Origin of the sequence: Spirosoma arboris, assembly GCF_009754945.1 — a bacterium.
GTDB lineage: Bacteria > Bacteroidota > Bacteroidia > Cytophagales > Spirosomataceae > Spirosoma > Spirosoma arboris.
Genome location: NZ_WPIN01000025.1, coordinates 1 through 114,411, shown reverse-complemented (window position 1 = coordinate 114,411; position 114,411 = coordinate 1). Strand labels below are relative to the sequence as shown.

General features: G+C 47.2%; 86 protein-coding genes and 4 pseudogenes. 38 read left to right on the top strand and 52 right to left on the bottom strand.

What is annotated here, in order from left to right; genetic code table 11:
* Window positions 1–189 precede the first annotated feature (189 nt).
* Window positions 190–375, top strand: a complete 186-nt coding sequence (locus tag GO755_RS37165) for a hypothetical protein (protein WP_157590507.1) — start codon at window positions 190–192, stop codon at window positions 373–375.
* Window positions 376–503: 128 nt separating this feature from the next.
* Here the strand turns inward: GO755_RS37165 and GO755_RS37160 are convergent, their stop codons facing one another.
* The gene (locus tag GO755_RS37160; protein WP_157590506.1) at window positions 504–1,316 is read right to left on the bottom strand and encodes a hypothetical protein; all 813 of its coding nucleotides are present in this window, start codon (window positions 1,314–1,316) and stop codon (window positions 504–506) included.
* 984 nt (window positions 1,317–2,300) lie between these two features.
* Between GO755_RS37160 and GO755_RS37155 the strand changes: the two genes are divergently transcribed.
* The 3 genes from GO755_RS37155 to GO755_RS37145 all read left to right on the top strand — a co-directional run bounded on the left by GO755_RS37155 (window position 2,301) and on the right by GO755_RS37145 (window position 4,878).
* Window positions 2,301–3,281, top strand: coding sequence for a replication initiation protein (locus GO755_RS37155; protein ID WP_394351060.1), 981 nt, complete (start codon window positions 2,301–2,303; stop codon window positions 3,279–3,281).
* Window positions 3,282–3,842: 561 nt separating this feature from the next.
* On the top strand, window positions 3,843–4,535 hold the full coding sequence (locus tag GO755_RS37150; RefSeq protein WP_157590504.1) for an AAA family ATPase: 693 nt from the start codon (window positions 3,843–3,845) through the stop codon (window positions 4,533–4,535).
* A 22-nt stretch (window positions 4,536–4,557) separates the two neighbouring features.
* The gene (locus GO755_RS37145) at window positions 4,558–4,878 is read left to right on the top strand and encodes a hypothetical protein (protein WP_157590503.1); all 321 of its coding nucleotides are present in this window, start codon (window positions 4,558–4,560) and stop codon (window positions 4,876–4,878) included.
* Between the two features lie 346 nt (window positions 4,879–5,224).
* On the opposite strand, the gene GO755_RS37140 is transcribed toward GO755_RS37145, so the two are convergent.
* The 5 genes from GO755_RS37140 to GO755_RS37120 form a co-directional block, all read right to left on the bottom strand.
* Complete coding sequence (locus GO755_RS37140) at window positions 5,225–7,615, bottom strand: ABC transporter permease (protein WP_157590502.1); 2,391 nt, start codon at window positions 7,613–7,615, stop codon at window positions 5,225–5,227.
* A gap of 527 nt (window positions 7,616–8,142) precedes the next feature.
* Entirely contained in the window at window positions 8,143–9,060 is a 918-nt protein-coding gene (locus GO755_RS37135; protein WP_198175047.1) for an IS3 family transposase, read from the bottom strand.
* A complete protein-coding gene (locus GO755_RS37130; protein ID WP_227687246.1) occupies window positions 9,060–9,473 on the bottom strand; it encodes a COG3415 family protein in 414 nt (137 codons plus the stop codon). Before GO755_RS37130 ends, GO755_RS37135 begins: the two co-directional genes overlap by 1 nt.
* Window positions 9,474–9,754: 281 nt before the next feature.
* Complete coding sequence (locus GO755_RS37125; RefSeq protein ID WP_157590499.1) at window positions 9,755–10,882, bottom strand: IS110 family RNA-guided transposase; 1,128 nt, start codon at window positions 10,880–10,882, stop codon at window positions 9,755–9,757.
* A 903-nt stretch (window positions 10,883–11,785) separates the two neighbouring features.
* On the bottom strand, window positions 11,786–12,001 hold the full coding sequence (locus GO755_RS37120; protein ID WP_157590498.1) for a hypothetical protein: 216 nt from the start codon (window positions 11,999–12,001) through the stop codon (window positions 11,786–11,788).
* A gap of 283 nt (window positions 12,002–12,284) precedes the next feature.
* On the opposite strand from GO755_RS37120, the gene GO755_RS37115 reads away from it, so the two are divergent.
* From GO755_RS37115 to GO755_RS37105, 3 genes are all read left to right on the top strand, one after another.
* Window positions 12,285–13,352 (top strand): chemotaxis protein CheB, encoded by a 1,068-nt coding sequence (locus GO755_RS37115; RefSeq protein ID WP_157590497.1) that lies wholly within the window; start codon window positions 12,285–12,287, stop codon window positions 13,350–13,352.
* Window positions 13,353–13,441: 89 nt separating this feature from the next.
* Window positions 13,442–17,431: a CheR family methyltransferase gene (locus GO755_RS37110; protein WP_317166034.1), complete on the top strand. Its 3,990-nt coding sequence runs from the start codon at window positions 13,442–13,444 to the stop codon at window positions 17,429–17,431.
* Window positions 17,432–17,525: 94 nt separating this feature from the next.
* A complete protein-coding gene (locus GO755_RS37105) occupies window positions 17,526–18,221 on the top strand; it encodes a hypothetical protein (protein ID WP_157590495.1) in 696 nt (231 codons plus the stop codon).
* A 384-nt stretch (window positions 18,222–18,605) separates the two neighbouring features.
* On the opposite strand, the gene GO755_RS37100 is transcribed toward GO755_RS37105, so the two are convergent.
* The 5 genes from GO755_RS37100 to GO755_RS37080 all read right to left on the bottom strand — a co-directional run bounded on the left by GO755_RS37100 (window position 18,606) and on the right by GO755_RS37080 (window position 25,853).
* On the bottom strand, window positions 18,606–19,676 hold the full coding sequence (locus GO755_RS37100) for a response regulator (protein WP_157590494.1): 1,071 nt from the start codon (window positions 19,674–19,676) through the stop codon (window positions 18,606–18,608).
* Window positions 19,673–22,099 (bottom strand): PAS domain-containing sensor histidine kinase, encoded by a 2,427-nt coding sequence (locus GO755_RS37095; protein WP_157590493.1) that lies wholly within the window; start codon window positions 22,097–22,099, stop codon window positions 19,673–19,675. The genes GO755_RS37100 and GO755_RS37095 overlap by 4 nt, the downstream gene beginning before the upstream one ends.
* A 165-nt stretch (window positions 22,100–22,264) precedes the next feature.
* Entirely contained in the window at window positions 22,265–22,690 is a 426-nt protein-coding gene (locus GO755_RS37090; protein WP_157590492.1) for a response regulator, read from the bottom strand.
* A 610-nt stretch (window positions 22,691–23,300) separates the two neighbouring features.
* On the bottom strand, window positions 23,301–24,707 hold the full coding sequence (locus tag GO755_RS37085; RefSeq protein ID WP_157590491.1) for a transposase: 1,407 nt from the start codon (window positions 24,705–24,707) through the stop codon (window positions 23,301–23,303).
* Between the two features lie 402 nt (window positions 24,708–25,109).
* Window positions 25,110–25,853, bottom strand: coding sequence for an RNA polymerase sigma factor (locus tag GO755_RS37080; RefSeq protein WP_198175046.1), 744 nt, complete (start codon window positions 25,851–25,853; stop codon window positions 25,110–25,112).
* On the opposite strand from GO755_RS37080, the gene GO755_RS37075 reads away from it, so the two are divergent.
* Window positions 25,852–26,328: a hypothetical protein gene (locus GO755_RS37075; RefSeq protein ID WP_157590489.1), complete on the top strand. Its 477-nt coding sequence runs from the start codon at window positions 25,852–25,854 to the stop codon at window positions 26,326–26,328. The genes GO755_RS37080 and GO755_RS37075 overlap by 2 nt on opposite strands.
* Window positions 26,325–27,239: a hypothetical protein gene (locus GO755_RS37070; protein ID WP_157590488.1), complete on the top strand. Its 915-nt coding sequence runs from the start codon at window positions 26,325–26,327 to the stop codon at window positions 27,237–27,239. The genes GO755_RS37075 and GO755_RS37070 overlap by 4 nt, the downstream gene beginning before the upstream one ends.
* Window positions 27,240–27,766: 527 nt before the next feature.
* On the opposite strand, the gene GO755_RS37065 is transcribed toward GO755_RS37070, so the two are convergent.
* From GO755_RS37065 to GO755_RS37030, 8 genes are read right to left on the bottom strand one after another with little or no spacing between them, the layout of a single operon-like run.
* Window positions 27,767–28,318 (bottom strand): AAA family ATPase, encoded by a 552-nt coding sequence (locus GO755_RS37065; protein WP_157590487.1) that lies wholly within the window; start codon window positions 28,316–28,318, stop codon window positions 27,767–27,769.
* The gene (locus GO755_RS37060; RefSeq protein WP_157590486.1) at window positions 28,318–28,872 is read right to left on the bottom strand and encodes an ASCH domain-containing protein; all 555 of its coding nucleotides are present in this window, start codon (window positions 28,870–28,872) and stop codon (window positions 28,318–28,320) included. The genes GO755_RS37065 and GO755_RS37060 overlap by 1 nt, the downstream gene beginning before the upstream one ends.
* Window positions 28,873–28,885: 13 nt before the next feature.
* Window positions 28,886–30,070: a hypothetical protein gene (locus GO755_RS37055; protein WP_157590485.1), complete on the bottom strand. Its 1,185-nt coding sequence runs from the start codon at window positions 30,068–30,070 to the stop codon at window positions 28,886–28,888.
* Between the two features lie 3 nt (window positions 30,071–30,073).
* Complete coding sequence (locus GO755_RS37050; RefSeq protein WP_157590484.1) at window positions 30,074–31,081, bottom strand: hypothetical protein; 1,008 nt, start codon at window positions 31,079–31,081, stop codon at window positions 30,074–30,076.
* Between the two features lie 4 nt (window positions 31,082–31,085).
* Window positions 31,086–31,826 carry a dCTP deaminase domain-containing protein gene (locus GO755_RS37045; protein ID WP_157590483.1) on the bottom strand — a complete coding sequence of 247 codons (741 nt, stop codon included), beginning with the start codon at window positions 31,824–31,826 and terminating at the stop codon, window positions 31,086–31,088.
* A 30-nt stretch (window positions 31,827–31,856) separates the two neighbouring features.
* Window positions 31,857–32,456, bottom strand: coding sequence for a DUF4186 family protein (locus tag GO755_RS37040; RefSeq protein WP_157590482.1), 600 nt, complete (start codon window positions 32,454–32,456; stop codon window positions 31,857–31,859).
* 28 nt (window positions 32,457–32,484) lie between these two features.
* Entirely contained in the window at window positions 32,485–33,939 is a 1,455-nt protein-coding gene (locus GO755_RS37035) for a helix-turn-helix transcriptional regulator (RefSeq protein ID WP_157590481.1), read from the bottom strand.
* Complete coding sequence (locus GO755_RS37030) at window positions 33,936–34,379, bottom strand: DUF6932 family protein (protein ID WP_198175045.1); 444 nt, start codon at window positions 34,377–34,379, stop codon at window positions 33,936–33,938. Before GO755_RS37030 ends, GO755_RS37035 begins: the two co-directional genes overlap by 4 nt.
* Window positions 34,380–34,711: 332 nt before the next feature.
* On the opposite strand from GO755_RS37030, the gene GO755_RS37025 reads away from it, so the two are divergent.
* Window positions 34,712–35,134 carry a DUF1810 domain-containing protein gene (locus tag GO755_RS37025; RefSeq protein WP_157590480.1) on the top strand — a complete coding sequence of 141 codons (423 nt, stop codon included), beginning with the start codon at window positions 34,712–34,714 and terminating at the stop codon, window positions 35,132–35,134.
* A gap of 47 nt (window positions 35,135–35,181) precedes the next feature.
* Here the strand turns inward: GO755_RS37025 and GO755_RS37020 are convergent, their stop codons facing one another.
* Window positions 35,182–35,835 (bottom strand): recombinase family protein, encoded by a 654-nt coding sequence (locus GO755_RS37020; protein ID WP_157590479.1) that lies wholly within the window; start codon window positions 35,833–35,835, stop codon window positions 35,182–35,184.
* Between the two features lie 235 nt (window positions 35,836–36,070).
* Here GO755_RS37020 and GO755_RS37015 point away from each other — a divergent pair, with 235 nt between their 5' ends.
* Together GO755_RS37015 and GO755_RS37010 are read left to right on the top strand one after the other, a co-directional pair.
* Window positions 36,071–36,262 (top strand): hypothetical protein, encoded by a 192-nt coding sequence (locus GO755_RS37015; RefSeq protein ID WP_157590478.1) that lies wholly within the window; start codon window positions 36,071–36,073, stop codon window positions 36,260–36,262.
* A 247-nt stretch (window positions 36,263–36,509) separates the two neighbouring features.
* The gene (locus GO755_RS37010; RefSeq protein WP_157590477.1) at window positions 36,510–37,061 is read left to right on the top strand and encodes a dihydrofolate reductase family protein; all 552 of its coding nucleotides are present in this window, start codon (window positions 36,510–36,512) and stop codon (window positions 37,059–37,061) included.
* Window positions 37,062–37,173: 112 nt separating this feature from the next.
* Here GO755_RS37010 and GO755_RS37005 read toward each other — a convergent pair whose 3' ends face one another.
* The gene (locus tag GO755_RS37005) at window positions 37,174–37,779 is read right to left on the bottom strand and encodes a recombinase family protein (RefSeq protein WP_157590476.1); all 606 of its coding nucleotides are present in this window, start codon (window positions 37,777–37,779) and stop codon (window positions 37,174–37,176) included.
* Window positions 37,780–38,384: 605 nt separating this feature from the next.
* Window positions 38,385–40,355 carry a KUP/HAK/KT family potassium transporter gene (locus GO755_RS37000; protein ID WP_157590475.1) on the bottom strand — a complete coding sequence of 657 codons (1,971 nt, stop codon included), beginning with the start codon at window positions 40,353–40,355 and terminating at the stop codon, window positions 38,385–38,387.
* A gap of 199 nt (window positions 40,356–40,554) precedes the next feature.
* Between GO755_RS37000 and GO755_RS36995 the strand changes: the two genes are divergently transcribed.
* On the top strand, window positions 40,555–40,857 hold the full coding sequence (locus GO755_RS36995) for a manganese catalase family protein (RefSeq protein WP_227687244.1): 303 nt from the start codon (window positions 40,555–40,557) through the stop codon (window positions 40,855–40,857).
* Window positions 40,858–40,894: 37 nt separating this feature from the next.
* Here GO755_RS36995 and GO755_RS36990 read toward each other — a convergent pair whose 3' ends face one another.
* The 4 genes and pseudogenes from GO755_RS36990 to GO755_RS36975 all read right to left on the bottom strand — a co-directional run bounded on the left by GO755_RS36990 (window position 40,895) and on the right by GO755_RS36975 (window position 46,567).
* A complete protein-coding gene (locus GO755_RS36990) occupies window positions 40,895–44,029 on the bottom strand; it encodes an AsmA family protein (protein ID WP_157590474.1) in 3,135 nt (1,044 codons plus the stop codon).
* A 269-nt stretch (window positions 44,030–44,298) separates the two neighbouring features.
* On the bottom strand, window positions 44,299–45,063 hold the full coding sequence (locus GO755_RS36985) for a bestrophin-like domain (RefSeq protein WP_157590473.1): 765 nt from the start codon (window positions 45,061–45,063) through the stop codon (window positions 44,299–44,301).
* 34 nt (window positions 45,064–45,097) lie between these two features.
* A pseudogene (locus GO755_RS36980) lies at window positions 45,098–45,790 on the bottom strand (AI-2E family transporter); the annotation flags it as partial.
* 183 nt (window positions 45,791–45,973) lie between these two features.
* Window positions 45,974–46,567 carry a hypothetical protein gene (locus GO755_RS36975; RefSeq protein ID WP_157590471.1) on the bottom strand — a complete coding sequence of 198 codons (594 nt, stop codon included), beginning with the start codon at window positions 46,565–46,567 and terminating at the stop codon, window positions 45,974–45,976.
* 860 nt (window positions 46,568–47,427) lie between these two features.
* Between GO755_RS36975 and GO755_RS36970 the strand changes: the two genes are divergently transcribed.
* The 3 genes from GO755_RS36970 to GO755_RS36960 all read left to right on the top strand — a co-directional run bounded on the left by GO755_RS36970 (window position 47,428) and on the right by GO755_RS36960 (window position 50,105).
* Window positions 47,428–48,654 carry a hypothetical protein gene (locus GO755_RS36970; protein ID WP_157590470.1) on the top strand — a complete coding sequence of 409 codons (1,227 nt, stop codon included), beginning with the start codon at window positions 47,428–47,430 and terminating at the stop codon, window positions 48,652–48,654.
* Window positions 48,655–48,913: 259 nt separating this feature from the next.
* Entirely contained in the window at window positions 48,914–49,714 is an 801-nt protein-coding gene (locus GO755_RS36965) for a DUF5694 domain-containing protein (protein WP_157590469.1), read from the top strand.
* Between the two features lie 97 nt (window positions 49,715–49,811).
* Window positions 49,812–50,105, top strand: coding sequence for a hypothetical protein (locus GO755_RS36960; protein ID WP_157590468.1), 294 nt, complete (start codon window positions 49,812–49,814; stop codon window positions 50,103–50,105).
* Between the two features lie 371 nt (window positions 50,106–50,476).
* On the opposite strand, the gene GO755_RS36955 is transcribed toward GO755_RS36960, so the two are convergent.
* On the bottom strand, window positions 50,477–50,722 hold the full coding sequence (locus GO755_RS36955; RefSeq protein ID WP_157590467.1) for a hypothetical protein: 246 nt from the start codon (window positions 50,720–50,722) through the stop codon (window positions 50,477–50,479).
* A gap of 364 nt (window positions 50,723–51,086) precedes the next feature.
* On the opposite strand from GO755_RS36955, the gene GO755_RS36950 reads away from it, so the two are divergent.
* The 3 genes from GO755_RS36950 (at window position 51,087) to GO755_RS36940 (ending at window position 54,263) form a co-directional block, all read left to right on the top strand.
* Window positions 51,087–52,070: a site-specific integrase gene (locus GO755_RS36950; RefSeq protein ID WP_157590466.1), complete on the top strand. Its 984-nt coding sequence runs from the start codon at window positions 51,087–51,089 to the stop codon at window positions 52,068–52,070.
* A gap of 428 nt (window positions 52,071–52,498) precedes the next feature.
* Entirely contained in the window at window positions 52,499–53,308 is an 810-nt protein-coding gene (locus tag GO755_RS36945) for an AraC family transcriptional regulator (protein ID WP_157590465.1), read from the top strand.
* Window positions 53,309–53,459: 151 nt separating this feature from the next.
* Entirely contained in the window at window positions 53,460–54,263 is an 804-nt protein-coding gene (locus tag GO755_RS36940) for a carboxylesterase family protein (protein ID WP_227687241.1), read from the top strand.
* 289 nt (window positions 54,264–54,552) lie between these two features.
* Here the strand turns inward: GO755_RS36940 and GO755_RS36935 are convergent, their stop codons facing one another.
* On the bottom strand, window positions 54,553–56,046 hold the full coding sequence (locus GO755_RS36935; protein ID WP_198175044.1) for a serine hydrolase domain-containing protein: 1,494 nt from the start codon (window positions 56,044–56,046) through the stop codon (window positions 54,553–54,555).
* A gap of 105 nt (window positions 56,047–56,151) precedes the next feature.
* On the opposite strand from GO755_RS36935, the gene GO755_RS36930 reads away from it, so the two are divergent.
* The gene (locus GO755_RS36930) at window positions 56,152–56,424 is read left to right on the top strand and encodes a hypothetical protein (RefSeq protein WP_157590462.1); all 273 of its coding nucleotides are present in this window, start codon (window positions 56,152–56,154) and stop codon (window positions 56,422–56,424) included.
* 42 nt (window positions 56,425–56,466) lie between these two features.
* On the opposite strand, the gene GO755_RS36925 is transcribed toward GO755_RS36930, so the two are convergent.
* The 6 genes from GO755_RS36925 to GO755_RS36900 all read right to left on the bottom strand — a co-directional run bounded on the left by GO755_RS36925 (window position 56,467) and on the right by GO755_RS36900 (window position 65,358).
* A complete protein-coding gene (locus GO755_RS36925; protein ID WP_449448586.1) occupies window positions 56,467–59,160 on the bottom strand; it encodes an ABC transporter permease in 2,694 nt (897 codons plus the stop codon).
* A gap of 15 nt (window positions 59,161–59,175) precedes the next feature.
* Window positions 59,176–59,514 (bottom strand): PadR family transcriptional regulator, encoded by a 339-nt coding sequence (locus GO755_RS36920; protein ID WP_157590460.1) that lies wholly within the window; start codon window positions 59,512–59,514, stop codon window positions 59,176–59,178.
* A gap of 518 nt (window positions 59,515–60,032) precedes the next feature.
* Window positions 60,033–60,422 carry a hypothetical protein gene (locus GO755_RS36915; RefSeq protein ID WP_157590459.1) on the bottom strand — a complete coding sequence of 130 codons (390 nt, stop codon included), beginning with the start codon at window positions 60,420–60,422 and terminating at the stop codon, window positions 60,033–60,035.
* A gap of 372 nt (window positions 60,423–60,794) precedes the next feature.
* Complete coding sequence (locus GO755_RS36910; RefSeq protein ID WP_157590458.1) at window positions 60,795–61,202, bottom strand: energy transducer TonB; 408 nt, start codon at window positions 61,200–61,202, stop codon at window positions 60,795–60,797.
* Between the two features lie 428 nt (window positions 61,203–61,630).
* Window positions 61,631–64,720, bottom strand: coding sequence for a sensor histidine kinase (locus GO755_RS36905; RefSeq protein ID WP_157590457.1), 3,090 nt, complete (start codon window positions 64,718–64,720; stop codon window positions 61,631–61,633).
* Entirely contained in the window at window positions 64,717–65,358 is a 642-nt protein-coding gene (locus GO755_RS36900) for a response regulator (RefSeq protein WP_198175043.1), read from the bottom strand. Before GO755_RS36900 ends, GO755_RS36905 begins: the two co-directional genes overlap by 4 nt.
* A 445-nt stretch (window positions 65,359–65,803) precedes the next feature.
* On the opposite strand from GO755_RS36900, the gene GO755_RS36895 reads away from it, so the two are divergent.
* The 4 genes from GO755_RS36895 to GO755_RS36880 all read left to right on the top strand — a co-directional run bounded on the left by GO755_RS36895 (window position 65,804) and on the right by GO755_RS36880 (window position 69,771).
* Entirely contained in the window at window positions 65,804–66,376 is a 573-nt protein-coding gene (locus GO755_RS36895) for an RNA polymerase sigma factor (protein WP_157590455.1), read from the top strand.
* A gap of 181 nt (window positions 66,377–66,557) precedes the next feature.
* Entirely contained in the window at window positions 66,558–67,334 is a 777-nt protein-coding gene (locus GO755_RS36890; RefSeq protein ID WP_157590454.1) for an outer membrane beta-barrel protein, read from the top strand.
* Between the two features lie 427 nt (window positions 67,335–67,761).
* Window positions 67,762–69,351 carry a hypothetical protein gene (locus GO755_RS36885; protein WP_157590453.1) on the top strand — a complete coding sequence of 530 codons (1,590 nt, stop codon included), beginning with the start codon at window positions 67,762–67,764 and terminating at the stop codon, window positions 69,349–69,351.
* A 75-nt stretch (window positions 69,352–69,426) separates the two neighbouring features.
* On the top strand, window positions 69,427–69,771 hold the full coding sequence (locus tag GO755_RS36880; protein WP_157590452.1) for a hypothetical protein: 345 nt from the start codon (window positions 69,427–69,429) through the stop codon (window positions 69,769–69,771).
* Window position 69,772: 1 nt separating this feature from the next.
* Here GO755_RS36880 and GO755_RS36875 read toward each other — a convergent pair whose 3' ends face one another.
* The 3 genes and pseudogenes from GO755_RS36875 to GO755_RS36865 all read right to left on the bottom strand — a co-directional run bounded on the left by GO755_RS36875 (window position 69,773) and on the right by GO755_RS36865 (window position 71,835).
* Complete coding sequence (locus GO755_RS36875; RefSeq protein ID WP_157590451.1) at window positions 69,773–69,934, bottom strand: hypothetical protein; 162 nt, start codon at window positions 69,932–69,934, stop codon at window positions 69,773–69,775.
* A 58-nt stretch (window positions 69,935–69,992) separates the two neighbouring features.
* The gene (locus GO755_RS36870) at window positions 69,993–70,169 is read right to left on the bottom strand and encodes a hypothetical protein (protein ID WP_157590450.1); all 177 of its coding nucleotides are present in this window, start codon (window positions 70,167–70,169) and stop codon (window positions 69,993–69,995) included.
* 865 nt (window positions 70,170–71,034) lie between these two features.
* Window positions 71,035–71,835, bottom strand: a pseudogene (locus GO755_RS36865) (IS110 family transposase).
* Window positions 71,836–72,237: 402 nt separating this feature from the next.
* Between GO755_RS36865 and GO755_RS36860 the strand changes: the two are divergent.
* Entirely contained in the window at window positions 72,238–72,588 is a 351-nt protein-coding gene (locus GO755_RS36860) for a transposase (protein ID WP_227687239.1), read from the top strand.
* A gap of 358 nt (window positions 72,589–72,946) precedes the next feature.
* Here the strand turns inward: GO755_RS36860 and GO755_RS36855 are convergent, their stop codons facing one another.
* The gene (locus tag GO755_RS36855; RefSeq protein WP_157590449.1) at window positions 72,947–73,324 is read right to left on the bottom strand and encodes a winged helix-turn-helix transcriptional regulator; all 378 of its coding nucleotides are present in this window, start codon (window positions 73,322–73,324) and stop codon (window positions 72,947–72,949) included.
* Between the two features lie 113 nt (window positions 73,325–73,437).
* On the opposite strand from GO755_RS36855, the gene GO755_RS36850 reads away from it, so the two are divergent.
* Window positions 73,438–74,412 carry an NmrA/HSCARG family protein gene (locus GO755_RS36850; RefSeq protein ID WP_157590448.1) on the top strand — a complete coding sequence of 325 codons (975 nt, stop codon included), beginning with the start codon at window positions 73,438–73,440 and terminating at the stop codon, window positions 74,410–74,412.
* Window positions 74,413–74,727: 315 nt separating this feature from the next.
* Here GO755_RS36850 and GO755_RS36845 read toward each other — a convergent pair whose 3' ends face one another.
* Window positions 74,728–75,783 carry an alpha/beta fold hydrolase gene (locus GO755_RS36845; RefSeq protein WP_157590447.1) on the bottom strand — a complete coding sequence of 352 codons (1,056 nt, stop codon included), beginning with the start codon at window positions 75,781–75,783 and terminating at the stop codon, window positions 74,728–74,730.
* Between the two features lie 543 nt (window positions 75,784–76,326).
* Here GO755_RS36845 and GO755_RS36840 point away from each other — a divergent pair.
* From GO755_RS36840 to GO755_RS36830, 3 genes and pseudogenes are all read left to right on the top strand, one after another.
* The gene (locus tag GO755_RS36840) at window positions 76,327–77,775 is read left to right on the top strand and encodes a serine hydrolase domain-containing protein (protein WP_198175042.1); all 1,449 of its coding nucleotides are present in this window, start codon (window positions 76,327–76,329) and stop codon (window positions 77,773–77,775) included.
* 258 nt (window positions 77,776–78,033) lie between these two features.
* Window positions 78,034–79,587: an autotransporter outer membrane beta-barrel domain-containing protein gene (locus tag GO755_RS36835; RefSeq protein ID WP_157590445.1), complete on the top strand. Its 1,554-nt coding sequence runs from the start codon at window positions 78,034–78,036 to the stop codon at window positions 79,585–79,587.
* A 98-nt stretch (window positions 79,588–79,685) separates the two neighbouring features.
* A pseudogene (locus GO755_RS36830) lies at window positions 79,686–81,231 on the top strand (IS1182 family transposase).
* A 377-nt stretch (window positions 81,232–81,608) separates the two neighbouring features.
* Here GO755_RS36830 and GO755_RS36825 read toward each other — a convergent pair.
* Window positions 81,609–85,085 (bottom strand): ABC transporter permease, encoded by a 3,477-nt coding sequence (locus GO755_RS36825; RefSeq protein ID WP_198175041.1) that lies wholly within the window; start codon window positions 85,083–85,085, stop codon window positions 81,609–81,611.
* Window positions 85,086–85,833: 748 nt separating this feature from the next.
* Entirely contained in the window at window positions 85,834–86,508 is a 675-nt protein-coding gene (locus tag GO755_RS36820) for a TMEM175 family protein (protein ID WP_157590443.1), read from the bottom strand.
* Window positions 86,509–87,208: 700 nt separating this feature from the next.
* On the opposite strand from GO755_RS36820, the gene GO755_RS36815 reads away from it, so the two are divergent.
* The 3 genes from GO755_RS36815 to GO755_RS36805 all read left to right on the top strand — a co-directional run bounded on the left by GO755_RS36815 (window position 87,209) and on the right by GO755_RS36805 (window position 90,963).
* Window positions 87,209–87,547, top strand: coding sequence for a PadR family transcriptional regulator (locus tag GO755_RS36815; RefSeq protein ID WP_157590442.1), 339 nt, complete (start codon window positions 87,209–87,211; stop codon window positions 87,545–87,547).
* Window positions 87,535–90,231 (top strand): ABC transporter permease, encoded by a 2,697-nt coding sequence (locus tag GO755_RS36810; protein WP_157590441.1) that lies wholly within the window; start codon window positions 87,535–87,537, stop codon window positions 90,229–90,231. The genes GO755_RS36815 and GO755_RS36810 overlap by 13 nt, the downstream gene beginning before the upstream one ends.
* Window positions 90,232–90,513: 282 nt before the next feature.
* Complete coding sequence (locus GO755_RS36805; protein WP_157590440.1) at window positions 90,514–90,963, top strand: hypothetical protein; 450 nt, start codon at window positions 90,514–90,516, stop codon at window positions 90,961–90,963.
* Between the two features lie 170 nt (window positions 90,964–91,133).
* Here GO755_RS36805 and GO755_RS36800 read toward each other — a convergent pair whose 3' ends face one another.
* The 4 genes and pseudogenes from GO755_RS36800 to GO755_RS36785 form a co-directional block, all read right to left on the bottom strand.
* On the bottom strand, window positions 91,134–93,026 hold the full coding sequence (locus GO755_RS36800) for an ATP-binding protein (RefSeq protein ID WP_157590439.1): 1,893 nt from the start codon (window positions 93,024–93,026) through the stop codon (window positions 91,134–91,136).
* A gap of 18 nt (window positions 93,027–93,044) precedes the next feature.
* Entirely contained in the window at window positions 93,045–93,302 is a 258-nt protein-coding gene (locus GO755_RS36795) for a hypothetical protein (RefSeq protein ID WP_157590438.1), read from the bottom strand.
* Between the two features lie 383 nt (window positions 93,303–93,685).
* On the bottom strand, window positions 93,686–94,033 hold the full coding sequence (locus tag GO755_RS36790) for a VOC family protein (RefSeq protein WP_157590437.1): 348 nt from the start codon (window positions 94,031–94,033) through the stop codon (window positions 93,686–93,688).
* A 534-nt stretch (window positions 94,034–94,567) separates the two neighbouring features.
* Window positions 94,568–95,638: pseudogene (locus GO755_RS36785) on the bottom strand (DUF3800 domain-containing protein); the annotation flags it as partial.
* A gap of 321 nt (window positions 95,639–95,959) precedes the next feature.
* Between GO755_RS36785 and GO755_RS36780 the strand changes: the two are divergent.
* The 3 genes from GO755_RS36780 to GO755_RS36770 all read left to right on the top strand — a co-directional run bounded on the left by GO755_RS36780 (window position 95,960) and on the right by GO755_RS36770 (window position 102,460).
* Window positions 95,960–96,841: a DUF5694 domain-containing protein gene (locus GO755_RS36780; RefSeq protein WP_157590435.1), complete on the top strand. Its 882-nt coding sequence runs from the start codon at window positions 95,960–95,962 to the stop codon at window positions 96,839–96,841.
* A 539-nt stretch (window positions 96,842–97,380) separates the two neighbouring features.
* On the top strand, window positions 97,381–99,801 hold the full coding sequence (locus GO755_RS36775; RefSeq protein WP_157590434.1) for an ABC transporter permease: 2,421 nt from the start codon (window positions 97,381–97,383) through the stop codon (window positions 99,799–99,801).
* A gap of 286 nt (window positions 99,802–100,087) precedes the next feature.
* The gene (locus GO755_RS36770) at window positions 100,088–102,460 is read left to right on the top strand and encodes an ABC transporter permease (protein WP_157590433.1); all 2,373 of its coding nucleotides are present in this window, start codon (window positions 100,088–100,090) and stop codon (window positions 102,458–102,460) included.
* Window positions 102,461–102,564: 104 nt separating this feature from the next.
* Here the strand turns inward: GO755_RS36770 and GO755_RS36765 are convergent, their stop codons facing one another.
* The 4 genes from GO755_RS36765 to GO755_RS36750 all read right to left on the bottom strand — a co-directional run bounded on the left by GO755_RS36765 (window position 102,565) and on the right by GO755_RS36750 (window position 106,162).
* A complete protein-coding gene (locus GO755_RS36765) occupies window positions 102,565–104,319 on the bottom strand; it encodes a type IV secretory system conjugative DNA transfer family protein (RefSeq protein ID WP_198175040.1) in 1,755 nt (584 codons plus the stop codon).
* A gap of 23 nt (window positions 104,320–104,342) precedes the next feature.
* Window positions 104,343–105,176, bottom strand: a complete 834-nt coding sequence (locus GO755_RS36760; protein ID WP_157590431.1) for a DUF5712 family protein — start codon at window positions 105,174–105,176, stop codon at window positions 104,343–104,345.
* Window positions 105,177–105,178: 2 nt separating this feature from the next.
* A complete protein-coding gene (locus tag GO755_RS36755; protein ID WP_157590430.1) occupies window positions 105,179–105,538 on the bottom strand; it encodes a BfmA/BtgA family mobilization protein in 360 nt (119 codons plus the stop codon).
* Between the two features lie 237 nt (window positions 105,539–105,775).
* On the bottom strand, window positions 105,776–106,162 hold the full coding sequence (locus tag GO755_RS36750) for a hypothetical protein (protein WP_157590429.1): 387 nt from the start codon (window positions 106,160–106,162) through the stop codon (window positions 105,776–105,778).
* Between the two features lie 273 nt (window positions 106,163–106,435).
* On the opposite strand from GO755_RS36750, the gene GO755_RS36745 reads away from it, so the two are divergent.
* Window positions 106,436–111,142: a PAS domain S-box protein gene (locus tag GO755_RS36745; RefSeq protein ID WP_157590428.1), complete on the top strand. Its 4,707-nt coding sequence runs from the start codon at window positions 106,436–106,438 to the stop codon at window positions 111,140–111,142.
* Between the two features lie 603 nt (window positions 111,143–111,745).
* On the opposite strand, the gene GO755_RS36740 is transcribed toward GO755_RS36745, so the two are convergent.
* On the bottom strand, window positions 111,746–112,159 hold the full coding sequence (locus GO755_RS36740) for a response regulator (RefSeq protein ID WP_157590427.1): 414 nt from the start codon (window positions 112,157–112,159) through the stop codon (window positions 111,746–111,748).
* Window positions 112,160–112,376: 217 nt separating this feature from the next.
* Between GO755_RS36740 and GO755_RS36735 the strand changes: the two genes are divergently transcribed.
* Window positions 112,377–112,781: a response regulator gene (locus GO755_RS36735; RefSeq protein ID WP_157590426.1), complete on the top strand. Its 405-nt coding sequence runs from the start codon at window positions 112,377–112,379 to the stop codon at window positions 112,779–112,781.
* 46 nt (window positions 112,782–112,827) lie between these two features.
* On the opposite strand, the gene GO755_RS36730 is transcribed toward GO755_RS36735, so the two are convergent.
* Window positions 112,828–113,214 (bottom strand): hypothetical protein, encoded by a 387-nt coding sequence (locus GO755_RS36730; protein WP_157590425.1) that lies wholly within the window; start codon window positions 113,212–113,214, stop codon window positions 112,828–112,830.
* A gap of 275 nt (window positions 113,215–113,489) precedes the next feature.
* Between GO755_RS36730 and GO755_RS36725 the strand changes: the two genes are divergently transcribed.
* On the top strand, window positions 113,490–114,044 hold the full coding sequence (locus GO755_RS36725) for an RNA polymerase sigma factor (RefSeq protein WP_157590424.1): 555 nt from the start codon (window positions 113,490–113,492) through the stop codon (window positions 114,042–114,044).
* A 70-nt stretch (window positions 114,045–114,114) separates the two neighbouring features.
* On the opposite strand, the gene GO755_RS36720 is transcribed toward GO755_RS36725, so the two are convergent.
* On the bottom strand, window positions 114,115–114,411 hold a 297-nt coding region (locus GO755_RS36720; RefSeq protein WP_227687237.1), incomplete at its 5' end, for a hypothetical protein.

Here is a 114,411-nt window from a genome sequence, read left to right as displayed (position 1 = left end):
GCGGATATACCCTGAATGTGTTAGCTACCCCTATTAACGCGTTCGTGGCCTGAGGAAGCTGTAATGAGCTTGTAGATTAGGCTAACGCCTCAGTTGGGCAGGCCGCTTTTAACCGGCGGGGAACCTTTCCCTTACCTCCCCCCATTATCCTATCAACCAACAACCGCTTCAGAAGGCGAACTGATACGCATGACTCAACCTGAGTACACTGAAATTCCCGATACCTCCGACTCTACCTATTGGGAAGCCCAAGTTCGGGATAACCAGTTACGCAGCACTACCTTTGTACCCAGGGATAAGGAGCTGCATTTGCACTTGAAGAAGAAAGCCTGGGCTACGATTCAGGCCTCTTTAGGCCGCAACCGTAGACGCTAAATTCACTTTCTGGTGCCGAGCCAAACGCAAACTACCAAGTTGCCTTAGAAATTAAAATGGTTTGAATAGAACGCAGTTGTCAACGATCAGCCAATCTGATAGTAGGGATTCTTGTTGAAAAAGATGATTCATTCAAATTGTTTCTGGATGTCAATCTCAGGTCGTAGGCGTGCGTAGATAGTATGCTTACCCGCTTGGGATTGGATGGAAAAGTTATCCAAATAATCTTCCACTTCCCTATTCTGGTAAGGGTGATCACGCAGAATTTCGGTCGTATCCACGAAAAGAATATTGTACCGAACCTGGGTAATGTTGCCCAGCCGATCCCGCTGGGTATTTAGTAAATGCTCCTGCTCGTTGGCAAAATCACCGGAGGCCAAGCGATATTTATAGTTGACCGTTACGTAAAAATGCTGTCGGCTGTAATTAGAGATGGCGAACTCGTAGCGCTCGGGAGTGAGCAGGATCTCCCGCCACTGGTCAACCTGTTGCCAGAACATACCAATTTTTCCTTTTGCCTCCGCCTGTTTGGGTACAGGTAGGCTTTCCAGCTTACTTTCCAGAACTTGAGCCTTCACAATCAAATCATTGATGTAGCCCTCTATCTGGACCACTTTCTCAGCGAGGGGTAAGTCTTTATCCTTAAGTAGCCAATAGCGGTGTTTGCGGTAAAATGTGATGCGCACCGCTGGCCGATCCACATTAACGAGCTTAATGGTTCGACAATCAAAGTGGCGAATGGACTCAAACAAAGGTTGATGAACAGCATCCACAAAGTGGATCGTACCCGTAGCGGCCCAGTCTCCCTCAATATCCCATTCATCCCGGTTGGGTCGTAGTTTAGGTACCTCCTCCATTAACTGAGTGAATTGACTTAGCAGACGAGCGTATGTAGGCGGGTCATACTTTTTTCGTTTGGCGTGAGAGGGCATTTCGTCCATGGCCTTGGTAATTAATTAGGATACAAATATATTTCCCTTGAAGGGAAACTTACAATATTTCTATACTACTTTCTTACTTTGCTTTTTCAATTTTGCAAGGCTACCTGATTTTATCATTCGATCTGGATATCCTTTATATACCTTGTGTCAATTCAACTTGTTTTTACTTGCTTTGACTTGATCGCGCGCGCAAGACTTGCAGGCTTTTTTTAACCGTTATAAATTACTAATTATCAAACACTTACAAGGTTATTTTAAGAGATAAAGGCAACTGGTATACCGCTTAGGCAACCAGAATACCGAATCATAGGCAACCAGAATACTGATTTCAGGCAACCAGAATACTGATTACAGGCAACTGGTATACCGCTTAGGCAACTGATATACCGATTTATAGGCAACCAGAATACCGCTATAGGCAACCAGAATACCGCCACAAAAATTGCATTTTGTGGATAACTTGAGTAGCGTTTCAATGTGTTTTTGAATGAGTAAGGAAAGATTTGTTTGAGTTATTATATTTTAATAGAATAACTAGTGACAAAAAAAATGAATTTACAGGTAATAAGACTCCCTTATGGAATTATAAAGGCAACCGTTATACCGCTCGTATCCAGTTTCATGGCAACTAATGCACTGATTCAAATTTGACATCGGCAACCGGAATACCGAATTATTTATGAATGTTAACGTTGAGAATTAAACATTACTATGGTGATATACAGGCACTTATTGGCAACTTCATAATTTGTTTGGTTGCCAATACTAAATGAACTAGTTTTAGGGTAGACTTTTGAAGATATGAAACGGGAAACGTCTATTGCGGCTAAACCTGGGGCTCAGATCAAACTATTTGAGATTGAATCTACGCAGTTTCTAAGACTTGCCTCCGTTGTTCAGGAGCCACTTGATTTGTTATTAGCCAAGAATAAACATAAACTGTCCGTCATTGATCGCCGGGTCTATTGGTACATCTTAGCCAAGATGGGCGAGCTACAAACGGCCAATCGGGATGAACCCTTACCCATCCCAGCGGAGAATCTTGTCTTCTCAATCCCTGTTCGGGATCTTTACCTGACTAAGCCTGATGCGGTCTCTTTAGATGAAGACCCCGCTGTTAAGCGCAAGTCCAAACAGCGGGGAATTTTAACGAATAAATTAACCTATTCAAACTTTGAAGCTATTGCTCAGCAATTAATTGAAAAATCAATAATAACTGTTGATCATATGGATATTGTTGATCCTACCAAACGTAAAGTTGGCGCTATAGCGATCTTCCCCCGCGTATTTTATGAGAATGGACATTTAGAAGTTCATGTCGATCGTCTCATAGTTCCTGCCATGTGTACGCTTGGCAAAGGGTATGCTAAGTTTAAACGAGAATCTGCCATGTCGCTTGGACGCGATTATTCACAGATTTTATATGTCCGGCTTTGTCGTTTCTTAGATCTCCACCAGTGGCGAATAAAACTGAGTGATCTTAAAGAAATCTTGGAAGCAACCAGTTACGAACGATACTCAAATTTTAAACAGAAAGTACTGGCACCCTGTATTGAGGAAATCAATCAGCGAACTGATATATATGTTGAATGCAAGGAAGTGCGCGTGGGTAGAGCCGTTGATACGTTACATTTTTCAATCTACCTGAAGCAGGACAAAACAAATCAACCGAATCAAAAACAACTTCGCCAGGAAATAGACACCGACTTACGGGAAAGTATTCTCACATTAAATCTGCCGCTACGCCAAGCGAACGTACAGGCCATTCTTGCCAAACGTTATACCTTTTCTGCAGCCCAACAAAAGGCAATTCTGGCAGAAGAAACAAAGCTTGATAAGTTTATCGAACTTGACTATAAAATCGTCAATGGTCTGCTGAAAATAAAGACAACCCCTACCCGCTATATTGCTTCAATTATTTTCCCAATTAAAACGGGAGAAGCTCCGCTCAAATTAAATTTTTGAATAGTCCACCACCTGTGGGATGAAACAGAATATTTGGTGTATTTGGCACAACTGGGATATATCCATTACGAAAGGTATAAAGTCAAGGTGTGAGTAGCCGGGATTATGGGACGACTGGACGACTGGCAGCCAAATGATCAACCGTAGTTGTTGTGCCTAGCATAGCCGAGTGCGAATTCAGAATGTGTCAGAGCTAAATACTTATTGATAAAATCGAAACAGTTGGCGGAGACCATAAAGTGGCTATCCGGATTCGGTAGATAGGCAACAATTTATTGGCAGTTTGCCAAGAGCATCAGGCCAACACTGGGGGAATTGACTTGTATCCGGTGATCACCATTGGCGCGTTGAACGTCATTTAAGACCATCGTTTCATTTTTAGTTTTTCTACTAGGTGTAAGAAAAGGTTTTCCTTTTTCTCATCGATTCTTTATTACATTTAAACTAAATTTAACGTCAAAAATAACGTTTTATCTAACTTCTATTCGAGCATGTTTTAGAACGTTTGAATTTGCGTTATATTTGACGCTTATATTAACACCTAAAATCAGAGATAAGCATATGGTTTTCACCGTAGGTGGTATTAAAGGAGGAAGTGGTAAAAGTACAATAGCGACGAATTTAACTGTCTGGTTGTCAAAGCAAGGATATGATGTACTACTCGTCGATGCTGATGAACAGGAGACAGCGACTAAATTTACTAAATGGCGGGAACATATTACCCAGGGTAACAGTGGATATACGGCAACGATTTTAACCGGTGATGCAGTGAGGCAACAGGTTTTAAAGTTCAAACCAAAATTTGATCACATCATCATTGATACGGGTGGCCGTGATACAACTAGCCAGCGCGCGGCTCTTTTTGTCTCCGACGTATATTTAGTACCGTTCAATCCACGTAGCTTCGACCTATGGACCATCGCCGATGTAGAAAATCTAGTCAAAGAAGTTCGCACCCTAAAGCCCGATGCATTACATGCCTTTTCCATTCTAAACCGGGCTGATCCGAAAGGATCTGACAATAAAGACTCAGCCGAGCTACTTAGCGAGAGCACTGTAATCGATTACACGGCACCAGCTATCGTTAGTCGGAAGAGTTTTGCTAATACGGCTTCGAATGGTCTTGGCGTCATTGAAGGAAATCCTGTAGATGAAAAAGCTATAAGTGAACTCAATCAGGTGTTCAGCGCGATCCTGAGTAAATTTAACGTTAAAAATAACGTTTATTCGAATGTTAAAATAGATGCTGAATAAGGCACTAAACCAGACGTTACTAATGGCCATTACAAAAATGCCGGATACGCTGCCGACAGCGGCTAAGCAGGCAAAACCAGTTTCAGAGAAGAAGATTCAGGAGTTTATTAACAAGGGAGGCAAACCGACTGGTGGAGGAGAGGAAAATTTAGCAAAATCCAGCGGAACAAAAAGTATTAAATTGATCATGACCAATAATGAAATGAGCGCCATTAAAGAGCTTCGGAACAAGCGGCCGAGCCGAAGCCGAAAGATCCCGATCTCCGTTCACGACTGGGTTATTGAAGCGATTCAGGAGAAGATTGAACGCGAGCAGAAGAAGTACGGATTAACGTTATTATAGACCTCAAATATAACGTTATATTTAACGTCTATAATAACGTTATATTTGAGGTTATTTATGGCAGAATATTTGACGCTAAAAATGGGTTCTCTAACCCAAAAGGCCAATGGCCCGTCGACAGAAGGGGGGACTTTCTAGTCAAAAACATGGGGTAATCCTGTATAACCGGTACATTAATTTTGTACAGGTCTATCAATTAGTTCAATGTCAATCGTTTATAACAAAAGTTTCAATTTAACGGACGTTTAAATGAACTGAGGTAGCCGATTTCATGAAATCGGCTACCTCAGTTCATTTAAAGCCTACGTTTTTTACTAGTTTCCTTGATCTATTAATACTGCATAACTCATTCCGATCGTAACGACTTGACCGGATTGACTAAGGCCGCTCGGATACTCTGAAAACTCACTGTAAACAAAGCAATGCCTACCGCTAATAATCCGGTCAAGGCAAACAACCACCATTCAATCTCCACCTGGTAAGCAAAGTCAGCTAGCCAGCGCTTCATGGCAACATAAGCCAGGGGCGTCCCAAGGACCAGCGCGATAAAAACCAATTTTAAAAAGTCCTTAGACAATAAAGCTACCAGACTGGTTACACTGGCGCCTAGTACTTTACGCACGCCGATTTCTTTCCTCCGTTGCTCGGCCGTGAAGGTCGCCAACCCAAATAGACCTAGGCAGGCGATAAAGATAGCCATACCTGAAAAGCCGAGAAACAGGTTGCCTTTGCGTTCATCGGCCCGGTACTGTTGGGCAAACGTTTGGTCCAGAAACGTGTACTCAAAGGGTTGGTTTGGATTAACGCGCTCATAAATGCTTCTAATATACGCCAACGCACCTGGTACGTTCTGGGGGGCCATCCGGACCAACAGTTTATCGCCCCGGGCTTGGTGCAGGACTAGCACTAGCGGTTCGATTTTGTTCCGAAGGGAACGCATGTGGAAATCCCGGATAACCCCCGCAATAGGTATGCGTTTGGTGTCAAGCTCCACCAGACCAGCCGTGCGGTTTTTCCAGCCCAGCCGTTTGAGCATCGCTTCGTTGACCAGCACAGCGTCGGTCGAATCGTTGACCAACTGAGTCGAAAAATTATGCCCTTCTTTCAGGCCTATCTGCAAAACGTTAACAAAATCCTGATCGACGGAGAAATATTCGGTGCTAATGGACTGTTCTTTGCCGCCCGCGTAGAAACTAAACGTGGATTTATCATTTATATCGCCACCGACTGAGCCGTTTGTTAGGCTCACGCCTTTAATAATCGGATTTTGCAGTAATTTATCTTTCAGTACTTTAGCCGTCTTCTGAATCGCTGGTGCTTGAAGTGGCAGAACCAGAACCTGTTCCTGATTGAAGCCTAACTGCGTGTGCCGCATATATTGCAACTGTTGGTAAACAACGAAGGTCCCCACCATCATCACAATGGACACCGTAAACTGGAATACCACCAGCGACTGGCGCAGCAGAATCCCTCGACCGCTGTTGGCGAAGCTTCCTTTTAATACCGCTACTGGTTTAAAGTGGGAGAGCAGGAAGGCGGGATAAAGGCCGCTCAGCAAACCCATCAGCAGGCAGAAACCCAAGAGTACACCCATTGTTTGAACGTTCCACAGATCAATGTGTAGGGTCTTGGCCGCTATGTCGTTAAAGAGGGGTAGCAATCCCTGCGTCAGCAACAGACTGATGACCAAGGCCAGTAACGACAGCAGGGTTGACTCAGTCAAAAACTGCCCAATCAACTGCGTACGTAGTGATCCTATAGCTTTGCGTACGCCAATTTCCCGGGCTCGTTTCATCGAACGAGCCGTGGCCAGATTAACGTAATTAACTAGGGCAATGGCTAAAATAAATAAGCCAATGGCTGTGAAGGTGTAGACATAAGCGATGTTGCTTCCTTTTTCTTCACCCAGCAAATGGCTTGAGTGCAGGTGCATGTCCGTCAGAGGCTGAAACATAATGTCGAAAGTAACGCCTTTGCCCGTATCATCACCGATAGCCCGGGCAATGTACTTTTTGTAGAAAGCGGGCATTTTACGGTCTAGTCGGCTTACATCGCTCTTCGACTGAAGCAGTACGTAGATAGATGTGCCGAAGCTATCCCATTTGTCCAGGTTTACTTCGTTGAGTTGCCGGTTGACGTAAGGCAAAATAGCCTCAAAGCTGAGATGGTGGTTGGCAGGCGGGTCCTGGATGATACCGCTCACCGTTAAAGGGTGCTCATTTTTTACCTTAATCACTTTTCCCACTAGGCCATTAGTTCGACTAAACAGCGCTAGTGCCATTTTCTGAGTTAGGATGATGTTGTTGGGTTGCAACAAGGCCGTTCGCGGGTTGCCGTCGATGAATGAATAGTCGAAAAACGAAAACAGGGTCGAATCGGCGTAAATAAAATCCTTGGCATAGAGTGCTTTCTCGCCAACCCGAAACAACATATTATGGCTGGGGATGATTCGTACGACATTCCTGATTTCGGGGAATTCCTGTCGGAGCGTTGGTCCCATGGGAGCTGAACCGACGCCCATATTCAACTCATTGTCGCCCCACTTGACGTGTGTATTCAACCGGTAAATGTTGGCTGCGTTTGTATGGTATCGGTCGAATGTTAGCTCATCATATACATAGAGCGCCAGAAGCATGGCACAGGTCATACCACTGGCTAATCCCAATAGCGTGAGTAGGCTATAGGTCTTGTTGCGGCTTAGATTCCGCCAGGCAATCTTGATATAGTTTAAGAACATGATTGGTCACCGGTAGCGAGTTGCTTATAGCTCGTCAACTATTGTACCACAGTCTGAAAAAAGCGTTTAGGAGTTGGAAAGGTATTTTTGGCAAGTGAGTATGTCCGAAGGTGGACAGGTTTTGTCCGTTAATGAACGCAGTCGATAGTCAGGGGGTAAAGGTCTAAATTTGAATCGGGTCCTACCCTAACTAGTCTGGGAAATAGGAGTTGATTTAGGTCAATACGTAAATAAGGTGTTGGCTATAGATCTAACTATATTCCGATCTCTCCGCGCGTGACTACTCACCGAATATAGGCCAAAGCGTTCAATAAACCTGTTCAGTTTTTACCAGTATATTGAACTGTGAGGAGGTTTTCATGAACGATTTAATAAACAACCCAAATGAATCTAAGTCTGTAGTCTATAGAAGGATACAAGTTCAGTAAACTGACATGACTGACCTATAATTGGACAAAAATTTAGCTGACCCGTCCGGAAAAGTGTTGACCGTTTGTTGGTAATCCGTTTTTTTATTGACCAGTAATTTAAGCTCTATTTTCATTATTTACTACAACCACCTCCTGATTTTGAGGATAGTAGTTCTTCCATCTTCGCTTAAGTTTTCCTTCCTTTTGGTGAGCTTGATCAGGCACCAGCATGTCACAACTGAGGTGTGGCCGTTTATAGTTGTAGAGAAAAACGGCTTGCTCAAGCACGACCTCGGCCTGGGCTAACGAGTACACCGCTCGGTGAGCTAGATACTCATTCTTGATGATTCCATTCACACGTTCAGCGATAGCATTCTCCAGTGGATCACCCGTTTCGGTCATACTGATCTGAACATGATAAGCGTCTAATAAACCAATATAGAGGGCGCTACCATACTGAATACCTCGGTCAGAATGGTGAATTAATGCCTTGGCTGCTCGCCGATTAATCTTTTTCAGGGCCATCTGTAGAGCAGTCTTACAATGAACTGCCTCTAACGTCGGTGCGACACAATACCCCATGATTCGTTTGGAATAAGCATCGGTGACGAACGATATGTACAGGCATCCACACTGAGTAAACCAGTAAGTTATATCACTCACCCACAATTGATTGGGCCTTTCCATTATCAATTCCTTGATCAGGTTCGGGTACTTGCGGTATGGATGACCCGAAAAGGTAGTTCGTACCCTCCTCCTTCGTCTCCTGATTAACAGGCGGTTAGCGGCTAATAAGTCAAATAATAGATCCCTACCTGTTTTTATTCCCTTTCCAATCAGTTCCTCTTTGATCAGCTCATAGAGTTTTTTACCACCCATTCGCGGATGATCTTTACGAGCCTTCTTGACCAGTCCTAGAATAGCTTCATCATTATTGATCTGGCCGGCTTGCCGTTGCCAGTATTGGTAGTAGCCTTGTCGGGAGAAACCAAGCGCACCCTCCAACTGCCGAATATGCAGATTGGGATAGTTCATCAGCATGAACCGGATGGCTTGGTAACGGACTTTTTTTCAATATCGACCCCCAGCTCATGTTTAGCCACTCGCACCAGCGTCGAATAATAAAGAGTTTTAAAGTTAGCCGTTTCCAGTTCTTCTTCGAGCGAACGCACCTTGGCCCGCAGTTGATTGACTTGATCTTCTGGGGTAGAAGGCCGGTTTGACTTTCTTGAGGAAGGAGGCAGTAAATCAGGATCAGTTAAGGCAGCTTGTTTCTTAGCTTTGGCTTCCTCTTCGATTTTTCTGATCCAGCGCAGTACCGTCATTCGATTGACTTTATACCGCTCAGCGGCTTGATCTAGGTTGAGCTGACCGAGCAGAACGGCGGCCGCCATTTCACGCATGATCCGTTTTGGCTGTTTCATACGTAGTTTAACAAGTCTGTCCATGAGTTGACTGTTTATGGTCAACATTTCTATACAACAATCTTATAAGTATTTGATAATGAAGCTTTTGAAAACAACCGGATTAGCTCATCCTGACTTAGGTTAAGGGCTACAATACGCCGTTGGACTTGCCGTAAGCCAGATTCCTTTGTTTTTTGAGCCGTGTCTTTGGCTTGAGTTTTCTTGTAAGGTTCCCTTTTGGTAATCATGTTCCAAATAATCATCGCCAGTTTTCGGGCGGTAGCCGTGATGGCTGCGACTCGCCCTTTCTTATAGGCAATTCGTTAGAAAAAAGGACTCAGTTCATGATTAGCCTGATTGCCAATGGAGTTAGCCGCCTGTCGTAAGGCGATAGCGATATAGGATTTGCCGACGGGTGTGCGATGACTAAGGATGCGTCCACCGCTGATTTTATTGTTGGGCACTAACCGCAGCCAACTGGCAAAGCTTTTGGCGCTGGCAAACTTATGTATATCCTTTCCCAGGGTAGTTAATAGACAAAGAACTGTATTGTGACTGATACCAGATATGGCAAACAGATCGGTTTGAAAATAAGTCAGCGCAATCTGGGAGACATTGAAAGCAGGCATATTCTTGGTGTTCTTCTTCTTGTTTTCTGACGGTATTTTTTCGACTGGTTTCGAAACGGACTCCGCGGGCACACTTCGACGTAGGGCCTCTTCAATGACTCTATCACACTCAAGGAGGGAATTTTGGTAGAACTTATAAAAACCCAGGGACGCTTGCAATTCAAACAATTGTTCCTGTCGCCACCACCCCTGAAGAGATTGGGCAATTTCCTCTTTAGACTTTTTCATGCGAATGTCTACTAGGGAGGCTAACTCATGCGGATCGCGGTTGCCAGCCAGAATCGCTTCGATGATGGCCAGGCCGGATTTGCCCGTGATGTCGCGAATGGCTACGTCCAGGCGAATATTCATCAGCCGAAGCGCTTTCTGCATTTTGTGGATATAGGTAGCTAGCTGCTCAATCAGGTGCTGGCGATGATAGTAGTAGGTACGAAGTTCCTGGAGCGTATCACTCAGCAAAAAACTACCGGACAGTAACCCCAGGGAGTGGAGTCGTTGAATCCACAGACAATCAATGACATCCATTTTTCGACCTTGTACATTTTTAGTCTGGCTACCGCCCACTAGTAGCACCTCAAAGCCAGCTTCTTGTAAGGCATTAAAAAGTGTTTGCCAGTAACTGCCGGTGCTTTCCATGGCTACTGACGTAATGCCATACTGGCGCAAATGATCGATGAGCAACTGATGGTCCTGGGTGTAGACACCAAAGGAGCGTACATTTTCCTTGTTTTGGTCGACGGCTACCCAGTGGGTGCGGGAGCCGATGTCAATACCAGCGGCATGCGGATTGACGATTGGTAAGACTGCGGTTGGCTTTCCCATCGTTTTGGCGGTTTATATAGCTAAACTGACTTCAGGGAATGGACGGGTGAATCAAGATTTTCTATACGGGATTCTCTTTAGGAGATCACCAGTGAATTCAACAAGTACCTCTTGAAGAGGTCTTATCCATTCCAGCCCAGATTCCAGGAAGGACTGATGCGTACCAATAAATGTTGATGAGCTTATTGCTGAAGTCAAACCAAGGTAAGTAGAAAGCACAAGTCTGCCTACTCCTGTTGTCCTGGGTATTCAATGGTACCCGCACAATCATTCGATTCCCGGACAAGTCAAGCTGAATAGGCTTTCAACAACTTCAGCACTAAAAATAGTATATTCCCAAGACAATGGCTGCTTTCAAAATTCCCACACTATTACTACGGACCTGAGATTTCTATTACCAATCTGGAGATAAACTAACTTATTATTTGCCATAAAAGGCAAACACAGCCTTTTTGACTGTATATGGGGTTGTATGATGTAAAGTAGATCAACTTTTCGTCCTTAAGAAGTGTGGGTCGAATAAGGCATTCAACGCAAAATCTATGCTTTTGTTAAAGCGCCAAAACGATGATTTATGCTTAGAAGGCAGACTATGTTGCTGGCTAAGCTTCAACTAATTCGCGTGTTACTTTTATTCGCCTTCACGCCTACCCTGGCCAAGACACCACTTTCAATAGACTTAATCTAGTAACCTAAAATAAATTTCTTCTAATCATGGTCAAAGAAGATATGCGCTTCCGGCTGATTCTTCCTGCGGAGGATCTTACTGGCCACAAAATTTTTAAATTTTAGTAACAAGGACCGGCGGCTTGTATTCTTATCGCCCAGCAGACGAAGGGTAAAACTTCATAACATTAATGGAAGCGGTTAGTCTGATGTGGGGCCTATTTATTTTACATCAATTTACCCTATTTTTTGTCTGGCTTTTTCGGCGTCAATTTTTACCTGCAACTCGTCACATTGCCGCTTTACGGCTTCTAATTGCTCACGGAGTTCTTTTTGGCGTTGTTCCAATTGATTCATAACAAGCATGGCGCGCTCAGTTCTCCGGATCAGCTGTTGATAAACGATCACTAAGTGAGTTATTCGTTCCGGTTGGCTTTTCAAAAGGTGATTCATCGGTGCGGTTGACCTACATCTATTCTCAATTGGATAGACTGATTCAACGACCTATTGAATTAGTCTAAAGTTTTTTAACTTGATTGTCGTATGGAGGTTTTCCAGCTATATAGTAAAATTTAACCGGAGACACTACCGGCTAGGCTGGGGCGCAAAAACAAGGGTAATTTCGCTATATTCGTGGGTCAAGTCCACGCCAAATCGAGCGCTACGACTCAAGACGCATCCGAATCTACGGTAGTCGTCACCAGTAGCCGATCCGACAACCACCCCTTATCCTTGCATGGAAAAACGAAACATCATTGTCATTGGAGCATCAGCTGGCGGCTTCGAGGCCATTCAACAACTCATCGCCCGCTTGCCCGCCGATCTGGACGCCGCTATTTTTATCGTCTGGCACATGGCGCCTACGGTTCGGGGGATCATGCCTCAGGTACTTAGTAAGCTAACGACGATCCCCGTCGCCCACGCCGTTGAGAACGAGCCCATCCAGATGAACCGCATTTATATCGCACCACCCGATCATCATTTACTGCTGGAAGCTGACCACATGCGCGTTACGCATGGGCCCAAAGAAAATCACTTTCGTCCCGCCATCGATCCGCTATTTCGTTCGGCCGCCTATGCCTATGGCAACCGGGTGATCGGCGTGATCTTATCCGGTGCCCTCGATGATGGTACAGCCGGTCTGTGGGCCATAAAGGCGTATGGCGGCATGGCCCTGGTCCAGGACCCCCAAGAAGCCCTGGTTTCCGCCATGCCCGAAAGTGCCATCCGCCAGGTAGCCATCGATGCAATTGCCCCAATTGCTCAATTAGTCCCCTTATTGGTTCAACTGGTGGGGCAAGATGTTGCTCCGAAACCATCCATAGCCATGCATGAAGACGAAAAAACGAAAACCGAGATTCGCATCGCGGCCGAGGACACGGCACTAGGCCTGACAATGGCTCAGTTCGGTCAGTTCAGCGCCTATGCCTGTCCAGACTGTCACGGCGTGCTCGTAAAGATTACCGAGGGGTCGCTCGTCCGCTATCGCTGCCATACGGGTCACGCCTATTCGACCGACGCCCTGCTAGCCAGTGTGACTGGGAAAATCGAAGAAAGTCTATACAGCGCCCTGCGGGGTATGGATGAGCGGGGTATGCTGCTTAACCAGCTAGGCGACCAGTATGCCGCAGCCAATCAGCCCCGGCAGGCGGCCCTTTATTTTCAGTTAGCCCAGGCAGATCAACAGTGGAGCGAGCTGCTGCGTCAGGCCGCGCTCGTCCACCCTGCCCTAAAACCGGACAGCCTGGACGAGCAGCGTACCGATTCCGACGGCGTTAAGCCAGCTCACTCCGCTCTCCAGTAACAACCCTTACCTAGACTAGCTTATCCTTGAGCAAGAAAAAATCAATCTCGAAAATACCCATTAAACCCACGCCAGCGGAGACGATCATCGTGGGCATCGGGGCCTCCGCGGGGGGCGTCGAAGCACTGACCCAATTTTTTAAGCAGGTGACCCCCGATTCAGGCCTAGCCTACGTGGTGATCCTGCACCTGTCGCCCGATTATGACAGCCAGTTGACCCAAATTCTACAGGGCGTGGCCATCATTCCTGTTCATAAGGTGGAGCAGCGGGTGCGGGTCATCGCCAATCATATCTATGTCGTACCGCCCAGTAAGCACCTGCAAATGGATGATGGGCAGCTGGTGGTACTCCCCAATATTCAGATCGAAGATCGGCGGGCACCGGTGGATATTTTCTTTCGTACCTTAGCGGAGTCGCATCAGGAGCGGGCGATCGGAGTAATCCTCTCGGGTACGGGGGCCAACGGCTCCATGGGCCTCAAGCGCATCAAGGAGCGGGGCGGAGCGGTCTTTGTGCAGAATCCCCGCGAGGCTGCTTTTAACGAGATGCCCCGCCATGCCATCGCTACTGATCTGGTGGATGATATTCTGCCCGTGGCCGAGATACCGGCCCGATTGCTGGCCTACCGGTTGGGCCGGGAAACCCTGGTTATCTCCCCGGAATCCCAACCGGGTTTTGACGAGCCCCAGCAAGCGCTACGCGAGGTATTTACCCAGTTGCGAATGCGCACCGGCCACGACTTTACCAATTACAAGCGCCCCACCATGCTTAGGCGAATCGAGCGTCGTATCAACGTGCGCAACTTGCCCGACCTGCCCGCTTACGTGAGCTTCCTTCGGGAACATCCCGAGGAGATCCAGGCACTGCTGAAAGATCTGTTGATCTCGGTTACCAATTTTTTTCGCGACAGCCCCGTCTTCACCACCCTGGAGCATCAAATTTTGCCCCTACTCACCCATGTCAAAACCAAGGATAACATCCTGCGCATCTGGGTGGCGGGCTGCGCCACGGGCGAAGAGGCGTACACCCTGGCCATGCTCTGTGCCGAACGGACGCTGGACGTAGTTGATGCGCCAGCGGTACAGATCTTTGCCACTGACCTGGATGAGACCGCGCTGGCCACCGCCCGCGAAGGGCTCTATACCCTCAACGATGCGGCCGACGTATCACCCGAGCGGTTGCGCCGCTTTTTTACCAAGGAAGGGGAGGAATACCGCATTCGGCCTGAGATTCGGGAGATGGTGTTATTTGCCCACCATAATGTGCTCAAAGACCCGCCCTTTTCCCGGCTGCATCTAGTGAGCTGCCGAAATCTGCTCATTTACTTCAATCAAACGGCCCAGCAGCGGGCCCTGGAGACGTTTCACTTTGCGCTCAATCCGGGGGGGTATTTGCTGTTAGGAATGGCCGAAACCACCGACGGGAAACCGGATCTGTATGTCCCCCTCAACCGGGAGCACCACCTGTTTCAGAGTCGATCCGTGGGGCCCCGCGCCTATCCCGTGCCCGAGATCAGTACCGGGCTAGACACCGCCCAAAAACGGGGGGCGGAAGCCGATCCGGCCAATGAAAACCCGGCAAACGGGCGTCTAAGTTACGGCGAGTTGCACCACCAGGTTCTGGAGCAGTATGCCCCCCCCTCCATCCTGGTCAATGAGGCCTTCGATATCCTCCATATGTCCGAGCGGGCGGGTCGTTACCTCCAAATGGGGGGGGGCGAGCCGACCAAAAATCTACTCCAACTCATCCAGCCCGACCTGCGGCTGGACCTTCGGTCGGCTTTTTACCGGGCCGCTCAGCAGCGGACCCCTGTAGTAATCCCCCACCTTAAAGGGCGTCTGGAGGGCCAGGTGCAGACGATTACTCTCCACGTCCGTCCGGTACTAGGCGATGGGGACCCTGCCCCCGGCAATCCAGCTCGGGGCTTTATGTTGGTTCTCTTTGAGCCGACGACTGATGAAGCGAGCGAACCAGCCCGTGAGCGTCCCCCAATCGAGCCCGTGGCCCATCAGTTGGAAGAAGAATTGATTCGAGTTAAGGCGCAGCTCCGGCTGGCCAACGAGCACCATGAACTCCAGGCCGAGGAATTAAAAGCCGCCAACGAAGAGTTGCAGGCCATCAACGAGGAGTTGCGCTCGTCGGCCGAAGAGTTAGAGACCAGTAAGGAAGAGCTTCAGTCGATCAACGAAGAACTCACGACGATCAACCAGGAGCTAAAAATAAAAGTAGACGAGATTTCGCTGGCCGGCAACAACCTGCAGAACCTGATTAATGCGACCGACATTGCCACTTTGTTTCTGGACCGCAGTCTGCGGGTTAACCTCTTTACACCCACTACGCGGACTATTTTTAATTTGATTGCCACCGATACGGGGCGGCCCCTGAGCGACATTACCAGTCGACTAGACTATCCCCAGATGCAGGCCGATGCCGAAACGGTGCTGGCCACGCTCCAACCCATCGAGCGGGAAGTCAGCTCGACGGACGGCCGCGTGTTTATGGGACGGGTGTTGCCTTACCGCACGATCGATGACCGCATCAATGGCCTGGTACTGACCTTTGTCGATATCACAGCGCGCAAACAGGCCGAAGAAGCCCATTCGTTTCTAGCCTCCATTGTCGAATCTTCGCAGGATTCGGTGCTGACGGTCAATTTTAACGGGATCATCACTAGTTGGAACCAGGCGTCTGAAGCGCTCTACGGCTACTCGGCGGGGGAGGTTATTGGCCAACCCCTGAGCCTATTGACCTTACCCCAGGACCTGGTCAAGGTCTTGCGCGATACAGAGAAAATCAAGCAGGCCCAGCGGGTTGAAACTTATGAAACCATCCGGGTCAACAAAGCCGGGCAGACCCTAGACCTGGAAGTGGTGCTCTCGCCCGTGAAGGATGCCGCCGGGCAGGTCATTGGCGTCTCCACAGTGGCCCGGGATATCACCCGGCGCAAGGCCGCCGAAGGCGTCCTGCGGGAGTCGGATCGACGGAAAGACGAATTTTTGGCCATGCTAGCCCATGAATTGCGCAATCCACTGGCCCCGGTTCGGCATACCTTACAACTGCTTCAATTGAGTCCAGCACAAAATGAGCCAATAAGCTCGGCTATCGCCGTAATGAGCCGTCAGGTGGATCAATTGGTTCGCCTGGTGGATGATCTACTGGATGTGAGCCGGATCAATCAGGGAAAGATTGCTTTGCAGCCAGCCCTGCTGGATGTGGGAACCCTGCTAACGCATGCTGTAGATACCGTACGCCCCCTGTATGAGTCGCTGCCCCGGGAGTTGTCGGTGTCTGTGCCAACTGAGCCCCTGTATGTGTTAGGTGATGCCATCCGCTTGACGCAGGTAGTGACCAACCTGCTGACGAATGCTGCCCGGTACACCCTGGAGGGAGGTCAGGTCTGGGTTGAGCTGGACCAGGTGGGGAATCAGGTTCGGTTGAGCGTGCGCGATAATGGCATTGGTCTAGCAGCCGACCAGCAAGAACGCATTTTTGAGTTGTTTGCGCAGGTCGACAATTCACTGGCCCGTTTTAGGGGTGGGCTGGGCCTAGGGCTGACGCTGGTCAAACGCCTCGTGGAGCTGCATGGTGGGCGAGTGGAAGCCCAGAGTGGGGGACTGGGGCAGGGGAGTGAATTCCTGGTTTATTTGCCCAGTACAACTAGCTCCGTCCAACCCCTGGAGCCGACTTCCGTACCGAGCCTGTCGAGCACCCCTGGTCGCCGAATTTTAGTGGTGGATGATAATCCCGATGCGGCGGATACCTTCGCCTTACTCCTGGAGATGAGCGGTCATACCGTTGATGTTCGCTATACTGGCGAGCAAGCAATGGAGGCCGCTGAGCGTCTACAGCCGGAGGTGGTGTTGCTCGACATTGGCATGCCGGGACTGGATGGCTACGAAACGGCCCGCCTGATTCGCCAGCAGCCTTGGGGTCGTGACGTAATCCTAATCGCCCTGACTGGGTATGGGCAAGCTGGCGACAAACGGCGAAGCCAGGAAGCTAGTTTTAACGGGCACCTGGTCAAACCCGTCGGACTGGAAGCGGTGGTTGAGTTGCTGGATTCGTTATTGCCGCCCTGACCCTTGAACAACCTCAGTGGCCTTACTAAACAGTACTTCCTATAGCAAGCAGTAAACGCTTGATTCTATTCCTTTTTTGATAAATGCTTACTCCATGGCTACACCAGTCGATGATTACATACGCCAATGTGGGCAATTAAGTGCCTATTTACGGGGCCGTCGGGAGCCTATCATCAACCAGTGGGAAGCTACCTACTCGCCTAGTGAAGCTGGTTACATCCAGGCCGGTACGGATCAACGACGAGGCCTACTAGATCTGTTTCCGCAACGCATTACGGACGAGCCTAAAGCGCGTGAACGGGTTGAGCCCCCAGACCCGTATGAATCCCATCGCTGGCCAGAGGGCTACACCTTGGCTAAGGTAATCACGGAGCTAACCAACTTCTACGACATCGTAGACCTGGAAATCCAACAGTTTCTGGCACTATATCCCCATACGCAGTCCCTAGTAGTTAACCAAGCCTATCGGCAGTTAGGCCGACTCTCGAACGAGGTCACCAAGAGAAATGTCCTATATAGTACTCCGAAGCAGCCAAACCCCGATTCGGAGCCGCTAAAAGCACGTCAGCCAATACCCGCGATTAGGCATCTGGATGTTCAGTTACACCAAACCTCACATGATCTGCGTGCCAGCTTTGGTATCATCGCTAGTGCGGCCAGTTTATTACTGCTGCCCCTTAAAGACAGCGATCGGGCCAACTATCTGGCTATGATAACCCGAAATGTAACCATAGCTGAGCACCACCTCCATCAACTAGTCGCGTATTTGGAAGAAGGGTGCAATTCTTAGATGATGGATTTGCCACAAATAGCGGACGCTGTCTACGCCAACGCGGAACGGGACACCTATTTAATAGGAACAGTCTATAAACCATCATATAGAGCGATAATATAGGGCATAGACGGCTCATCAACGCCCATTTTTGCACCGGGCTACCCTTTTAAACCAACACGATGTCCCTCTCAACAAACGTTCACTTCGGTTGAGCGCATGATATTTTATATGCGGTAAAGCTACATGGGGTCTAATGAAACCTTGATGAGATCGGTCAGTCACAGACTTGATGAGACTCAGTTTATGAGCAGCGTACGCCTTTAGGTTTGTGCGTAATCAAAGGTAACTAGAATAGCGGACCTCGGAATATTAGTATGGCATTGACCTAAAAGCATGCGGTTAACGCTTCAGGCGGGTCAGTTTGTCGATGTCGAGCAGGGTAATCTGGCTGGTATTGATCTCGATTAACCCTTCGGACCGTAAATCGCCCAGAATACGAATGACCGTTTCGGTCGAGGCTCCCACTAAGTGCGACCAGTTCTCGCGCGAGAGGGTCATCGCCAAGGACATATTGTGGGCCGGTGGTACAGTCGGATAAAATTTTCGCTGAACCAGCAGCAGGGCTTCGGCTACCCGTTTGCGTACCGACTGATACGCCAGTTTTAGCAGCCGGTCCTGAAGGTCGGCGACATCGCCCGCCAGCATTCGGATGAATTGGCCAGCCACCGCTTGATGGTTGTAAAAAAGGGTCATAAACTCGGCCTGGGGAATCGTGCAGACCAGGGCTTCCTCCAGCAGTTCGACGGTTTCACGATACGTTGCATCGTCCAGTGGGGCTCGGTACCCCACAAAATCACCGGGGCCAACCAGACCCGTGATATACTCATTACCACGCGAATCCGTTTGGACGAGTTTACCCGTCCCCTGACTTATAAAATACAACGCGGTCGGCGAATTCCCCTCTGTAAACAGGCGGTGTTTCCGGTTATACCGCGTGGTTGGGTAGTGATCGCATAGGGACTGGCGGGCACCCATCTCATCCAGAATGGCCCGCGTCAGATGGCCTATACTGGGGTTCTCGGCTAGGGAATTCGGTGTGTCCGCCCCTTTTTTTAGCCGTAATTCCACCGCACCCAGCAGAGTAAGGTCATCGAAGGGTTTGGTCAGGTAGTCATCCGCCCCTAGATTCATCCCAACCCGGAAATCTGCCGGTTCCGCTTTAGCGGTGAGAAAAATAAAGGGAATACCGGCTAACGTAGGGTCTTTACGAAGGATGTGTAAGACCCCGAAACCATCGAGTTCGGGCATTCGGATGTCGCACAGAATCAGGTCCGGACGGGCTTGACGAGCCCGTTCGATCCCTTCTTTGCCATTGGCCGCCTGCACGACCTGGTAGGGGGCCAACTGGAGAATTTCGGTTATGTTCTCCAGCATGGATGGCGTATCTTCGATCACCAAAATGGTTTTCATAGGGGAAGCGGGGATAACGGGAGTCGAACGGTAAAGACCGTACCCGAATCGATCTGACTGGTAAAGGTAACCGTTCCGCCCATCAGATCGACGTAGCGTTTGACCACGTATAGGCCCAGGCCCGGGCCCGAAACATGATTGACGTTGCGGGCCCGGAAAAAATTAATGAACAGCTTGTCTTTGTCCGCATCCGGAATGCCGATGCCTTCATCCCGAACCGTTAGCCGGATCTGCTGCTCCTCAACCGCCGTTGTTAGTTCGATTTCTTTACCATCAGCGGAGTATTTACTGGCGTTGACTAGTAGATTGATCAGGATGTTTTTAAGCATTTGGCCGTCGAGCGAAATAAGGGGTTCACCCGACCGATGGGTATAGACGATGCGCTGACGGGGCTTAATTAAAGCCTTCATGTCGTCGATGATATCCTGGCAAAAGGTGACGATATTCATCGGCTGCGGCCGGCCGTGCAGGGTGGACGCTTCCAGCTGGCTGAGCGAGAGAAAATCATTCAGCAGCCCCGTCAGGCCATGCACCTCCGATTTGATGCGCTGCACGTGACGCTCCCGTTTTCCCCCGTCGTCCGGGCCGTCATACCGCCCGATCAGCGACGCCGAGGAAAGAATCGTACCCATGGGGGTCCGGAACTCATGCGAAGCCAGGGTGACGAAATTGGACTTCAGCTCATTCAACTCACGCTCCTGAAGCAGGAGTTGCTCAGTCTGCTGGCGGGTCAGTACCTGTTCAGTGACGTCCATTCCCACCACGACGACGCCAGTGATGAGGCCACCGGGGGTGTCGCGTAGGGGTTCGTACACGAAGTTAACGTAGACGATTTGGGCCTGTCCGTCGCGCAGAAAGGGCACGGGTAGTTCGCTACCCACAAAGGGCACACCCGTTTTCAGCACCCCAGCTAGTAATTCCTCAAACCCCTGCCCGGCGCTTTCGGTCAGTACGGCGAAGACCGGCTTGCCCAGGAGTTGTTCTTCAGTGCGATTCCAGAGGGTACAGATGGCTGGATTAGCCAGTTCAACGATGAACGTGGGGCCACGCACAATAGCGATGGCCACCGGTGCCTGGGCAAACAGATTGCGTAGACGAGCTTCACTGGCTTCGATTAGTTGCCGGGCTTCCCGTGATCTAGTGACGTCCGTAGCAACGACCATCGTGCGCTCGATGTGCCCGTCAACGTCTCGCAGAGCATCATACACAAAATCGAAGTACACCGTCTCCAACTGACCATTGCGCTCCAGGGTAACGGGTAATTCGTAGCCCTCGAAGGGAATTCCGGTTGTATAGACGCCCTGAAGGAATTCTTCAAACCCCTGCCCGCTGGCTTCGGGTAAAGCCCTAAATAAAGGTTTACCCATCACCTGCTGATGAGTGCGCCCCCAGAACTGGCAGACGGTCGGGTTGGCTAATTCGACGATAAACTCGGGGCCGCGAAAGATGCCCACGCCTAAGGGTGTTTGCTGAATGATGGCACTCAGCAGCCGCTCATTGCTTTCTACCCGTTGTCGCATCTGCACCGCCTGGGTGATATCGGTTACGATGATGACGACCCCCGTAATGGATCGGTCGGATTCGTAGCGGGGCTGATACACAAAATCAACGTAGCGGGTTTCCAACTGGCCGTTGCGAATCAGGTGAACGAGCGTCTCCCGGCTTACATACGGGACTCCCGTGGCTATGACCTGCCTCAATCGCTCTTCAAATCCCTGTCCAGCCAGTTCCGGCAGAGCCTCCAGCAGGGGTTTGCCGACCAACTGGTTGGCCGCTCGTCCGCAGAGTTCGTGGTAAAAGGGATTGGCTACGTCAATAGTAAAATCTTCGCCTAAACCCAGAATAGCCACCCCGACAGGTGCCTGCTCAAACAGGGTAGCCAGGTTTCGGTCGTTTTCCCGCCCGACCCACTCCAGTTGCTGCTGGTGCTGATCGGCCCGCACCGTGTCGGTCGTTTCCATCATGACGCAAAAGACTCCCCCAATGCCATCTGATTCATCGTAAATCGGGCTGTGGGAATAACTAAAGTGGGCCGCTTCCGCGAGACCGTGCCGATTGATCATCAGCAACTGATTTTCTGACCAGTCGGCTTCCCCCCGGGTGAGTACTCTCTCGAGCATCAGACCCAGGGTAGACCAGATTTCAGGCCACACGTCCCGGCCTCTTCTACCCAATGCGTGAGGATGTTTATCGTTCAGTATCAGCCGGTAGGCATCGTTATAGAGCATGATTTGTTCGGGTCCCCACCAGATCAGGATGGGAGAATGGGCGTTCAGGCACGTGCTGACGGTGGTACGAAGACTCTGGGGCCACTGCTCTGGTGGACCAACGGCGGTTTGTGACCAGTCTTTGGCGCGCATCCGTTCGCCCATCTCACCACCTCCGCCCAGAAAAGCCAACGTTGTTGCTTTGTTTGCTGCCATAGTAGCTCGTTACTCAAACCGAACGGTAGGTAGGTTTATCCAAGTACTCCTTAATTTTTTAGGTATACCCTCTCTCGCTTACGTCAACATACGAAAGCCCCGCTCCGCCACTTTATAATGACGAAGCGGAGCGGTTGGTGATTGATCTGAGTAGCCATTTACGGATTAATCGGCTGCCGCGCCGACTAAACAGCTACTGACCGACCGGACAAGCTGGTTCAGGTGAGCATACGAGGCTGGCTTTTGCAGGTACCCGCTGGCACCGCTTCGGTAGGCTCTATTCTGCTGAGTTGACTCAGCGGAGGTGGAGAGGATCACGGTTGGAATGTGTCGAAGCCAAGGACTCGCTTTGATGGCCATTAAAGCCTCTAGCCCGTTTAGTTTGGGCATATTCCAGTCGAGCAGGATCAGGTGTACCGGTTGGGGAGCTGGCTGCTGACTCCAGGCATCCAGCAGGTTTAGGAGTTCGCTCCCATCCTGGGCTTCGACGACCCTCACCGATGGGTAGACTTCCTGAAGCGACTGGCGCAAAAAGTATCGATCATCCTCGTCGTCATCGGCCAAGAAAATAACTGTTTTGGCATAATTCATCGGCTAAGTATTTGTTACATAATAAGTAGGGAGAACAAATATGCATCAGTGTAGCCTGCTAGCCTATGACAATCAATAGGTATGGATATGATGGTTATCGGGTAGAAACAGCGTATCCTGTTGACGCATCGTAATCGAAAGGGCCTGGGTAACGGTCATACGGCGGGGTGGTGACCATCATAGCCAATTCGGACTGACGTCGGTAGGTTTACGGAAATTGATAGTATACCTATCAATTCCATTCTCACAGTACCGAATGTTTACGTCAAATGGACACTGGGTACAGACTAAAAACGCTGGGCAGCGCTTAGCGTAGCGACGCCCGGCGTACTTCTTTCCGGGCCCGTTCCAGGGTACTGGCCTTGAGCTCCCACTACTAAGAAAACCCCTACATGAGGTAGGTACAAATAAAAAGCAGCTAAACTGCATCGGGTGTTGATCGATCGGTTTAGCTGCGTTCAAATAAATACGCTATGGCGCTTGGATGGTCAGTCGAGCGACTAGCTTACTAATTTCCGGCGTGATTTCATTAACCCAGAACTGTGTTATCCTAAAAACAAACCGACGTGACTGTTGCACAACTCTTATATGGATGGAGAAGCCATTGAAGTTAACCATCCAATAAAGGCAAAAAAGAGTCCTCTGGATGCAAAGCCAACACTTGAGTAACCACTTTAGGCCGGCGCTTGGCCAACAGCCATTTCTTGAGATTATAAGCCGTTGCCGCCATCACCATTCGCTTGTGAGCACCCGTTTTGCCTTTGCTTAAAGTCCGATGCATCCCAAAGTAGTTTAGCAAGCTCCCGAAAACTGGCTCAACCACCGCACTACGTCGCTTTTTCAACTGCTTTCCTTTCGTACTCGCCAGGCGAGCCACCATCCGCTCATACTCTCGGTAATACATCGTCACACTCAAGGATTTACGATCCCGTTTGCCGCAGCAACTTTCTTTAATGGGACAGTTTTGACACGCACTAAAGCTAGCTATATACTGATAATTGCCATACCCACCCGCCATCTCAATCCCGTGATTTCGTAAAACAGCCCCATGACTACAGCGATATTGATCTTGCCAAGGCTCATAGGTGAACGGATCACGAACCCGATTGTAGCGACCAAACAAAGGGATATAAGCCTCAATATGTCGGTTTTCTAAAGCGGCATAGTTTTCCCCTGAGCTGAAACCAGCATCCGCCAGTACACAGCGCAAGGATAAGTCCAGGGTCGACAACCGCCTGCTGGTTCGATCAACGATGGTCATTAGATGGCGTGAATCTTTCTCATCGGCGAAGTCGGCCTGAATGTGGGTGATTACATGATGGGAACAATCGACAGCCATACTGGCCAGATAATAAAGCCGAAAGGCCTTGTTAGGCTTAGTAGCCAAGCAGGCCTGGGAATCGTTTGGACTGTAATAGACGTGATTATTACGAGTCACTTTCTTGGGATTAACGTACTGTTTTGCTTTAATAAACGACACTCGGTCAGGAACTTGAGCCAGTGGCTGCTCATTTTTCTCCAGCGTCCACTTGGCTAAGGGTTTGGCTTCTAACTTGTCTAAGGAAGCATTGGCTTCCACGAAAGCAGCATCAATAGCCTGGGTGTGCCCATCGACCAGCCCAAGTTCAACACACTGTGTCAACACATACTCAAAACACCGTTCAAACACTTTTTCGGGCAGACGCTGCCGAGTGCGCGATAGGGTACTATGCCAGGGTAAGGCCTCTCCCAACTCGTAGTCTAGGAAATACAGGATGTCCAATCGGAGTTGGCAGCAGCGAATGATGGCTCGATCGGAGGTAAGGTTTTCCAAATGCCCCACCAGCATTAGTTTAATGAATGCAATGGGATCAATCGATTTTTGGCCGCATTTGCCATAGAAAAGCTTGACCGTTTCGTACAAAAATGTCAGATCAATGCCCTGTTTTAGGCGTCGATATAGATTGTGTTGGGGTACACATTGGTCAAGAAGCAGCCTATGACCTTGTCGAGCAGCGGTGTGTTTTTGGCCTACCATACCTCAAGATAGGCATCTATCTCAATACTAGGCAATTAGCGTTGTGCAACAGTCACCGACGTTTTCCTGAACGATTTTTGAGAGATATATCCTTTTTAATAACTGTCAACTTTCAACCGTTGCATACGAATTAAAACGGTTGAAAGCTCCTTTACTGAAAACCAACTATAACAGGTAACCGAAATGAGGAATGCCAATACGAACGACGGGATCGCTAGTTGATGCAGACAGACCAAACAACAGATCACTGATGTTAGAACGATAAGACTGCGAGAAAAGAATAACCACCATTTACCTGGTCTTTCAGGCTGAGTTTTTTCGAACACCTTTTGAGCAACCACAACCGATAAGTTGATGCCTAGAGGTTCTGTTTTATACGTGCTTTTAATCGCGTCCCCTAACCTATAGTCTCTGTCCGCTTTCATCGTTTTTGATTTTATCCCGTAGCGTTTTCTTTAAGGCTTTTCTAGCTCGAAACAAATAACTCTTTATCGTATTGACAGGAACGTCAAGAATCTGACTGATCTCTTCCAGGCTCAACTCATCCTGATGAAATAACAACAAAACCGTCTTCTGTAGAACAGGCAATTGGTCAATAGCCTCCGCTAAGTAGGTTAGTTCCTGTTCCTTTATAATAATCTGTTCAGGATTCAACGCTTCATCTTCCCATTTGTTTCCAACCGATTCATTGGTTGAATCGGTTTCTGGGTTGTCCGGGAAGAGATCAGCCAGCAGTATGTTTCGTTTCTTTTGCAGAAAGTTAAGACTTGTATGATAAGCAATGTTGCCGATCCAGGTAGATAATTTCGACCTGAACTGAAACGTTCCCAAGTGCTCATATACCTTCATAAATATGTCTTGGCAAACATCTTCCCGATCGGCATTGATACCCACCAAAGGCGAAACGATATGGAGAACCAACCCTTCGTATTGGCATATTAGTCCTTCAAAGGCCTTTCGGTCACCCGAAAGAACCTGCTCAATCAGCCACTGTTCATCAACATTCGTTTGTTTCACGGGTGCTACCAAAAGTAATTGGACAGGTTGATCCGTGAAAAGTTGCAGGCCAACAAAACAAAAATTCTGCGGGCTTAGGGTGCAACTTTTTGCGGATTCACCAGTCTGATTGCCTAAATAGATCAGCATGAAAAAAGGCATCTTGACCAGTTGGTTTCTCTTGGTTTATCATATTTGCTACGCCCAGACTAAGCCTAGTCCAGAGGTATTATCTAACCAGGATAATCCGCTTATCCCCGACAAATTAGTAGAGATCGTTATTCCCTTAGTCATCCTTTACCTCGTACTTGATGCTCTGGTAACATTTGCCAAAAATAGGTCTGAAGACCAGTTAAAAGCCAAACTGATCGAAAAAGGCGTTTCGGAAGAGGCACTCGTTAAAATTTTCACCCAAACTGCTCTGATTCGCCAATTGCAACCCCTAAAATGGACACTCTTCAGTTTAGCTCTGGGGCTGTCATTGCTGCTTATCTATTTGTCGAGGGGATACTTGACTGATTCATCCGGCTATTTTGCCCTTTCAATCATTCTGCTTTGTCATGCAATGGCTTCCTTTATTTATTACCTCCTACTAACTAGAGACGGTAAACTCACCAAGATATGACTACGAAAAAATGTATGCTAGTAGTTAGTGTCGTACTCTTATATAGCTGCCAAGCATCACAAAAAGCAGACATCGATTATAATACGTCTGTATCTGCTCCATTTTACACAAGCAATTCCCCACAGGTACTTTTTGACGAAGCGCATTTTAATCTACACACTACTCAAGGAACGTTTAAACCATTCGTCACGCTGATCACCCATGATGGGTGCAAGGTCACGCCAAATCTAGCGCCTTTTACGGCGGACTTATTAGACCAGTATTCCTTGCTGATTATTGCGAATGCCAAAGGCGGACTTCATGACGATAAAGCAGCCGATGCGTTCACCGATAAAGAATGTAAATCAGTGAGCGACTGGGTAAAAAAAGGCGGAGCCTTATTACTCATTACAGATCATCATCCTTTTGGCATGGCCGCCCAAAAGTTAGCCGCAGCGTTTGGGGTACAAATGGGCGGTGGAACGGTCAACGATTCCGCAAACTTTGATAAAACCCAGTTGTGGAAAGATCAATTGGAGTTTACCAAAACTAACAAATTACTAGCTGCCCACCCGATCAATAAGGGGCTTAACCGGGTAGTCACCTTTACTGGGCAGTCCTTAAAAGGGGATTCGCTGGCTAAACCTATTTTGAGGTTGGGATCAACCGCTACGGAAGCAAGGCCTGATTCGATCTGGGAAGCTGATGGCCTAACCTACACCCGGTTTGCCGACCCGGTCTCGGTCGTAGGCTGGAGTCAGGCACTTTCCATCGACTATGGAGCCGGTCGCGTGGTGATGCTGGGCGAAGCGGCCTGCCTGAGTGCGCAAGTTGATGAAAAGGGTGAAAAATTTGGCATGAATGTACCAGGAAATGACAACCGACAATTTATACTCAATATTATCCATTGGCTTACCAATAAAGCCAAGTAAAGGAATAGTTAGCTATCCCTTGTTAACTGATGACTAGTTCGATAGCCCAGCAAAAGAGCCTCATATTGTGTGTTGTCAACCGGACGATACAGTGGCAGATTATCCGATTCGAATTGGACGTTTTTCTGAACGGTGGTCAGATAGGAGGGAAGGGGCTGGAAATACCCTTTTTGAGTTCAAAAAATCCGTTCACTTTAGTAGTTCATGGACTGGACTCTCTACACGCTTTTTCTGAACGAATTTTATCGTAATTGCAACTTTCATACTCAGCTCGATACCCCAATTAACAATTGCTTTTGCATGATCTACTCCTCATCTGGTGGGCAAACTAATCGCTTGCGAGCTTGCTCAATAGCTAAATGTATTTTTTATTCCAATACAGTGGTTAGTGATTGATGAGTTGATAAGATTGCTCCACCAAAAGAAGTAATTTAGTGAAACGGTTTTAATCTATTCCAATAACTGAACACCACTTTCGTTCGTCTCGCAATCATCAAATGATAGTATCAAAGCCTAGAATTAAACCTTCATAATAGGGCTATTTTATTAGCTTTCAAATGTGAAAAGATATTACTACATGTTTCTTCAACTGATAAATTCGTTGTATCTACAATAAAATTTGCTCTATCGAAAAGTAATTGATGAACGTCTGCTTCTGAAGGATGCATGTGCATTGACTTAAGGTCATCACTTAAATTACCTCTCAAAATAACTCGCCTTTCCCTTTCAATGTTCGAAACGAGTAAATGTATGTGATAAAGTGTTGAAGGAACAACAATATTTATCAGTTTATCTAATACGATTTCATGCCTTACTCCCTCAATAATAAATGATTTATTTTTCCAATTATTTTCTTGCTCTAAGACGGAATAACAGAAAGACTCTGGATTTTCTCTAACTAATGATTCGCCAAGATTCTGTAAGTTTTCTCTTGTTATATCAATTTGCTTTGACAAAGCTATTTTTCTAATGTAATTTCCAAAACTTACGATATCCCAATTTAGTAATTGAGCGAGACCGTTTGAAATTGAAGTTTTTCCACTACCAATTTGCCCAGAAAGTGCTATAATTACGTTCATTAAAATAATTTAATTGTTTGTTTGTGATCACGTGGTAATAAATTAATCCAACCACGACGGTCACTTTTAACAAAATTTATAGGGCTATCCAAAAGCTCAATGTTTTTTAACTTCATTAAAGTAGCGTAATTTGATTTTCTCTTTTGAATCCAAAAGTCTGGCCCCTGAATACAAAGGGCTTTATGATGAGTTTCTTTAATTTCCTCCCATAAATCTGGATTTAAAACATATGACCAAGATTCATCAATTTGACAAATTCCTATTATTGGACCTCCTGAACGTTTTAGTAGTAAAATGTCGTCCTTAAAAACTTGACGATATGGGGATACTTTGTTTACAGAAAATCTTGATTCAAGCGTTTTTTTTCTATCTAATATTAATTGAAGATAAGGTTCAACAAAAACCCCTAAATGTAAACTTACTCTTAAAGAAAGTATGTCTTTTATTAAGTCTTCATTCCGCAAGTTATTAGAGGAGATTTGTGACTCTATATTGTTGAGTAACGCATCTAACCATTTGTTTTTGTCCTTAGGAGAATACTCAATTCTAACCATGCTATTTATGAATTTATAAAAGCAAATTTAAGAAATTAAGTAAATTTTTCGCTTCTTCTTGAGTGACATTTTCCTTCTTTGCTAAAAAAATCTTCACTTGGTCAAGTGAATTGGATTGTTCAAATATAAGCAGACATTCAATCAAAGGGGATGTTCTTGACACTTTAAATGCATAATTGTCTGATGTCCAAACATCTATAAAACTTCTTAGTGGTGAACGTCTTGAAACATCTGCTAGAACTTTACTAGTAGGGCTGACGTGCTCATAAAAAAAAATACTATTTTTACTCTGATGATTTTTTCTTACTTTTATCTTTTTATCCCTAATTATAAACTCTACCCAATCAGGCTCATTTTCTGGTTTAGGCGTTTGAATATTTACTATAAGATTTTCATTCCTTTGAAAAATCCATAGATCACCCGTTCGCCACTCAGTTAGATTAATTCCTTCTTCCTTTAAAGACAAATTTTCAAATGAAGGCGTTTCATATCTAAAAAATGAATTATATTCCTTAATTAATGTAAACCCCAAATTAAGGAGTAATGATTTAATTATATCCCTGTCATTAGCAGCAGTGGGTCGGGTGTAAACTGGTAATACACTAAGAAATAAATATCCCCCAGGTAAAAGCATTTCAGCACTGCGGGCTATAAATGCAGTGTAAAATTCTTGATACCATGGGGGATCTGCAATGACAACTTTAAAATAGTTATTATACTTATTTAAACTATAAAATAGGTCATGTTCAACTAATCCATCATTATAACCTGTCTTCTTTAAGTCATTTAATAGGGACTTACTTTTATTGAAGAGAACAGCTTTTAGATTATTTAATATGCAATATTTATATAAACTTTCAACACCAAATAAGGCAATCGAGTCACCACCTGATATTAACGATTTCAATTGTTCAACTATGTTTTTGACAGATTCATCTGTAAATCGCCAATCGTAATCTGCTGGATGGGCCGCTGAAAATATAGTAGAATAATTTTGTTGTTTTAATTCCGCTTTATCAATTACATAAGGAATATGTTCTCTATCGAGAATTTTTTTAACTAATGAAGGATAAGCACCTTTAGCTTTTAAAATAATATCATGAAGGCTAAACAATATCTGAGGCTCAAACTTCAAAACGGATTTTAGATGAAGTTCGAGTTCTTTTTCATAAGCATGATCTACATCCTCAATAGCCATATATCAATTGATTATATGATCTACAATTTTTTTTGTTGACACAGTTACTGAATAACGTTTAGAAATTTCTTCATTCCAGGCAAGTACAGCTTCTTTCTGAATTTCAATTGAACGCTCATGTTCACTGTTCATTCTTGAAGCAGTAGGTGTAAATTTAAATATTTGTAATGGAACAGTTCTCAGTGGGAATAGTGGATGTACACTATTCTGGATTATATCAATTAAGTCAGCTATTTTATTTTTTAAATTTGAATCGTCTGGAGAAGTTAAAGTTATATACCCATAAACATCAAATCCTTCTTTAATTAGCCGGTTCATTAGTTGGAACTGAGTGTGAAAAAGTTCAGGTTCAGCTTTTGTGTTAAACGAGAACGATTTTTTATCAAATCCCTTAAAGCAGCCAACACGGCTGTAATTTTGGTACGATGCTAATCGATGTAATTCTTCTTTGCTTAAGTACCTCCATAAGTAGTCATTGCTAAGATTGTCATCTGACCACAGAAAAATATCCCGGCTCATTCCTCTTTTATGTAGTGCATCAGCGAACCATAATGACAACTCTGGTACAAGATCTGGTTGCCCCCCAGATAAATCGATTATCAAGCATCTCTCTTCTTCTTTCAAATACAAATCAATTAGTTCATCGGCTGTCATAAATGATGAATGCTTAGGATCGCCGCTAAGTAAGCTAAAATCTACGTAACAGTACCAGCACCTCCAACTACAGATAGCATTTTGAAAAACTTGGACTTTCACCACTTCACCCAGTGGCCTTTGCAAGTATTTTTCAGCAGGTACGATTGGTAGAGGATTTAATGGAAATCCATTCATACCTTTGCTTTTAAAATGATGAATTCTTCCAAAGCCATTGCAATTTGATGGTAAGGTTAAGTCTTTATTTTGTTTCGTTTCTTTGAAATTAGACATTAGTATTTTTTTACTGTCTAAATCTATTCCCTTACTTCTTAATTTTTGAGAGAATTTTTCTGTATCAATATATTTAGTCTCCATTGGCTTAGATTATTTTAAAAAATTCTAAAAGCTTAATGATGGATACAGATAGGGCCAATAAAGCAGTGACAATACTGAAACCTAAGGCAGCTACTCTCCAAAAAGATTTTAGCAACCAACGCACGAAGTACTTACCAAACTCATCCTTTTTTACAAAGTCAGTAAGTAAGGCCAAATCATAAAGTACATTGCTGAGACTTATATTGGTTGCGGTTATAATTTTACTTATCATTTCCTCATGCGTAATTCTTCTTGTCATGATCGTATTATCGGCTTGACTGTCAACCCTGGTGAAAACAATCGTGTAAATTGGTTCACCGAGTACTAACGTATAATCGACAGAACTAAGGTTAATCAGTTTTATTGATATAGGTCCTTCGTAGCCAGGATCTATGTGACCAGCGTTTAAAGCTAATATACCTTTTAACGCAAGGCTGTTGCGTGAATACACTGTTCCACACAAGTCTATAGGCATCTTTATTTCTTCATGTGTCACTACGAACATCATCTGTCCTGGTTTAAGAGTGACTGTAGGCTGTTTACGATTTGAAGGATCATATCTATGATCGCCTATTCTCTCCTCGAATAACTTTTCATCAGTCCTCTTACATATGGCTATACCAGCCATGAGATCATAGCTGGTATTTTCCACATCAAACGAACTACCTTTTTTTCTTGCGCCCTTAATTAACTCTTGCTTTTCTATTCTGTCAACGATTTCGGCTTTACTAATTACTGCGATCATGGTGCGAATTTGATTTTAATAAGTTTAACTTTATTTGTCAAATGTCAAAGAAGTCTGCTTTTCATCCTTCTTCTCTTTTGGAAGTGGTATCCTATCCTCAATATATCTCATTATGAGATTTTTTAGATACTCGATCTCCTCCTCACTCAATTCGCGATCATAGGGAATACCATGCCAGTACTTAATACATTTTCGACAGCAAGTAGCTGTGGCATGTTGAGCAAAATAGATTAGATGTTTCTTTTTTATTGGCGTTTGTCTTCCGTCCCAAGCGTTCTTATCGCCAGCACATTTTACTGAAGATTTTAAACGACTAACCACTTGCTTTTCTAGCTTATCTCTCCCCTTAATGGTATTTTTTTCTACGAGTCCTTTGTCAAGCTCTATATTCCAAAAATGATGTCTTATAAACTCCTTTTTCATAAACTGAAAGGTAGCTTCCACATCATTGATGTCTCTTTGGTGGACTCGTTCCCAGTCTACTAAGTCAGCTTCACATGCATGGCATTTTCCTCCTTCAAGTTTTTTCGGATTAGCACGCTTCTGACGAAAACAGTGTTTGTCTTCGTCACATTTGGTATCCGTGCATTTTACCTTTGGTAAAGGCTCCCCAAAATCTAGAGTTTCCATGGCTTTAAATTGTTTTTTATTGTCTACATTATTCTAAAGCATTTATTAATAATTCTTTTTCTGTTTCTGGCAGTTCATTTAGGTTGACATTTTTAAATAGCAGTTGCTTTGCCACAATCCAATGTGAACCATCTTCAGGCTGAAGATTAGTGGCGTTCCCCCACCAATTAAAGCCTTGTTCAGCCATCAACCTAAAGGCAATGTAATTTGCCAATGCACCTACTTCAACATCTTCTTCATGAGCAACCTGCTGAGTTACTTTTTTCAACAACTCAACTTTTCCATTTGCTTCTTTGATAACCCTTTGAGATAGATCATTTGCTTTGCAATTGAGTATTACCTGACCTGCGAATATATTCGCATCTTTTTCATCAATCGAACGAGCCATCTCTTTACTGAAGTCATCTTCTCCCTCAATTATGTCTAGTGTAGGGCTTTCAATGTGTTGAGATGCATGCCTAACCTCATGAATAAGATCAAAAAGCCATCTTACTGAAGATTTAGTTTTCTGTTTTAGCACAATTACATTTCTTCCCTTAACGCGCCAACATGCTCCATGAAAATTCTTTGAATCATCAAGTGGTAATACTGGAATACCCAGACTCCATGTGTATTTTAATGCTGTTTCGAAAGAGATCGAACCATAGTTTTCAATTACTTGATTACGAAAATCTTTGACATCAGTAGGAATTGTTTTTGCTTCAATATGTTTGCATGCTTCGAGTAAGGTTAAGGCTAATACTTGAGCATAAATCGTGTAAGGAGCTATCTTTTTTATATCAGCATCCTTCGGCTTTTTAAATCTTGTTGAATAGGCTGATGATAAGTCTATTTCTAACGAATTTTTGCTTAATAGACTTTCTGAATTAATATTGAATATCTTACTAACAATCGAGGCTGCTTGTAACACGTATGGTAACGTATCTACTTCATTGACTGCCATTGAACCATCTAAATAAGCTGCAATTTTTTTGGGAATTAACCTTTTGAGTACAACATCTTTTTTAAAGCCTAGATCAGCTAAGTTTTTGAAAAAGTTTGCTCTTGATATTACTTCCTCAGAAACAAATACATGCTCTTTTACGGTAAGTTTTAGGGCTTTTATCGTTTCTTTCAAACGTTCAAAACTAGCACCTGCGTAGGAATTAGCTTCGTACCTTTGAATTTGCTGCTCTTTTATCTCCAGTAAATCTGCCAAGTCTTTTTGGCTAAGTCCGGAGGCTATTCTAGCCTTTATTAAAGTAGTGGGTAACTCATCAAATGAGTTTATGACAAACGACTTAACCTCTCCTTGTTTTAATTTTTCGTATTCTGCTACTTCACCATTTAATTCTTCGTATTGACTTCGAAGAGCATCCATGTGCGCTTTAATTCTGATTGGATTCATATCCCTACTTACGCTTTTAGAGTAGGTGTCAATAGCGTTTGCGAATTTTGTCGCTTGTGCTTTTGTGAGCCGATATTGTTGTTCGTTCTTAATCATGTTGTTGCCAGTTTTAAACCTACAATACCTTTTGGGTCTCCTGTATTTTTGTCAATTTGAAAAAATTCAAAATATGTAATGTCTGGGGGAGCTGCCACGGCTGTCATTGGAAAAAATTCTCCACCGTATTTTCCTTTTTGCGCTGCTCGTAAATTCTCAAATGACAGTATCGTGGGGTCAATGATTTCGAGTTGATCAAAATCCATCGTTGAATCTTCATAGCATATGTCGAAATCGCCCGGCAGTTGTTTTTGAGTGGCGAAACTACCGTCGATGTATACTTCCTGACATCCTACTTGCTTGAGAGAGTTCAGACCAATCATCATTCCGAATAATAAATTTCGTCTATACTGGTTATAGCCGAAGTTGTTATAAACCTCCTGCCAGGTTAGCCAGTGAACACCTGGCAGGAGTATACCTTTAGTATCGAATGTCAGCATAAGCAGCATATATCTTTATTGACACAACAAATTTGTTGTGTCAAAGTTCAAAAATAGTTTTGATAGTACCAAATATTGTCTGAATTTTCCCTTCATAAGTTGCTAGGAGTCAGTAGGTAGGGTTGAATGGCAGCAGTTGTCAACAGGCCAACAACAGGAATTAACTGATAGTATAATGATTTTATGCTTTTGTGTCTATTGCGATAGATTCGATTACAAAGCTGTTTTTATGCACTACACAGCTATAAGTATTGGTCTTTAAAAGAGAGTAGCTGCTAACAAAGGAGCACTCTCTGCGTTTACTTACCCAAACTCACTCAGCTAACTAATCCATGTATGACTTAACTCGATTTGTCGACGCGCAAGCTTCTTCCTATGCCCATGCACTTGTTGAAATCCGTAACGGCCGTAAGCAAACCCATTGGATGTGGTACATCTTCCCTCAACTAGCCGGATTAGGCTTCAGTCAAATGGCTCAATATTATGCCATTACCGATTTAGCTGAAGCGAAGGGCTACTTAGCCCATCCCATCCTGGGTAGTCGACTGATTGAAATCTCAAAGGCGCTTCTAGATGTTGAGGGGAAAACGGCCCATCAAATAATGGGTAGTCCAGACGATTTAAAACTGAAATCGTGTATGACCCTATTCAGTCTGACTGTTCCCACGGAGTCTGTCTTTCAGCAGGTTTTAACTAACTATTATCAGGGAGAGGCTGATCGTAAAACGCTGACTTTATTGGGGTTTAACCCATAATACCTTAATTTTCTGACTATTAATTAACCAATAAATTACTTCTGATTCTAGGGTTGATATCCATCTAATCGCTTGACACTCATGGCTAAAAACTCTTGTCCTCGCCGAGTTCGATAGCCCATCTGATTCAACCGATCGGCAATGCTACGGTACGTCAGACCTTCTTTACGATATAGCCGAATCAATTCAGCTGCTTGCCGATTGGCTAAATTTACCTGAGCGTTTTGCTGGCGGACTTCTAAACCTCGACGAGTAACCTCCGGGGTAATATTGGGCATACCCAGTTTATGTCCCTGGGCTTTCTTAGCGGCTAAGGCTGCTCGGGTCCGCTCACCGATCAGCTCCCGTTCATGTTGGGCCAATACAGCCATAATGCCAACAGTCAGCGTATTGGCATCGGGAATGTCACAAGCCACAAAGTCGACTTCCGAGTTACGAAGGGAAAAGATAAAGGACACATTCCGACTGAGCCGGTCGAGCTTGGCAATGAGTAAGCGCGCTTTGTGCTGTTTCGCATGAGCAATGGCCGCGGCCAGTTGAGGTCGGTCGGCTCGCTTTCCCGACTCAACTTCAATAAACTCATCAAGTAAGACATCGCCGGTTTTGAGAAATCGCTGGACGATGTCTTGCTGGGCTGAGAGCCCTAATCCACTCTTACCTTGGCTAGCTGTTGAGACGCGATAGTAAGGAACGTACTTCATTCAATATAGGTACGAGTTAAAAAGAAGGATAAGCCCCACCTTTCTGCCCCTTTCCAAATAAAATTTGGCTTACTTCCAGTGCTCTTCCGGCGAAGATTGACAAAAATAGGTGTTTGTAACATTTTCACAATGAGCGTTGTGAAAATGTTACAAGAAGATAAATACATCTTGAAGGGTATGTCTTTTTATAACGACCAGGTTTTCGGCTATCTTTCGATAACCATCATCACTATCAATGGCCGCACTTTTGTTCAAAGCTCAACTTGTCAACCAGGCTGGTGTACCCGCAGCCGAATTCGCTCGCATCCTGTTTGGCGTTGACTCACCAGATGAAAAAGAAAAAACGTTTCGGGCCATTTGTAAAACGGCTTATCCCCAACTGCACATTCAAGAGCCGTTGAGCATTTCGCCCGCCAAACTTGACTGATGCTTATATCGTGACACCCACTACTAGTCCGTCCATAAGTTGGAAAAGTCGTTTCGAACCCAAGCTATCTGTATAATATAAAACCTTTAAAGCGTCTGTATCCCTAGATCGATTGTCAAGATCATACAATGAGAGCTTTCAACAGGGCATATGGTCATAAAACGCCCTTACATTGTCGCGATTGACCCTCATTAGCGTAGCTCGTCCCGTTTACTTTTGCATAAACAGTAAACAACTAGCTAATCGCATGAGAACAGTAACATTCACTATGAACATTAGCCTGGACGGCTATTGCGATCACACAATGTTCAATCCTAGTGAAGAGGTAATGGAGTACTTCACGGCAACGTTGAGGGAGGTAGATCTGCTCTTTTTCGGTCGTGTGATGTATCAGCTTATGTTTCCCTATTGGGCTGATGTGGCCCAAAACCAATCCGGTACAGCAGCTGAAAATCGATTTGCTGAGCGCCTGACAGCGATCGACCGAGTAGTTATGTCACGCTCATTAAACAGCGTAGATGAGAAGACACGAATTGTTAGGAGCAATCCGGCTGAAGAACTCCAAAAACTGAAGCAGCAACGGGGCAACAAAATTTCGGTAGATAGTGTCAGCTTACTCCCGGAATTAATTCAAGCCGGTCTGATCGATGAATTTCAATTAGTTGTCCATCCGGTGCTGGTGGGGCAGGGGAGACCCTTGCTTAATGTAGGGAGCCTTCAGGAAAGGTTTCATTTAAAGCTGGTGGATACGATTGCTTTCCGATCCGGCAGTATGGCACTTCACTACTTGAAACAGTGACAGAAAATTAGCCGGTCGAATTACTATTATCAGTTTCCTACTAGACGCGATAAGCTTAACCTTAGTTAAAGGCTCGTTTAATAAACGTTAACTAGCCTACAGCTACAATTTTCTAAGTTGTAGTGGTTGAATTTTGGACTGAAGCGCCAATTTCCACTCCCCGTTGGCGGAGATACTTATACAAAGTAGTTTTAGAGATGTGTAACTCGCGGGCGATTTGCTCGACGGAGTACTTGGCCTCTTTGTAGAGACTTTCACCAATGCGGGCTTTCTGCTCACCGGCTTTGGATAACCCTTTACGACGGCCTAAGAGTTGACCTCGTCGACGGGCGGAGGCTAAACCAGCCAATGTTCGCTCCCGAATTACCTCCCGTTCAAACTCGGCTAGACTAGCAAAAATGCGAAAAACGAGCCGACCTTGAGCCGTAGTAGTATCGATAGGGTCATTCAGACTGACTAACCCAACATGTTGCTCCTCTAACTGAGTTACGATCTCGATTAAGTGATTTAAGGAACGGCCTAGTCGATCTAGCTTCCAAATCACGAGGGTGTCACCTTGCCGAATGATTTCTAATAGTCTGCTTAGTTCTGGCCGTTCAATTTTACTACCACTAGCTTTCTCCTGAAATATTTTTAAGCAGCCTGCTGCTTTGAGGGCATCTAACTGAAGCGCCAGATTTTGATCTTGAGTTGAGACCCGGGCATAACCTAACTTCATAATAAAATAGGGACTATCTCACGTGAGCGACGTGAAATGTGAGCAATCTATTTTCTATTCAGCAAGCAGGTTGTAGGCGTTGAAGTTACCGAATTATTCGATTGCAAAGCCATACCAAAAGAAGGAACCACTAAGCTCTTCAGAAGGGCGTGTCGACCATAAATGACTGATACGATTGATCAGCTGTCGTTCAGGCATGAAAGCGTTCACGAAAAGGTTGCTTTTCGTGAACGCTTACTATGAAAAGTACAACTATTGAAAATGCTGAAAAGTATCCAATCTTATATTCGATATAATGGTAAAGTACCATTTTAAGCGATCAGTAAAAATAGGGGCTGATGGATGGCTTTGCACCTTTGTTAATCAGTAAAGGGATATTTACTGTAGAAGTCAAATGTAGCAAGTCCATACCGATAAGGTTTTTACAAGTGACAAACGCACATTTGCGATTTAGAACTCACCAATTAGTAGCCTAATTACCCATTTTTTCGTAGCCACCTATGTGATTGACAAGCGATAAAGCGAGGTAACAGGCTGACAGATTGAAGGTTCCTCTAGGGGCTTGGGTTGCCTGGATGAGTATGACTGAAAGCCTGTAGCCAGACCTACACTGGCGGGGAGAAGGGCTGGCTCAGAGCGGAGGGCAGACGCTCTAAATCCAGCCGTTTGATTGGACTTAGCACCAGCGGCACTGCCTCCGTCACGACATTACTCGTGTCTAAGCCATACGATTCCTTGGTCGATAAGGCAATCCGTTTCAACAGTAGGTAACCCCGCATAATCACTTGTTGGTAAAGACTTAACTCGTTATCGTACGACAAAAAGCGCTTAAAAAGTACAAACCGAAAATCTCCTGCAATCCGGTGTACATTTAAGGAGCGATAGCGGGTCTCAATCGTCACTTCTTGATCGGCGACCATGTCCAGAACTACTTGCCGAAACAGAAAATTCAGGCGGGGCTCCACCCGGAAGCCTAAGTAAAAGGTCACAAAATACACGTCTTCAGCCGCCAGCGTGTCCACCTTGTAGCGCATGCCATACGGCTCATCCAGCACACACAGGTGGATAAACCAATAAATGTCGGCGCGCTTGGGCGCCCGGTTCAGGATCGAAAACAGGGTTTCAGCTTCAACCTGGTGATAGTCATCAGCCGAAGTCAGATATACCAGGTGTGTAGCAAACTTAGGCACGCTCAAATCATTGCTCAGCGTTTTGAGCACAGGTAAGTTACCCGGTAGACTATCATACTGGATCAAATCGTGGGTAATGGTTTCACCCTGATACCAAAACACCATCATCCCCATCAGCAGAAGACCCAGGGTAATCGAAATCCAGCCCCCTTCTTCTACCTTAACCAGATTAGCAATCAGAAAGGTGATCTCTACCACTAAAAACAGCGCCGTAATCAGCGTTGTCAGCAGGCTGTTCGTTTGCTTCACGCGCAGATAAGCATTAATCAACAGCGTGGACATAAGCATCGTCAGGGTGACAGCCAGCCCATAAGCAGCTTCCATATTCTTGGATTCGCGGAAGTGCAGTACAATCAGAATACAGCCCACCATTAGGCCCCAGTTGACGAAGGGTACGTACAACTGGCCACGTTCATCAGACGGATAGACCACCCGCTGACGCGGCCAGAAATTAAGCCGCATAGCTTCCCCAACCAGGGTGAAGGCTCCGCTAATTAGGGCTTGAGAGGCAATAATGGTGGCCAGGGTGGCCAGGATAATGCTGAAGATAGTTAGGGGAGGGGGCACAATACTATAAAAGGGGCTCGTCTCGCCGACGCGCTGACCCAGGTGATTCATCAGGTAAGCCGTCTGGCCCACGTAGGACAGCAGGAGGGTTAGTTTGACATAGAACCAGCTCACCCGGATATTGCCCCGGCCACAGTGGCCCATATCCGAATAGAGGGCTTCGGCTCCGGTGGTGCACAGGAACACCCCGCCTAAGAGCCAGAACCCGCCCGGATACTGGGTCAAAAACCGAAAGGCATATAGGGGGTTGACGGCCAGCAGGACCGAAGGATGGGCTAGCAGAGCCAACAGACCAATTGCCCCAATGAAGGTAAACCAGAGCAACATGACTGGCCCGAAAAGTTTCCCTAAGAGTTGAGTACCGAACTGCTGGACCACAAATAAGCCAATCAGAATGCCAATGACAATGGGTTCGGTTTTGAGTTTTGGGTCGAAAATCAACAGGCCTTCAATGGCCGACGAGACGGAGATGGGCGGGGTAATGAGGCCATCGGCTAACAGAAAAGCTCCGCCCACAATGGCGGGGATGAGCAGCCAGCGACCCGAAAATCGGTGGACCAGGGCGTAGAGAGAAAAGATGCCTCCTTCGCCTTTATTATCGGCCTGGAGAGTAATCAGGACATATTTAATGGTGGTCTGAATAGTAAGCGTCCAGATAATACAGGAAAGCGTACCCAGCACCAGGGTTTGGGTGAGTTGGTGGCCGCGCACTACAGCGGCCAGCACGTACAGGGGGGAGGTGCCTATATCACCAAAGACAATGCCAATAGCAATCAGTAAGCCCCCAGTGCTTACTTTATTAATTGAGGAATCGGCCATAGTCAAGGAAAAGATCTGGAGCAGAGCATCTGTGGGCTATAACCCTGGCGAGTGAGCTTTGTTTAGTATATCAATCGATTAGATTGGATTTCTGGGGTCACTTTAGCTAGTGGTTTTAGCCATTTCTACTCCTAGAGGCTTGATTGACAAAACCGGGCGACAACCGCCCAAGCGCTAACTTTAGTAAATCGGATAAATCATGATTTTAAAAATGGACCGGCTGCCAATCGAGCTATCTACACCGACCAACCCCTCGGCCAACGATGCGGCTACTCTACAGGAACTGATTGGAGGTAAACTTGGCGGAATGTCGACATTGATGAATTATACCTATCAGTCCTTCAATTTCTGGGGCCGTAAAAAACTCCGTCCGTTCTATGATCTGATTTATAGCATCGCCGGCGAAGAATATGTCCATATCGAAGTGGTCTTTTACGCCACTAATTTACTCTTGCCACTGATTACGGCAGCCAACTGCGAGAGGCAATTTGGTAGGAATTAACCAGAGGCATAAGCTGGCAAGTTAAGCCAAACCCTACTTATGGCTCTGGTTCCGCTTTCTCTTCGTTTCCCTTTCCTAAATGGATGATCGGTTTGGCTTGACTACCCCGGATTGTCATGGGAATCCCGAAGATACCAAATGGGGGAAGGCCTAATCGAAACTTTAGATTCAGGTGACCATCCAGGCTTACTTTTCCTTCGAGCCGCGGACGAAAACCCGCTACCCGTAATTTGGTTCGTTCAAGCGTGAGCGTGTCGTGCGCGATGGTTGACTTTAGGACAATCCCCGCTACATTGGGATCCCGGATATCGTGGTTGGTTTTACTACTGACCGCCCCAAATAGTCGAAATCCCTTCAGCTTAACCTGACGAACGGATAAGGTACCCCCGCCCGTTAGTGAACTATAAACGGGATGCATCGTCGCGTCTAGATTACCCCCCAATTGATAGTCGAGCGATATTAATCCCTCGGCTTTAGCCGCCGAGGTAGCTAAGGCTCGGAAGAGGGCAATCTCATTGTAGGCTCGCTTGATGTCAAAATCGCTTGCCTGAATATGATAGTTGAATTGGGCGCGTTTAGGCGATAGGGGTAAGTAAAGCAGGTCCATCACTACCGGTGCGCCAATCAGGGTAAAGCCCGTTTGTTTAAGCGTTAGTTGACCACTATCGATTCGCATCTGAGCGTGCGCATCCTGGAGCGATAAGCCCTGATAATTAACCGATTGGGCAGACGCGTCTATCTCAATGGCTAAATTGCCTGGCACCAGCACCACGCCTGAAGGGTCAGCCGGGTGGCCAGCCGCTCGCTTTGACGAAGTAGAAACCTTTACCGTCTTTGACGTATCAGCAAAGGCCATAAACTCATCCACATTAATCGCCTGGCTGCTGAGCGTAAAATGTCCCCCTAAGGGGGCCCGTGGCTTGGTGGCATACGAAATCACATTGGTCAGATAGCCTTTCATCTCGATGTTTGATGAACCATAGCTGGTTCTGAACTGGTCGAACCAGATTTTCTCCTGCTGAAAACGAAACAAGCCCGTTTTGATCCAAAACGGCCTAGGAAATAAGTCCGACGAAAGCTGTAGTCGGTTAACCTGGATGGTGCCTTTATTGACCAGTCGGTCATAGCGTCCCGCCAGTGCGTCACGTTCGTGACCTCGTAGCGACAAATTAGTTTTAATCGTACCCTGGAGCTGGTAACCCGGCAGGGCCACTAACTGATAGAGTTTGCCGACGTCGAGGGTTCCTCGGGAGGTAATGGCGTAGGTTAGATTATCAAAATTGCGCAACTCAGCCTGAAGCCCAAAGGGTTGGCCAGCAAACCAGAAGGAAAGAGGCTGGATAGAGACTTGAAGCGTACGCAGGGAGGGGGTTCGACTGAGGACATGGGCCAGGATTTGAAGGCGCTCAATTGGGCGTGGATAATACTTAGTTTGCAGTGCCCCATTGGTGAGTCGAAGCGTTGCTTGAGTAACAGGAAACTGGCGGTTATCGGGCTGGTAGGGGCCCTTGGTGCGAGCGTCAATGACCAGTTCACCGGCTAGCTTGGTTTGCTTATCCAGGGGATAAAAGGAGGGGACATCCGCTAAATGGAGATTGGCATTTAATCCAGCATCAACGATTAAATCCCTAGCGTTACGAATCCGGGCAAATCCGCTAAGTACATTGGTCAGGGCTTTAGCCTGCAAATTTTCCAAGACCAGTTGGGCATGCCGGTAATCACCATCGGGACAACCTGCATCCAAGGTAAAGTGGATATTCTGGAGAGGTTCCCGCAAGGCGGTGTATTTGAGGTAGCCATTCTCCAGGGAGGATTGCAAGCTAAACCTGGGTATCCGGCTAATAACCCGCTCTTGTCGGCGCAGGCTGGTCTGTTTTAGGACCGTAGTGTACTGACCATCGGCCTGGAAGTTTAATCGATAATGGCCTTTGAGATCCACTCCAGGGATACCCAGCGCTTTGTCCCACTTTTCTAAGTCGATGTCGGTAGTCACTCGGGTATGAATCGTGGGTTGACTGTAGCCATTGAGCCGCAAGCGGGCACTAAAAAAATCTTTGTCGAGGCTAAAATAAAGTGAGTCCATGACCAGATTCAGTTTCTCCAGATTCAGGTTGGGCAGAGTAAGGGCCAGATCGAGCCGTAGGTTACGCACGGGAGCGGGGGCCTTATCGTACGCAATATAGCCGTTTCGCAGACTGGCGTTGAACTGGAGGGTTGGTTTGGCCTGGGTAATCCCACTGTACTGGCCTACCAGCGAGGCTGAGAAAGAACCTGACCCTTTCACCTGAGTTTTTTGAGCCCACGGCAACAGATCCGGTGGCAAGGCCGTGGTAAAGTTCTGCAAATCGGTTTTGACTGAGTGGAGTCTAAAATCCATGGTGTACCCTTCCCTTAGGAACGTCAGCTTCCCACGAAACTGAATGGGAAGTCGATTGAGCCGGAGTTCATTTTTTGCGAACAGCAGAACCAGTGAGTGGGTATTGATAGTAGTAATCAGATCCGCATCCACCCGTTTTCCCAGGACGTAAGGTTGCCGGTTGTAATACAAATCAACCGAATCAATGTGGGTATTGGAATGCAAATCAAACACGGCTTTTTCCAGATCGCCTTTTCCCTGGTAGTTTACCCCTTTAGCCCGGATCAGCATAGGAATTGACTGGTCGTTGTAAATAATAGTGGTTCGATCCAGTTGGATGTGGTTGATGGTCAATGCCGTCTCACTACTATCGGTTGTTGGTGCTGCTGATGAATCGGTGGTGGACTTATAGACATTGTAATTGGGCCTACCCTGGGCATCGACCTGCACGTTAATGTGCCCATCGGCCAGAAAGATTTTGTCGATTACGATGCGTTTCTTGAACAAGCTGGCCAGATTTACGCCCAGACTAATCTGATTGGCCGTGAGCAAGGTATCCTGCTCAAAAGGAACTGACCCGTTGAGACTCACATCAACCAGGGTTAAGGTTAGATCCGGAAAACGCGTGAAAAAGGAAAGCGTGGCATGAGAAAACGTTAATTTCCCGCTTAGATGAGCTTTCGTCCAGCCATTCAGCTTCTGGGTGATGAACCCGGGAAACAGGTAAGGCAACAGGCTAATCAAGACAAGTATCGCCCCTATACCTATACTAAGTCGTTTAAGTAGGGTTGTCGCAAATTTAGGGATCGGTTTCATTCCGTTGGCCAGAAGCCGGATGGACGTATAAGGTATACTGACTAGTTAACGAGCTAGTTCGTAAATTGATTGGAATAATCTACTGTATCGAACAGCTTAACGGTTCCAGGACCTGCAACGTCCCGGAAAACTAATGGTAAGGACTGATCAGCAAGGATACAGTTGTGGTTGCGCCTTATCTGTCGGCTGCTTATCCGTTTGCTACGTCAACGGTTCATTAATGTACTCAACACCAGTTGGTAAGGCTCCGCCGATACACTGATTTCGCCCTAATAGGAATGATCCAGCACCACCAATAAAAATACTATTAGCCCGATCATGCCAGCCAACACCCCAGTTAGCAAGGCATGAAGCCGGTAACTCGTCACCACAAAGCAGTACGAAAAGCCGGTGGTAGCCATGGCTCCTAGCAGAACGACCAACCACAACACGCCCGGCACGCCCCCTTTTAGGGCTTCCTGACGCTGGCGTCGTAGATCGATCAGGTTGTTATAGGCCCGGATGGTTTCGCTGTGCACGACGAGCTGCTCGTTGGTCAGACCCGTTTGGCGCAGCAATAGTTTTTGGAACTGATTCAAGACGACTGTCTCTGAATCAGGCAGTAAGCCCTGGCGCTGAGCGGGCCAGGATACATCAACAACCACAGTAAGATAGTTGTGCACCTGTTTCCGCATGGCATCGCGGGCCGTATCGGGATAAGCGGCCAGGTCCCGATAAAGCACGGCCGTGGCGGAAGCTTCCTGAGACGCAATGATAGCGGCTTGATTGTAGTTGCCCCAGGCGGCCACCGTCAACAGACCCAATAAAAGTCCGTACAGCAATGATACAGCCGAAAAGAACCAACCGACCGTGCCATTATCAATCGAGTTAGCGAGCCGCTTTGGGGCTGGCGTCGGTGAGTAAACCCCAGTCCTACCAGGGTGATACCCAGGAAAATAGCCACGATCAGCAACGCCAGGAACCAGGTAGGTAAGTCGTACAACCAGCGCATAAACAGAATAATTAAGGGCAATACCAACGTTTGTCTTATCCAATCATACAGGTGATTAATGAAGGGAAAACAGCGAGTTAGGTTGGGGCTACTACCGTTTTTTCCTCAACCTGACCCAGCTTTTTGGCTCGTCGAGGCAACTGATCCGTCAAGTCCTTTAAGCTGTTGATGGGTGGTCGTGGTTTTTCCGCTTCGCCAATCAGAAAGCCGTAGGGTTTCAACGCATCGACCGAATCAAAAATAACTTTTAAAATAGCGGTTAACGGCAGCGCTAAAATTAAACCGGGTAGCCCCCATATGGACTCCCACAGGATCAATACCACGATGGCAGCCAGGGGATTGATACTCACTTTGGAGCCTACAATATAGGGCGTAATGAAATTTCCTTCCAGCATCTGTACCCCTAAATAAAGGCCTACCACGGCTAGTGCCTTCAATGGATTGTCCTGGGTAACTAGTGTATAAGCGGCTGGTAACAGCGAGCCTAGTGAAATACCGAAGTAGGGAATGAGCACCAGGCAGGCCCCTAAGAAACCAAAAAACACTGCATAGTCAACGCCCAGTAAGAACAGACCTGCCGTCATGAGCGAACCAATGATAAAAATGACCAGCACTAGTCCGGCCAGGTAATCCTTGACAATGGTGTAAATGCCCCCAAAAACGGAATCGATCATCGAGCGTTTGGCATCGGAAAAGGCCTTGTAAAAAAACGAGCGGAAAAAGTCCCGGTAGAGCAGGAAGAAAAAGGTGAACAGGAGTACCAGTCTAAGTAGCAATTTATAACCAAGAAAGTGGGGGCGACCTGTGAACTGGTAACCGTTTACTGGACTGGACTTCCTATTACTAGACAGTAAGATTATGTTTCATTCTGTGTCCAGTAAAAGGTAAGAAGTCCAAACGTTATGTAATACAGCTTGTAAGACAAACTTTTAGGACTTTGTAGCTACCTGAATTTAGAATTCTATCGCGTCTTCTAGCTGGTTAGCTTCTTGGCGTAAGTAGCCTCTGGTTTCTACATCCTCTTCTCCTTGCAGATGTTGATGAAGGATTAGGTAACGATCTTTATGGACGATAAAGAGCTCGCTGGCCATGAACGCTTCCAGCCAATGACTAAAATCAAGTAAATCGGCTTGCTGATGCGAATAGATGAAATACTCCGTGAAAGCAGCCTGAGCCAAGTTTGACCATTCATATTTTTGGATTGGTTGGATAGGATGACCAAAAAACTTATCCAGTACGTACGTATTGGCACAGAAGGTTTGCCAGACTTTGGCTTTAGCCTGGGCAAACTTACCCGCTTTAAAGAGCAGTATCGACCACTCAAACAAGAAGTCTGGAAATCCAATATCGTCGGGAAATGATTTGGCGAACCAACGGGTATAGGCTAATCCCCCTTTGTAATCGGCCAGTTGGAGATAATAGCGAGTTGGTAAATAGCGTAGTCCCCTGGAATCATCATAGCCGCCAAACTTGCGTTTTTCGGTGGCTAGTGCTCGTTTGATATCAGCTATTTTTTTGATTAGCCGCTGGGTTTGCTTTGGCGTCATGGTTCGTACCTGGCGTGATGTAAAATCAGTATCTAATATAGGTGTAGTACCACGAGTCGACAAAGAGAGTACACTAATCGCTAAGTCTTAAAATCCTTACGTATGCCGAAATCTAATCTTAAAATAATTATAGTTTCGCAATAAAAAAGGCGTTACTAATAGTAAGCTCTTTCTCACTAAAGTTTAAATTTGCCTTTTGTCAGTTTCGTTCACGAAAACCCTTAGCCAAATGGACGCTTATCCTGACTTATGGAAATAGTCTGACCCTTATCTCGAAAGCCAAAAAGCATTCACGAAAAAGTTGCCTTTTATGAACGGTTACTATGAAAAGTACAAATTGTTCAAAGACAATTATAAATTCACAGTCTAACCAGAATAACTATAAAGTACTACTTTAGAAATGGATGAAATCTGGGTCCAGACTATATATTTTAATGCGTCTGTTTACAAAAAAGGCAATGTATATAGGTGAACGACAAAAGCTACTAGCATAATGTACATTCTGAGATAAGCCCTATCGGTTACTGTAGGGTACGAAACAGAAAAGCCACCAAAAGTCTTGCCGGATAAACTTGCCTTTTTATTCCTAGTTAGCTGAGCGCCAGAAAACGGCTCCTGTTCGTCATCAACTCATCTGGACCTGTTGTTGCCCAAAAGCGACCTACTAGCAGTTCTCCCTGGTTGATGCGCCGACACCAGCTTAGTTTTGACGCAGTAATCTCCTGATTTGGCTACCTTACTGGAGCTCTATATGCCTTTTCTATAACTGAACACTAGCCTCCACTGGATACGTATCCGTACTGACGGGGCTGACGAAAATGACGATAAACGAGTTAATCCGTACCTATTCTGTACCTCTAATGGCACTCTCAACCAGTTTGTTTGCCTTATTGGGCTGTTCGTCGACCGCTCAGAATCAGGTGGTTCGTGGCCCATTGTCCATCGGCTATACGCTTGATCGGGAGTACAGTCTAAACTTATTTAAACCGAATGCGAACGGCAAACTGATCGGTACCCACACAACCTCCTATTTTACTATTAACTTCCAGGGTAAGCCTGTGGTCGTCAAAAACAAGGAAGGCAAAAAAGTGCCCCTCTGGCAGGCACGGTTTCTTGCTGATGCGCCTAAACCAGCCCTATTGGCCACCAGCAACGGTATCTACCTGATCACCGATAACCATGGCCAGCCACAAATAACGACCGTCCTTGACGAAGGAATCGACTTGAGTACCTACCAATGGCTGGATAGTGAACAGGGACAGCCCGGCCGGGAAACAAGTAGTTATCCAATGGACAACTCCACATCTTCCCGACTTTTGTCGGGTGGGCGTTATCTACTGGTAGGCAACTCCGCGTCGGCCCAGATTGGATCGGATGGGCTTACTGGGTGCAGTGTCCTGGACGTACACACCCTAAGCGTTCATCCGATTGATTGGAGTAGCCAGGCGGCTATACAGCGTGCTGATGGCTTTGTGCGGGTTAGCTCCAGGCTGGTTAGCTGCTCACCGGGTAAGACCCAACTGGTGTTTCTGGGAAGACGCGACAACCACCAGAGCAACCGCCCTGAGTATGCGCTACTAGCCGTAAACTTCGTCAAGAATCAGATCTATGCCGTTCCCTTCCGAGCTTCGGCAATGCAGTTTATGTGGGCCGAGGACGCTACATCCGATTGGGCGGCCACTTATTTTGACTGGACTAGGAATCGCCAGGGAGCGGAAGTACTAAGCGTTCATCCGTACACCCAACACCCGCCCTGGCACGGCCGCTGGGCGCAGGATCCGGGTGAAGGCCAGCCGATTCGCTACGAATTGAAACCGGTGCTGCCTGGCATGTTTGACCACTTCATGAGTTGGGCCCAAAAACAGTACCCGGCCATCGAGCCCAACGTCGAACGCTCGGAGGGTATGATCCATGCAACATTCACCATCAATAGGTCGGTGTTCGATCTCTATGTTCGCGCCGACTATAGAAGTCTTGGCCTGGAAAGCAAGGACCAGACGTTGCTCAGAACCATCGGCGATCAGTTTGACGAGAAGTTGCGCCAAGGCCTGTTTCAGGACGGGTTTGGCGAGATGGACCCTGATTGAGATAGGCTGCCCTTACCCTGATCGTTGCGCTTATCCAACTGCCTGTCAGGCAACCGGTCGTATACTGCCTTTTGCTAACAGCCGGGCTGCGCTTTTAGGAAACATAAAGTAGCAAAACGACGCGTATTCAGTCAGTTGCAATTGATTGTCGACATCTGGCGACTCAGGCTTAATGAATGGCTGAACCTTGTTAATCTACCCACCTTGGTATCACCATCCGCCCGGTCGGCAATACACCACTTATAAACCATACTCCATCATGCGCCTTGCTCTAGTCCTTAGTTTGATCCTACTTTCGTACCCTATTCAGGCTCAGCCTAAAATCCAGGTTGTGTTGCTGGGAATGTATCACCTCAATAACCCCGGTCAGGATGTGGCTAAAGTTAAGGTGGATGATGTGCTGGGCGAAAAACGGCAGGCCGAAATCCGATGGGTTGTCGATGCCCTGAAAGCGTATGGGCCGGAGCAGATCTTCACCGAATATAGTCCGGAGCAGCAACCGCGGTTGGACAGTCTTTACCGGGCTTATAGGGCCGGGGGCCGACGCGACAAACGGGGCGAACTGGACCAGATCGTGTTTCGACTGGCCAACCAGCTGGGTCTGAAACCCGGTCAGATCGTTGGCGTCGATGACACGGGCGATTTCCCCTACGACTCGCTGATGAAGGTAGCCAATAGGGCGGGGCAGCAGGCACTGCTATCGGAAATGAACCGGACCATAACGGACTACACGAGTTGGTTTAACACGTACCTAAGAGACCATACCATCGGCGAGGTGCTGTTGGCGCTCAACACCGCAGAGCAGTACCGTTGGGATTTGGGGGGCTACTCCAATCTGGTTAGCCAGGTGGGCGGGCCTGAAAACTCGGTGGGGGCCTACCTGACTGCCGAGTGGTACAAACGCAACATTTACACCCACAGCCACATTCTCAAACGCATCGCACCCGGCACGAAGCGTATTTTGGTGGTCTTTGGCGCTAGTCATGCGGCCGTTCTTAATCACCTGTTTGGGCTTAGCAATCAGTTTGAGGTCGTGCCGCTACCCCGGCTTCTGAAGTGACGGCAAAAATCAATACTGCTCAGCTACTTATCTTTGGAATACCTCCACCAAAACCATAGCTTCAGGCTTTTCATTAGGTCTTACCCTTTCTACAACTGTGACACTACTTCGTATCTGTTGGGCCATCGATAACATCACCCTGCTAGTTGGCCTTTATGTTTTCGTTAAGGGTATCCTTACTGAAGCACCTAAGTATGATTTTTATCTACTAGGGTTGGCCTTAATGGGTCTATTAGTGGGGAGTTTAGTAGGCAGTTACTGGCTGCTCAACCAGCATCATCTTAAATGGGCTATTTTGGTGGCTGCCGTCCCTGCCGTTTTAGCCACTTTAGTTGGACTAGGGATGCTGCTTCTAGGGTTACTGTACCAACCCGGTGGAAACACTAAATGAGGGACTTTGTCTGATCGACACTAATTAATAACTTACTTCGAGTCGGGCTGCTTAACCTATCGTTTACTTATACACCTTGAATAAAATAAGTCCAATCGGCTCGTGTGGTTAAACTACTGAGAGGATTTATTGAGGTCATCCTCAGTCCCGCGTCGGCGTACCGTGCCATTTCCCTGGGCCGCTGTTATACATTTCGGCATAAAGATCTTATCTTGAAATAACAATAATTTAAGTGATAAAAAAAATGAAATAATTCCTAAGCACTTATTGATTAAGTACAACTAGTTCACAGATTTTATTCATCCACGAAACCCCTTCTTTTTCTAAATCCAGTTGTCTTTACCTAAACGAATCAGCAAGGCGATACCATCTCACTCCGTAAATTTAAGTGGGGTTACCAATCGCCATTCCGATTCGGGATTGTTACGCTCAAACATAAGGTTAAAGGCAAACCTGGACTGCTCGGTATCTACTACCGTTAACTGATGGTCTATGGAAATGGATGGATCAATAGTCAGTGGCGCAAATAGGGCCACTTTGTGCCGGTTCCCTCGAATACGGAGTTGACCGAGTTGTTGGACTAGTTCTTCATAGACACGTCTGGAAATGGAATTCATAGCACTAACTAGGTCTTGTCTGGTACTACTAAAACGAGTAGCCTAACATTTTATGGGGTTGATGTGCTCTCTTTTTTCACTTAGTTGGCTTAGAAAGGTAGCTGAAAACAAACGCTCAATCAATTTTACAAATCATTTACGGTGGTTCACGTTTAGTCATCAGCCGCTGAAGGGCTTTTACTCGTAATGACTGGCGCTGTTAGTTATTTCTAAATCTGAGAAAGTCTTACTGCTTTTATAACTACATAAATCGTTACTCGTGATAAACATCAATTATCACGAGTAATCGTATCTTTGTTAAAACGCCTGATTTTTGATCGATTCCGTTCGAAATCGTATTGACTCAAGCTATCGTTTCTAACCCATGAGCCAACCCGACAGTCCTCTCCAAGCCTTAACGATCATTCCAGTTTCTGAACAAAGCTTGTCGTTGAGGGTCGATGAACAGATTCACCAGGAGGCCAGCGAGTACCTGCGGGCAGGCCTGCAAGGTTCGGCCAATTCACACCGGGCGTTTGTGACGGACCTCAAGCAGTACTCCGCTTGGTGCCAGCAGAATGGCTACGAGCCATCGCCTTTGTCAGCGATTGCCTTAGTCGAATACGTCACCTTCCTGGGAAGAACCCGCAGCTTCTTCACCATTCAACGCCACCTGGCCAGCATTGCCAAACTTCACCGCCAGCACCGAGTTGGCTCGCCGACCACCGACGAGCAGTTCAAGGTTTTCATGAAAGGCTTTAAGCTTAAAAAGACCGTGCGCCAGAAACAGGCCCCTGACTTTTCGCTTAAGCAGTTTCGCCAGGCCCTGGACGCCTTACCCCACACACCAACCGGGTTGCGCAACCGAGCAATCCTACTACTTGGGTTCACGGGGGCTTTCAGGCGCAGTGAATTAGCGGCACTTGACATCAATCACATCCTGATCGATGAGGCCGGCCTGGTCATCCGGATGGACCGCTCGAAAACCAACCAATTCGGGGAAGTCGAAGAAAAAGCGGTTTCGTATGCTAGCGAAGCTGAGTATTGCCCCATTGGAGCCCTTCAAGCCTGGCTGGCCGTATTGGATCGGAAAGAAGGCCCTTTATTTGTCCGGGTTCGGAAAGGGGAACGAGTCACTGGAGAGCGTCTGTCAGATGAGTGGGTCAATCGCCTCGTTCAGCAGCAATTGGGGGAACCCTATACGGCTCACTCCCTGAGGGCCAGTTTTGTGACCATTGCCAAGGCGAACGGAGCGGATGACCTGGAGGTGATGAATCAGACCAAACACCGTACCACGACCATGATCCAACGCTATGATCGACGGCGTAATATCCGCAAGCACAATGCATCGGGTAAGCTGGGGCTTTAGTTAGGATTAGGGTGGTATAGGTTAGCTTGTGCCTAGTAGGCAACAAATTTCAACCTTAATCATCGCGTTTTGATAGCAGTTCTGTGCCACTAATTTGACTGCTATACAGCAATAGTTCGTCTCACAAACTCAGCTACAATGTGAGAATTTTGGTTTGATTAGTGAGATAACATTTTGAGACTTTATCGTTTATTGATTGTCCTTTCTAAGACAATCACCATATCCATTAGCTAATACGGGCGTTTTTTGGAATAGTAAATCTCCTGGTTTAACTTGTTGCCCGGCGGTGATTGGGCGGTTGCCTACGGTTTGTTCAATCGTTGCCGAACAAGCTTAGCTCAGCAGCCTAGCCGTAGCCTAAGGATAGGGTTCAGACTTTGGCCTTTGTCTACCACATAACTGCATTGGCCGACTGTATTTGATTTTTATTGATCCATGGAATTACTGGGACAAGGGAATATTCGGGCAATGTGAAGCTAAAAAAGAACTGCCAGGGCGTTATCGTTTCCGTCACGCTCTATGATCAACCGTCTCTCAATGACCAAACCCACTATCACACCAACCCACATTTTGGCTTTACTGTGCAGGGAGGCTGTATTGAACGAAAACAGGACCGCTATGAACTGGCACCGGGCGACATCAGCTATTACATGGCCGGTGAAAAACACCAAGTGGTGCGCGTAGCCAAGCCCTCGATCCGGGTTAACCTGGAGATAGAGCCCCCGTTTATCGATGCTTACCAGCTCACGGACACCATCATCCACAAGACTGCCACCAAAGATCTCGCTACCAAGTTTCTGATGGTAGCCATTTATCATGAGCTGCTGACCAATCAGGAGTGTTCCTCCCTGAATATCCACCAGTTGGTATTGGCCTTATTTCACCAGTCCAAAAAAATAGCGAACGAAAAATCGATTCCGGCCTGGGTTCCAATCGTTTGCGATTATCTACGCGCCCATGGCCACGAGCCGCTTACGCTAACCGATCTGGCGCGTGTGGCGGGCGTGCACCCGGTTACCCTATCTAAATACTTTGCCAGGTACGTAGGCTGCAATCTGGGCCACTACATCCGCCAGATCCGGGTCGAAAAGTCGATCGGCCTCATCAAGGCAACCAACGCATCAATGGGCAGCATTAGCTATCAATGCGGATTCTTTGATCAGAGCCATTTTAACCGCTCCTTCAAAGAGGTCAATGGTATTCTACCGGGTCGATATAAAAAATTAGAACCACGCTAATGAGGTACTATTTCCGGCTGTTTCTACGAGTCATCTTTGCCTGTCAGGACTAGGGGCATCTTCAACTTGTTCGGTGAAACGAAAAGACAATCCTATGACAAAACGAAAAGCAGGACTAACCACTAAGGCTGAACCAGTCATGTCGCTTAAAATGGATACTAGACAGCTGAAAAAATTTATTTCTATTCTCGCGCTAGTAGTCTGTGGTCATTTTTCCCAGGCGCAGGATTTCAGCGCCTTTAAAAAAGCGGTGTTTGTGCGGGGCAAAGACACCTTACTTTATCGGATCATGTATCCTGTCGATTATAACGTAAATAAGTCCTATCCGTTGATCGTATTCCTCCATGGGGCGGGACTAAGAGGAAATGACAATGAACGGCAGCTCACCGAAAGTGGTCGTTTCTTTTTACCTGATTCGATCCGAACTAAGTATCCTGCCATTGTTATTTTCCCGCAATGTCCTTCGGATAGCATGTGGTTCAAGCATCCTCCGAGTCCACCCTTTGACACAACCGTAGCGGTTAACCATCAGATGAACACGCTGGCACTATCCACCCCGGAACGGCTGGTTAAGCTTTTAATGGACAGTTTGGCAGCCCACAAAATCGCCGACAAAAAAAGAATTTATCTGGGTGGCACCTCGCTGGGTGGCTTTGGCACCTACGATTTGACCAGTCACTATCCGGATTATTTTGCCGCCGTGTTCCCCATATGTGGGCAGGCAAACGTAGCCTTATATCCGAAAAGGGCAAAGAACGTTCCCGTATGGATTTTTCACGGGGCCATGGATGACGTCATTAACATCTGGCCTGATAGAGCCATGATTAAAGCGTTACAACAAAGCGGTGCAAAACATGCGCGCTACACGGAATACCCGGAGGGAAAGCATAACATTGACGCCAATGTATTCGCAGAACCAGATCTGTTCCCTTGGCTATTTTCGTTTAGAAAGTAGTCTAAGGCATTGGGCGGCCCTGTTTATTTCTGGGGAACTGTATGGCTGAGATCGCTGGGCTATTTTGTTACTCTACATGTATACACAAATCCGATCAGCCAGGTAATCCTGTAAAAACGCTCCCCAATGAGACGAAGAAGCGGTCATAAATCTGCTCCATAAATGGAATATTTAATACAACATAATCTCCCTTTCGTACTATCCCAGGAAGTATAGGGGTTCTTCTCCCAAATGCCACCCCCGTGCAGGCGAATTTATACGCCGGGCCGCCGGAGCGGTGAGTAACTCATCAATGACCGACTTTTTTAGCTTCTCGTTGATTGACACCGGAGACGACGATACAGCGCTCAACCCTCCCTTGGCCGCTCTTTTCGAAGCGAAAGCTGGTCTCTCCGGTTTGCAACGTAAAATACTGCTGCGAGCTCTCCGCCAGCAACTCGATGGGTTCGGAGATCGTGAAGTGGTAGGTCGTTCCCACGCTGTAGCTGCCGGTAATGAATAAATGGCCGTTTCGAGTCGTTACCGTGAATTTATCCTGGCCGTCCGCATCGGCTTGGTCGTAGGTCCCAGCTAGATTCTGGAGCGAAGCGGGGTCGGGGGTGATGAATGCGCGGGAAGCGGGCTGAAAGTCTGGCCACCCGTATTCGTGGGCCACAGCGCGTAGAAGCTCGTTAATCAGCTTTTCGCCCTGCCGCCCGTTGGTCATGATGACGATGCCCGGTCCCTGGTCACGATAGGCCTGCAGCACGGCCACAAAACCGTCGCTCACCCCGAAGTGATAAAAACGCGGTGTTGCGCCCGGCTTTTCCAAATTAAATCCCAGTCCCCAAGTGTCCTTCTGACGGGTAAGCATCTGTTTGGTTAAAGCCTGCGAGAAGAGCTTGTGAGAAGCGCCCGCGTACGCGTTTTGTACGTCGATGGCCGCCAGCGCCAGGTCGGTCGGTGTTGTCCACAAGCCGGCGGCCGCCATCTCAGGATAGGTACGAAAGCCTCCCGGCACCGGCTCGCCCCTGGGTCCGTACCCGTGCGCGGCATTGCGGTAGAGAGCGAGCGGTAGGGGCTCCTTATAGGTGCTGTGACGCATACCAAGTGGGCCAAAGACAAGCTCCTGCATCAGCGTCGGGAAGCTTTTGCCCATCGCTTCCATCAGCATCAACTGCATAATCGTGGTGCCCCCGCCGGAATAATTCCACTGCGACCCCGGCACGGCTTCGACGCGTACGGGTGGGGAGTTCGCTGGTTTAGTGCCGTCGAGAATTTGGGTGACCGAAGGCACGGGCTGGGTCCGTTCGTAACCGCCAAATCCGTGGACACTCACCCCACTACTATGGCTGAGAATCCGGCGTAGCGTGACTTTCTGGCTTATTGTAAACTCGTTGTCCGGCAGCTTCCAGCTGGTAAGCTGGTCATTGACGTTCTCATCAAGTTTCAGCTTGCCCTTTTCCACCAGGCTGAGCGCGCCGAGTGCCGCGATAGGCTTGCTGATTGACCCGGCCTGAAAGAGCGTTTCCGGGGTGACGGGGCGGCCCGTTTGTTGGTCGGCTACTCCATAGCTCCGCGACCAGACAAGCTGCCCATGGTCAAAGTAAGTGACGCTGATACCCGGTACATGATAGTACTGCATCCGGTCGGTAAGCTTCATGATGGGCAGCGGTTGGCCTTTGAGGACCACAGAGGGGAGTAGGCCGTTTTGAATGCGGTCAATCCGCGCTTGCGTCGTATCGGCTGGAATCGGCTGTTGGGCCCTGGTTTGAAACGACAGCAAAATCAGAATGGCAGCCATTCGGCACGTGCAGATAGGGCGATAGAACAGGTTCTGGAGCATATTGACGTAGTCTAGTTTAAAGCGAGAAGAACTTCCCTCACCGAATGGCGAAAAAAATCGTACATGGGTTCATTGGCCGTTTCGTACGGCAGTGGCCGACCGTCGCTTTGGCGGCCCGGCGCAGCCGCGTACGGTCGCAGTGCGGTTCCCCGCCGGGACACCCCACCCCTGCGTAAAATCCACGGTCCGGCCTGGGTCGGCACCAAAACGGCGGACCGTACCGATTGCGTTCACTTGACTGATTTGATCGACTCAATGGCTGTCAAAAGTCAAGGTTCAAAAAGTCACAATTTCCTGAAGTTTAACCGATTAAAGACGTTGCTAGTCAAATTATAGGATGAACCGCAATCCTACCCAGATAGGAGCGATTCAGCTTCGTTAATCGCTTCGCAAACTCTTCACTGGATTTAGGAAGGCGGCTTTGATACTCTGGACGCTCACCGTCAGCAGCGCCACGACGAGTGTGGCCACCAGGGCGACTAGAAAAATGCCGGGACTAAGCCTAATCCGGTATTCAAAGTGCTGTAACCAGCCATTCGTGATCCACCAGCCCACCGGTGCCGCCAGCACAAAGGCCGTTCCGATCAGCCGGACAAACTCCCGGTTGAACAGCCATAGAAGGCTGCCCACACTGGCCCCCAGCACTTTGCGCACGCCAATCTCCTTGGTCTTTTGGGTGACCATAAACAGCACCAGCCCATAGAGTCCCATGCAGCCGATGAGCAGGGCAATCACCGCGAAGAAATTGATCAGCCGGCCCATCGTCTGCTCTTGCTGATACGCTTGTTGAAGCTGTTCATCGACAAACGCTGACTCAAAAAAGCTATCCGGGTACACCTGGTTGTAGGCTTTTTGTAACTGCCTCAACGCCCGGCCGTAGTGGGCCGACGTCAATTGAAGGTTAGCCGAGTAGAAGCCACTGGCGAGCGTCGTCAGAAACCGGGGCTCAATCCGGGCTTTGAGGTCCGACTGATGGTAATCGTTTAACACCCCGACAATTTCCAGCGGGGCAAAACCCGCTTTGTAGATACGTTTGCCGACTACGTCCGCCGGTCGGCTGAAGCCCAGTCGCTGCATGAATGTTTCATTGATGAGGGCTTCGCGAGCCGTGTCGGAAGGTTGCAGGTTACGCCCGGCGACTAACTTGAGGCCATACAAGCCCACGTAATCGGCATCCACCCAGGCCTGTTGCAAGCCATACGGTTCGGCGTTGGGGCGGCTCTCGAAGCGAATCTCGGTTTGGCTGATCCAACCCGATTGCGGGGGGCCGCTCATCGAGTAACTGAACGTACCGACATCGGGCAGGGCGGTGGCCAGGTGGCGGAAGGCGCTCATCTTGCTCAGGTCCTGGGTGGGCGTGTGGGGCAGACTAACGGTCAGGATGGCGTCTTTGCGAAAGCCCAAATCCTTCTCCCGGACGTACTGGAGTTGCTCGGCGACGACGACTAACCCGATGATCAGCAGCTGCGAAATGGCGAACTGGGTGACCACCAATCCCCGCCTAAGGGAGAAGCCCCCCACCTGCCGCGTGGTGAGCCGCCCCGCCAGGGCCACCACGGGCCGGAAGCCCGCCAGCACGAGGGCCGGATACAAGCCCGCCAGCAGAATAATCCCGGCTACCAGGAGGGCCAGCCACCCCAGCACCGACGGCGAGAAATGGAACGTGAATCGGAACACCCCGTGCAGGTATTCATTCGCCAGCGTTTGTCCGTACCGAAATACACCAGCCGCCACTCCGGTAGCCATAAGAACAATGAGCGCCGTTTCGCCCATGAACTGCCAGACGAGTTGGCCCTGGGTGCTGCCCAGGACCTTCCGAACGCCTACTTCCCGTGCCCGATTGAACGCCTGCGCCGTGGCGAGGTTAATGAAGTTGATACTCGCCGTGCCAATCAGCAGCAAGCCAACGGTCAGCAACGACAGGAGCAGTCCCCGGCTTACGCCCCCAAAATCAGGCGATAAGTGCATGATGCGGAACGGAACGGCCGGATACGATAGCTCCCTGATTTGTTTTGGATTATACTTTTTGACGAATGACCCCAGTTGCCGGTTCCAGTCCGTGGCCCTGAAGCGGTCATTAAACAGGGCAAAACAGTGGGTGCTACTGTTGGTGTTATCAAACGGCTCCGCTTCGGGTCGGTTGCCGCGCTGGTCTTTGAGTGATGCCCACGAAGCCATGACTGGATAAGCCAGGTCGGTATTATCCTGGTAATCGGCGAACACCCCCACGACGCGGGCGGGAATACGGGCTTCGAGCCGAAGGGTTCGGCCGATCACCTGGCCCGTCGTCCCGAAGCACTTACGAGCCATATCCGCGCTGAGGACCACCGTGCCGGGCTGGCTCAGGTCATCGGGACCACCGGCCAGCCAGGTGTAGTCGAAGATGTGGAAGTAGGCAGGTTCCACAAACGCCCCGGCCTGTTGGGTATCCTTAATTTTCTTGTCCGCCCCGTTGGCGCCGGGTACGACGATCAGGGGTTGGTACCACTCCTCCAGCATCGCGACCTGTTCAATATCGGGGTGGTCGTTGCGGACGGCCTGCCCGAGAGGGTATGGGATGGCCCGCGTGTTAAACTCACCACTGGGGGAAGAAAACCGGGACGTAAATTGGTAGATACGGTCGTAATTGTGGTGGTGGCGGTCGATCTGGTAGTGATAGCGGACCAGTGCGAAAATGAGTAAGGCGCAGCCTAGTCCGAGGGCCAGGCCTGTTACATTGATCAGGGCGTAGGCCCGGTTTTTAACCAGATTCCGCCAGGCGATTTTGAGATAGTTTCGAAGCATAGCACTCGTTGCAGGGGTAGGATACGGGTTGTAAGGGGGAATCGAAAGATTCGTTGAAGCGGCTTGTCGTTTCGCAAAGAAGGGCGTTAAACAGTGTAGGACTGCCCAGCCATACTCGCGTCGGGCGCGGGCTAAGCCCACTTGGCCTACTCGTTTATGAAAGCTTTCCAGTAAGTCTCCCTGCACATATTCCAGCAGGTGAGGAGCGACAAACCAGTCCAGCAGCCAATCTGCCCACTGAGGTGGTGAGGGCGGTTTCGGTTGGGGAGATGAGGGCTGACGAATCATGGCTATGGCAACCGCTTAAAGGCCCAACAGTTGAAGTTTAGCCTCCGGGACCGATTCCCAGAGTCGAATGCGCATCTGCTGAATCTCCTGCAGGACTCTTCCTCCTTCAGTGGTGAGCGCAAACAATCGCTTACTACGCCCTCCCCGCTCGGCGGTGGCTCCGCCAACGGAGGAGACCAGAAAGCCTTTTTCTTCCAGGCGATACAGCGTGGTGTGGATAGCGCTGATGGTAAAGCTTCGGCCGGTTTGGCGTTGGAGCTCTTCCAGGACGGGTACCCCGTAAACATCTTCAGTGCTAGCCGCTACTACTAGCAAGACTAACTCTTCGAGCTCCCCTAATACAGTCTTTTTCATGAATCGGCTTTACTGCTTTATTAGATACAATAAATTAGATCAAATAGAATGCCGAATATAAAAATGCCTGTTAAGTCACCTTAAACGAGGGTAATGCTGGCGAATCTGTCCAAAATCGGACAACAGACTGTCCAGTGATGGACAAGCAACTCTTGTAACAAGGCCGGCGTATTCGGATTAAACATTTGGTTGAAGGAGCGAAAGGCGTTTGCCGAAAAGACTCTATCTTTTCTTACTAAATAGCTAGAAAAAGCGTTGTCAATAAGGTTATCGTTCAGAATTATCAATCTCAATAAAGGCTCCGAATTGAGACGAAAATAAAGAGGCCTTTTTAACTGACTTGAAGAGCTTTCTTCTATACTATGGATTGTCAAATGGAGATATGAGTCAGTGAATTAACAGGGCTTCTAGCTTTAATCGAATAACATTCTTTACAGTTATTAAAACCGTTCTGGAAAATGTATAAAAATTCAAACTATGTTGGATTCTAAGAGAATAGAAATTTTTCAACGTTGTTACTAAACCAGCATAAGTTTAAAATGGTCCTGCAAGTCGATTAGGGCCTCTTTATCAAGTTTGATGATTAGTTCAGTGCTGTTCTCTTGACCATGGTTATAGCGTCTTTTGTAATTAATAAGGATGGTATAATCGTCAACAAAGGCCGTAACTTGGATAAACAACGTGCTATTAATATCTATTAATACAGCAGGCTGATTGGCCATCAGGGAATCCTTGAATTGACTTAGCGAAGAGCTGAGGAACCAAACGCCATTAAGCCTTAATTCAGATGTATGCTCGAAGAAGGTAGTTTTAATATGTAAGTGCACTTGAATTGCAGATAGCCCCTCATCGACGCCGACCTGCTCAATTTGCAAAATAAAAGGTGTACTGCTCCTAATGTCAGTCATTTAGTCTGTTAGCTAATCTCTACTGTGTCAAATCGAGCGTCAAAAGCTTAGTTTACAATGCCTCCTTTATCAATTAGGCCTAGTTGAAAATTTCACTCGTTCAAAAACCCGACTCAGATCATGTAATTTCCTTAATCTCCTTATTATGGGAGCAAAGAATGAACGGGTTGTGGGATGCCATAGCGATGACAGGAAAAATGGCATAGCCGCTTGGCGGTGGTCACGCTAAGCCGAAACCACTTGATCTGCTGCTGGCTGAATTAGTTGGTCAATTTGCCCGGAATAACCACGTAACTGATCCAGCTGTCAACTCTATTCGTAGAGCGTCTTGACAGAATTGTCAGAACCTATTTTGCTAATGAGTCTCACCCCTTAATTGGGTGGGATAAAGTTTACATAAAAAAAAACAGTGCTTTTTATGAATCGATCGTTTTTAGCAGCAGGAAGCCATTTAGGCATTAAAGCGATTACCCGCTGAATTTCGTCGTCGAAATCTTTTCGTAGAGCAGGTGGGGTAATAATATTGGTAATGGTTCCCTGCTCATTGATAGTCATTTGTACCCCCACCTTCTGTTTACAACTTTCGATTAAAGCACTGGAGGGATCATGAACTGTTCTTTTTAGAAAATCATAAAGCCCTCCAACTCCGCTTGGAAACTGAGCGGATCGATTCGATTCATATAGGATACTATCTCGTGGTGATTGGGCATTGGATAAAACGGTTAGCAGGCATAAAAGAAAAATAATTGGCCATTTAGAGGGGTGTATGAAACAATTCATATGACTTAGGATAGGTTAGCGGAAAGCAGACTCGCATTTTAAGGAGTACCTGGAGGTAGACGGGACAAGTAGCCTCCTTTACAATAGGACAGCCGGTAAATAGGTAATCATGGATTTGTAGTCTGCGGTTCGGTGGTACACGTTCAACGCGACAAAGTTGGCCGGTGAAAAGGCTAGTTACGTTCACCTATTTGCTACCAATCGATCGCTAGTTTGGGGGGTAAGCGACTACCCTAAATTGGGGGTACGCCACTTGAGTTGCTCGCGTATAGGCCTGATTATCAGATGATTTATTTAACCCTCGCCATCAAATCGATTATAAGCAGAATTTTTACCCAATTAAGAAACAGCTGAGTTATACGGTGTTTTGTATGGAGCTGTGCTGAATACCACTAATTATGTAAGTACAAATAGTTAACTATAACCCACTAACCGTCCTGTCCAAAACTAAAATTAAGCATGATCCCAACCTGGAGGCCACCAGTATTACCTAGTTCCAGGTCGCCATGAATCAGGTTCACCAGATGAAGGATCAACTTATAGCCGTAGCCAGCATGGTCACTCAGTACAAGTTCCTCATTGAAAGCAGCCTGTATATTGGCCAGAATAAGCTCATCCATACCTGGGCCAGTATCTGCGACGGTTATCACCAGATAGTCCTTCTCGGTTGCTTCTACAGAAAGCTGGATGGTGCCGGACTGAGTATGTTTAATGGCATTGTCAACCAGATTTCTCAGGATGGTGATCAGGATATTTTCATCGGTATAGAACACGACTTCGGTGGCCGGAATAACCAGTGTCAGTCCCTTGCTTCTGGCAATACTACCATACAGTTCATTAATTCGACCGAATACATCCGATAGGCTGGTCAGTTGATAATTGGCGCTAAAGCCTTCCTGTTGGTATTTAATCCACTCAAAAAAATTAATCGAGAAACTATAGACATCATTGATGCCTGCCCGAAGCAGCTGTGATTTACTGGCGATGACATCGGATAAACCCAATTGCCCCGACAAGCGGTCGTCAAGCTCCTCAATGCCCTTTTTTAGAGCAAAAAGCGGAGACTTCATGTCATGCAGGAGCATATTGATAATACGATCTTTTTGAAGGAGGCTGGCCTGTAAACGAGCTTCGACAACTTGTAATCGCTCTACGGTTAAATGAAGATGGTCCAATGACTCGTTCAGTTCCTGGGTCCGTTCCTTTATTTTTTGATCCAGGGTAATTGTCTTGCGTTGATAATAGGTAATGGTATAACTAAAGGTGACAAAAACCGCTAGCAAAATAGCTAGGGCAAGGGCCAGTTTAAACCAGATGGTTTGGTAAAAATAGGGAGCTATACTGAAAGGAAATTCGATTTGCGATTGGGGATAGCCCTTTATCCGAATACGCATGGAATAGTCTCCATGGCCATAATCCCGAATGGAAATACTTTCGCCGTAGGAAAAACTGATCCATTGCCGATCATGACCGATAACCAGGCGTTCAAAAATTAGCGACTCTCCTTTCTTTTTCCAGGGAGTACTAACCGAAACAGTTAAGGCCTGGTAGTCAGGCGCTAACCGTATATGGGTAAGATCCTTGATCAACTTACCATCTACGCGCACTTGGTCAATGAAGATAGGCTTGGGGCTATGATCATCAGGGAATGAGTCTGGATTGAAAACAGCTAATCCTTTAAGTGTGGGAAGGGAAACACGGCCGTCTGATAAATAGGCTTTATCCGGATAAGCACCCCCGTTAAATTCATTGGTGATCAAGCCATCGCTTTTCGTATAAATGGTATATGGTTCAATGTCGCCAGTACCCTCGAAAAAGTTAAGGATTGATCGTCTTGCCGTACTCAGAAGCCCATTATTGGTGCTAAACCAAATTCGTCCCTGATGATCTTCCAGGATACTGTTAATCACACTTAGGCGTTTATTTACATCAATTGGCAACGCTTTCACCATGCCCGATTGGAGCAAATAGACTCCGCTATTGTAGGTGCCAGCCCAGACGTATCGCTCTTTATCGATATAAATCGTGCGTACGTTACTATTTGGCAGGAGGAACTTGGTTTTGCCGGTACGCAGACTAGCGCCTAGTAGGCCCAGGTTGCTGGCAATCAATACACTATCGGCATTCCAAAACCGAAAGCCGTAGATGTATTGGTTTTTCCTGGGAGGAAGTACCAGGGCACTGACAGGCTTATCCTGGATGAGGGCGTAGAGTTTATCGCTGGTAGAAAAATACAGGGTGGAATCATACGTGGACCAATTAAAGCAGTGGATATATTCATCCAGGTGAGCAACCTGACTGGTCTTTCGGCTCACCAGATTTAACTTATAGAGTGAAAAATCCTTCTCGTAATAATAGCTATCCTGCTGGACATAGGCAGAAGCCGATGAATACGGAAACGAGATAAGCCTCTGAATACGGGGAAACTTCGTCCCTTTACTAAATGTAAAGAGGGCCCCATTGGCAATAATCTGGTCCTTTCCGTACGTATTTTGTCCATAAAATGAATTTTGATGCCAGCTACCGTTCGGAATGTGAATCGACTGGAACCGGTTGGGTCGGATAAGCAGTAAGCCATCGATGTGACTCTGAAGGTAATACGTGTTGAACGCTTCGTCGTAATAGAGCTTGTTGGGCGTAAAATCCGCTAACCCCTCCGCGATGAGTCGGGCGTAGATCGTCTTATCCTGCAACGTCAATCGGTACAATTTGCCCTGACAAAACGAATACGTACCCGAAGCCGAACACATGAGTGTATAAGGCGAGCCAGCAGTGGCGATCTGATCGAAAAATAACCCTTTGGCCATCAGTAAACGAGCCCGTCCATTCGGGTTGGAATACAGAATGGCTTTGTGGTTATTTAGCATCAGTATGAGTTGATCACCAATAACGGTCGTTGGATATTTCCCGAGCCGTTTATCAATAATGCAGGTGGCTGGTCTATTTTTGTGGGCTATCCAGAGCGAATCTGCTTTGACTAGATAATACTGATGGTCATTGAGAATGTAGGAAGAGGCAGGCGCTTGCTTGCTGATAAGCGGGGCGAAGAAGGAACGATCGGACTCTCCACGTATTGGCTGAAAACCAGGAAAATCACTAACATTATAATCGCCCTTGACCCGTACTGGCCGGGTACCGAAGCCAGGAAAATTCCTGATGGTATAAAACTCCTGGCCTTCAAAAGAAATCAGAATCTGCTTCTGTTTATTTTGCATTATATACGAAACCCGAGAGGAGGTCGGTGGTATGTCAAAGTTGTCGTATAGCCGAAAACGAATCCCGTCATATTTAACCAACCCGTTTTCCGTACCAATCCAGCAGTACCCCAATTGATCGAAAGCGAGTCCCTTGATGCTATTCTGAGGAAGCCCATTTTCGGTCGTATACCGGGTTAGGATAAACGGTATAGGAGCCTCTTGGGCCAACGCCTGCTGTTGACTTGTATACACTATCAACAGGCAAGCCAGTCGACAGAGGGTCAGCCGTATTGGCAAACGGAAACTCGATCCGGTGTTCATTTCGAGGGTAAGGTGTACAGGCCATGTTGCAGGGCAAATACGATCAGATCGGCGGTCCGGTTCACTTTAAACTTTTTCATAATTTTCTTCTGATAGGTCTGGACCGTATGGGCACTAAGCTCCATATCATACGCAATTTCTTTAACGGTCATGCCTGTACATATCTTCTTGAGCACCTCTTTTTCACGGGGTGATAAATAGAAGACATGCTGCTCCTCGGTGAACATACTTTTGATCAGCGATTTTTGAAGAATGGGGCTGATAAACTCCTGGCCGTTCATCACTTCCTGTATGGCTTCGGGCAGCTCGGTTAAGGATGCGTCTTTCGAAATGTACGCACTAGCGCCACTTCGTAGAGCCTGCCGGATCGATTGCGCATCGCTCACGGAGGTAAGGACGATGATCTTAATCCGGTTATGGGCCGTTTTTCGTACCGCCTGAATTAATTCCATGCCATTCATGTGTGGCATGAGTAAATCGGTAACCACAATATCTGGAAACCGATCAGGCCTGATAGCCTCTAGAAAGGTGAGCGGATTATTGTAGACGACTAGCTGAGACTCCTCAAAGGTGCCTTTCAGAGCCAGGGCAATGGCATCGGTTAGTAACTTATGGTCATCGACAATGGCAATTTGCATATAAGTAATCCAACGTGTGGTGCAACAATGGATTAAATATAGGCATACCGGCCACATTGTCAAGAAAGACGATAGCCAGATTTACTGAAGGGTTAGCTGGAGATACCCCAAATTTAGGGTAGTCGCTTATCCCCCAAACAAGCGATCGATTGGTAGCAAATAGGTGAACGTAACTAGCCTTTTCACCGGCCAACTTTGTCCCGTTGACCGTGTACCACCGAACCGCGCTAGACTACGAATCAATGATTACTCTATTTACCGCCTGTCCTGTTGTAAAGGAGGCTACTTGTCTGGTCTACTTCCCTGTCGAAGATGCGAGTCTGCTTTCCGCCAACCTATCCTAAGCCAAGAAAGGGAGTAGTCTTCTGATGGCTGTGTAGCACACAGCCATCAGAAATACCTGAAATCTTATCAAGATCACTAACGAACAAGCGAATTGACATCCATGAAAAAGCATGTACGAATGACTGCTCAACCTCAACAGCCGCTTCCATCTCACCCCTCTTTTGATAGCTTTGATATACTCTATCAACGCTACATGAATAAAGTCTATCAACAATGCTTTCGTATGGTCAAAGATGTGGATAAGGCACAAGATTACACGCAGGATATTTTTATCAAAGCCTTCCACTCATTCAATTCCTTTCAAAATCGCTCGTCTTTCTCGACCTGGCTCTATTCGATTACGCATAACTATTGTGCTGACCAGCTTCGGCTGGGCAAGCGCCTGGCACTAACAAGTGATCAGGAAATAGGCTTAGTCTCCCCTAAAATAGAGGAGGTAGATACCCAGTTGCAGGAAGAACGAATTCAAGTGGTTTATCGGGCGATGGGCACGCTTTCGGCAGAGAATCAGACCTTGCTTCGCTTGAAATATGAGGCAGGGATGAGTATGAACGAACTGGCTATCTTATATAACCTTACGCCTTCTACAATCAAGATGCGACTCAAGCGCAGCCGGGATATTGTGAAAAAACTAGCCAATCAATCCTATGTATTTGGTGGGCATGGTGCCTAACATCATATTATACGAATCGGACGCTTTCCGAGCCTATTGACCTGAGTGATCAGATACTTTTAGTGAGATACTAGCTGCCCTTTCGTCAAATTCCCTATTTCTGTAGCAAGCTTATTGAAGGAATTGCTGGGGAAGCCCACTAGGAATAATTCAAATTTCAATTAACGTTCAAGTAAACTGTATGAAAACTCAACTTATTATAGTAGTCACTTATTTAGTTAGTCTCGGTTTGACAAAGGGGCAGAATGTACCACCTGAACCCACTTCATTGTCAACGAGTCCAATGTTGGCGGTCCACTCAGAAGCCAGCAATAGCCCTTATTCAGCATCCTTACCTATTACGACTGAGCAAAGCTCCATTTCTCACCCAGTTCGGGTAAAGAATCCTAGTGCCTACAAAAACATTGCTTTTGGAATCTACGCTGGCCTTAATTCTACCAAACTCAAAGGGGAATCTACCGGGGGGGATATTTCCGGTCGTCTAGGCTATCAGGCTGGTCTCTTTGTGCGGGCGGGAGGACAATTCTTTGGCCAAGTAGGTGCCGAGTATTTTGGCTCTAGCTCAAATTACTTCACGAAAGGCGATGGGCAGACGGTGAACGATATTCAAGATAAGATCAACATTCACTACATCCAGATTCCTGCCTATGTGGGCTATAAACTACTGGAGTCGGACCGAGGCATTTCCGCGATTCGGTTACAAGTGGGTCTGGAGTATGCCAATCGGATTAGCTCAAGCAGTGGTCAGTTTAACTTATCGAATAGTGAAATTAAGAGTGGGACCTTCAACGGGTTAGGGCAATTAGGCTTTGATATTGGGCCATTATTAATTGATCTGACGTATCATTATGGCTTGAGCGATACAATCAAAAACCCGGTTACTGGTGCAGCGGCTTCCACTGGGTTTACCGGTTCACAACGTCGTATTTTGAGTGCGAGCGTAGGCTTTAAGTTTTAGCGCTTGTCTTTAGAAAAGGGAACCAGTACATCGTGAGCTCCTCCTAGTAAACAGGCTCTTACGTTCTTTATGTGGTGTCATAAGGTTTTTTAATCTGCATTAAAACTATGGGTTCCTCAGCTTATCACCCAAATTGCGTAAAAGCTAAGATTTGGAGAGCCCTATAAAGAGTATGGAAAAGAAAAGTAGAGTAAACTAATTAACAAACTTAGCGCCTGGTTCCAGAGTCACACCCAGGGAGCATTAACTTAATACCAGCCTAAATTCTGGATAATCTTTTGGACAACAGCTGTTGTTAGTGCCGTCTTATACTATTTTACTTATGATAGTATAGCTTCTCATTTTGGTCGAGATGCACAATTACTACTCTAATGGGCTATTTGAGCTTACCCCTACTTAATGTTCAACCATTAAACATTTAAAGTTAATGAAAAATTTTAGACATTATTTATGCATTAGCATGGCTGTTTGTGTAGCAGCGTGCCATGTGCCTGAAGTGGAAGTGAGTGATGCCAATAGTGCGCGCATCAGTTTCACGAAAAAAGATGAACGTGAAGCTCGTGATGCTTTCGCGAAAACTTTAGCTAAAGCATTAATTCGAAAAGAACTGAGGGACTTTCTAAAGGCGAAAGCTTTAGAGCAATTTGATGAAGATTATGATGTATTATTTCACGCTCAAAAAAACCAGATTGTAACCGGGAATACTACCTTCTTTGATATATTAGCTTCTTATCATAGTTCAAAGCAAGAATTTATTGACGTTACTGAAAGCCTACCCAAGTTGACAATTTTTGTTCCCGAACTTTTAAACGAAAAATATTATAACTCGGCTGCAACATGGGATACTGAGCATTTCATACCTAAAGTAGCTTATTTTAATGTCAACGAAGAACGGACTGAAGTAACTGCTTATGACAGTAAAGGTAAGGGCCATATGATTAAAGCGAAAGGAGATCCGGATGAGCTAATACTGGTTGTAAAAGATAATGAAAGGATTGAGGTATCGGATGTTAGTCCAAGTAGTTTACGAGTAGCTTCTAATCAATCTGATACAAAAGCTCAATGGGATTATCTAATGACTGATAATGGTAGATATTACTATTATCAAAGTGTCAACTTTAATAAATCGAAACGAAATATACGTACTCAGGCCAATAAGGGAGCAAGGATGCTAGCAATAGGTACTGATTTTAATGTTGGCTCAAATTCCCCTGAGTACCGTTCTCATCTTTATCGGCCTGAAGCCCCACGAGGCTATGCTTATTATAAAACCTACTATATGAGTGGTCAATTGACAACGAATACAAGTGAGCCTTTTGCTGGTCAACTCGATTACACGATGAAAGACCGCATATCATTCATTCGTTTTATAAATAATCAAAAGATACAGGATATCAGTGAGAACTGGTCGGAAGGAAATTTAGAATTAACAGGAAGAGTAGCTATAGGTGGCAGAGTCCCAGAAACATTTTCAAGCCTTCCGTTTGGTAGTATTTCATTTGAGCGACTAGCTGCCCAGTTTACGGTTCCAGGCTTCGCTGAACAGGTTGAAGGGGGGTGGGGTAGCGTCTGTGTACCAAACACGTTTTGGGGATGCCATACTGTGAATCCTTACATGGATAAACTCAATGAATATCGTCAGAATAACGTATTATTTGACAACCGTGGATCATCGGTAAATAGTGGTATTTGGCTAAACTGGAATAATGGTACCGAGATTCTGACTTGGGACGCAGAAGATTTTGGTAATCGAATTATACTTATTGTAAAAGAGAAAGACGGTAATGTAACTCATACGGAAGAGAGAACTTTTACGGTAGGTACTACGGCTACATTCGGTAAAAAAGATGGTAGTAATCTATCCTTTACTGGAACTGTAGGTGGTAAATCAACAGTAAGTTGGCTAGACGGAGATGACGATGTATTTGAGCAATTTATTGATTATAATGGTCAATATGGAGCATTCAAACCGGCAGTGAATACTGGTAATACAGAATTTGTATTGCGTGTCTACTAAATGGGATCTGTACCAGTAGTATGAATAGAGTAACCTCCTATGTTTGTACTATTAGTAACATAAACTACTAAAGAGATGAGAGTACTTGCTATTATAATTTCCATCTTCTTTTGTTTTTCCTGCGAGAAAAACGACGTTTTTCAGTCGGAAACCGATGAACACTTTTCTATATTAAAAGAAGAGATTGAAAGTATGCCTGAAATTCCTGTTAATTTTTACTGGGAGTCACAAGATAGAAGTCAATTTACTACTCCCCCGGTTACGACTTGCTTGACTTCTGAAGTACGTTTTGAAAAGCCATATATAATTGCAAACGGAGTAAAGTTTCATGCGTATTACTGGACTCGCACAGAGAATAAAATAGACGCTTCTAATCGAACTATAATATCAATGATCATGGCGTTTAATAAGGAGAATTAATTTAACTCCAAATGTAAAAAACTACCAGGGTACAAGAACCCGGCCGTTGATGGTATCCTGGTAGTGTATCCAGACTCAGATCGTCTTCCGACAAATCATAGCGTTTGAAAATCAAACAGGTAGCCCGTTCGACTTTTTCGCCCGTCTCGATGCGAACGATCATTTCACGAGTTGCAACCTGCAGGAAGGTCTGGCGTACAAAGCCATTAAAGGCAATTAGTTTAGCCTGAGAGAAATAACGGGCGTAGTGTTGGGTGAGTTTCCAGCGAATTGATCAGAAAAGTTGCGTAGGGGTTATTCTTGCTGTGCAAGCGAAACGGCGCAACATCGCAGTGTTTCGACAGAAATTTACGCACCAGGGGAGCCACCCGGATTGTTTCGGTCTGTAAAGTTGACATTGAGTACAAGTGCGATTAAAATTTCAGCCTTGAAATAGCGGATAGTTCGACAACAGAAGCGGAGGGAAAACCCATAAGCAGTTGGCCCGTTTACACTGCGCCCTTATAACTGGACCAATTTGTTAAAGAAAAATAACCTACAACGGGCCCGGCCAGGCGGGGTTAAGGAGGCTATTTGATAGTTGGCCCGCTTTGGTAGTTGCAACCAATTTATTACAAAACGGATAGTAGACCTGGCTTAATTCGCTGGGATTCAAAAACGACTGAAAATTAGAAAAGTTCTGATTCAGAAAACGTTCTGATCCCAAATGAATGTCTGCAGAAAGTCTTCATGAGCACTTAAGCCAAAACCAGCCCAGCTATATGTCACCTCTAGCGACGAGAACTACTGAAAAACTTAGAAACTGGTATGCAGCATACACAAAGGGTGCATTAACGACAAAACAACCAAAGTTTTGGCTATTGTTTTGGGGGAGTACTCTTGCCTGTTGTACTATCTATTACGGGTATACTTTTTGGTTTATCGATCATGTAAATGGCCTAAAGCCACGTTACATGACACAGATCGTGCCAATTATTTGTTGCTTATTGCCATTTTTTGTTTTGCGCAGATTTCATGTAGTACTACTCCTATTTTTGATTTATTATGTGTGGAAGTGGTTATAACTACCCAAAAAATGGTTGCAACCAATAACCAATGACTGTTGCAACCATTTTTTTAATGACCAATAAGTGTATATCGTCACCCGCATCTGTCCACTCTTAGCTGACGACATACACTATGAATTAATAATCTACCATTAGCTTGTTTTGCATAGTACTATGGTATACCTTTGATCAAGTGATTCGCTCAGATCACGAGTAGTTAGATACAGCGGTTTGTGATTTCGATGCATAATGCCCTGTGAGAAATGACAAATTTATTTTCCGCGTAGCTGACCAAATGCCGCTGATTGGTGAAGCCTTCAAAGCCGTTAGTCTCAGCTACTAACACAGCCACCGACAGCAGGGCTAGTCCTTTGATTGCAACCAGCCGCTCGACGCGAGGTTTAAGTATTGGATCTTGGTCGATGAGTTGAGCAATAGCCTCTTCTAAAGCCGACAATTGGCCATTGTAGACGGTAATAAGTTTAATCAATTGCTTACTGATGAAGCTGTTATCGAAAGCACTGTGTTCCAGGGCATGTTGCTGATTGGTGGACTGGGTCTTAAGTTCCTGTAAACGCTGATGCTGACGGGTCAAAAGCCGAAGGGCATAGAGGTTCTTAGAGAGCGGTTTCCAGAGCGGCAACTGCTGTTCCAAACCCATGCGGGATAGTCCCTGGGCATCGATTTTGTCATTCTTTGATTTATAACCAAGACTTTTCAGATAATGCTTGGCTTTGTTAGGCAGTAAAATGCTTACCGCTTGATCTTGCTGGTGGATATACTAGGCAACGGCTTCATGGTAGACGCCGGTGGACTCCATCAAATAGTTCAGGGGTAAATCCAACTTACGATGGCGAGCTACCCAAGTTAGCAAGGAAGCAAAACCCGAAGGTTTGTTGGTTACTTTACTAGTGGCTTTAACGGTGACACGACCAGTCTGATCAATGACTGAGAGGCAGGCTTGGATGGTGTCTTTACTGATGTCAAGTCCAACACAATAGCGCAGAAAAGTTTGCATCGCTTAAAAAGATAAAAACTGAAAGATAAACCTGACTACTTTCCGAGCTTTTGCACATTGATGGCAGATAACGGTTTGCAACCGCGTCTATGGGTACTGTGGAAGCTAATTGAAAAGCGACAAGGAAGCCAGCACAACCAGCCTGATCAAGATCACCGGAAGGTGTCTCAGCGGCCGACCCGAGGTACTGGCTACCCCTGTCAGGACTTAGTCAAAAATTGCACTTTTTCTAACAACCTCAACTCAAAACAAAGATATGAGCGGCCGACCGTCCCTGACGGGCGAAAACGGCCTGTTCGCACCACTTCTCAAACACTTTCTAGAGTCCGCTTTGGAGCCGGGACGCCGGAGCGGGAGAAATGGAGGGCCATCTAAGCCAAACTCGGCTCATTGAGCAGCCCGATGTGCTTCCTGGAAGAGACTGATCGACAAGTGCTAACCCACATTTGCCAAGACCCAGTTATTGATCAGGTCTATGAACTGGCTAAGGACTTTGGCACCCTGGTTCGACAGTGTCGGGTAGAATTACTAGACGATTGGTTAGCTAATTGCCAAAGTTGCTCGACCGTGCTCATGAACCAGTTTGGCTTTCGGCTTCAACAAGACTACGCGGCTGTGCGAGCAGCCCTGGCCACTGAATGGAGTAATGGTCAAACTGAAGGACAGGTAACCAGACTAAAGCTAATCAAGCGGCAGATGTATGGGCGAGCTAAGTTAGACTTATTGCGACAACGTGTGCTGTACCGATGCTAAACCACACAAAGTGCGTAAGAGCCAAGTTTAGGGTATAGCCTTTGGTATGTTCGTACAGGAAAGTAAGCCGGGCCGCCGGGGCGGTCAAGCGTCTCCTTCAACCGACGGTAGAACCAGGCCGCTGGAGCGGTTGTGCTTGGGAATACAGTTGGAAAGCTGAAACGAAGTAATGAGTTTTTCGCGGTCGTCTTTTCTGCCTTGCATAGCTGAAGATACAAAAACTCAACCTATCCCCAGGTTCTAGGTACTGACAGAGTTGTGCAACAGCCACGTCCGTTTATATGTGTACAAAACTGAAAACGTAAGACGCCTGCGAAAGGGGCATTCTTAGAAACAGATTGGTAGTTTTTACGGTAGTCTAAACACCGTTAACAAATTCCCCTTTCTCTTCAACGACCTGATTCCCCCAAGCAGTGATTGCCTCAAGAACCGGGATAAAGGTTTTACCGAAATCAGTCAGGCTATACTCTACTCGGATGGGCGGTTTTTCTCCGTACACCTTTCTGACGATAAAGTTATCTTTCTCCAACTGCTTGAGCTGGATACTCAACGTCATTTCCGTTACATCGGGCATCGCTCGTTTGAGTTCACTATAGCGCTTTTCCATATCCGTCAAATGATAAAGGATAACGGCTTTCCATTTGCCACCCACTAAGTTCATCGCCAAACTAACCGTACAGGGATACAGCCTACCCACTAAGCTCACCGACGGGCTGATGCACTCGGTCTTGATCATACGTTCCGGTTTTTGAACCTATCCAATTCGATAGCTATTGCAACGGCAGTTCGCTCACAATAGTTTTGTTACTCTATTTTTTATCTCTCTTTTTTCAGTAGCAGACAACAAGCATGGTGACTAGTTTAGAAGGAAAAGAGCCTAGCGCAGAAGACGCTAAACCGCTCATTACTATCGTCGGTATTCTGGGCAAACAGGGAAATAGTGCCGCGCGTACATTATTGCAAAGCGGTCGGTACCGGGTGCGCGGCATTACGCGTCGTACCGATTCCCCCGAGGCAATGCGTTTGGCCCGACAAGGCGTCGAACTGATCAAGCTGCCACTCGATGTAGGCTATCAGCAGGATTTCGTTAGGGCGTTCCGGGGATCGGCTGGTCTTTTCATGATGACGCCAACTATTGCTCCCCCAGCAACACATGAATTGGCGTTGGGTAAACAGTTGGCTGATGCTGCGGTTGAAGCGGGCGTAGAGCATGTTATCTTCAGCAGTTTGGAAAACGTAGAGAAGATCACCGCGGGGAAAAAGTTTGCCCCTCACTTTACGGACAAGGCGCTGATTGAGCAATACATTCGCACGCTTCCTATCACCAGCTCATTCATTTACCTGTCTTTTTTTTACACCAACCTGCTAGAGTTTTATACGCCTATTCCAGCGGGTGATACACTTATCTTTCCCATCTATTTACCCCAGAATTCTCGCGCCCCCTTCGTGGACCCGCTGACGGCTACAGGACCTGCTGTTTTAGAAATTTTTCTGAATCCAAGTCTTTATGCGGGTAAGTCTTTACCGGTGATAGGGGACATTATCTCACCTCAGGAAATGGTAGACACGTTCATCCATGTTACTGGAAAGAAAGCCGTCTATCGATCGGCATTCGATCGGGACGATTTACTTCGCTATTTTCCAGAATTCGGTGCGAATGAGCTTTTAGTACATGAGATTGTGGGCATGACTCACTACGCGGTTGAATACGGCTATTTCTCCAGCGACCGCGACCTATTATGGAGTCGAAAAATAAATCCGAACAGTCTCAGTTGGGAACAGTTCTTGCGGAAGACGGGTTGGCAAGGCCACAAGCATTCCTAGTAAGGTCAACCTTTTGGTAGAGGTTTTGAGGCCCTTAACTTATTAACTAAGTGGACCCGCCCGTTTCGAGTAACTGTTCATTTAGCTAGCATTATGCTATTAGATTAAGACGGTATAGTAACGAGTTGAAACGTTAGCAGAAAGATTATAAACTAATTGTCGTTTCAAGCTATCAAGAGAGATCGGGCGGTATGACCGCATCGCACCGGTGTGATGCGGTCATACCGCCCGGCGACCAGAACCGCGATCTCACTGAATGCCCGTGGCTGTTGCACAACTCTGGCTGTGCAACAGCCACGCTCCTTTGACATACCATTATCTATAGGGTTTGCGTGTATCCGATGGCTTATCTCGAAGAAACTCTCTTATGGCATTCAGGTAAAGGGTTGGCTGCTCCACCCACAGAAAGTGTCCCGCCCCGGGTATAATAGTTAATCGGTGGTTCGGGAAAACAGCTAAATATTCTTGTGTGTAGCCCCATGGCAAATTATCACACTCCCCTTTTAGGATGGAGACTTGCGTTTTCAACTTCCTAAAAGTCATTCGGTAGTCTTTCATTTCCAGTAAACTCTTATAGGTTCGCACACCCGCATAAAACCCGTTTCCTGGCTCCATTTCAGGAATCAGGGCCGTGTCGCAAACGGTGGATCGATCCACTTGATACCCCCCGTAGGTGGCAAACGCATCCGCTTCCTGATTCGAAGCCAACTGCCAGCCAAAAGAACTGGCCAGGAATACCATGGCTTTTGTACGGATGTTATTGGCCTTTTTGTTGCCTTGGGCGTTGGTAAAGATAGGTGCCCGCAAGTGTATACTATCCGGAGTCGGTAGTTTGACTAATTCCTGATGCATGGGAAAAATAGGCCCGGGAGAGCTAAGGATCAAGTGTTGTGTTCTTTGCGGATACCTGGCCGTAAAAAGCGTCGCCAGGATTGTTCCCCAAGACTGCCCAATCAAGATTACCTGACCACCCAGCTTTTGAGTAATTGCGTCCAAATCGCTGATATGCCGATCAACTGTGTAGTCGGCAATGTCGGCCAAGCGGTCGGAGAAGCCACTGCCAATTTGATCATAGAAGTAGATAGCGTAGCCATCATCGGCCAGGGGTGCCAAACTGTTGATTAGTCCTTGGTGAATGTGACCGCCCGGTCCGCCGTGTAAGTAAAGGATGGGAAACGGCTTGCTTCTTCTTTTTGCTGCCACGAGGGTAAATGCAATTCGAGATCCAGTCGGCAATTGCCAATACTGAGTACCTACCCGTTGATGCACTAATGGAACAGGATAAGTTCGTGGTTGAAAAACCACCAGGCAACCAATAGCCAAACTGATAAGTGAAGTATAGGTCACGAAGCTGTAATTTCTTTTTTTCATTCGGGGTGTAGACCAGTTGATGACCGAATGACTCGGTTTATTATTTGTCTTACTTACAAACTGAATAACAAACAATTATAAACGTAAGCAACGGATAGTGTTGGATAGAGATTAAAAGTCAGCGTCTCACTATATGCTCTCACTTGAGATGATGAAACGGTTATTAATAGGCTCCCACCTATGACGAAGTAGTATTCATGTATCTGCTCATCAATTCGGGCGATTATAGAGATGGTGAACTAGCAAGAATTTAGGAAATTGGCCTGTTGGCGTTATTGGAAAAGTTCTTCTTCCTTATCGGCACGAAGTTCTCCCCGATAAACTCGATGCTCTACTTAGCTTAACAAGCCTAATTTTACCAGTCAATAGATCGCTTCATGCTGCGGATTCAAACTATCCAGACAGTTTCAGTGGAATATAAAAAAATCAACCAAGCAGCAGCAGCGTCAGCCCGCGCCCTCTGAGCCCGGCCATCAAGCAAAGGCGTTAATGAGCCGATGGTTTTCTTTTATACACCGTTTTTTTAAAATAACTCACAGTCAAATGAAAACGTATTTGCTTTTCGTTCTTCTTGCTATCGTTCTCAACGGTTATGGTCAGAAAATTCCCTGGAAATTATCTTCACCTGAAGCACAGGAGATGAGTTCGCTGGCACTATCAAACGGTATCAAGGAGCTACAACAGACCGGCACAAATATTCATAGCCTGTTAATTGTCAGGAACAACCATGTGGTGCTCGATGCCGATTTCTATCCTTATCGGCAACAGTATGCACATGATCTGGCATCAGTTACCAAAAGTGTGATGTCGCTCCTGATCGGAATTGCCATCGACAAAGGGTTTATCAGCAGTGAGCTAGATACGGTAGTGAATTATTTTCCGGAACATACCATAAAAAACAACGCGCTTAAAATCCTGACCATAAAAGACCTGTTGAACATGGCCTCGGGCTTCCAATGTAGTTTGGCCAACGGAGAACAAGAACTGGAGCAGATGCAGAACCAGACTGACTGGGCCGAATTTATGCTTGATCTGCCCTTCTCAACAAAACCGGGTGAAAAATTCTCTTACTGCAGCGGTAATTTCTACCTGCTCGCCGTGATATTGCAAAGGGCGACCAAGATGAAGTGCCATGATTTTGCCAGGAAGTATCTGTTCGATACACTGAAGTTCGGCCCCACCTACTGGGAGGAAAACAAAAAAGGCGTCAATCACGGCTGGGGCGATCTTTATTTGCTTCCTTATGATCTGGCCAAGATCGGCTTTTTGTTATTGCAAGAAGGAAAATGGAACCAGAAACAAGTTGTTTCAGCGAAATGGATACAAAAGATTCAGGCTTTATATCCTGCTAAGGGAACGGAATCGTATGGATATGGCTGGTGGTTCGACAGCGAGAACCCGGATGAAATACAGGCTATTGGAAGAGGGGGGCAGCGACTGTTCGTGCTGAAGGACCAACATGTGGTTATCGTGACCACCGGCGGTGGATTTAATGCCGGAGAAATCGATAACCTGGTCGTGAATGCTATTGCCGCCTATCAACCGGGAGAGAACCGTTATGCTGAATTATTGCAGCAGCTAAAGCTGACCCGGTTGCCTGACACGGGTGGCGGTCGGGAAAACAATTTTTCAGTCAGTATGCTGAATAAAACCTTCCGGTTGGAAAACAATGCCCTCGAGATAGCTGCTTTTCGGTTCGAAAAGGGCCGTACGGATTACTATCTTATCCTTGAGCTTGACGATGGCGGGAAACAAAAACTGGCGATGGGAATGGGTAACCGCTATGTACTCTCCCATGAACATCTGTTTGGCTTACCTGTTGCGCTCAGGAGTTCTTGGGAAAAGGGCAAACTTCTTGTTGATTATAATAGCCTTTCTGGCATCGATCTGTACAGATTTACCTTCGTTTTTAATAAGGAAACGGTTGATTTCAAAGCCGAGGATAGAACCAACAAACGAAACCTATTTCTAAAAGCCAGAGTCGCCAATTAATTGATTGCTGTGCTAGTCAGGAATACACATGGTAATTTCTTAATTCGTATGGTCACTGGTTGCATAATCGCTTAAAACGCTGGATAAAAAAATCAGCAAGTTGAGAGCTACTCCAGCCAGGGCTGGTATTTTGGGTGCATATAATATGCGGCTTACCGGTCACTCAAAAGAAGAATTAAAATATCATTAAGGTATTGATTTACTTCCTGTTCTTGAGTCAATTGGTTGATATTCCCTCTCAACTAAATCTACCCGATTATGGCCAAGCTCTCCGTTTTTGTTATTCTCTTGTTTCTCCACAATCGCCTAATAGCCCAGGGCAACTATGTAGCCAACACCGCTAATAACTCCACCACGGCAACTTATGGCACCTTTAATACCCTGCTGGGAACAGGAGCTGGTAGCTCGGGAAATATGACCGGCGATCGAAATACGGTGACTGGCTATAATGCCGGCAGCTCGCTTACCGCCGGTCAAAAGAACAGTTTCTATGGCGTCGATGCAGGACGGTTTACAACCATAGGTTATGAAAATACATTTGTGGGGGTTGAGGCAGGCTTGTTCAACTCATCCGGCTATTATAACACGGTGGTAGGCAGAGCAGGGGGCTATACCAATACGACCGGGAATAGCAATGCATTTGTTGGGGCCTATGCAGGTTACTCCAATACGACCGGATCGTATAGTGTCTTCGTCGGCAAAGATGCAGGCTATTATAATACGACAGGGGATAATAATAACTTCATTGGTATTACGGCTGGTAGCCACAATACCAGCGGAAGCTCGAATAATTTTATCGGCAGTCATGCGGGTGGGAATAACACGACCGGATTTGGCAACAGCTTTCTGGGAGACGACGCTGGACAATCCAATCAAACGGCCGATTATAACACGTTTGTCGGTTATTTTGCCGGTTCGGCCAGTACGGGATCCAATAATTCATTTTTTGGCAGCCGGGCTGGTATTTCGAATACAACAGGCACTCAAAACACATTTGTGGGCTATTCAGCGGGGGCAAAAACGACAACGGGTAGTAATAATATCATTATTGGGCCTAGTTCTGGAACCACCATTACCACGAGCGATGATAATATATTGATGGGATACAACGTGCAGTCTGGCGGAGGTAGCGGTAGCCATAATGTCATTATTGGTGGCGAAGCGGGAGGAGGCCTTTGGGCTGGTGGTAGTAATACCTTCATTGGTCATCAGACTAGTGCCGCCTCAATGAGTCTACATCATGCTACGGCTATTGGGGCTGATGCCAAGGTGACGGTCAGCCATGCTGTTGTATTGGGTAATCAGGCGAACGTTGGCATTGGGACTTCGGCCCCAACCGCCCGAATAGAGATCGTCAGTGAAGCCACAGACCAGAGCGGATTACGGCTAACGAACTTAACCAGCCACAGTAAACCGAGTCAAGCAACAGATGAGTTTCTAACGGTGAATGAACAAGGGGATTTGGTCAAAGCCCGCTACCAGCTTCGCATCAACAGTCCTACTGAGTGGAGTGACAGGGTCTTCACCTCGGGATATCGATTGTGCTCCTTGTCAGCAGTGGCTGCTTATGTTCAAGAAAATGGACATTTACCAGGTGTTCCTTCAGCCGATCAGGTAGCTAAAGAGGGTATTGATCTGGTAAAGTTGAATACCACCTTGCTAGAGAAAGTGGAGGAGTTGACTTTGTATAGTATCCAACAAGAGCAAACGAATCACGCCTTACAAGTAAGAGTTGACGAGTTGGACAAGCAGCACAAGCAGGAAATTGCGGACTTAAAAAAACTTGTCAACCAGCTCCTAAAGAAGCAGTAGGCATGGCCAACTGGGCAGATTTGTTTTCTCAATTAACGCTCGTGGCTGTTGCACAACTCTACCTAGAGATTTAAGTAGCCTTTTCTGTATCTTGAGGTATGCAAGGCAGAAAAGAATATACCGAAAAGCAGATCACTTGTTTTCAGCTGTCCAGCCGCGTCCCTAAGCACAATTTCTACCGTCGGTTAAAAGAGACGCTCGACCTGACCTTTATCTATGAGGGCACTAAACAGCTCTATGGCCATACAGGCAACCCATCCATTGACCCAATCATTTTCTTTAAGTTCATGCTCATCGGTTGTCTGGAGAATATTACCTCTGACCGTAAGCTGATTGAGAACTGCTCCATGCGCCCGCGACGGCGTACCGTTGGATATGCTGTATTTCCTGGGCTACAACATTGATGAGCAATTACCCTGGCACTCCACATTGAGCCGTACCCGCCAACTCTACCCGGAAGCACTCTTTGAACTACTATTTGACAACGTATTCACTCTATGCGTGGCCAACAACATGGTGGCAGGTCGGCGGGTTGCCATTGACTCAGCCCCTGTTAAAGCCAATGCGTCGATGGAAAGGCTGCTCGAAAAACAACCCAATTTACCTGGCCCTAGGCTGGTCCAGTCGGTTGAAGATCAGCATGAGTCAGTAACCTCTAAAGCCACGCTCAGCCCCCGTCAAGCTGCATCTGTGATTAGTGCTGCCGATCACCAGTTAAGACAGTTAAAAAAGCGCCAGCAAAACTTGAAGAGCGCACCAAAAACTCTAGGAGCTGGCAACGAAAAGGCAAAGTTACTCAGCAACAAAACCCATTACAGTCCTGCCGATCCCGATGCCCGTATTTCCATCAAGCCTGGCAAAGCCCGTAAACTCAATTATCATTGTAGCTTGGCGGTTGATACAGCCGATGGCGTCATCAGTCATGTGCAGGCCGATTTTGCTGATGGTCGGGATAGCCAGTCTTTACCCGATATTACGCTGAACCTTCAGCAGCGGTTGGCCAATAATGAACTGCGTCTAGAGGAAATACTGGCCGATTCTGGCTATTCCAATGGCAGTAACTACGCCTTGCTGGAGCAGTGGAAAATTATAGGATGGATACCCGTTTTCGGCCAATACAAGCCCCAAATCGAGGACTTTCCCTATGATCCTCAAGCAGATCACTTTACCTGCTCGCAGGGCAAGCGTTTAGTGTTTAAGACGTTTGATAAGAATGCGGATGGCGGCTGGCTGAAAGTCTACCGAGCGGATTACCAGGACTGCCAACAGTGCCCCCTCAAACCCAGCTGCGTTCCCAAGAGTCAATGCCGCCAAATTATTCGGACGGCCTATGATCCGTTCTATCGTCGAGCCTTGGCTCGCCAGCAAAGTCGGCGAGGTCAGCGTATGAAACGGCTTCGCCACCAAACCGTAGAACCGGTTTTAGGTAGTCTGGTCGAGTACTTTGGCCTGCGAAAAGTGAATGTACGGGGTAAATCAGGGGCTCACAAGGTGATGCTGATGGCAGCCGTTGCCTTCAATTTGAAGAAGTATATGAAGTTCACCACTAAGTCCACCATCAGCCAAGCCATAGCGCTGAAAGTGGAGTGGTCTTTGGCATCACAAGATACTTTTCGAGGTTTTGAGCTGCTTTTTCTTAACTGAGATAGAAAACCGAAGGTAGAAAATCCGATCAGCCTGGTTAGACAATCAAAAGTCAAGCTAGAAAGCTGAGTTGTGCAACAGCCACGCTCCCTACTGAGACGAAGAGAGATTTGCGTATCTGTAATTCGGGCGTTTAATACAACATATATATGTGGGTAAATTATCCTCAATAATCATCCGCTTTACCAGGTTAGATCGGCCAAGGCCATGATAGAAGGATTTGCCCTGTTGCGGGCCGATAGCTGCAAACTGGAAAAACCGGTTGTCTATACTTGGACTGATGCGCCGAAGGCCCACGCCGACCTGGAGTCGCGCAGGCCCGTCGTCGGCAGCATATCCTAAAGTTTGAATTAGGAAATAAGGAAACTCGCCACGACTTACTCGCTTTGCAGGCTCTTTACCGGGTTAGCCACGGCTGCCTTGATCGCCTGGTAGCTTACCGTGAGCAGAGCAATGGTCAACGCTATAGCACCAGACAGCGCGAATATCCACCAGGACAATGTGATCTTATAGGCAAAGTCCTGCAACCATTCATTCATGGCCCACCAGGCTATAGGGAAAGCAAGTATACTGGCTAGTAAAACCAGCTTGACAAAGTCAATCGTAAGTAAACCTACGATTTGTTGAACGCTTGCCCCCAACACCTTGCGAATGCCGATCTCTTTTACTTTCTGCTCAGCAGCAAACGCGGCCAAGCCTAAAAGACCGAGTGCCGAGACAACTAGGGCAATGCCGGCAAACAACGTAAAAAGAACGGATGATTGCTGCTCCGTTTTATACAAATTAGTGTAGTTGTCATCAAGGAACTCGTAATCAAACGGATCATCTGGAAAAAACTTCTTCCATATCTTTTGCGCAGCTAGAATGGCCGCGGACGTGTTTCTGACGGTAGTTTTTATATAAAATCCACCCGACGGTTGATTTGTTATAACCATCGGGCCGATTTTTTCACGTAAGCTTTTATAGTTGAAATCTTTTACAACACCGATAATAACACCCGTATCACCCTGATGCATAAATCTTCGCCCGATAATGGGGCTTTGTAGTTGAAGTGTTTGCACCGCTGTCTCATTCAGCAGGACATTATGTTGATCCGCAATACCCGAGTTGAACCATCGCCCTTCGGCAATTTTAAGGCGCATCATACGCTGAAAATCCGGGTCTGCCTGTAAGGGAGCCAGTACCGGCTTAAAATCGTTGGGCTTACCTTCCCAATCAAACGATGAACTTTGATTATCGAAATCCGTCAGCCTGGTACTGGCCGTAGTTACATCCGCTATGGAGGCCTCTTGTTTTAATGCTTGTTTTACTGAATTAAGTAACACCTCCGGTTTTTTCAAATCAGGGTCGTGAATAGTCCAATAAGGAAACGTAAAGGTAAAAACCTGCGACCGATCATAGCCAATATCCTTCGTTTGAACATACCTCAATTGGCAATAAATAATTACTGTTCCTGTAATCAAGATCACCGAAATCGTAAACTGGATAACGACTAATGTTTTTCGGAGACTGGAATCGTTAAAATTGAGCAAGTTTCTACCTTTAAAAACATGTAATGGCTGGAAGGATGAAAGCAATGCTGCCGGGTATATGCCATTTAATAAAAAAGAAATGAGTAACGTTACCGCAATTACTAACCATACGCTGGGTATATATAACGGCTGGTCAAATTCTTTGCCTGTGAATGACTCGAACCAGGGTAAACTGAGTTCAACTAATAATAGGGCCGCAGCCAGTGACAGCACGCTGATCAGGAATGATTCAGCCATAAATTGGCCAAACAATTGCATCTTTTCTGCACCCACTAGCTTACGTATGCTCACTTCTTTTGACCTCACGCTGGCCCGGGCAGTCGTCAGGTTTACATAATTGATGCAGGCTGTACTGAGAAGTAATAACCCCAATACTATAAATACATTCACCATCGTACGGCTACCATGATTGAATGCAGACCGCTCTAGGTCGTTCTCGAAATGCATATCCTCAACTTTTAGAAGACTGTAATCGGACTTATCGTCACGATTTTTTTCATTTGCTCTTAAAATTTGAGTAAGCTTTGCCGATACCGCAACAGGATTGGCTCCGGTTCTGAGTTTGAGAAAAGTAATATAATTGTAGTTACCCCAATCAGATGCATTCTTCCTGTCGTCAGGATTTGACAATCGGGCAGCCATTGGAATCAGCACATCGTATTGAAAGCTTGAATTGGCAGGATTATCCTTCACCACGCCCCTTACTTGATAAGTAGTTCTATCAATCCGTACAACTTTTCCGACCGCAGGCTCAGTACCGAAATATCGTTTGGCGGCTGTAGACGTGAGAATAAGGCTGAAAGGATTCTTACTAAAGTCCTCCGAAGAGCCGTTTATAAAATCGTAATGAAACATGTTAAACCATTGTTCATCTACATAGGCCGATTTCTTCTCCGCTATTATTTTTTGTTGATAATGCAACACCAGGTCCGAATTGTTACGGGGCTTTAGCCGCGCTACCATGTTTATTTCCGGTATTTGTCCTGATGCATTATCTCCTAAAATATATTGGGATGTTTCCCATAACCAGGTTTCGTTACTGGCTATCCTCAACTTTGATTTGATCCTGTATAAATCTCCAATATCCGGTTGGTACCGATCAAAGCTCAATTCATTTTGAACCCAAAGCATGATCAAAATGGTAGCGGCCATGCCGATGCTTAATCCCGCGATGTTGATGAAAGCCGTGCCTTTGTTCCGCAGCATGTTGCGCCGAGCGATAGTTAAATGATTTTTAAACATAAAGTTGCGATTTGATTTCTCAGGCAAAATTGTCGTCGCAAATCGGCCATAACTGGTCAACTTATAAGTTGAACAGTCTTTTTTCAGGCCATTTTTATAGTCCACCGGGCTTTTCCCGGTGAAGTGTTTAAAAAAACGGCTAAAGGTGCTCTGGGAATTAAACCCCGAATCATAGGCAATGCCCAACAGGGTGATATGATCGTAAGCTGGGTCCTGCATTTTACGAATGGCCTCCTGAACCCGGTATTCATTAATGAACTGGTTGAAGCTCTTTTTAAACACCGTATTGAGTACCCGCGATAATTCATGCGCCGGTACCCCAAGCTTTTCGGCCAATGAGCCAAGGCTTAATTCCGGGTCCTCGTAATAGCGTTTTTCTTTAACCGCTTTCTTCATCCAACTACCCTTTTGTTTCAATTCATCCAATACTAGCGGCCTTGAGATCGGTACCCTATCTGGCCTTACGCCGATCTCTGGTCTTAAAAAGGCTCGTGCCGCTATCCAGATAAGCATGGCCATTAACAGAATACACAAGAGCTCATCATTACCGCTGGCCCAAAAAGGTATCCACAGTATCCACAATAGCCCGAAGCCTTTCAGTAAGCGATGAAGCCACCGAAACTCGTACCGGTACCGGTCGCCGTCGTGAAATGGTTTGCTTTGATAAAAGCGTTCGATCAGCCTATGAGCACAATACAGGTAGATACTACCTGAAATAAACGCCAGGAACGGTAATAGCGGACTTGACCGGAGGAATTGCTCTACAAGTGCCGGGATGAAGTGCAGCAAGTCCTTCCAGTGAAATCTAAATACTGGTTTTGTTAGTTTGAGTACATAAAAAAAAATAAAGGGCCCAAACGCCAGCGAAAAAACAGGAACATAAGCTGCCAGCCGGATATTGACCGCTAAACTATTAGCCATCCACAAAGCAGCGACCGTTAATGCTGCGGCTAAAAGCCGGTTCGTCGCCCGATTTGCTTTCCTGGTGAACCCTAACAGCATCGCAAAATTGAGCACGATACTAATCGCTACCAGGAACGCCAGGTCATACTGGGTTATATAAAAAAAATTAGGTTTCAAGTATAGTTCGTTTCTGGTATCAAATAAGCTAGAAAAGCTACCTAACTTTTTTCCAAAACTTGTACCGCTCCAGCGGACCGGCATCCATCAATGTACCTAATTCTGGGAGTCGTTAAGTACTGGATAAAGTCTAAAAATGCCGGGCACCATCCGCGGCTGCGGGCGTTCCGCTTAACGTAATTCTTTACGGTCCGCCGTTGCGGCTCCGTTACTATAACCCTCCCCATAGCGTAGAGAAAGTACCAATGAGATAATGAGGGATTTCAAAAATGCTTGGCTTATCATTTAGTTGGAGATGCCATTAGAATGGTTTGGATTTCTGGCTGACTCCTCTTTCTTATTGAGTCATTTAAAGCAGTCTACTTTATCTGGTACAAATCATTTGCCAAATCAGTGAAAGGGTCAAACTAGGCACTATTGCTACTGTTTGACGCTATTTTAGGGCTAATCTTGTCCACTTACGGACAGCTTGTATCCCCAAATGGACACCTCGAAATGGGCTAAATACGACCAGATTTCACAGGGTGCCCTGTGAAATTCAATTCATCAGTCACTTCTTTATTTTCAATAAAACACTTGTTTTGATCTCAAAATACGCTCCCGATTGAGACGAAGCGGCTTTCATGTAGCTGCTTCTTGAATGGCTAGGGTAAGGCCAGACGTTAAGGTGAGCCATTGCCAGCCTTCACAAAATACGACGTTAAACGCGTTTGAAGTTGTGTCCAGTAAATGGTAATCAGTGCAGTTTTCAATCCCCCTTCTCATTCTCCGTCTGCTTCCTTGAAACGGACTTCTCCACATCAGCAGGCGCACCAGTTGGCGTTTGGGTGGTCAGGAACACGTAGGACAATTGAGCCAATAGAAACAGGATAATACTCACCCTGGTACTTAAGTAAGAGGCCGCTAAGGCAACTAAAAAGGCCACCATCTGAATGAGCATTCTTTTTTTAACATCAGCGATTAGGCGTTTATCAAGCTTTGGATCGATTAAGCGGTGGTTATGCGTGGCATACCACCACTGGGCGTAAAAAGCTACCAAGACCGCCAGTACATTACTGCCATAGATCAGAACGGAAAATTGACTTAACTTTTTTTCACTAAGCAAGGCGGCTGAAAAAGGGATAAGAGCCACGAACATGAGCAAGATGACATTCAGCCACAGATGCATCCGTGTCGTATACTTAATAAAATAAAATTGGGACTGATGCCCCGTCCAATAAATACCCAGAATGAGAAAACTCACGATGTAGGGGAAAAGCTTTTCGGCTATGGGCTGAAACTGCTCCCAAAATTCCTGGCCCTGCCCAGCTGATTCCTTCACATCTAATACCAACAAGGTCATAGCTATGCCAAAAATACCATCGGCGAGGGCTTTGACTCGATTTGTTTTAAAGCCTTTGTTTCGGTTATCAGATTGGCTCATGATTTAATCTAGGCTACATAAAAGACTTTTCTGACGAAAGGAACATCCTTAAGCTGTATATGGTCTGCCGAGAGGGGGCAGATCGGACGGATGATGAACTTACATCAACTCAATAGGATGGCCTGCGTCATAGAACAACAAGGTTGCCTCTGTGACCCAGCACCAGGCAGTCGACCGCTGGCGAAAGAGTGTAGGCTGGTTCGAATGACTGATGGACCAAAACTAAACCATTTATGGATTATTTCCACTAGGTTGGCATCAACGGAGGCCGCCCGCACAATTGCGAAGGCAACTTGGCCGCGAGGCTCGAAAGGGTAGTTTCGACGGTAGTTTGGCGGGTCAAAAATTCTTCCTTATCCTCTCCCACACTCAGCCTGTGTGGCAAAACGGACCCATTGAAAAGTGACTGGGACGCCGAAGCAGATGACAAGTTTAGATAGCATTGAACTTAAAATGCAAGCAATAAAGGATAACTACGAACGTCGCCTAAAATGGGCGTTTAATTAAACGGCTTGTATGAGTCACTGGCCACGACCATCCGTAGAATACGACTGTCCGCTTCTGCACGGCATTTGTCCAATTTTGGACAATTTAGCACCAGTTGATTTAGAAAAACCGCCATTAAAGGCTTTCAGGCCTAGTTGTGAAGTTTGGCCCGGCATTTGTCCGACAAAACCTATACTAATCTTTTCCGTTTGTCATGAAACGAGCCTTTTTAGGAGAGTTGGAGGAAGTCGTCCTATTGACGGTAGCTGCCCTGCAAGAGCAGGCCTACTGTGCGGCCATCACCCAAAACATTGACCAGCAGATGGCCCGTAGCATCAGCTTCCCCACGGTCCACACCACCCTCCAACGGCTCGCCGAGAAAGGATTTGTCTCCTCCCAGATGGGTGGAGCTACTACCGAGCGGGGAGGCCGCCAAAAACGGCTCTTTACCGTTACCACAGCTGGTCAGCGCGCCCTGATCGAGTGCCGACACTTACGAAGTCAATTGTGGGACCAGATTCCAACGCCAATCCTACTACTATGGGGCGCTTAACCAACGACCAGAAACACGATACCAGGCCCCGTAACGACCGACCGCCCCGCTGGGCTACTTGGCTAATGAGCCGGTTCAGCCCCTCTGGTCTGGAAGACGAACTGCAGGGGGATCTACTGGAGATGTTCGCCTACTGGATAAAGACCGTCGGTTTGCGGGGAGCCCGCTGGCGCTATATACTGGCAGTTTTACGGCTGATTTGCCCCTTTAGCGGGTCCACTACAGGCCAAATCCTTACCTATTCTCAACCCGGGTTTCCCAGTCGGGAACCGCAAACCATCTTTATTATAAAACCAGCTATGGTACGCAACTATCTAAAAGTCGCTTGGCGAAACCTGCTCAAAAATAAGTCGTTCTTTCTGATCAATACCCTCGGGCTGGCCTTCGGGATGGCTGCCTGTCTGCTGATTTTGCAGTACGTAACTTTCGAGCGAAGTTACGATAGCTTCCATCCTGACGCGGATCATATTTTCCGCATCGAACTGGACAGTTATCAGAATGGGAAGCTGGCGTTTCGCTCGGCTACGTCCTACCCGGCCATTGCACCGACCCTGAAAAAGGAGTTCTCCGAAGTAGCCGAAACGGCCCGGCTCTTCGCCGCCCGCACCAATGTGGTGACTTACCAGAACATTCATCATCGAGAGGATAATTTTTACTTCGCCGATAACTCCATTTTCAATATCTTCAAGATCGACTTTTTACGGGGCAATCAGGCCACAGCACTGACCGATAAAAATACGGTTGTGCTGTCAGAGACGACCGCCCGCAAATATTTCGCTCGTGAAAATCCCTTGGGCAAAACGATTAAGCTGGGCCGTACTCCCTATTTGGTAAAAGGCGTTTATAAGGATTACCCCAAAAATTCCCACCTCGAACTCGATCTGATTTTCTCCTACTTAACCGAACCTGACGCCCAGACCAGTTGGGGCTGGTACGCCTTTTATACGTATGTAAAACTAAAGCCCATTGCTCGGGTTGAGCAGTTTAGGGCCAAAATTGTTAATTTGGTTCAGAAATACGTTCCCAATGAGGCTAAAAACGGAAACCGGTCTGAGTTACTACTCCAACCGTTGCCTGATATTCATCTTTTTTCCAACCTCAATCAGGAAGCTGAAGCGAACGGCAACGGGCAGTCGGTGGCTGTACTATCGGTGATTGCCCTGTTCATTCTGGTAATCGCCTGGATCAATTATATCAACCTGGCAACGGCCCGGGCCATGGACCGGGCTAAAGAGGTCGGCATTCGCAAAGTGGCCGGAGCTGAACGCGCCCAACTAATTAGTCAATTCCTAATTGAATCTGTACTCCCCAATTTACTTGCCGTGGCGCTGGCGTTAATCATTGTACAGGCCAGTGCCCCTTATTTTAGTGACCTGACAGGAAACCCACTATCGCTGAACCAGTGGCTACAACATGACCTCTGGCTTCCTGCCTTTGGTATATTCCTGGGGGGGACCTTGCTGTCGGGCTTATACCCAGCCTTGCTGTTATCCGGTTTCCAGCCCATTACCGCCTTAAAAGGCAAACTAAGCCATCTTACTAGTGGCTTATCGCTTCGGCAAAGCCTCATTGTGTTTCAGTTTGCCGCTTCAATTATTCTGATGGTTGGCACGCTAACTGTCTACCGACAACTGCGCTTTATGCAGGAGCAGGATTTAGGCTTCAGTTCAGCCCAGAAGTTGATTGTTCGTGGGGTCCTGGCTCCTGACTCTACCTACGGAGCTAAAGTAGATGCTTTCCAGCAGGAGCTCCTGAAAGCGAGATTCGTGGAGAAAACCACGACGTCGACTCATATACCAGGCATGGAAATTCTGTGGGCAAACAGCGCCCGTCGAGTAGACCGCGCCGACGCCGTTGATAACACACTCTACAATACGGCTATCGACGACCACTTCCTGGAAGCTTATGCCATTCGTTTATTGGCCGGCCGGAATTTCAACCGCGCCTTTGGCACGGATAGAACGAATGCACTTCTCAACGAAACAGCCGTTAAACTGCTGGGTTTCAGTAGCCCCAGTGACGCCTTAGGTAAGTTTATTGGTACGGGCGATACACTTCAGATTGTGGGGGTGGTGAAAGACTTTCACCAGCAAGGCCTGCAAAAAGGGCACTGGCCTATGCTCTTGCGCTTTCGGCCTGATGCGGCCCAATTCTTTTCGCTACAACTGGCCTCGACCCGAAACCTTACCCAGCGACTGGCCAGTATTCAGGCACAATACGAGCGGATTTTCCCCGGTAACCCGTTTGAGTATTTCTTTCTTGACGATTTTTTCAATAAGCAGTACAAAGCTGAGCAGCGGTTTGGCCGGGTGAGTGGCCTGTTTGCGAGTTTAGCCATTTTCATTGCCTGTTTGGGGCTATTCGCCCTAGCGACATTCATCGCCAAACAGCGCACTAAGGAGATGGGTATTCGGAAAGTATTGGGGGCCAGTGTACCCAGCCTGATTGGATTGCTCACCAAAGATTTCCTAAAGCTAATCATCATCGCGATTGGCATTGCTACACCCCTGGCTTGGTACGCTATGAGCCGCTGGTTGGTCGATTTCGCCTACCACATTGCCGTGCCCTGGTGGGCGTTCGTGGTGGCGGGCGTGGGGGCTATTGGTCTTGCATTGGTGACGGTTAGCCTTCAAAGCATTCGAGCTGCTTTGCTAAATCCAGTGAAAAGTTTGCGGAGCGAATAAGTGCTTATGCGACTGGTTGAGTTGGACAGAGATCAAAAATCTAGTGTCTTGTAAAAACGCTCCTCAGTGCGACAGGCAGAAATTCTATGTCCATAAATAGGGCATCCATTGAAACAGTATTTAGCCTGAGGTTTCGTGTTTTGGCTATCATATAACAGGTTATAGTCCCTCATGAAAGAACAAGATATTTCCCTTCGGCTTGCTACTCTAGAACAAAACAATAAACGGTTAGGGCAGCGGCTCAACGTTTTGTCAGCTACTTGGTTAATCACATTACCTTTCTTGATTGCATCTTGGACCTTACCCAAAGCCACCTCACTAACGGCTATGGGTGATTCGTTACGCCTGCATAAACTTGTCATTGTGGACCCACAAAATCGCGAACGGATTGTGATCGCGGCTCCCATTCCTGATCCAATTGTGAGCGGTAAAGTGGCACATCGTCGTAATATTGTCACGGCTGGCATTCAATTCAAAGACCCAACTGGAACTGAACGAGGAGGTATAGCTTCCCTAGCGGATAGCTCATTCGTCGTGGGTATTGATGACGAAACAGGTCGGGAGCGAGCCCATCTGTATTATTTGCCCAAAAGAGGGTCAGGCCTTTACCTTCAAGGAGAAAAAGAAACTGAAACGGTTTCGCTGTTCATTCCGTTAAAGGGAGCTAATCCGACGTTGGAAATGACTGATAAGACCGGGAAAAAGACCCAGCTTCTTCCTAACCAGCGATGAGCCTGAAGAGGCTTGGCTTCCTTCGCTGAAACTAAAATCAATCGTGTTGTATTGCTTGGCTAGCTAATAGTTTCTTGTCTGTCTCCCGAAACGCTCCCAATTGAGACGATTGGGTATCAATAATTTGGGCGTTTCAGAAGACGAGGTTACGCATCGAAATCGATTTTTTGCTATTGCGGTAATTCAATAACAAACGTGCTCCCTTCACCCGCTTGGCTCTCCACTCGAAGCGTTCCGCCATGCCCCTTGGTGACTATATCATAACTTAAAGATAGGCCCAAGCCCGTTCCTTCGCCCGTGGGCTTGGTGGTGAAAAAAGGTTGGAAGACTTTGCTTTGTAGGGTCTCTGGTATCCCCCTGCCGTTGTCCGCTACCCGGATTTGAATGCCTTCTTTGGTCTTCGCCGTTAGCACCGTTACTGTCGGCCGGTAAGATGAATCTCTTTGCTTCTGACGTTCTCTGACGGCGTAGAAGGCGTTGTTATACAGATTCAATAGGACACGCCCGATTTCCTGGGGGACTACATTGACTTCTCCCAAGTCAGCCTCATACTCCGTCAGCAGAGCGCATTCGAACGATTTGTCTTTGGCCCTAAGCCCTTGATAGGCAATCTTCAGATATTCATCGGCTAACGCATTCAGGCCGGTAGGTCTTTTTTCGCCCGAATCGGTACGGCTGTGTTCCAACATGCCTTTGACGATGGCGGAGGCTCGTCCGCCGTGGTGGTGAATCTTGTGCAGGTTTTGACGTAAATCACCGGCAATGGCCAGTACATCTTCAGTATGACCTGCCTGAGCCTCCTGCGTCAATTCATCAACGAGCTCACTGCTCACTTCCGAGAAGTTGTTGACGAAGTTGAGTGGGTTCTGAATTTCATGAGCGATACCCGCCGTCAGTTCGCCCAGACTGGCCAACTTTTCTTTCTGAATGAGTTGAGCCTGGGAGGCTTTTAGCTCGGCTGTGCGTTGCTCGACTTGCTGTTCGAGCCGCTCGTTTTGAGTGGCTAGTAGTAGTTGTTTTTCCTGCTCCTGAGCGAGGGTTTTCTGGGAGAGGGCTTCTAAGTCAACAAGCTGTCGACGCAGGAGTTTATTGGTAGCCAGCCTGTCTTCTGCTAACAGTAGGGTAATGGTAACGGCAAGCCCCAAAAAACTTAATACGAATAGATAGTTGCCATTGGCGATTAAAAACGGAGAAACGGCAGAATATTCGCTGAATGCCAGCAATATCCAGCTTATCAGTAAGATGCTATGTGCGGTAGTAAACAGGCGGGCACCTGGCTTACCTTGCCTGATAGCTAGCAGGTCAACTCGTAAAATCTCAAAAAAAGGTAAAATATAAGGTAGGAGGTATTCAATCCATAAAAAAACTATTCGACCGAATCTCTGATAAGGCGCAAAAATAGTGGTGGGTAGTGAAGCTAAAATCAGGATCAGGGCTATGTAAAAAGGTGTTCTTTTGGGCAATTTGAAATACGCATAAATGCCGAGCAGATAAAACACTCCGGCAATGGCGGTCGAGATACCAATCACAATATTAGACATATCATCAAACCACTTGCCACCAGATGATAGCGGAAATAAATCTGGATCTCTTAGTAGCGATAGGATGGCATACGCCTGGAAGGATTGAGCCAAAAGGAAGATACCAAAATACAGATTGGTTCGCCCGCCCGCCGACGTGGAATAGAGTAATAGCTGTAGAATACCGAGAATCAGGAAGGCCCCAAAGAGCATACTCTCAATCAGATGCTCTACCTTCGAGAAGACAATTTTTGTTTCCGTCTCCCCAGCAGGGAACACCCTCAGGCGAAAAAATGACCGAGGGACCTTTATCCATTGTTTTCTTGAAAAAGCGTACCGTACAGCCACGAGCTGCACCGAATCATTATTTAGGTGAATTAATACAGCCGATAACGCAGAGGGAATGTTCGCTCTCCGTGCTGAGGGTTTTAATGAGTCGATTTTTCCAGCTAGAAACGTTAACTGCCCATTCAAAAACAACTCGCTTGCGCCAGCCTGACGACCATTTATTCCAATGCTCTTTCCTCGCAAGGAAGGAGCCACGTGCAAGCGAATCCGTAATCAGCCAATGCCCTGTTGGGGCAGTTTGTCAAGCGTACTGATAAGTTGCGCTGGGTTGAGCGTGTCCCAGCGGGAATCATCAAACTCCGGCTTTGCCCAGGCGGGATTGTCGCCTAAATGCCATTTCCAGGCTTTGTTGAGAAGGATGCCATTGGCCGGTAGGCTATCGACTCGAAAAACCGCTTGTGCCCAGGAGTAGGATACACACAACCAGCCTACTAAAGTGGTTAACAGATAAGGCAGGAAAAGTCGGGGCATGAGTGAGCACAAGGATAAAATACCAACTCAATATATTCAACAATAGCCAAAAAGTGTCAAACGACTCGACTTGGCAGATACAGGTCATAACCCCGAAGTATTGATTCTCATATAAACGCTCCATTCGTGTTACGCTGACTCTTTAGAGGCAAGTGACGGATTTTGTATGAAACGGCAAATGCACCCATTGTTGATCAGTAGAAGTGATTCCTTATTTCAACTGCATTCCTTAAGAACAAAGGCGATTTTGGTTGTCTTTACTCTATCTTTTACGTTTCAATCAAATGCGCGGTTGAATGAAATGTACCTAGTTTTCACCTAAACTTAGGTTATGTAACTAAACGTATAATTACTAGTCCTATCAACTTTCCTTTTCAAAAAACTCATGCTGAGCAGACGGCTAATTCATTCCCGGTGGGATCCGTAAAATGAAACCGTCGGCCACTGGGATACGAAAAAATAGGTTTGGTAATTATCCCCCCGGCTTGCTCCACCACGCGTAAGCTCTCTTCTAAATCATCAGCCCAAATCACCACTAAGGGGTGCGAAACGATTAGGCCATCAGCTTTAAAGAAGCCACCCGCAATGCGGCCATCGACGAAGCTGGTATAGTCGGGTCCGTAGTCTTCAAATGACCACCCGAACGCTTGTTGATAGAAGTCTTTGGTCGCTACCAAGTCATGAGCCGGAAACTCAATGTAGCAAATGGCTTGATTCAAGGCTGGATTCATCAATAAAGAAGTTAGCGTTTTGACCGGCTGTAGAAGTGGCACTATGTTCCCTAATCTCTAGCATTGGGATTCGTGGGCTTCCCTTTTTGTTTCTTTCCCTTCTTTGCTTTTTGCTTCTGCTTAGTCTGTCTATTTTCTAACCACAGAGCCAGAACAGCTAGAATAGCTATCAAGACCGTGATCAATAGGATTCCACAGATGCCCATATCTGTTACTTATCAAGTACTCCTCGCTCTATAATCAGCTACATATTAACCTTGTAACGTAACTATAGGCTGCAACAATACTGTCAGAGCGGGTGGTCAAAATGACTTTTATAAACGTATGCCCAGCATCCTACGTTTATAAATAGGCTATTCGTAGAGTAGCCTATTTATTCCCATTTTCATTTCAACAACCTTGATTATCAAGGTATACAAAGATAATTTTTTCAATCAATTTGACTTATAATAACTTCGCGAACAGGGCTACAGAGCTGGAAGGGTCGTTCCTGATTTGTAACCCCTATCTATTATATCCAAATCAAGTCAGCAATTAATCGGCTAGTAATTGTTTTAGATTCGCATACTCCTCCCGCTCTAACAGGTCAATTGATCCTCCAGTGGCTAATCGGATTCGATCCCGCCATTTGCTGATCCGAGATAACAGCGGTTGAATGATGGTATTACTATGATTCACAAAATCGTAAAGGTCTCCCTCACAGGAGGGGATTTTGTAGCCTTTGGTGTTGCTGGCAATGATGACACCCGCATCCCGGAGCGGGGCAATCACCCGCGTTTGAAAGTAGTGCAGGGTGGGTGAACTGCCCCGCCGTTCCTCAATATGCGCCATTAATTCCCGGCTTGAAATGTAACGAGTGGGATCAACGTGGCGGAAATGAAACAACAAATAGTTTAAGCAAGTAACCTGATCAATTTCCTGAGGAGAACGACTGGTCAATTTGCGATGCAAAAAGTCTTGGCCTAGGCCCACACACAGTTCCGCTAAACCCGCATTGTAATTGGCTTGATCGGGCAGGCTCTGTGCCACCACTGGGGCAAATACGTCTGGCCAGTATTTTAGGGTCAGTAGCTTAGGTTTCAGCAATTGTACGAAGCTGGCTCGTTCGGGGGATAGAACCGTTTCATCATAACACCGGCCCAGGGTGCCCGCTACGAAATCAGCCGCTTGGACGAGAAGACTGGCTTGGCTGTTGACAAAGCGAAAACTAGCCTGGTTAAATAGAGTAGGCACGTGTCGATTATAGATATACTGGGTGAATCCCTGCATAAAGCTCTCGTCGCCGTGTCGGTCCGCCACTAATTCCAGATTAGGAAAGCTGCGGTAGAGTTCTCGGTCAGCCAGACCATGCAGAAACTTGTAGAAGGACCCTTTGTAATAAAAGCCCTCCCCACGCAGTTCCCGTTTATCGACGACTAAGGCGAAAATCTGAAAGGGGACAGTGAGCAATTGTTTAAGGATCAGGATCCGGCGTTTGTCATCATTGCCCACTGTAGCGGACTTCATGGGCCCGGTTTGAAAAAAGCGTGCTCGAACGACTTCTAGCTGAGCTTCTGCTTCAGCGAGCTGTTCTTTGCGTAGCGTGATAGCGGTGACAATAAAGTGGGTGGAAACCGGTACGCCGGAGCGGCCTTGCTTGGTAAAGTCAAGGCCGTTGTTTCCCCATCATCCAGAAAGGCGATGTAATCGTTCATTGGGCATTCGACAAAGTAGCTAGCAAGTTAACCAGACTTATCTTTATTCCCTTTCCAACTGGGTCAACTAGCTCTTAATCTGTCCGTAGATAAAGGTGGTTTATAGTGTGACAAACTATAGTGTTTCTCTAGGAAATGGCTCGCTTGACCTGTTGAAGATTCATGTAGCATGCCTACAAGCAACGGTAAGAAAGGATTGGTGTCATTGGTATGAATTTACCATACAACCATCATGAAATTTGTCTACTTCGTTATTCTAACGTTTTATTCGCTTTGCCTCCACGCCCAAACCGCCCAACTTCGTCAGCAGATCGATGCCTTATTCGATAAGAATACTCAGAAGCCTCAAGTCTTATTATTAGGAACCTTTCATTTTGCAGGCGAAAAAGTAGATGCCAACACGACACCAACTACGCTGCGCGTCGATATGTTGACGCCAACTCGACAGCAACAAATTGATCAACTGCTCAATCAGCTAGCCCGATTCAAACCCACCAAAATAGCGATTGAAGCTTCCCCCAGCAGCAAGAACTATATTGATTCCCTCTACACAGCTTATTGCAAAGGCGAATTCAGTGGTAACCAACGAGTAGAAGCGGATGGGGAGCTACTCCAAGTGGGCTTTAAACTGGCCAAACGCTTAGGTCATACCGAACTCTTCCCCATTGATGCCCAAGCATTTCGACTTAAATTCAGTCCAGCCGATTCGCTGATCATGTTCACTAAGTACCAACAGCAATCTGATCCCTCCTTCGACTACTGGGACAACCACTATACCCGCTATTCATCGCTACAAGATTCGCTAAAATATTATTCCACTCTACAGGACTACCTCACCTTCTTAAATTCAGCTAAAACGCAAGCCAGAAGCATTGGTCGGTGGCTGGTGACAACCAAACGAGGCACCAACCGCGAACCTATTGGGGCGGATGGCTTCATATCCCGTTATTACAATCGCAATCTGCGCATCTATTCGAATATCCAACGCCTGGTGACTAGTTCTATGGATCGGATATTAGTCATTTATGGAAACACGCATATGTATATTCTTAAGCACTTACTAGAAGCTAGCCCTGAGTTTACAGTAGTACCGGTTACGAATTATCTAAAGTAGCCAGTTGAGGTAATGTTGTATTTTTCTCATCGAAGGCCTAAAAGTGGTGAAGCCACCCGTCTGGTATTATTTTCATTACATCAGATTTTTATACAACAAAAACGGAAAAGTACAGTATATAACCAACTTCTCAGAAGCCGCCGGGCATAGTACTTTTCTAATTTAGGAACAGTCAATTCACAACGCCTAAGCGAGCAGACGATATACCTATTTTTTATAAGTGGGTTTCGTACGGGCTCACAGCGGTGCGCTTGCTTGCCTTCTACATTCGCTTGGCTACCCTTATTCTATACGTAAGCGGACATTTTACAGGTAAAGATGTCCGAAATCGTACAGTTGTCGGTCGGAGTATCGACTTTATCACCGTAGTAGGCCTGTCTAAGGGGATGGTATGATAGTTGAGCCATTGGTTCGCATAGGTTAGTATAGGAGGGCAGACGGTGAGAATCCCCGAAGGCCAAAAGTGGAGGTAGATACCTTGTTAGCTAACCCCTTTTTCTTCAACCGCCAACTCAACAGGAAGGCAAGGCACTAAGACAATGTTAAAAAATTATTTTGTTACCGCCCTCCGTGCCCTTCGGCGCAATTGGAACTACACGCTCATCAATATGGTCGGCCTCACGTTTGGACTAGCCTGTTGCCTGATCGTATTTCTGGCCATCCGGTATGAACTCAGTTATGACCGCCATAACGCCAAGGCTGACCACACATACCGACTCATCACCTACAGCAAAAAATCAGGAGGAGATAGTCGTAATATTGGTATTCCTTTACCTGCGCTGGCTGCCCTGCGTACTGATTTTCCTGAGCTAAAGCATCAGCTAACAATGGCGTATCAAACGTATGGAGCTCTAATCAAAGTAAAGGATAAGAACGCGAGTAAGTTTCAGGAAGAAAGCAGTACGGTTGCTTTTGTAGAACCGGAATACTTTCAGATGTTCGACTATCAATGGGAGGAAGGAAACCCCCAAACGGCCGTACAGAATCCCAATACCGTCGTCCTATCGGAACGAATGGCGCATAAATATTTTGGGGATGCCGATCCACTGGGGAAGACCATCCGAGTGGAAAACAAAATGGATTTCACCGTAACCGGTGTGGTACAGAACCCGCCCGCTACCAGTAGCGTACCTTTTGAAGTACTCCTATCGTTTGCCTCACTTAAGCAATTCGGAGCGAATAGCGATTGGAATGAGTGGGCCTCTACTTACAGTGGTGCTCAAATCTACATAACGTTGCCCGATAAGGTGACACCCGCGCAAATCGAACAACAATTTGTGCCATTCACCCACAAATACATGAAACCGGAGCTGGCCAACGAGCTTCGGTACGAATTACAACCCCTAACCACTATTCATTTCGATACCCGTACCCAGAATGCAGCCGGTCGAACGGTGAGTAAACAGACAATTTGGGGGATGGCTCTGATCGGCGTGTTTATTCTGATTACGGCCTGCGTCAACTTCATCAATCTGGCCACGGCCCAGGTCATTCGCCGGGCTAAGGAAGTGGGGGTTCGGAAAGTACTCGGTAGTACTCGAACGCAACTAATGCGGCAGTTTTTGAGTGAGACGGGTTTACTCACCGGCCTGGCCGTTGGGCTGGCGTTTGGGGTTACGACAGTATCGATGCCTTACGTAGCGGAGTTGCTCGACCTTAAAGCGACCGCCCTGTCTATCCTGGACCCTGTTGTGGTTGGCTTCGTGCTGGTGCTGGCGTTGCTGACCACGGTGTTGGCGGGTTTCTATCCGGCATTCGTGCTGGCGGGTTATCAGCCTGTTTTGGCCCTGCGTGGTAAAATGCGTCTAACTGGCCGTAATCCGTTGACCCTTCGCCGGATCCTGATCGTGTTTCAGTTTGCCATTTCTCAGCTGCTTATTATCGGTACCCTTATCGCCTATAGCCAGATACAATACTTACGCTCGGCGGATTTGGGCTACAGCAAAGACGCTCTACTGACGGTACAAATACCCGAACGGAAATCGGGGCAATTAGAATCGCTGAAGGCTAAACTGGTTGGTCTACCCAATGTGAAGTCGATGAGTTACGGCATTTCCGTACCCTCATCGGATGGCAATTGGAACCAAGGTTTTCGCTACGAGAATGCCGATAAAGATGCGGATTTTAGCGTGGTGATGCGGGTGGCCGACACCGCTTATCTGCATACCTACGGTCTGAAACTGATTGCCGGACGCCTGTATCTCCCCGCCGATACGATGCGGGACTTAGTAGTCAATGAGTCGTTTGTGAAAAGAATCGGTCTTCGCGAACCGAGTCAAATTTTAGGCAAGTACCTAACTCTAAACGGATTCAAGAAAAAGCAGATTGTGGGCGTTGTGAAGGATTTCAGTACGTTCTCCCTGCATCAGCAAACCAGCCCCTGCGTGCTGACCAACTGGCGCGATGCTTATAGTGTACTGGGTATCAAGCTATCCACCCAACAGGGCGGCACCGAGGCCATCCATCGGTTACTCGGTGAAGTGGAAACCACCTGGAATGCGACCTTCCCCGACTTTATGTTTAAATACGATTTTTTGGACCAGATCTTAGCTAATTTTTACAAGAGCGAGGAGCGCCTATATTCGTTTTTTCGGCTGCTGGCGGGCATTGCCATTTTCATTGGGTGTTTAGGACTATACGGCGTAGTCGCATTCATGGCCGAATCGCGAACCAAAGAAGTGGGTATCCGCAAAGTTCTGGGTGCATCAACGGGGCATATAGTCGGTTTATTCTCGACGGATTTCGTCCGATTGGTGCTGATTGCCTTAGTAATTGCTTCACCGGTTGGATGGTACGTCATGAACAAGTGGCTAGCTGATTTTCCTTATAAGATCGAAATTGCCTGGTGGATGTTTGGCCTGGCGGGTTTACTGGCCGTGACGATTGCGCTTTTGACCGTCAGTTTTCAGAGTATCAAAGCGGCCTTAGTAGATCCCGTCAAGTCACTACGAAGCGAATAGAGTCTTCTGTCAAGGCATCCGATTGATTTAGTGGTCGGATTCCTTGACTCCCTAACGACTTGCCGTTCGCCGAGGGGCAAAGCTGCCCCTTTACAAACTGATTCCCTACTACTAAACCTACATGGTGACTGTTCAGAAATGGACACAAGGTCGTCCGTTTCTGGACATAAGAACTTGGCTAATTTGCTAAAAAGGAGCTATGTAGACCGTAGAGGCTGTAGAAAGCAGCTTGGTCTGTTGTTTGCAACGCTCCCCGTATCTTCCAACAGAAGAACAACCGACTGACATGATACGAAACTATATTAAAATCGCTTGGCGTACCATTACGCACAATAAAGCATTTTCTTCCATCAATATTCTGGGCTTAGCTCTAGGCATGGGCTGCGCGCTACTGATCGGGTTATGGGTCCAAGATGAATATAGCGTCGATTCATTTCATGTCAATCGAGACCGCTTGTATAGTGTCTATGAACGGGTTTTTTCGGAAGGTAAAGTGCAGGCGGGTCATTGGACGCCTGGCTTATTGGCCGATGAGTTGAAACGAAACGTGCCCGAAGTCAACTATGCCGCTAGCTTTGGATGGCGGGTCAAGGAAACGTTTAAAGTTGGCGAAAAGATCGTCAGTATGGAGGGGGCCAGTGCCGGGGTTGATTTTTTTAAGATGTTCAGCTATCCCCTCTTAGAAGGCAATCCCCAAACGGCTCTCACGGATCCGACGAAAATGGCGATATCCCGAAAAATGGCGATTATTTTCTTTGGCAGTCCTCACCGGGCGCTTGGCAAGACTTTACGCTATAATAACCGAAAAGATGTGATGGTCAGTGCGGTTTTTGAAGACCTACCGGCCAATACATCGGAGAAGTTTGATTATTTGACCAACTGGCAGGCGCGCGTGGACGAAGTGGGCTGGTTGAAAGAATGGATTTATCGAAGTCCTAACACCTATATTCAACTGCAAACCCAGGCCGATCCAATAAAAGTAGAAGCTAAGCTAAAAAACTTCTTACAGGCTTACCTGCATGGACGGGAAGGCGACGGATTTCAGGTGGAGTTGGGCATGCAACGCTTCGATGAGATGTATCTGCACGCGACCTTCAAAGAGGGCGTACCCGACGGGGGACGTATCGACTATGTACGCTTGTTTAGCCTGGTTGGTCTGTTTATATTGTTGATTGCCTGCATCAACTTTATGAACCTGGCTACCGCTCGCTCGGGCGGCCGAGCCAAGGAGGTCGGCATCCGGAAAACGATTGGAGCCCTGCGCTTCTGGCTAGGTATTCAATTTATGGGGGAAGCGTTACTCTTAACTTTTTTAGCCATTCTCGTCGCGGTTCTGTTAGTTGCTTTACTACTGCCTAGCTTCGACAGCCTGACGGGAAAGCAGATTAGCCTGCCCTTTAGCCACCCTTTGTTTTGGATAAGCCTCCTGGGACTAGGCCTCCTGACAGGCGCTCTATCCGGCAGCTACCCCGCTTTGTTTTTATCCTCATTGCATCCGATCAACGTATTAAAGAGTGCCTTGCGTTTTAGTCCACAGGCTCAGTTGTTTCGTCGGGGGCTGGTCGTTTTCCAATTTGTGCTATCGATGTTAATGATCATCGGTACCATTGTGGTCTCCCAACAAGTGCATTATTTGCAAACTAAGAACTTGGGCTATGAACGAGAGAACTTAATCTACACTCCATTTGTGGGCGATCTAGCGGCCAAATATCTTGTCTTCAAGGAACAGCTTGTTAATATGCCGGGTATACAGGCGGTGACTTGTACGTCTGCTCCTCCTTCACAAATCAGTACGCTAGCTTATGACCTGGACTGGGCAGGAAAAAATCCCAATACGAAAACGGTGGTTGTCCATAATACCGTTGGAGACGACTTTTTTCAAATGCTGAAGCTGAAACTAGTACAGGGGCGTGGCTTCTCGCCATCTTTTTCAACCGATTCGACAGCCTACGTCATTAATGAATCAGCCCTGAAATTGACTGGGTATACAGATCCTATTGGCAAGCCCCTAGGTCTTTTCCAACGACGAGGGACGATCATTGGCGTGGTCCGTGATTTTCACTTAGCGTCATTACATGATCCGATCCAACCTTTAGTCCTAATGTACAATCGCCATTTAGATTGGGGCGATGTATTGATCAAAACCAAGCCTGGTCAAACGAGGCAGGCTCTGGCCAGCTTAGAGCGTGTTTACAAGCAGCTAGAACCCCAGTTTCCATTTACGTATCAGTTCGTCGATGAAGAATATCAAAAACTCTACCAGAGCGAACAGATCGTTAGGCAGCTAACCAACTTATTTGCGTTGTTGACCATTTTCATTGCCTGTCTGGGCCTACTGGGTCTTGCTTCCTTCACGGCCCAACAACGCACCAAGGAAATCGGGGTTCGTAAAGTACTGGGAGCCTCCGTTGCCAGTGTGGTGGCGTTATTGGCCGGTGATTTTCTCAAACTAGTCGTAGTAGCTATTATCCTGGCGATTCCGCTAGCCTGGTACGCGATGAGTCAGTGGTTACAGGGTTTTGCCTACCGGATCGAGATCAGTGGTTGGGTCTTCGTGCTAGCGGGATTGTTAGCCATTGGGGTCGCCTTATTGACGATTGGTTTTCAAAGTATCAAAGCGGCCTTATTAGATCCCGTCAAGTCACTACGAAGCGAATAGCTCAATAGGCGGAGCGAATCAGGCCGGTCATGATGACCGGCCTGATTCGCTCCGCCTATTGAGTCTGCTCCCCGCTAAGGGGTCGCCGAAGGCAGTAGACTCGCCTAAAAGTCGTCAGCTAAATCTGGTTCTGGTCGGTTCGGTTTAGGCGTGGAGGGTGGCGCTGGCGTTGGTTTAGGCACTGGTGCCGGGGGCAGGGGTTCGAGTGGTTTAGGCGGCAACCCTTGCATGAGCGTCGTAATTTCCCGCTCAATCCGGCTAAAATTAGTTTCCAGCATGGCTTCCGTTACTTCCTGAAACGGTTTCCACCGGGGGGAGGCTGGCCGATCAACGGGCCGGATCTGCGCTTTGAAGGTGCTGTAATCGCTCTGAAACAGCTTCCCATAAAATTCGCCTTGTTTCAGGTTCGATACATCCTGCACTTGGATGCGTTGCCGCTGGGTCAAACTGAACGACTGACCGACGTTGCTGTTCTGCCGATGTCCGTTACTGGACTCGCCCTGACTCGTTGAGGTGGTTTGCACTTCCTCTTTGCCCCATAGCTCCGAAACGTACTTCGCGGATTCCAGATTAGCTTGCATCCCAAAGAACTGGTTGGAGAGTGTACCCAAGATAGCGTTTTTCATGGTCCGTCCGTAGCGATCTTCCATCTGAGCGAAATCCTGGATACCAATAATGACCTCTACGCCGTTGCTGCGACACGTGGCCGGGTAGGTCTCAAAGCGAGGAATATAGATCGTCGGAAACTCATCGACCATAAAGATACTCTCGGCCTTGCCCGACTGATTCATCTCTTTCAAGGCGACTGTGGCCAGCAGCGCTAATACCGGTCCGTACACTTCATCCAGCTTAGCCGTATTGCCCAACACCAGTACTTTAGGATCCTTGGGATTATTCAAGTCCAATTGAAAGTCATTGCCCGACAGCACCCAAAACAGCTTAGCCGAAATCAGCGTTTGTAAACCTTGTTGCAAGGTGCCTTCAATGGCCGCGAGCTGGTTGCTGGATTTCAGTGCCGTGCGAATGGGCTTCACGGCTGTCCGTATTACACTGTCCCGACTCCGCTCCAACAGCTCAACAACTTTCTCCGTCTCTTGGAAAGCCAGTAAAATGGCATGAGGCAAGGTGCATAATCCAGGCTGCTCGGTGCGCAGATACCACAAGATCAGACTTAAGTAGCCAATGGCCGAATTGGTAAAAAAAGCGTGGCTATCGCCCCCATTCCCCGCCAGGTTTTTCACGATGATGGTGGCGAACTGTTTGGCGTAGGCCATTTCGGTCATCACTTGAGGATGGATCGGGTTGACCCGGTGGGAATAGCGCAAATCATCAAAATTGATGTAATAGTCCTTAGTACTTTCGGGCACGGTAGCCGCTACCAACGGAGCCAGGGAGGGAAACTTGTAATCATAGACCAGACCGGCTTTACCTTGCTGCATGGCCTGCATCAGAATAGGCTCTAATAGACTAAAACTTTTACCACTGCCGGGCGAACCGGCGATCAGCGTATGGTGCGTAGGCTTGGTAATTTTGATGGTGCGAATGTCGCTCTCCTGGGTGGCCAAGTTATAGACCCCGGTTTTCACGCGTAAGCCGGTGCGGGTCGTCACGCTGGCTTTACTTAGACTGGGCTTTTTCATGCCCGGAGCCGCTAGCTGAACAAAGAAATAAAGTCCGAATCCCCAGCCTGCCCATTTCTCAATCTTTTGCACCGTAGGCCACCGACCCATGCCGATGGTGTGAAACATGGCCTCCAATACCATCTGAATTAAAAAGCCGCCTAAGGCCGCAATCAGGGTGAACACAACCAGTTTGCCAATCACTTTCCAAAATTCTCGCCCCTCATATGGCTGTTGCATATTCATCTTTAGTTAGGTGTTGTTTAAAAGCCCGCTGACAGTTCAGCGGAACGGTCAACTGACCGTTGTAATGTAGGTTCTTGGGTTAATTCTAGTCCTCTCGACTGGCTCAGCGACTGCTCGTACTGGTGATGGCTGCCGTTCTTCAGGGCATTGCAATAGTCATACCCTTCAGATAGGCCTCGACTGTAGCTAAACTGTTCGTCAAAACTGCGTTCGTTAGCCCGAAAGAAGGCATCTCGATCAAAGCCCGATTTCACCGCTCCCCCATTTATGCCCCGTTGGTTGGTCATCGGGGATAGACTCATCGTGCGGTCATTGTTAGTCAACTGACGTTCGGCTTGTAATACATGGCCGTTCTCACGAGCCGCACAACGAGAAACGATGATATGAATGTGGCGCTGATCGCCCATCTTCAACTCGTTGGCCTGGGCCAGTCCGGCCTTTACCTCGGGGCTGTCAAAACCGTGTTTGCGCTCATGTTCGATCTTGGCGTACCAGACTAAATTTTGACTTTCAATCCCCTTTCCAAAATTGGCCGCGTAGTTCTCCATGACTTGCCGCGTGTAGTCTTTCAGCAGTTGCGAGTCATCGCCGATGTGCGCTAATTCAGCCTGAGAGGGACTAATTACCAGCGAGTAAAACCGGTCGTCTTTGCGTTCAAGTCCCTGACCTTTTCCGTTGTTATCAATCTGCTGAACGACTTCCCACTTATTGCAGCGGTCGCGATCAACAGAGAAAAAATAGCTTCGCTCTAATTCAATTTTTTTGTCATTTTCTTTTTCTAAATAGGTCGCTAATTTTAGACAACTTCCTTTATTATTCCCTTTCACAGGGCTGGTAAATTTCGTTTGCATAATTAGCCATCAATTCGAAGGTGAGCAATAATTTTTTTGACATTATTATTGACAATTCTAAGCTCGTGTTTTCGCGTCGCGCCTTCGGAAGAAGCTAAATCAAACAGCGCTTCTTTCATCGGATGCAGCGTCTTTTTCTCTTGCTCTTTAATAAACGAAACGAGCCGTTTATCCAACGCTTTTATAGCGTCCGTCGGATTGTCGGCTTTCGGGTCGCGGGGATCGGCTTTACTGACCTTGAAGTAATTAACCATTGCTTCTAACAGACCTTTATTCGTTAGTCCGTAACTGTTGGCTAAACGCTCAAATTCGGTAAACGTGGCCTCACTCGCCGTAATATGATGTACCTTCCTTTTTTCCATATAGTTAACAATTTTGTGATACTTGACAAATTGATAATCAAATACTTATGAAGTATAGTTAATAAAAAGTTAACTTTCTACTTTCAATGTTTATACACAAGTATTTGATAATCAGAGCAAACCCCGAAGGGGCAAGGGGTGAACGGTGGCGTAGCCCCGTTCCCTCTTGCTAAAAATCTTTGATTTTTACTTTTCCGCCGATGCCCACAGGGCGAAGGCGAGAAAATACCCGTTAGGCTAGTTGTCATGATGAGTTGGGTAATGGATCAGATTCATGATCATGCGATTGATCAGCTTGTGTTTGCTGGTGTTGTAGTGGCGTAGATATTCACTCCGTTGCAGTTGATCACTCTTCATAAATCGGCGAATTAAAAAAGCGGCTAAAATTAAATCACCCAGGTAATAAAAAAGACCGTGATAATCACTAATAAAAAGTAGCGTCATACCAGTCATTAATAAGGCTGAATACTCGAAAAATTTGTTAATGAGTCGGGCTGCTGACGTGGCCATATACTCGATGTACTGCATACGGAATATCTGAGACATACCAAAGATCACGTAGGTAAATACCGCCCCCAATGTGTACAGAATTCCGTCCGTAATTAGATAGTAATTAGGTGTCATGTTAGATAAAGTTTTTAGGCCGGAAGATAAATAGAAAAAGGGAAGGATTAGTGATAAAATGGAAAAATAATCATTGTTATTTTTTGCTGCGTTTGTATAATCGGCTAGTGGCTTGATTGTCAACTTAGCAAGAGTGTATTAAATTGGGTAGGCTAGAAAGAATTAACCTGAGAAGAATGAAAACGGCAACCATCGGTTTCTCATAAACCTGCGGTCAATCAAACACCTTTACTATGGTTAGTAGTTTACAATGGACTCTCTTCCTGATTTAGCATGAGCAAACAGCACCAACCCGATGAGCCAACCCCCAATCAACCGGCGGCTGACGACTTTCAACAAGTCTTGGAATCCTTCGTGACTGCCACCTCCGATGCGGTGTATCGGATGAGTGCCGACTGGCGGCAGATGCATCAATTGGTGGGTAAAGCATTTCTGTTGGATACGGGCACTACCAACTCTTCGTGGCTGGAACAGTACATTCCATCGCAAGATCAGCAGCTGGTACAGACCGTTATTGATGAGGCCATTGCGGCAAAGAAGCCCTTTGAGCTGGAGCATCGCGTCATCCGGGCCGACGGAACGGTTGGCTGGACCTTTTCGCGGGCCATTCCGCTGCTGAATAAGCAGGGGGAAATCACTGAATGGTTTGGCACGGCCAGTAATATCACCGACCGCAAACAAGTCGAAGAAGCCTTAGCTCAATCGGAAGAAAAATACCGTACACTGTTCGAGTCGATTGACGAGGGGGTCTCCACGATCGAGATGATTTTCGACGAGCAAGGTCGCGCGGTCGATTTTGTTTATCTCGAACACAATTCGGCTTTGACTCGTATGACCGGCATGACGGCGGAGTCGATCGGCAAGCGGGCGAGCGAAGTGCTGCCGAATATGGAGCCTTTCTGGCTGGACACCTACGGACGAATCACAAAAACCGGTCAACCGGTCCGCTTCGAGTATGAAAGCCAGGATCTGCGTAACAACTACTTTGACATCTTCGCTTCTCGGGTCGGCGGTGAGGGCAGCCATCAAGTCGTCGTCGTTTACACCAATATCACCCAGCGTAAACGAAAGGCTACCAATCTGACCTTCCTAGACGAAGTGGGCCAGGACCTCGCCCGGCTGACGGACATCGACCAGACGATGAACGCGTTGGGCGAAAAAATCGCGGCCTATCTGGGTTTATCGGCCTGCGCCTTCGCCGAACTTCAGGACCAGACCCAAATTGGGGTGACCAACCACGGCTGGCATCGCAGCGACATGCCCAGCCTGCTGAACACCTATCGCATGAACGAGTTCGTAGCCCCCGAAGTACTGCGACTTTGCCAAGCTGGAGAGGCCGTTGTCATTCGCGATGTGTACAAAGATCCCCGAACCGATGGGGAGCGGTATGCTGCCTTGAACATCGGTTCCTTCGTCAGCATACCGCTGGTGCAGGATGGCGAGTGGCGCTTCCTGCTCGTCGTTTATCGGAGCGAGGCTCACGACTGGAGCGAGGATGAAATCGACTTGCTGCGCGAATTGACCAGCCGCATCTGGACGCGGCTCGAACGAGCCCGTACCGAAGAAGCCTGGCGGGAGAGCCAGACTAGACTTTCGGCGGTGTTCACCGCCCTGCCGGTCGGTGTAGGCTTTACCGATAACCAGGGAACGCTGGTGCTGGCTAACCACCAGATGCAACGGTATCTGCCGACGGGCCTCCTGCCCTCGCGCGATAAGGACCGGTCGATGCGCTGGCGCGGCTATGATTCAGATGGGAGTCTAATCAAGCAAACCGACTTTCCCGGAGCGCGGGCGTTACGGGGTGAGCAGGTCGTGCCCGGCATTGATATGCGCTACACGCAGGATGACGGCACCGACATCTGGACGTATGTGACGGCCGTTCCTCTCTTCAACGACGAGGGACAAATCACCGGACAGGTATCGGTCGTTACTGATATTGACGCCCTCAAACGGGCGCAAGACATCGTGCAGGCAAGCGAAGGCCGCTTGCAGCGGATGGTAAACGTTCCGGGTGTGGGCGTGCTCACCTTCTCTCGTGAAGGTAGGCTGCTCCATGCCAACGACGCCTTTTTAGCCATCGTCGGCTACAGCCTCGACGAGCTTACCAGGGGGTGGATTAGCTGGGAGGACTTCACGCCAGCGGAGTACCTGGAAGCCAGCTTCCAGGAGTTTGAGCGCGTGCTGACCACCGGACTGGCCGGACCCTACGAGAAAGAGTATTTCCGCAAAGACGGCAGCCGGGTGTGGCTGATGTTCGTTGGGGCTGATATGGGCGACGGCACGATTATCGAATACGCTATTGACATCACCGACCGCAAACGAGCCGAAGAGGCCTTACGAGACAGTGAAGACCGGTTGCAGTTAGCCCTAAAAGGGGCCGCTATCTTTACCTGGGAAGTGGACCCCACAACCAGTGCCACCCGCTATTCGGCTAATTTCAACGAGGTACTCGGCTTTGAGATGTCAACCATTTCAGACGAAAATTTTCTCCACATTTACCCCGATGATAAGGCCTTCGTTCTAGCCGCCGTTGGCAAAGCGTTAATCGGTGAAGCCCCTCTGGACGTGGAGCACCGCATCATCCATCCCCAAACCGGCGAGTTGATTTGGGTGCGCGCCCAGGGCCAATTAACCCGCCGCAGTGCGGAAGCATCTCCGGTATTGATTGGCGTTACCCAAAACATAACGACTCACAAAGAGGCTGAAGATGCGCTGCGGAAACTAGAGCAGCGCAATCGACTCGCCCTCGAAGCGGCCCAAATGGCCACTTGGGAGTGGGATCTACTCACCGATCAGGTATACTGGAATGAACAGCACTTTCACCTGCTGGGTATGGCTGTGCAGCCCAATCCCCTACCCGCCCAGGCCTTCATGGACCACGTGCATCCCGACGATGTCCAATCCATACAGGCTCACCTGGAAGGGGCCATTGCCCAGCGTAGCCTCTATGATGCCGAATTTCGCATCGTTCGGGAAGATGGGGTCGTGCGCTGGATGAGTGGGTATGGACGAGCGATTGCGGAGCAGGATAGCCAGCCTGTCCGAGTGAGCGGGGTCATGTTTGACATTACCGACCGGAAAGAAGCTCAGGAAGCCTTACGGGCCAACCAGGAACGCTTTCGAACCCTGGTCCAAAACCTGCCCGACTATGCCATTTTCCGCATCGATCCCCAGGGGATCATCACCGAATGGACCGAAGGGGCGCAGCGCGTGAAAGGCTACACCGCCCAGGAGGTGATTGGCCAGTCCATTGCCCTATTTTACACCCCCGAGGGGTTAGCCGCCGGTGAACTGACCACCGAAATGGGTCAGGCTGCCCAACAGGGCCGAGCCGAACGCGAAAGCGTCCGAATTCGCAAAGGCGGAGAGCGCTTCTGGGTCAACGAAATCATGACGGCCATTCACAACGGGGCGGGGCAGTTGATTGGTTTCACCAAGATCAGCCGCGACATCACCGAGCGAAAAGCGGCCGAGCGCGCCATTCGCGATTCGCAGCAACGCCTTCAGATCGTGCTCGACAGCATCGCCGACCACGCCATCATCACCACCGACTCACAGAGCCGCATTACGGGCTGGAATCCGGGTGCTCAGCAGCTATTCGGCTACGCGGCCGGGGAAGCCATCGGGCAGTCGTTCGCCATCCTCTTTACGCCTGAAGACCGGGCAGCGGGTGAGCCACAGGCCGAACTGGCCCTGGCCCGTCGGGAAAGCCGCGCTCCCGATGAGCGCTACCACGTCCGTAAAGACGGGTCCCGGCTGTACGTGTCGGGCGTCCTGTCGCCCCTCTACGAGGCCGACGGCGAGCTGCTGGGGTACGTCAAAGTGGCCCGCGATTTGACCCAGCGCCGACGCATGGAGCAGACCCTGCGCGAAGCCGACCGACGTAAAGATGAATTTCTGGCCATGCTGGCCCACGAACTACGTAATCCGCTGGCCCCCATCCGCAACGGCCTGCAAATCCTGAGCCTGACCAGCGGGACCAATCCCGACCTGGCCCCGCTGGTGGATTTGATGAGCCGACAGTTGACGCACTTAGTGCGGTTAGTGGATGATCTGCTGGACGTGAGCCGCATCAGCCAGGGCAAGATTGAACTGAAACGCGAACGGCTCGACCTGGGAACTCTGGTGAGCGGGGCCGTTGAAGCCGCTCGACCCCTGTACCAAGCGCGTGGGCAAACCCTGGACTTGGAGCTGCCCACGACGCCTCTTTTTGTAGATGGCGATGCCACCCGGTTAGCGCAGGTGGTAAACAACCTGCTCACCAACGGCAGCCGCTACACGGGCGAAGACGGTCGGGTGCGCATTACCCTGGAATCGATCCAGGACGAAGCATGGCTGCGGGTTGCCGACAACGGTATCGGCCTGGAAGCTAACCAACTGGAGGCCATTTTCGAGCTGTTTGTGCAGGTCGATAACTCGGTCGCTCGGTCGCAGGGTGGCCTGGGTCTGGGCCTAACGCTGGTCAAGCGGCTGGTGGAGTTGCACGGGGGCCACATCGAGGTTCGCTCGGCGGGATTGGGTCAGGGCAGCGAGTTTAGCGTATACCTGCCCCTGTTGATCGAATATAAACCACAAATAACAATGAACGAACCAACGCCCCATCCGGCTGGCCAAAAGCCCCTATTAGTCATTGATGATAACGCCGACGCGGCTCTAACGCTGGCGATGCTACTGAAGCTGAAAGGCTACCCGGTGCATACCCGAAACAGTGGCCGTGCGGGGCTGGAAGCGGCCCAGCAATTACAACCTGCCGTGATCCTGCTCGACCTGGGCATGCCCGATCTGGATGGTTACGAAACTTGCCGCCTGCTGCGCCAGCAGCCTTGGGGTAAGGCCATGCCGGTGATTGCTCTGACGGGCTACGGACAGGTTGAAGACGTACAGCGGACGACTGAAGCGGGCTTCACCGCACATCTGGTCAAACCGGTCGATCTAGCTGCCCTGACGCAATTATTGACTCAGTTGATGGCTGGATCATAAACGGCTCGGTATCGGTTCGTCACCTACTTACGGCCGCCTTCTGGTTTGCTTTACGATGTCTGTGTTTGGAATGACTCTCCCGAACAGAACATAGCTACAGTAGTAACGGACTTATACAGACCGCCAGCAGCATGCATTTTTATTGAGCTAATTGTCTTATAATTACTTACACTAACGTGAACTCGGGATTGCTTTAAGGGTAGCTGACACATTCAGGTTATATACGCCACGTAGAGCCTATAAAAATTTGTTAATCAATCAGTTACACAGATATAACTACCTATAATGGGAGCTACTTTGGCAAGTAGCGTATAGTACCCGGAATAAGTGTGAATTTGGAGTCGCTGACCACTGTATTTCGTGCTTGGATGGTCATAACGTCTTTTCAAGGCTTAAGAGCATCAAAAATGACTGCTTTTACACGTACCTAAACAGCAAAATTATTTGCTCTCTAAAACGAACGTTAAGAGTATAAGTTTTTTAACAAGTTGCTAACGTATAGGATGTTAACTGCCCTCGGTGGCGGATATAACCCAACTGTGTCAGCAACCTCGTCTTAGAGGGCCTCGACCAATACATTGATAACTACAATTGGAATCTGGATTATTGATGACCTTGCCAGACTAGTTGAGGAAGTTGAACCAGTTTCAACCAATGCTTACAGAAAGCCTCTACATCCTGTAAAGCATCTTGCTTTAGCATTAACGCATTAGCCCCGGCCCGATAGTAGCGCGTGATCTCACTTTCCGAAATTCCTCCCGTCCAGATCACAACGGGTATATGGCGCCAGGCTTCGGAGTTCATCAGCCAAACGACTAATTCATAGCCATCCATCAAGGGCATTTGCACATCCACCAGAATTAAGTGAGGATGTAAGCCATCGGTCAGTTTTTGCGTGGCTTCCTGACCATTTTGGGCGTAGAATAGGGTAACCTCTTGTTGACACTGCTTAATTAGACTGGACAACAAGATAAAATCATCATCGTCGTCATCGACTACTAAAATAGTGTAATTCATCCGCTTGGAGTAGATAAATTGGCAAATTATAGGGCTCGTTTTTGCGGTTTAATCGGCCAACCAGGGCGATTAAGAATGAATTAGTAACGATTTTTATCTAGATTGGTTTTAATAGAGTATAATGGCGTTAACCCATAAACCAACCAATCAGTAAGCCCTTGTTTCTTAATTCGCCAATCGGTAACATTGTCACAATATCTGATTAACGCTTCTTTCCATGCCATTCTTTGCAACACCGACCGTCTGGATCGTTGACGACGACGAAGACGATCAGCTATTTATCCGCTCCGCTTTTCAGGAGGAATCGCCCTCGATTCAGGTGCTTTGTCTGCGGGATGGGGAAGAATTACTTTCTATACTGGCCAAATGCGCTGAATTGCCATTGCTGATTTTGTTAGACATCAATATGCCTCGCAAGGATGGGTTTGAGACGCTGCAGGAATTGCGTAGCGTAGCTACTTATGCCCAACTGCCGGTTGTTATGCTAACAACCTCATCGGAACCCGAGGATATTCAGCGTTGTATCTCATTGGGAGCTAATCATTTCTTGACCAAGCCGCTCACGTATGAGCAATTGCGGGACATGGTACAAGCCTTACGCAAGAATTGGGAGTTAACCTAGTAGCTACCTACATGGCCTATACTTCTTTATCGTCCTCGCGGTTGGGTTATGAACTAGAGCGCTTTATCAAACCCAGTCGGGTAGACGCTTGGTAATTTAACTGATTTAATCGCCGGGTATGCCTGGCTAACTTGGCACAAACCCGCTCCTGGATAGCCTGTTGGCGAGTCTCTACCAGGTCGATATCCTGCGTCAAGTTTAATAGCTCGGATTGCATCGTACTAATTAGCTGCACCAATTGATTTTTCGGGCACTGACCGATATGGGTACTGGCTTCTGAGCATCCTCCTTGTTGCGTTGTCGCTTCCCTCAGGCAAGTGTGTAATTGGAGGTAATACGCATAGAGTCGATCAATCGCTTCAAGCCAATCCGCCAATATAGAATCAAATCCATTTGTTGAGGGTAGATGTTCATTTGGTACAGAGTGTTCCATATTGTCTGTTGATTAGCCTTTAGACCAATTATAGGCAAAAAATAAAATAAAATGACAATATAATACTATGTTAATATATATTCCTGATAGATCGATGAGGATGAAATGCTAAATCGGTTCAATCAATTAGAGTTACAAATTGATTTTGTTAAATCGTACAAGTTTATATAATTCCCAATTTGTGCTATTTCTAGTTAAATAGTATATCGTCTTCGAATCATTCAGGTTATCTTTGTTGCTTGCTCTGCAGTTTAAGCTTTGCTACATTCACTTCTATGAAACAAACGATTCGAACTGCGAGTCAACTGAAAGAGCAGCCTCAGACCGCCCCACCATCCGACACGTTTGATAGCTTGTACCAACGGTATGTCGAGAAGGTTTTTCAAAAATGTCTGGGGATGACTAAAGATACGAATACAGCTCAGGATTACACCCAGGACATCTTTATTAAAGTGTTTGAACACTTCGACTCGTTTCAACATCGTTCCTCCTTTGCCACGTGGCTTTATTCCATATCGCATAACCACTGTCTGGACCAAATTAGACTAGGTAAACGACTCACTACAGCCCCTTTAACCCATGAGGTAGCTAGTGACGTGGCTGACCAGACCGACTCGGTTGAAGTTCGTTTACAAATGCTTGACAATCTTCTGCAACGCTTACCAGCCCAGGAAGTCGCCTTTTTACGGCTCAAGCTTGAAGAAGGACTATCGATCAAAGAGATTGCTGCCCGCTACCAACTGAAAGAGAGCACCGTCAAGATGCGTCTCAAGCGCACTCGGGACAAATTACAAGCGCTGTACGCTGAGCAGTTAAGGACTGGCCGTTAGCCTTAGCTTAAAAAGCCCGTCAGGCGGTTCCTATAGTCTAGATTCTGGTTTTGATGGCTTACCTATCCCTTTACATCGTCTTGATGTAGCCAGCCCGCATTAAATCAGTAATGAAATGCGCTTCCGTATCGGTTCGTAAGGGCACGCCGGGCTGAGCAGTCTTGAGATGAGCCGCCAAACGAACCATAAAGGTGGATAAGGAAAGTGTTGGTGGCAACTGGCTCAGTAAATGAAGTTGTCGAACCAGATCGGCAGCTGAGCCAGCCTGCAGGTAGATTGACCCGTTTGGAAGAGAGGAGGCCATGGGCTGGTAGTTAACAACTAAGATACGACTACGGGGTAGCTGACACATTTTGGGTATATCCAC

Coding starts and splice junctions, on each gene's coding strand:
- GO755_RS37165 (WP_157590507.1), top strand. CDS start 190: ATGACTCAACCTGAGTACACTGAAATTCCCGATACCTCCGACTCTACC.
- GO755_RS37160 (WP_157590506.1), bottom strand. CDS start 1,316: ATGGACGAAATGCCCTCTCACGCCAAACGAAAAAAGTATGACCCGCCT.
- GO755_RS37155 (WP_394351060.1), top strand. CDS start 2,301: ATGGGCGAGCTACAAACGGCCAATCGGGATGAACCCTTACCCATCCCA.
- GO755_RS37150 (WP_157590504.1), top strand. CDS start 3,843: ATGGTTTTCACCGTAGGTGGTATTAAAGGAGGAAGTGGTAAAAGTACA.
- GO755_RS37145 (WP_157590503.1), top strand. CDS start 4,558: ATGGCCATTACAAAAATGCCGGATACGCTGCCGACAGCGGCTAAGCAG.
- GO755_RS37140 (WP_157590502.1), bottom strand. CDS start 7,615: ATGTTCTTAAACTATATCAAGATTGCCTGGCGGAATCTAAGCCGCAAC.
- GO755_RS37135 (WP_198175047.1), bottom strand. CDS start 9,060: ATGAACTATCCCAATCTGCATATTCGGCAGTTGGAGGGTGCGCTTGGT.
- GO755_RS37130 (WP_227687246.1), bottom strand. CDS start 9,473: ATGGACAGACTTGTTAAACTACGTATGAAACAGCCAAAACGGATCATG.
- GO755_RS37125 (WP_157590499.1), bottom strand. CDS start 10,882: ATGGGAAAGCCAACCGCAGTCTTACCAATCGTCAATCCGCATGCCGCT.
- GO755_RS37120 (WP_157590498.1), bottom strand. CDS start 12,001: ATGAATCACCTTTTGAAAAGCCAACCGGAACGAATAACTCACTTAGTG.
- GO755_RS37115 (WP_157590497.1), top strand. CDS start 12,285: ATGGAAAAACGAAACATCATTGTCATTGGAGCATCAGCTGGCGGCTTC.
- GO755_RS37105 (WP_157590495.1), top strand. CDS start 17,526: ATGGCTACACCAGTCGATGATTACATACGCCAATGTGGGCAATTAAGT.
- GO755_RS37100 (WP_157590494.1), bottom strand. CDS start 19,676: ATGAAAACCATTTTGGTGATCGAAGATACGCCATCCATGCTGGAGAAC.
- GO755_RS37095 (WP_157590493.1), bottom strand. CDS start 22,099: ATGGCAGCAAACAAAGCAACAACGTTGGCTTTTCTGGGCGGAGGTGGT.
- GO755_RS37090 (WP_157590492.1), bottom strand. CDS start 22,690: ATGAATTATGCCAAAACAGTTATTTTCTTGGCCGATGACGACGAGGAT.
- GO755_RS37085 (WP_157590491.1), bottom strand. CDS start 24,707: ATGGTAGGCCAAAAACACACCGCTGCTCGACAAGGTCATAGGCTGCTT.
- GO755_RS37075 (WP_157590489.1), top strand. CDS start 25,852: ATGAAAAAAGGCATCTTGACCAGTTGGTTTCTCTTGGTTTATCATATT.
- GO755_RS37080 (WP_198175046.1), bottom strand. CDS start 25,853: ATGCTGATCTATTTAGGCAATCAGACTGGTGAATCCGCAAAAAGTTGC.
- GO755_RS37070 (WP_157590488.1), top strand. CDS start 26,325: ATGACTACGAAAAAATGTATGCTAGTAGTTAGTGTCGTACTCTTATAT.
- GO755_RS37065 (WP_157590487.1), bottom strand. CDS start 28,318: ATGAACGTAATTATAGCACTTTCTGGGCAAATTGGTAGTGGAAAAACT.
- GO755_RS37060 (WP_157590486.1), bottom strand. CDS start 28,872: ATGGTTAGAATTGAGTATTCTCCTAAGGACAAAAACAAATGGTTAGAT.
- GO755_RS37055 (WP_157590485.1), bottom strand. CDS start 30,070: ATGGCTATTGAGGATGTAGATCATGCTTATGAAAAAGAACTCGAACTT.
- GO755_RS37050 (WP_157590484.1), bottom strand. CDS start 31,081: ATGGAGACTAAATATATTGATACAGAAAAATTCTCTCAAAAATTAAGA.
- GO755_RS37045 (WP_157590483.1), bottom strand. CDS start 31,826: ATGATCGCAGTAATTAGTAAAGCCGAAATCGTTGACAGAATAGAAAAG.
- GO755_RS37040 (WP_157590482.1), bottom strand. CDS start 32,456: ATGGAAACTCTAGATTTTGGGGAGCCTTTACCAAAGGTAAAATGCACG.
- GO755_RS37035 (WP_157590481.1), bottom strand. CDS start 33,939: ATGATTAAGAACGAACAACAATATCGGCTCACAAAAGCACAAGCGACA.
- GO755_RS37030 (WP_198175045.1), bottom strand. CDS start 34,379: ATGCTGACATTCGATACTAAAGGTATACTCCTGCCAGGTGTTCACTGG.
- GO755_RS37025 (WP_157590480.1), top strand. CDS start 34,712: ATGTATGACTTAACTCGATTTGTCGACGCGCAAGCTTCTTCCTATGCC.
- GO755_RS37020 (WP_157590479.1), bottom strand. CDS start 35,835: ATGAAGTACGTTCCTTACTATCGCGTCTCAACAGCTAGCCAAGGTAAG.
- GO755_RS37015 (WP_157590478.1), top strand. CDS start 36,071: ATGGCCGCACTTTTGTTCAAAGCTCAACTTGTCAACCAGGCTGGTGTA.
- GO755_RS37010 (WP_157590477.1), top strand. CDS start 36,510: ATGAGAACAGTAACATTCACTATGAACATTAGCCTGGACGGCTATTGC.
- GO755_RS37005 (WP_157590476.1), bottom strand. CDS start 37,779: ATGAAGTTAGGTTATGCCCGGGTCTCAACTCAAGATCAAAATCTGGCG.
- GO755_RS37000 (WP_157590475.1), bottom strand. CDS start 40,355: ATGGCCGATTCCTCAATTAATAAAGTAAGCACTGGGGGCTTACTGATT.
- GO755_RS36995 (WP_227687244.1), top strand. CDS start 40,555: ATGATTTTAAAAATGGACCGGCTGCCAATCGAGCTATCTACACCGACC.
- GO755_RS36990 (WP_157590474.1), bottom strand. CDS start 44,029: ATGAAACCGATCCCTAAATTTGCGACAACCCTACTTAAACGACTTAGT.
- GO755_RS36975 (WP_157590471.1), bottom strand. CDS start 46,567: ATGACGCCAAAGCAAACCCAGCGGCTAATCAAAAAAATAGCTGATATC.
- GO755_RS36970 (WP_157590470.1), top strand. CDS start 47,428: ATGGCACTCTCAACCAGTTTGTTTGCCTTATTGGGCTGTTCGTCGACC.
- GO755_RS36965 (WP_157590469.1), top strand. CDS start 48,914: ATGCGCCTTGCTCTAGTCCTTAGTTTGATCCTACTTTCGTACCCTATT.
- GO755_RS36955 (WP_157590467.1), bottom strand. CDS start 50,722: ATGAATTCCATTTCCAGACGTGTCTATGAAGAACTAGTCCAACAACTC.
- GO755_RS36950 (WP_157590466.1), top strand. CDS start 51,087: ATGAGCCAACCCGACAGTCCTCTCCAAGCCTTAACGATCATTCCAGTT.
- GO755_RS36940 (WP_227687241.1), top strand. CDS start 53,460: ATGGATACTAGACAGCTGAAAAAATTTATTTCTATTCTCGCGCTAGTA.
- GO755_RS36935 (WP_198175044.1), bottom strand. CDS start 56,046: ATGGCTGCCATTCTGATTTTGCTGTCGTTTCAAACCAGGGCCCAACAG.
- GO755_RS36930 (WP_157590462.1), top strand. CDS start 56,152: ATGGGTTCATTGGCCGTTTCGTACGGCAGTGGCCGACCGTCGCTTTGG.
- GO755_RS36925 (WP_449448586.1), bottom strand. CDS start 59,160: ATGATTCGTCAGCCCTCATCTCCCCAACCGAAACCGCCCTCACCACCT.
- GO755_RS36920 (WP_157590460.1), bottom strand. CDS start 59,514: ATGAAAAAGACTGTATTAGGGGAGCTCGAAGAGTTAGTCTTGCTAGTA.
- GO755_RS36915 (WP_157590459.1), bottom strand. CDS start 60,422: ATGACTGACATTAGGAGCAGTACACCTTTTATTTTGCAAATTGAGCAG.
- GO755_RS36910 (WP_157590458.1), bottom strand. CDS start 61,202: ATGAATTGTTTCATACACCCCTCTAAATGGCCAATTATTTTTCTTTTA.
- GO755_RS36905 (WP_157590457.1), bottom strand. CDS start 64,720: ATGAACACCGGATCGAGTTTCCGTTTGCCAATACGGCTGACCCTCTGT.
- GO755_RS36900 (WP_198175043.1), bottom strand. CDS start 65,358: ATGCAAATTGCCATTGTCGATGACCATAAGTTACTAACCGATGCCATT.
- GO755_RS36895 (WP_157590455.1), top strand. CDS start 65,804: ATGAAAAAGCATGTACGAATGACTGCTCAACCTCAACAGCCGCTTCCA.
- GO755_RS36890 (WP_157590454.1), top strand. CDS start 66,558: ATGAAAACTCAACTTATTATAGTAGTCACTTATTTAGTTAGTCTCGGT.
- GO755_RS36885 (WP_157590453.1), top strand. CDS start 67,762: ATGAAAAATTTTAGACATTATTTATGCATTAGCATGGCTGTTTGTGTA.
- GO755_RS36880 (WP_157590452.1), top strand. CDS start 69,427: ATGAGAGTACTTGCTATTATAATTTCCATCTTCTTTTGTTTTTCCTGC.
- GO755_RS36875 (WP_157590451.1), bottom strand. CDS start 69,934: ATGATCGTTCGCATCGAGACGGGCGAAAAAGTCGAACGGGCTACCTGT.
- GO755_RS36870 (WP_157590450.1), bottom strand. CDS start 70,169: ATGTCAACTTTACAGACCGAAACAATCCGGGTGGCTCCCCTGGTGCGT.
- GO755_RS36860 (WP_227687239.1), top strand. CDS start 72,238: ATGTGCTTCCTGGAAGAGACTGATCGACAAGTGCTAACCCACATTTGC.
- GO755_RS36855 (WP_157590449.1), bottom strand. CDS start 73,324: ATGATCAAGACCGAGTGCATCAGCCCGTCGGTGAGCTTAGTGGGTAGG.
- GO755_RS36850 (WP_157590448.1), top strand. CDS start 73,438: ATGGTGACTAGTTTAGAAGGAAAAGAGCCTAGCGCAGAAGACGCTAAA.
- GO755_RS36845 (WP_157590447.1), bottom strand. CDS start 75,783: ATGAAAAAAAGAAATTACAGCTTCGTGACCTATACTTCACTTATCAGT.
- GO755_RS36840 (WP_198175042.1), top strand. CDS start 76,327: ATGAAAACGTATTTGCTTTTCGTTCTTCTTGCTATCGTTCTCAACGGT.
- GO755_RS36835 (WP_157590445.1), top strand. CDS start 78,034: ATGGCCAAGCTCTCCGTTTTTGTTATTCTCTTGTTTCTCCACAATCGC.
- GO755_RS36820 (WP_157590443.1), bottom strand. CDS start 86,508: ATGAGCCAATCTGATAACCGAAACAAAGGCTTTAAAACAAATCGAGTC.
- GO755_RS36815 (WP_157590442.1), top strand. CDS start 87,209: ATGAAACGAGCCTTTTTAGGAGAGTTGGAGGAAGTCGTCCTATTGACG.
- GO755_RS36810 (WP_157590441.1), top strand. CDS start 87,535: ATGGGGCGCTTAACCAACGACCAGAAACACGATACCAGGCCCCGTAAC.
- GO755_RS36795 (WP_157590438.1), bottom strand. CDS start 93,302: ATGCCCCGACTTTTCCTGCCTTATCTGTTAACCACTTTAGTAGGCTGG.
- GO755_RS36790 (WP_157590437.1), bottom strand. CDS start 94,033: ATGAATCCAGCCTTGAATCAAGCCATTTGCTACATTGAGTTTCCGGCT.
- GO755_RS36780 (WP_157590435.1), top strand. CDS start 95,960: ATGAAATTTGTCTACTTCGTTATTCTAACGTTTTATTCGCTTTGCCTC.
- GO755_RS36775 (WP_157590434.1), top strand. CDS start 97,381: ATGTTAAAAAATTATTTTGTTACCGCCCTCCGTGCCCTTCGGCGCAAT.
- GO755_RS36770 (WP_157590433.1), top strand. CDS start 100,088: ATGATACGAAACTATATTAAAATCGCTTGGCGTACCATTACGCACAAT.
- GO755_RS36765 (WP_198175040.1), bottom strand. CDS start 104,319: ATGCAACAGCCATATGAGGGGCGAGAATTTTGGAAAGTGATTGGCAAA.
- GO755_RS36760 (WP_157590431.1), bottom strand. CDS start 105,176: ATGCAAACGAAATTTACCAGCCCTGTGAAAGGGAATAATAAAGGAAGT.
- GO755_RS36755 (WP_157590430.1), bottom strand. CDS start 105,538: ATGGAAAAAAGGAAGGTACATCATATTACGGCGAGTGAGGCCACGTTT.
- GO755_RS36750 (WP_157590429.1), bottom strand. CDS start 106,162: ATGACACCTAATTACTATCTAATTACGGACGGAATTCTGTACACATTG.
- GO755_RS36745 (WP_157590428.1), top strand. CDS start 106,436: ATGAGCAAACAGCACCAACCCGATGAGCCAACCCCCAATCAACCGGCG.
- GO755_RS36740 (WP_157590427.1), bottom strand. CDS start 112,159: ATGAATTACACTATTTTAGTAGTCGATGACGACGATGATGATTTTATC.
- GO755_RS36735 (WP_157590426.1), top strand. CDS start 112,377: ATGCCATTCTTTGCAACACCGACCGTCTGGATCGTTGACGACGACGAA.
- GO755_RS36730 (WP_157590425.1), bottom strand. CDS start 113,214: ATGGAACACTCTGTACCAAATGAACATCTACCCTCAACAAATGGATTT.
- GO755_RS36725 (WP_157590424.1), top strand. CDS start 113,490: ATGAAACAAACGATTCGAACTGCGAGTCAACTGAAAGAGCAGCCTCAG.